Annotated in this window: 116 protein-coding genes, 2 tRNA genes and 1 pseudogene (1 of these 119 only partly in view); 70 read left to right on the top strand and 49 right to left on the bottom strand. The window is 64.1% G+C overall.

Annotation, left to right across the window (positions count from 1 at the left end; genetic code table 11):
- Positions 1-91: 91 nt before the first annotated feature.
- Complete coding sequence (locus V0R59_RS11490; RefSeq protein ID WP_330074412.1) at positions 92-988, bottom strand: LysR family transcriptional regulator; 897 nt, start codon at positions 986-988, stop codon at positions 92-94.
- 75 nt (positions 989-1,063) lie between these two features.
- Positions 1,064-2,128, bottom strand: a complete 1,065-nt coding sequence (locus tag V0R59_RS11495; protein WP_330074413.1) for an AbrB family transcriptional regulator — start codon at positions 2,126-2,128, stop codon at positions 1,064-1,066.
- 2 nt (positions 2,129-2,130) lie between these two features.
- On the opposite strand from V0R59_RS11495, the gene V0R59_RS11500 reads away from it, so the two are divergent.
- Both V0R59_RS11500 and V0R59_RS11505 read left to right on the top strand, forming a co-directional pair.
- Entirely contained in the window at positions 2,131-2,274 is a 144-nt protein-coding gene (locus tag V0R59_RS11500; RefSeq protein WP_330074414.1) for a hypothetical protein, read from the top strand.
- Positions 2,256-3,155, top strand: a complete 900-nt coding sequence (locus tag V0R59_RS11505; protein WP_330074415.1) for a LysR family transcriptional regulator — start codon at positions 2,256-2,258, stop codon at positions 3,153-3,155. Before V0R59_RS11500 ends, V0R59_RS11505 begins: the two co-directional genes overlap by 19 nt.
- A gap of 86 nt (positions 3,156-3,241) precedes the next feature.
- On the opposite strand, the gene V0R59_RS11510 is transcribed toward V0R59_RS11505, so the two are convergent.
- From V0R59_RS11510 to V0R59_RS11545, 8 genes are all read right to left on the bottom strand, one after another.
- A complete protein-coding gene (locus V0R59_RS11510) occupies positions 3,242-5,473 on the bottom strand; it encodes a TonB-dependent receptor (protein ID WP_330074416.1) in 2,232 nt (743 codons plus the stop codon).
- A gap of 155 nt (positions 5,474-5,628) precedes the next feature.
- Complete coding sequence (locus tag V0R59_RS11515; RefSeq protein ID WP_330074417.1) at positions 5,629-6,615, bottom strand: siderophore ABC transporter substrate-binding protein; 987 nt, start codon at positions 6,613-6,615, stop codon at positions 5,629-5,631.
- Positions 6,612-7,394, bottom strand: a complete 783-nt coding sequence (locus V0R59_RS11520) for an iron ABC transporter ATP-binding protein (RefSeq protein WP_330074418.1) — start codon at positions 7,392-7,394, stop codon at positions 6,612-6,614. The genes V0R59_RS11515 and V0R59_RS11520 overlap by 4 nt, the downstream gene beginning before the upstream one ends.
- The gene (locus V0R59_RS11525; protein ID WP_330074419.1) at positions 7,391-8,341 is read right to left on the bottom strand and encodes an iron chelate uptake ABC transporter family permease subunit; all 951 of its coding nucleotides are present in this window, start codon (positions 8,339-8,341) and stop codon (positions 7,391-7,393) included. The genes V0R59_RS11520 and V0R59_RS11525 overlap by 4 nt, the downstream gene beginning before the upstream one ends.
- Positions 8,338-9,282, bottom strand: coding sequence for an ABC transporter permease (locus V0R59_RS11530; protein ID WP_330074420.1), 945 nt, complete (start codon positions 9,280-9,282; stop codon positions 8,338-8,340). The genes V0R59_RS11525 and V0R59_RS11530 overlap by 4 nt, the downstream gene beginning before the upstream one ends.
- Positions 9,279-11,048: an ABC transporter ATP-binding protein gene (locus V0R59_RS11535; RefSeq protein ID WP_330074421.1), complete on the bottom strand. Its 1,770-nt coding sequence runs from the start codon at positions 11,046-11,048 to the stop codon at positions 9,279-9,281. Before V0R59_RS11535 ends, V0R59_RS11530 begins: the two co-directional genes overlap by 4 nt.
- Positions 11,042-12,823, bottom strand: a complete 1,782-nt coding sequence (locus tag V0R59_RS11540) for an ABC transporter ATP-binding protein (protein ID WP_330074422.1) — start codon at positions 12,821-12,823, stop codon at positions 11,042-11,044. Before V0R59_RS11540 ends, V0R59_RS11535 begins: the two co-directional genes overlap by 7 nt.
- A 118-nt stretch (positions 12,824-12,941) precedes the next feature.
- The gene (locus V0R59_RS11545) at positions 12,942-13,460 is read right to left on the bottom strand and encodes a sigma-70 family RNA polymerase sigma factor (protein ID WP_330074423.1); all 519 of its coding nucleotides are present in this window, start codon (positions 13,458-13,460) and stop codon (positions 12,942-12,944) included.
- Positions 13,461-13,697: 237 nt separating this feature from the next.
- On the opposite strand from V0R59_RS11545, the gene V0R59_RS11550 reads away from it, so the two are divergent.
- Complete coding sequence (locus tag V0R59_RS11550) at positions 13,698-15,851, top strand: condensation domain-containing protein (protein WP_330074424.1); 2,154 nt, start codon at positions 13,698-13,700, stop codon at positions 15,849-15,851.
- A gap of 164 nt (positions 15,852-16,015) precedes the next feature.
- On the opposite strand, the gene basC is transcribed toward V0R59_RS11550, so the two are convergent.
- Entirely contained in the window at positions 16,016-17,335 is a 1,320-nt protein-coding gene (basC, locus tag V0R59_RS11555) for a putative histamine N-monooxygenase (protein WP_330074425.1), read from the bottom strand.
- Positions 17,336-17,401: 66 nt separating this feature from the next.
- Positions 17,402-21,721 carry an amino acid adenylation domain-containing protein gene (locus tag V0R59_RS11560; RefSeq protein ID WP_330074426.1) on the bottom strand — a complete coding sequence of 1,440 codons (4,320 nt, stop codon included), beginning with the start codon at positions 21,719-21,721 and terminating at the stop codon, positions 17,402-17,404.
- Positions 21,722-21,896: 175 nt separating this feature from the next.
- Here V0R59_RS11560 and V0R59_RS11565 point away from each other — a divergent pair, with 175 nt between their 5' ends.
- The 4 genes from V0R59_RS11565 to V0R59_RS11580 all read left to right on the top strand — a co-directional run bounded on the left by V0R59_RS11565 (position 21,897) and on the right by V0R59_RS11580 (position 26,483).
- Positions 21,897-23,012: an isochorismate synthase gene (locus V0R59_RS11565; protein ID WP_330074427.1), complete on the top strand. Its 1,116-nt coding sequence runs from the start codon at positions 21,897-21,899 to the stop codon at positions 23,010-23,012.
- An 18-nt stretch (positions 23,013-23,030) separates the two neighbouring features.
- Positions 23,031-24,866: a (2,3-dihydroxybenzoyl)adenylate synthase gene (locus tag V0R59_RS11570; protein WP_330074428.1), complete on the top strand. Its 1,836-nt coding sequence runs from the start codon at positions 23,031-23,033 to the stop codon at positions 24,864-24,866.
- Positions 24,867-24,928: 62 nt separating this feature from the next.
- Positions 24,929-26,140, top strand: a complete 1,212-nt coding sequence (locus tag V0R59_RS11575; protein WP_330074429.1) for a histidine decarboxylase — start codon at positions 24,929-24,931, stop codon at positions 26,138-26,140.
- Between the two features lie 28 nt (positions 26,141-26,168).
- The gene (locus V0R59_RS11580) at positions 26,169-26,483 is read left to right on the top strand and encodes an isochorismate lyase (protein ID WP_330074430.1); all 315 of its coding nucleotides are present in this window, start codon (positions 26,169-26,171) and stop codon (positions 26,481-26,483) included.
- Positions 26,484-26,710: 227 nt separating this feature from the next.
- On the opposite strand, the gene V0R59_RS11585 is transcribed toward V0R59_RS11580, so the two are convergent.
- Together V0R59_RS11585 and V0R59_RS11590 are read right to left on the bottom strand one after the other, a co-directional pair.
- Entirely contained in the window at positions 26,711-27,727 is a 1,017-nt protein-coding gene (locus tag V0R59_RS11585; RefSeq protein WP_330074431.1) for an alpha/beta fold hydrolase, read from the bottom strand.
- A 29-nt stretch (positions 27,728-27,756) separates the two neighbouring features.
- The gene (locus V0R59_RS11590; protein ID WP_330074432.1) at positions 27,757-28,965 is read right to left on the bottom strand and encodes a cytochrome c biogenesis protein DipZ; all 1,209 of its coding nucleotides are present in this window, start codon (positions 28,963-28,965) and stop codon (positions 27,757-27,759) included.
- 193 nt (positions 28,966-29,158) lie between these two features.
- Here V0R59_RS11590 and V0R59_RS11595 point away from each other — a divergent pair, with 193 nt between their 5' ends.
- The 11 genes from V0R59_RS11595 (at position 29,159) to V0R59_RS11645 (ending at position 51,377) form a co-directional block, all read left to right on the top strand.
- Positions 29,159-29,902, top strand: coding sequence for a response regulator (locus V0R59_RS11595; RefSeq protein ID WP_330074433.1), 744 nt, complete (start codon positions 29,159-29,161; stop codon positions 29,900-29,902).
- Positions 29,899-31,185, top strand: coding sequence for a sensor histidine kinase (locus tag V0R59_RS11600; RefSeq protein ID WP_330074434.1), 1,287 nt, complete (start codon positions 29,899-29,901; stop codon positions 31,183-31,185). The genes V0R59_RS11595 and V0R59_RS11600 overlap by 4 nt, the downstream gene beginning before the upstream one ends.
- A gap of 921 nt (positions 31,186-32,106) precedes the next feature.
- The gene (locus tag V0R59_RS11605; protein WP_330074435.1) at positions 32,107-32,355 is read left to right on the top strand and encodes a hypothetical protein; all 249 of its coding nucleotides are present in this window, start codon (positions 32,107-32,109) and stop codon (positions 32,353-32,355) included.
- 452 nt (positions 32,356-32,807) lie between these two features.
- Positions 32,808-34,403, top strand: a complete 1,596-nt coding sequence (locus tag V0R59_RS11610; protein ID WP_330074436.1) for a ShlB/FhaC/HecB family hemolysin secretion/activation protein — start codon at positions 32,808-32,810, stop codon at positions 34,401-34,403.
- A 38-nt stretch (positions 34,404-34,441) separates the two neighbouring features.
- Complete coding sequence (locus V0R59_RS11615) at positions 34,442-43,201, top strand: beta strand repeat-containing protein (RefSeq protein ID WP_330074437.1); 8,760 nt, start codon at positions 34,442-34,444, stop codon at positions 43,199-43,201.
- A 228-nt stretch (positions 43,202-43,429) separates the two neighbouring features.
- Positions 43,430-44,044 (top strand): biliverdin-producing heme oxygenase, encoded by a 615-nt coding sequence (locus V0R59_RS11620; protein ID WP_330074438.1) that lies wholly within the window; start codon positions 43,430-43,432, stop codon positions 44,042-44,044.
- Positions 44,041-46,278 (top strand): ATP-binding protein, encoded by a 2,238-nt coding sequence (locus V0R59_RS11625; protein ID WP_330074439.1) that lies wholly within the window; start codon positions 44,041-44,043, stop codon positions 46,276-46,278. The genes V0R59_RS11620 and V0R59_RS11625 overlap by 4 nt, the downstream gene beginning before the upstream one ends.
- Before the next feature lie 376 nt (positions 46,279-46,654).
- Positions 46,655-48,055 carry an amino acid permease gene (locus V0R59_RS11630; protein WP_330074440.1) on the top strand — a complete coding sequence of 467 codons (1,401 nt, stop codon included), beginning with the start codon at positions 46,655-46,657 and terminating at the stop codon, positions 48,053-48,055.
- A 45-nt stretch (positions 48,056-48,100) separates the two neighbouring features.
- The gene (locus V0R59_RS11635) at positions 48,101-49,483 is read left to right on the top strand and encodes an NAD(P)/FAD-dependent oxidoreductase (RefSeq protein WP_330074441.1); all 1,383 of its coding nucleotides are present in this window, start codon (positions 48,101-48,103) and stop codon (positions 49,481-49,483) included.
- Positions 49,484-49,496: 13 nt separating this feature from the next.
- Complete coding sequence (locus tag V0R59_RS11640; protein WP_330074442.1) at positions 49,497-49,847, top strand: cupin domain-containing protein; 351 nt, start codon at positions 49,497-49,499, stop codon at positions 49,845-49,847.
- Positions 49,848-49,865: 18 nt separating this feature from the next.
- Positions 49,866-51,377, top strand: a complete 1,512-nt coding sequence (locus V0R59_RS11645; protein WP_330074443.1) for a CoA-acylating methylmalonate-semialdehyde dehydrogenase — start codon at positions 49,866-49,868, stop codon at positions 51,375-51,377.
- Between the two features lie 54 nt (positions 51,378-51,431).
- On the opposite strand, the gene V0R59_RS11650 is transcribed toward V0R59_RS11645, so the two are convergent.
- The gene (locus V0R59_RS11650) at positions 51,432-52,868 is read right to left on the bottom strand and encodes a PucR family transcriptional regulator (RefSeq protein ID WP_330074444.1); all 1,437 of its coding nucleotides are present in this window, start codon (positions 52,866-52,868) and stop codon (positions 51,432-51,434) included.
- 332 nt (positions 52,869-53,200) lie between these two features.
- On the opposite strand from V0R59_RS11650, the gene V0R59_RS11655 reads away from it, so the two are divergent.
- The 3 genes from V0R59_RS11655 to V0R59_RS11665 all read left to right on the top strand — a co-directional run bounded on the left by V0R59_RS11655 (position 53,201) and on the right by V0R59_RS11665 (position 56,608).
- The gene (locus tag V0R59_RS11655; RefSeq protein ID WP_330074445.1) at positions 53,201-53,965 is read left to right on the top strand and encodes an autoinducer binding domain-containing protein; all 765 of its coding nucleotides are present in this window, start codon (positions 53,201-53,203) and stop codon (positions 53,963-53,965) included.
- Positions 53,966-54,182: 217 nt separating this feature from the next.
- Entirely contained in the window at positions 54,183-56,342 is a 2,160-nt protein-coding gene (locus tag V0R59_RS32165) for a methyl-accepting chemotaxis protein (protein WP_330074446.1), read from the top strand.
- A gap of 192 nt (positions 56,343-56,534) precedes the next feature.
- A tRNA-Cys gene (locus V0R59_RS11665) sits at positions 56,535-56,608 on the top strand.
- Between the two features lie 99 nt (positions 56,609-56,707).
- Here the strand turns inward: V0R59_RS11665 and V0R59_RS11670 are convergent.
- The 18 genes from V0R59_RS11670 to V0R59_RS11755 form a co-directional block, all read right to left on the bottom strand.
- Complete coding sequence (locus V0R59_RS11670) at positions 56,708-57,757, bottom strand: phage integrase (protein WP_330074447.1); 1,050 nt, start codon at positions 57,755-57,757, stop codon at positions 56,708-56,710.
- Between the two features lies 1 nt (position 57,758).
- The gene (locus tag V0R59_RS11675) at positions 57,759-58,004 is read right to left on the bottom strand and encodes a DUF4224 domain-containing protein (protein WP_330074448.1); all 246 of its coding nucleotides are present in this window, start codon (positions 58,002-58,004) and stop codon (positions 57,759-57,761) included.
- Positions 58,005-58,078: 74 nt separating this feature from the next.
- Positions 58,079-58,270 (bottom strand): hypothetical protein, encoded by a 192-nt coding sequence (locus tag V0R59_RS11680; protein WP_330074449.1) that lies wholly within the window; start codon positions 58,268-58,270, stop codon positions 58,079-58,081.
- Positions 58,271-58,324: 54 nt separating this feature from the next.
- On the bottom strand, positions 58,325-58,807 hold the full coding sequence (locus V0R59_RS11685) for an SAM-dependent methyltransferase (protein WP_330074450.1): 483 nt from the start codon (positions 58,805-58,807) through the stop codon (positions 58,325-58,327).
- A gap of 43 nt (positions 58,808-58,850) precedes the next feature.
- Positions 58,851-59,207 (bottom strand): hypothetical protein, encoded by a 357-nt coding sequence (locus V0R59_RS11690; RefSeq protein ID WP_330074451.1) that lies wholly within the window; start codon positions 59,205-59,207, stop codon positions 58,851-58,853.
- A complete protein-coding gene (locus V0R59_RS11695; RefSeq protein ID WP_330074452.1) occupies positions 59,204-59,473 on the bottom strand; it encodes a hypothetical protein in 270 nt (89 codons plus the stop codon). The genes V0R59_RS11690 and V0R59_RS11695 overlap by 4 nt, the downstream gene beginning before the upstream one ends.
- Positions 59,470-60,144: a hypothetical protein gene (locus tag V0R59_RS11700; RefSeq protein ID WP_330074453.1), complete on the bottom strand. Its 675-nt coding sequence runs from the start codon at positions 60,142-60,144 to the stop codon at positions 59,470-59,472. Before V0R59_RS11700 ends, V0R59_RS11695 begins: the two co-directional genes overlap by 4 nt.
- Positions 60,141-60,470: a hypothetical protein gene (locus V0R59_RS11705; protein WP_330074454.1), complete on the bottom strand. Its 330-nt coding sequence runs from the start codon at positions 60,468-60,470 to the stop codon at positions 60,141-60,143. The genes V0R59_RS11700 and V0R59_RS11705 overlap by 4 nt, the downstream gene beginning before the upstream one ends.
- Positions 60,471-60,551: 81 nt before the next feature.
- Entirely contained in the window at positions 60,552-61,253 is a 702-nt protein-coding gene (locus tag V0R59_RS11710) for a hypothetical protein (protein ID WP_330074455.1), read from the bottom strand.
- A 15-nt stretch (positions 61,254-61,268) separates the two neighbouring features.
- Positions 61,269-61,445, bottom strand: a complete 177-nt coding sequence (locus V0R59_RS11715) for a hypothetical protein (RefSeq protein WP_330074456.1) — start codon at positions 61,443-61,445, stop codon at positions 61,269-61,271.
- A 214-nt stretch (positions 61,446-61,659) separates the two neighbouring features.
- On the bottom strand, positions 61,660-62,412 hold the full coding sequence (locus tag V0R59_RS11720; RefSeq protein ID WP_330074457.1) for a phosphoadenosine phosphosulfate reductase domain-containing protein: 753 nt from the start codon (positions 62,410-62,412) through the stop codon (positions 61,660-61,662).
- Between the two features lie 273 nt (positions 62,413-62,685).
- Positions 62,686-63,066: a hypothetical protein gene (locus V0R59_RS11725; protein ID WP_330074458.1), complete on the bottom strand. Its 381-nt coding sequence runs from the start codon at positions 63,064-63,066 to the stop codon at positions 62,686-62,688.
- Positions 63,067-63,144: 78 nt separating this feature from the next.
- A complete protein-coding gene (locus V0R59_RS11730) occupies positions 63,145-63,603 on the bottom strand; it encodes a hypothetical protein (protein WP_330074459.1) in 459 nt (152 codons plus the stop codon).
- Positions 63,600-63,869, bottom strand: coding sequence for a hypothetical protein (locus tag V0R59_RS11735; RefSeq protein WP_330074460.1), 270 nt, complete (start codon positions 63,867-63,869; stop codon positions 63,600-63,602). Before V0R59_RS11735 ends, V0R59_RS11730 begins: the two co-directional genes overlap by 4 nt.
- Before the next feature lie 17 nt (positions 63,870-63,886).
- Positions 63,887-64,270: a LuxR C-terminal-related transcriptional regulator gene (locus V0R59_RS11740; RefSeq protein ID WP_330074461.1), complete on the bottom strand. Its 384-nt coding sequence runs from the start codon at positions 64,268-64,270 to the stop codon at positions 63,887-63,889.
- A 477-nt stretch (positions 64,271-64,747) separates the two neighbouring features.
- Positions 64,748-64,879 carry a hypothetical protein gene (locus V0R59_RS11745; protein ID WP_330074462.1) on the bottom strand — a complete coding sequence of 44 codons (132 nt, stop codon included), beginning with the start codon at positions 64,877-64,879 and terminating at the stop codon, positions 64,748-64,750.
- Positions 64,880-64,942: 63 nt separating this feature from the next.
- Positions 64,943-65,164, bottom strand: coding sequence for a hypothetical protein (locus V0R59_RS11750; protein ID WP_330074463.1), 222 nt, complete (start codon positions 65,162-65,164; stop codon positions 64,943-64,945).
- Between the two features lie 401 nt (positions 65,165-65,565).
- Complete coding sequence (locus tag V0R59_RS11755) at positions 65,566-66,288, bottom strand: XRE family transcriptional regulator (protein ID WP_330074464.1); 723 nt, start codon at positions 66,286-66,288, stop codon at positions 65,566-65,568.
- A 91-nt stretch (positions 66,289-66,379) separates the two neighbouring features.
- Between V0R59_RS11755 and V0R59_RS11760 the strand changes: the two genes are divergently transcribed.
- On the top strand, positions 66,380-66,589 hold the full coding sequence (locus V0R59_RS11760; protein WP_330074465.1) for a hypothetical protein: 210 nt from the start codon (positions 66,380-66,382) through the stop codon (positions 66,587-66,589).
- A gap of 77 nt (positions 66,590-66,666) precedes the next feature.
- Positions 66,667-66,915, top strand: coding sequence for a hypothetical protein (locus tag V0R59_RS11765; protein WP_330074466.1), 249 nt, complete (start codon positions 66,667-66,669; stop codon positions 66,913-66,915).
- On the opposite strand, the gene V0R59_RS11770 is transcribed toward V0R59_RS11765, so the two are convergent.
- Entirely contained in the window at positions 66,871-67,089 is a 219-nt protein-coding gene (locus tag V0R59_RS11770) for a hypothetical protein (RefSeq protein WP_330074467.1), read from the bottom strand. The genes V0R59_RS11765 and V0R59_RS11770 overlap by 45 nt on opposite strands.
- Positions 67,090-67,285: 196 nt before the next feature.
- Between V0R59_RS11770 and V0R59_RS11775 the strand changes: the two genes are divergently transcribed.
- The 37 genes and pseudogenes from V0R59_RS11775 to V0R59_RS11955 all read left to right on the top strand — a co-directional run bounded on the left by V0R59_RS11775 (position 67,286) and on the right by V0R59_RS11955 (position 96,070).
- Positions 67,286-68,032 (top strand): DnaT-like ssDNA-binding domain-containing protein, encoded by a 747-nt coding sequence (locus tag V0R59_RS11775; RefSeq protein WP_330074468.1) that lies wholly within the window; start codon positions 67,286-67,288, stop codon positions 68,030-68,032.
- Positions 68,033-68,085: 53 nt separating this feature from the next.
- Complete coding sequence (locus V0R59_RS11780) at positions 68,086-68,802, top strand: replication protein P (protein ID WP_330074469.1); 717 nt, start codon at positions 68,086-68,088, stop codon at positions 68,800-68,802.
- A 168-nt stretch (positions 68,803-68,970) separates the two neighbouring features.
- A complete protein-coding gene (locus tag V0R59_RS11785; RefSeq protein WP_330074470.1) occupies positions 68,971-69,267 on the top strand; it encodes a DUF1364 domain-containing protein in 297 nt (98 codons plus the stop codon).
- Positions 69,264-69,689, top strand: coding sequence for a VRR-NUC domain-containing protein (locus tag V0R59_RS11790; protein WP_330074471.1), 426 nt, complete (start codon positions 69,264-69,266; stop codon positions 69,687-69,689). Before V0R59_RS11785 ends, V0R59_RS11790 begins: the two co-directional genes overlap by 4 nt.
- A pseudogene (locus tag V0R59_RS11795) lies at positions 69,686-70,988 on the top strand (tyrosine-type recombinase/integrase). Before V0R59_RS11790 ends, V0R59_RS11795 begins: the two are co-directional and overlap by 4 nt.
- 241 nt (positions 70,989-71,229) lie before the next feature.
- On the top strand, positions 71,230-71,547 hold the full coding sequence (locus V0R59_RS11800) for a hypothetical protein (protein WP_330074472.1): 318 nt from the start codon (positions 71,230-71,232) through the stop codon (positions 71,545-71,547).
- Between the two features lie 2 nt (positions 71,548-71,549).
- The gene (locus V0R59_RS11805; RefSeq protein ID WP_330074473.1) at positions 71,550-72,233 is read left to right on the top strand and encodes a hypothetical protein; all 684 of its coding nucleotides are present in this window, start codon (positions 71,550-71,552) and stop codon (positions 72,231-72,233) included.
- Between the two features lie 160 nt (positions 72,234-72,393).
- Entirely contained in the window at positions 72,394-72,765 is a 372-nt protein-coding gene (locus V0R59_RS11810; RefSeq protein WP_330074474.1) for a chemotaxis protein, read from the top strand.
- On the top strand, positions 72,765-73,073 hold the full coding sequence (locus tag V0R59_RS11815; protein ID WP_330074475.1) for a YfgM family protein: 309 nt from the start codon (positions 72,765-72,767) through the stop codon (positions 73,071-73,073). Before V0R59_RS11810 ends, V0R59_RS11815 begins: the two co-directional genes overlap by 1 nt.
- Positions 73,070-73,264: a hypothetical protein gene (locus V0R59_RS11820; protein WP_330074476.1), complete on the top strand. Its 195-nt coding sequence runs from the start codon at positions 73,070-73,072 to the stop codon at positions 73,262-73,264. Before V0R59_RS11815 ends, V0R59_RS11820 begins: the two co-directional genes overlap by 4 nt.
- The gene (locus V0R59_RS11825; protein ID WP_330074477.1) at positions 73,261-73,389 is read left to right on the top strand and encodes a hypothetical protein; all 129 of its coding nucleotides are present in this window, start codon (positions 73,261-73,263) and stop codon (positions 73,387-73,389) included. The genes V0R59_RS11820 and V0R59_RS11825 overlap by 4 nt, the downstream gene beginning before the upstream one ends.
- An 83-nt stretch (positions 73,390-73,472) precedes the next feature.
- Entirely contained in the window at positions 73,473-73,751 is a 279-nt protein-coding gene (locus tag V0R59_RS11830; protein ID WP_330074576.1) for an HNH endonuclease, read from the top strand.
- Positions 73,752-73,856: 105 nt separating this feature from the next.
- Positions 73,857-74,339, top strand: a complete 483-nt coding sequence (locus V0R59_RS11835) for a terminase small subunit (protein ID WP_330074478.1) — start codon at positions 73,857-73,859, stop codon at positions 74,337-74,339.
- A gap of 3 nt (positions 74,340-74,342) precedes the next feature.
- On the top strand, positions 74,343-76,037 hold the full coding sequence (locus tag V0R59_RS11840) for a terminase large subunit (protein ID WP_330074479.1): 1,695 nt from the start codon (positions 74,343-74,345) through the stop codon (positions 76,035-76,037).
- On the top strand, positions 76,037-77,434 hold the full coding sequence (locus V0R59_RS11845; RefSeq protein WP_375547357.1) for a phage portal protein: 1,398 nt from the start codon (positions 76,037-76,039) through the stop codon (positions 77,432-77,434). Before V0R59_RS11840 ends, V0R59_RS11845 begins: the two co-directional genes overlap by 1 nt.
- 13 nt (positions 77,435-77,447) lie before the next feature.
- Positions 77,448-78,323 (top strand): head maturation protease, ClpP-related, encoded by an 876-nt coding sequence (locus tag V0R59_RS11850; protein WP_330074480.1) that lies wholly within the window; start codon positions 77,448-77,450, stop codon positions 78,321-78,323.
- A 14-nt stretch (positions 78,324-78,337) separates the two neighbouring features.
- Positions 78,338-79,552 (top strand): phage major capsid protein, encoded by a 1,215-nt coding sequence (locus V0R59_RS11855; protein ID WP_330074481.1) that lies wholly within the window; start codon positions 78,338-78,340, stop codon positions 79,550-79,552.
- 43 nt (positions 79,553-79,595) lie between these two features.
- Entirely contained in the window at positions 79,596-79,985 is a 390-nt protein-coding gene (locus V0R59_RS11860; protein ID WP_330074482.1) for a hypothetical protein, read from the top strand.
- 3 nt (positions 79,986-79,988) lie between these two features.
- Positions 79,989-80,465, top strand: coding sequence for a head-tail connector protein (locus tag V0R59_RS11865; RefSeq protein WP_330074483.1), 477 nt, complete (start codon positions 79,989-79,991; stop codon positions 80,463-80,465).
- Positions 80,465-80,782, top strand: a complete 318-nt coding sequence (locus tag V0R59_RS11870; protein ID WP_416646990.1) for a phage head closure protein — start codon at positions 80,465-80,467, stop codon at positions 80,780-80,782. Before V0R59_RS11865 ends, V0R59_RS11870 begins: the two co-directional genes overlap by 1 nt.
- On the top strand, positions 80,779-81,246 hold the full coding sequence (locus V0R59_RS11875; RefSeq protein ID WP_330074485.1) for an HK97-gp10 family putative phage morphogenesis protein: 468 nt from the start codon (positions 80,779-80,781) through the stop codon (positions 81,244-81,246). Before V0R59_RS11870 ends, V0R59_RS11875 begins: the two co-directional genes overlap by 4 nt.
- Before the next feature lie 5 nt (positions 81,247-81,251).
- Positions 81,252-81,599: a tail completion protein gp17 gene (gene gp17 / locus V0R59_RS11880; protein WP_330074486.1), complete on the top strand. Its 348-nt coding sequence runs from the start codon at positions 81,252-81,254 to the stop codon at positions 81,597-81,599.
- 8 nt (positions 81,600-81,607) lie between these two features.
- Positions 81,608-82,078 carry a phage tail tube protein gene (locus tag V0R59_RS11885; RefSeq protein WP_330074487.1) on the top strand — a complete coding sequence of 157 codons (471 nt, stop codon included), beginning with the start codon at positions 81,608-81,610 and terminating at the stop codon, positions 82,076-82,078.
- Positions 82,078-82,518: a phage tail assembly chaperone gene (locus V0R59_RS11890; RefSeq protein WP_330074488.1), complete on the top strand. Its 441-nt coding sequence runs from the start codon at positions 82,078-82,080 to the stop codon at positions 82,516-82,518. The genes V0R59_RS11885 and V0R59_RS11890 overlap by 1 nt, the downstream gene beginning before the upstream one ends.
- A gap of 23 nt (positions 82,519-82,541) precedes the next feature.
- A complete protein-coding gene (locus V0R59_RS11895) occupies positions 82,542-82,850 on the top strand; it encodes a phage tail assembly protein T (protein ID WP_330074489.1) in 309 nt (102 codons plus the stop codon).
- Positions 82,851-82,863: 13 nt separating this feature from the next.
- Positions 82,864-86,265, top strand: a complete 3,402-nt coding sequence (locus V0R59_RS11900; RefSeq protein WP_330074490.1) for a tape measure protein — start codon at positions 82,864-82,866, stop codon at positions 86,263-86,265.
- Positions 86,265-86,603, top strand: coding sequence for a phage tail protein (locus V0R59_RS11905; RefSeq protein WP_330074491.1), 339 nt, complete (start codon positions 86,265-86,267; stop codon positions 86,601-86,603). The genes V0R59_RS11900 and V0R59_RS11905 overlap by 1 nt, the downstream gene beginning before the upstream one ends.
- Positions 86,600-87,283, top strand: coding sequence for a phage minor tail protein L (locus V0R59_RS11910; protein ID WP_330074492.1), 684 nt, complete (start codon positions 86,600-86,602; stop codon positions 87,281-87,283). The genes V0R59_RS11905 and V0R59_RS11910 overlap by 4 nt, the downstream gene beginning before the upstream one ends.
- 2 nt (positions 87,284-87,285) lie before the next feature.
- Entirely contained in the window at positions 87,286-88,056 is a 771-nt protein-coding gene (locus V0R59_RS11915) for a C40 family peptidase (protein WP_375547358.1), read from the top strand.
- Positions 88,056-88,652, top strand: a complete 597-nt coding sequence (locus tag V0R59_RS11920) for a tail assembly protein (RefSeq protein WP_330074494.1) — start codon at positions 88,056-88,058, stop codon at positions 88,650-88,652. Before V0R59_RS11915 ends, V0R59_RS11920 begins: the two co-directional genes overlap by 1 nt.
- 54 nt (positions 88,653-88,706) lie before the next feature.
- Complete coding sequence (gene gpJ / locus V0R59_RS11925; protein WP_330074495.1) at positions 88,707-92,561, top strand: TipJ family phage tail tip protein; 3,855 nt, start codon at positions 88,707-88,709, stop codon at positions 92,559-92,561.
- The gene (locus V0R59_RS11930) at positions 92,558-92,863 is read left to right on the top strand and encodes a hypothetical protein (RefSeq protein WP_330074496.1); all 306 of its coding nucleotides are present in this window, start codon (positions 92,558-92,560) and stop codon (positions 92,861-92,863) included. Before gpJ ends, V0R59_RS11930 begins: the two co-directional genes overlap by 4 nt.
- On the top strand, positions 92,863-93,720 hold the full coding sequence (locus tag V0R59_RS11935; protein WP_330074497.1) for a hypothetical protein: 858 nt from the start codon (positions 92,863-92,865) through the stop codon (positions 93,718-93,720). The genes V0R59_RS11930 and V0R59_RS11935 overlap by 1 nt, the downstream gene beginning before the upstream one ends.
- 12 nt (positions 93,721-93,732) lie before the next feature.
- Positions 93,733-94,488, top strand: a complete 756-nt coding sequence (locus V0R59_RS11940; protein ID WP_330074498.1) for a phage tail protein — start codon at positions 93,733-93,735, stop codon at positions 94,486-94,488.
- On the top strand, positions 94,485-95,078 hold the full coding sequence (locus V0R59_RS11945) for a tail fiber assembly protein (RefSeq protein WP_330074499.1): 594 nt from the start codon (positions 94,485-94,487) through the stop codon (positions 95,076-95,078). The genes V0R59_RS11940 and V0R59_RS11945 overlap by 4 nt, the downstream gene beginning before the upstream one ends.
- Before the next feature lie 57 nt (positions 95,079-95,135).
- Positions 95,136-95,570 (top strand): structural protein P5, encoded by a 435-nt coding sequence (locus V0R59_RS11950; protein ID WP_330074500.1) that lies wholly within the window; start codon positions 95,136-95,138, stop codon positions 95,568-95,570.
- Positions 95,567-96,070 (top strand): DUF2514 domain-containing protein, encoded by a 504-nt coding sequence (locus V0R59_RS11955; RefSeq protein WP_330074501.1) that lies wholly within the window; start codon positions 95,567-95,569, stop codon positions 96,068-96,070. The genes V0R59_RS11950 and V0R59_RS11955 overlap by 4 nt, the downstream gene beginning before the upstream one ends.
- 6 nt (positions 96,071-96,076) lie before the next feature.
- On the opposite strand, the gene V0R59_RS11960 is transcribed toward V0R59_RS11955, so the two are convergent.
- Positions 96,077-96,565 (bottom strand): hypothetical protein, encoded by a 489-nt coding sequence (locus V0R59_RS11960; protein WP_330074502.1) that lies wholly within the window; start codon positions 96,563-96,565, stop codon positions 96,077-96,079.
- Positions 96,566-96,641: 76 nt separating this feature from the next.
- A complete protein-coding gene (locus V0R59_RS11965; RefSeq protein ID WP_330074503.1) occupies positions 96,642-97,304 on the bottom strand; it encodes an SOS response-associated peptidase in 663 nt (220 codons plus the stop codon).
- A gap of 107 nt (positions 97,305-97,411) precedes the next feature.
- Here V0R59_RS11965 and V0R59_RS11970 point away from each other — a divergent pair, with 107 nt between their 5' ends.
- Both V0R59_RS11970 and V0R59_RS11975 read left to right on the top strand, forming a co-directional pair.
- Positions 97,412-97,705, top strand: coding sequence for a hypothetical protein (locus tag V0R59_RS11970; RefSeq protein WP_330074504.1), 294 nt, complete (start codon positions 97,412-97,414; stop codon positions 97,703-97,705).
- Positions 97,702-97,953 (top strand): hypothetical protein, encoded by a 252-nt coding sequence (locus V0R59_RS11975; RefSeq protein WP_330074505.1) that lies wholly within the window; start codon positions 97,702-97,704, stop codon positions 97,951-97,953. Before V0R59_RS11970 ends, V0R59_RS11975 begins: the two co-directional genes overlap by 4 nt.
- 189 nt (positions 97,954-98,142) lie before the next feature.
- Here V0R59_RS11975 and V0R59_RS11980 read toward each other — a convergent pair whose 3' ends face one another.
- Positions 98,143-98,385, bottom strand: coding sequence for a hypothetical protein (locus tag V0R59_RS11980; protein ID WP_330074506.1), 243 nt, complete (start codon positions 98,383-98,385; stop codon positions 98,143-98,145).
- 329 nt (positions 98,386-98,714) lie between these two features.
- Here V0R59_RS11980 and V0R59_RS11985 point away from each other — a divergent pair, with 329 nt between their 5' ends.
- Both V0R59_RS11985 and V0R59_RS11990 read left to right on the top strand, forming a co-directional pair.
- A complete protein-coding gene (locus tag V0R59_RS11985; protein ID WP_330074507.1) occupies positions 98,715-98,891 on the top strand; it encodes a hypothetical protein in 177 nt (58 codons plus the stop codon).
- Between the two features lie 221 nt (positions 98,892-99,112).
- Positions 99,113-99,727: a hypothetical protein gene (locus V0R59_RS11990; protein ID WP_330074508.1), complete on the top strand. Its 615-nt coding sequence runs from the start codon at positions 99,113-99,115 to the stop codon at positions 99,725-99,727.
- A gap of 31 nt (positions 99,728-99,758) precedes the next feature.
- On the opposite strand, the gene V0R59_RS11995 is transcribed toward V0R59_RS11990, so the two are convergent.
- The 5 genes from V0R59_RS11995 to V0R59_RS12015 all read right to left on the bottom strand — a co-directional run bounded on the left by V0R59_RS11995 (position 99,759) and on the right by V0R59_RS12015 (position 101,641).
- Entirely contained in the window at positions 99,759-100,163 is a 405-nt protein-coding gene (locus V0R59_RS11995; RefSeq protein ID WP_330074509.1) for a glycine zipper domain-containing protein, read from the bottom strand.
- 53 nt (positions 100,164-100,216) lie between these two features.
- Positions 100,217-100,426, bottom strand: a complete 210-nt coding sequence (locus V0R59_RS12000; protein WP_330074510.1) for a hypothetical protein — start codon at positions 100,424-100,426, stop codon at positions 100,217-100,219.
- A 131-nt stretch (positions 100,427-100,557) separates the two neighbouring features.
- Positions 100,558-100,642 (bottom strand) — tRNA-Leu (locus V0R59_RS12005).
- 87 nt (positions 100,643-100,729) lie between these two features.
- Entirely contained in the window at positions 100,730-101,434 is a 705-nt protein-coding gene (locus tag V0R59_RS12010) for a YoaK family protein (protein ID WP_330074511.1), read from the bottom strand.
- Positions 101,435-101,443: 9 nt separating this feature from the next.
- Complete coding sequence (locus tag V0R59_RS12015; RefSeq protein WP_330074512.1) at positions 101,444-101,641, bottom strand: hypothetical protein; 198 nt, start codon at positions 101,639-101,641, stop codon at positions 101,444-101,446.
- Positions 101,642-101,914: 273 nt separating this feature from the next.
- Between V0R59_RS12015 and V0R59_RS12020 the strand changes: the two genes are divergently transcribed.
- Genes V0R59_RS12020 through V0R59_RS12030 form a run of 3 tightly spaced genes read left to right on the top strand, consistent with a single transcriptional unit; the run spans position 101,915 to position 104,899 of the window.
- On the top strand, positions 101,915-103,090 hold the full coding sequence (locus V0R59_RS12020; protein WP_330074513.1) for a two-component system sensor histidine kinase NtrB: 1,176 nt from the start codon (positions 101,915-101,917) through the stop codon (positions 103,088-103,090).
- The gene (locus tag V0R59_RS12025) at positions 103,069-104,511 is read left to right on the top strand and encodes an ATPase domain-containing protein (RefSeq protein WP_375547359.1); all 1,443 of its coding nucleotides are present in this window, start codon (positions 103,069-103,071) and stop codon (positions 104,509-104,511) included. Before V0R59_RS12020 ends, V0R59_RS12025 begins: the two co-directional genes overlap by 22 nt.
- 19 nt (positions 104,512-104,530) lie before the next feature.
- Positions 104,531-104,899, top strand: coding sequence for a response regulator (locus V0R59_RS12030; RefSeq protein ID WP_330074514.1), 369 nt, complete (start codon positions 104,531-104,533; stop codon positions 104,897-104,899).
- 88 nt (positions 104,900-104,987) lie between these two features.
- Here the strand turns inward: V0R59_RS12030 and csrA are convergent, their stop codons facing one another.
- The 7 genes from csrA to V0R59_RS12065 all read right to left on the bottom strand — a co-directional run bounded on the left by csrA (position 104,988) and on the right by V0R59_RS12065 (position 109,756).
- On the bottom strand, positions 104,988-105,185 hold the full coding sequence (gene csrA, locus V0R59_RS12035; protein ID WP_330074515.1) for a carbon storage regulator CsrA: 198 nt from the start codon (positions 105,183-105,185) through the stop codon (positions 104,988-104,990).
- A gap of 368 nt (positions 105,186-105,553) precedes the next feature.
- Positions 105,554-106,651, bottom strand: coding sequence for a molybdenum ABC transporter ATP-binding protein (gene modC, locus V0R59_RS12040; protein WP_330074516.1), 1,098 nt, complete (start codon positions 106,649-106,651; stop codon positions 105,554-105,556).
- 2 nt (positions 106,652-106,653) lie between these two features.
- Entirely contained in the window at positions 106,654-107,331 is a 678-nt protein-coding gene (modB, locus tag V0R59_RS12045) for a molybdate ABC transporter permease subunit (protein WP_330074517.1), read from the bottom strand.
- Positions 107,331-108,083, bottom strand: a complete 753-nt coding sequence (gene modA / locus V0R59_RS12050; RefSeq protein ID WP_375547362.1) for a molybdate ABC transporter substrate-binding protein — start codon at positions 108,081-108,083, stop codon at positions 107,331-107,333. Before modA ends, modB begins: the two co-directional genes overlap by 1 nt.
- Before the next feature lie 88 nt (positions 108,084-108,171).
- Positions 108,172-109,245, bottom strand: coding sequence for an NAD(P)H-dependent flavin oxidoreductase (locus V0R59_RS12055; protein ID WP_330074519.1), 1,074 nt, complete (start codon positions 109,243-109,245; stop codon positions 108,172-108,174).
- Positions 109,246-109,276: 31 nt separating this feature from the next.
- The gene (locus V0R59_RS12060; RefSeq protein ID WP_330074520.1) at positions 109,277-109,447 is read right to left on the bottom strand and encodes a hypothetical protein; all 171 of its coding nucleotides are present in this window, start codon (positions 109,445-109,447) and stop codon (positions 109,277-109,279) included.
- A 6-nt stretch (positions 109,448-109,453) separates the two neighbouring features.
- Entirely contained in the window at positions 109,454-109,756 is a 303-nt protein-coding gene (locus tag V0R59_RS12065) for a DUF1883 domain-containing protein (RefSeq protein ID WP_330074521.1), read from the bottom strand.
- 161 nt (positions 109,757-109,917) lie between these two features.
- Between V0R59_RS12065 and V0R59_RS12070 the strand changes: the two genes are divergently transcribed.
- The 3 genes from V0R59_RS12070 to V0R59_RS12080 all read left to right on the top strand — a co-directional run.
- A complete protein-coding gene (locus tag V0R59_RS12070; RefSeq protein ID WP_330074522.1) occupies positions 109,918-110,268 on the top strand; it encodes a hypothetical protein in 351 nt (116 codons plus the stop codon).
- Positions 110,269-110,483: 215 nt separating this feature from the next.
- On the top strand, positions 110,484-111,128 hold the full coding sequence (locus tag V0R59_RS12075) for a c-type cytochrome (RefSeq protein WP_330074523.1): 645 nt from the start codon (positions 110,484-110,486) through the stop codon (positions 111,126-111,128).
- Positions 111,125-111,750: the 5' portion of a c-type cytochrome gene (locus tag V0R59_RS12080; protein WP_330074524.1), read on the top strand. Its footprint extends 289 nt past the window's final position; the window shows 626 of its 915 coding nt (coding positions 1-626); the start codon lies at positions 111,125-111,127; the stop codon falls past the right edge of the window. The genes V0R59_RS12075 and V0R59_RS12080 overlap by 4 nt, the downstream gene beginning before the upstream one ends.

The raw sequence follows: 111,750 nt of genomic DNA on the forward strand, positions 1-111,750 counted from the left end.
GGGGGCGTGGTCGCCCGGGTGTGTGTTTGTTTTTTTAGGCGCGCCGTGGGGGGTCCGACCCCGCTCCCACAAGGTCGGCGGTGGCCTGGACCTATACCGGCATCTCCGCCAACAGATGATTGAGCAACCGCCGCGCCGAAGGCGACAGCCCATCCTGGTCACGCACGCAGATCACGAACTCCCCCCGTGCCCACGCATCGGTGAGCGGAATCACCTTCAGCCCGAACATGTCGGCATAGCGCATCACTGCCTCCCGCGGCAGGATGGTTTGCGCCAGCCCGGCCTGGACCAGCCGGTAGGCGGCGTCGAACGACGACACATGGGCGCGGATGCGCAGTTCGCGGCCCAGCTCCTGGGCCGTATTGAGCATGAAGCTGTTGAGCGTGGCGAACGCCGAGTGGCCGATATGCTCGTAGTCCAGGGTTTCCCCCAGGGTGATGCTGGTGCGCCCGGCCAGGGGATGCCGGGCATTGACCACCAGGGCCAGGTGGTCGCGGCGGTAGGGGATGAACTCCAGCTCGCCGTTGGCCACGGTCCTGCGGCAGATGCCCAGGTCGGCCTGGCCTTCGAGCACGCCGCGGACCACGTCGAAGCTGAAGCGCTCTTCCACATCCACGCGGATATGTTCGTTGGCCATCATGAACGACGACAGCGACTCAGGCAGGAACTCCATGATCGAGGAAATGTTCGCATGGACCTTCACATGTCCCCGCGCGCCCTCGGCGTACTCGCTGATCTCGCCTTGCAGCCGCTCCATGCTGCGCATCAGCTGGCGGGCATGGCGCAACAAGGCCTGGCCCGCCGGTGTCGGCGTCACTCCGCGCTTGCTGCGGCGCAGCATCGGCACGCCGAGGGCGGCCTCGATATCGGCGATGCGCTTGCTCACCGCCGACGGCGCGATGAACTCGCGCTCGCTGGCCCGGGCGATGGTGCCTTCCTCGCAGACGGCGATGAACAGGCGCAGGGAAACGGGATCGATATGCCACATCGCGGCGGGCCTTGTGGAAGTGAATGCCGGCGCAGCATACGCATGGCGGTCGCGCCCCGGCAAACCGGGCGTGGCTCAGCGCTGGGTCAGGCGGATGATCTGCCGCGCGCAGAAGGCGCCGGTGAGGATCACCCCGAACAGGCGCAGGGTCTGCATGGCCAGGACCAGGCCGACATCCGAGTCGGTTTCCACCGCGATGATCGCCATGGCATCCAGGCCGCCGGGGCTGGTGGCCAGGTACATGGAGAGGAAGTCGCTGCCGCTCAGGCGCGCCAGCGGCCAGGCGCAGGCGGCGCAGAGGATGATCAGCACCACGGCGCCAGCGATCATGGTCGGCAGGCGCTTCCACACGTAGGCCAGGGTGGCGCGGTCGAAACGCAGGCCGATGTAGCAGCCGATGGCACCGTAGGCCGCACTGAGCAGCCAGCCGGGCATGCTGACCTGCAGGACCCCGGCCAGTTGCAGGCAGCCCCCCAGCAACAGCGGCAGGAGCAACGCACCTGCCGGTATCCGCGAGCCTGCGACGACGCCGACCAGCACCACACCCAGCCCCAGGATCAGGTTGCCCAGCTGCGGCGTTCCCGATCCGGCCGCTGCGCCGACGGCAATCTCGCCGCCCGCGCTGGCGCCCAGCCAGTGACTGACCAGCGAGCCGATCATCACCACGCACACCACCCGCACGTATTGCATGGTGGCGACGATCCGGGCGTCAGCGCCGTTTTCCTCGGACATGGCCACCATAGCCGAGGCAGCGCCGGGCGCGGTGCCCCAGGCGGCGGTGCTGCCGGGAATGCCGCCGTAGCGCACGGTGCCGAGGCCGACCAGGGCGCTGAGCACCACCGTCAGCAGGGTGGCGAACAGCATCAGTTCCCAGGATTCGGCCAGGGCGCTGAGCACCGACCAGGTGATCGAATGGGCCACCAGCAGGCCGACGCAACCCTGGCCGAAGCGGAAGGCATGGCGGTGCAGGCGGATGCTGGCGCCACTGGCGCCGAAGGCGATGGCCACCAGCATCGGTCCGAGGAACAGGCCGGCAGGGACGGCGAAGGCATGCAGGAGCTGGCCGAAGCCGCCCGCGCAGACGATCAGGGCGAGCCATTGGAAGAGCGAGGAACGGAACCACGGAGTGGAGGAGGGCAACGATGAAATCTCCCGATCAAGCGGTGCTGCGACGCCGCGAAAGCCAGCAGCGAGGAAATTATCGACGGGGCGATTCATCAGGTCTATTTTCTACTTTCGATGAATCCATAACTGAAATTCATGAATCATGGACCTGCGCGACCTGACCTACTTCGAAACCATCGCTGAAATCGGCCACCTGGGCCGTGCGGCAGAAAAGCTCAATCGCAGCCAGCCGGCCTTGAGCAAGAGCATCCAGCGCCTGGAGGAATCACTTGGGACGCGCCTGTTCCAGCGTGATGGCCGGCGCATCAAGCTCACCGATGTCGGCGAACTGCTGCTGGCCCGGGGCAAGCAACTGCGCCTGAGCATCAGCGAGACCGAGCGCGAGGTCCGCGACTTTGCCAGCGGCCTGGTGGGCAACATCCGCCTGGGTTGCGCGGCGAGCATGGCCGATCACCTGTTGCCGCAATTGGTGGGGGCGCTGCTGGAGCGTGCGCCGGAGCTGACCCTGAGCCTGTCCATCGCCCAGGACGATGTGCTCAAGGACTCCCTGTTGGCCGGTCGGCTCGACGCGACCATCTGCCCGCTGATCGTCGATGACCCGCGCTTCGTCAGCTACCCGGTGGTGCAGGACGAGGCGGTGGTGGTGGCCAGCGAGGATCACCCGGTGTTCGATCACCCGGTGCAACTCAAGGACCTGTGTGCCTATCGCTGGGTACTGGCGCCGCCGACGGTGACCGCGCGGCGCTGGATCGACAACGCCTTCCTGTCCCGCCAGTTGCCGGCGCCGGTGGCGCAGATCGAGACCAACGCCATCTCGCTGTTGCCGCGGCTGATCGAGCGTACCCGCCTGCTGAGTTTCGTCGCCCGGGAAACCCTCGAACACGGCCAGGGCATGGCCCGCCTGCGCGAGGTGCCCCTGGCCGAAACCACCATGAGCCGCACGGTGGCGGTGCTGGTCAGGACGGAAGGGTATCTGCCACCAGCGGCGGCGGCGATGATCGAACTGCTGAGGCAGGAAGGGGAGGCGTTGCTAAAGGGGTGAGGCGAGTGAGGTCCCGCCTGGGCTGCCTGGCAGCCCGTCGAGCAGGGCCGCAAGGCGGCCCCGGTTGCGTTGATGCTGAGTGGCGCTTAGAAATCGACCGAAGCCGACAGCAGGTAGGTGCGAGGCGCGCCCAGGCCGAGGCTGGCCAGCAGCGGCACGCCCCAGTAGTCCTTGTCGGTGAGGTTTTCGATACCTGCACGGAACACCACCGGCTTGCTGGCGATCTTGGTGCTGTAGCGGGCACCGACGTCGAAGATGGTGTAGCCGGGGATCGACAGGCTGTTGTCGGCGTTGATGTACTGCTTGGACACCGAGGTGGCGTTGCCGGTCAAGGTCAGGCCGTCCACCAGCGGGGTGTCCCACTCCACGCCCAGCTTGCCTTGCAGCTTGGGATAGGCGGTGGCCTTCTTGCCCTCGTTGGCGGCAACCGCCGCCTTGGTGATTTCCGGATCGGCATAGGCGATACCGCCCATCAGGCGCCAGTCCGGCAGCGGCGAACCGAAGAAGCTCCATTCCACGCCACGGTTACGCTGTTCGCCACCGAACGAGAAGATGTTGGTGGCCGAGTCGGTGTAGCTGCTTGGGCGCTTGATCTCGTACAGCGACAGGGTGTGGCTGAAGGTGCCAAGGTCGAGCTTCAGGCCGACTTCCTTCTGCTTGGACTTGTACGGCGGGAACACGTCGTCAGGGTTGTTCGAGGTCACCGGAGCGCGGGCACCCTTGCTCAGGCCTTCGATGTAGTTGGCGTACAGCGACAGATCGTCGGTCAGCTTGAACAGGATCGCCCCCGCCGGGGTGGTGGCGTGGGTGTCGTAGTTGGGCTTGTTGCGCGCACCGGTGGTAAGGCTGAAGGTGTCGGTGACCACTTCCTGGCGACGCACGCCAAGGGTCAGTTGCAGGCGATCGTCGAGGATCGACATGGTGTCGGCGATGCCGTAGCTCTTCAGGTTGTTTTCCGTGTGCAGGACCAGCGGCCATTGCTGGGGCGCTTCCGGACCCCAGACCGGGTTGTAGATGTTGGTGGTCCAGTTGGCACCCGGTACCGAGCGACGCCCCCAGTCCTTTTCCTTGTCGCGGTACTGGGTGGCGTTCACCGACCACTGGTGGTTGATGCCGAAGGTGTCGAAGTGACCGCGCAGGCCGACCTCGGCGGAGGTCTTGTAGATCTGCATCTGCAACTGCCCCATGGTGGTGGTGTAGTCGCCGGCGCTGTTGATCACTACGGCAGTCATGGTGCCGTTGTACTTGTAGTCGGTCTTGGTCGTGCCGATGGCGCCGTAGGCCAGCAACTGGTCGTTGATCTCGTACTCGCCACGCAGGATCACGCCCTTGTCCTTGCTTTCGACATAGGCCCAGTCGGGGTTGAGCAGGGTGGTGTTCTTCGGTGGCGAGGGTACCGCCACGCCGGCGTTCAGGCCGATGCCGCGGTTCTGCCCGCGGATGGTGTCGTCGGCGTCGAACAGGTCGAGGGACAGCTTGGCCCGCTCTCCGCGCCAGTCGAGGGCCAGGGAGCTGAGGGTGTTGCGTTTCGACTGGTCGTCGGTGGCGGTGTCGCCGTCGCGGTACACGCCGTTGAAGCGCACGCCGAACTGGTTGCCTTCACCGAAGCGTCGGGCGACGTCGATGTGCCCGCCGAACTGAGCGTCGGATTCGTAGGTGGCGGTCAGGCGGGTCAGCGGGGTGTCGCCGGCGCGCTTGGGAATCAGGTTGACCGTGCCGCCCACCGAGCCGCCGGGGGGCATGCCGTTGAGCAGGGCAGACGGGCCCTTGAGCACTTCGATGCGCTCGTACATTTCCGGCGAGGCGCGGTAGTAGGGCGCCATGCCGAACAGGCCGTCGACGGTCATGTCGGTGACCGCGGTCTGGAAGCCACGGATCGAGTAGTTCTCGCTGTAGGTACCCGTCAGGCCGTTGCTGAACACCGCAGGGTCGGTGGCGGAGATCACGTCGGTGATGTCCTTGGCCTGGATGTTCTGGATGAACTCGTCGGTGTAGCTGACGGTGCTGAACGGGGTTTCCATGAAGTCCTTGTTGCCCAGCAGGCCGACTCGCCCGCCCGTGGCCACTTGGCCGCCGGCATAGACGGGTGGCATGCTCTCGACGCTGTCCAGGGTTCCCTCTACGCGGGTTTCGCCCAGTTCCAGGTTGCCTTTCTTCGCTTCTTCCTTGGCGGGTGCCTCGGCCTCGGCGGCGAGGGTGGCCATGGACGCGCCGCCGAGGCCAAGCAGAAGGGCCATCTGTACGGCAGCGAAGGTGCGGTTGAGGGAGAACTGCGGCAGGGCAGGGTGGCCGCGGCGGGAAGTACAACGTACCGACATGCTGTGATTCCTTTCGATTCTAGGAGTAGTGAAGGCATTCACTAGGGATTCCGAAGCGCAAAGGAAAAACCTCAATGACAATCATTAACATTTAACAAAAGGCCAGTACGATAATGGCACTGGCCTTTGTCTCAGCGGTAAACAGGCGGTTCAGGTCAGCCCTGGTAGCCCTTCACCACTTCGTCGGCCATGCGGTCCAGGCAGGTCGGGCTGGCGGTGCACAGGTACCAGGTCTGCGCATCGACGAACACCACGCGGCCGTTGTTCCAGGCCTTGGTCTTGCGCAGCAGCGGGTTCTCCAGGGTCTGCAGGTCGAGGGCCGGGCGCCGTTCCATCACCGCGGTGCGGTCGATGATGTAGAGGATGTCCGGGTCGGCCTGCTGGATGAATTCATTGGAGATCGGCTGGCCGTGCAGCCCGGCCTGCATGTCGCTGCTGGCGGGCTTGACCCCGAGGGTGTCGAAGATGAAGCCGTAGCGCGATTTCACCCCGTAGGAGGTGAAGGCGCCATTGTTGTGCAGGACGATCAGGGCCTTTTCCGGCCGGCCTTCGGTGACCTTGCGGGTCTGCTCGACCTTGGCGTCCATCGCGGCGACCTTCTGCTGCGCCAGTTCCTCCTTGCCGAGGATGCGCCCGAGGGTGGTCAGGTGCTGCTTGGCCGCGTCGATGAAGTTGCCCTGCTTGTTGCTCAGGTCGACGTCGTCGTACAGGGTCGGCGCGATCTCGCTCAGTTCGGCGTAGCTCTGCGCCTGCAGCGGCGAGATCAGGATCAGGTCCGGCTTGAGCGCATGCAGGCGTTCGAGGTTGGGCTGGATGGTGGTGCCGACATCGGCCACCGCCGGGTCGTCGCGGTACTTGACCAGGAAATCGGCGACATAGTCCTTGGCGATGCCGACCACCGGGGCGCCAAGCTGGTCGAGGCTGTCCAGCTCGCTCATGTCGAAGGCCACCACCCGCTGCGGCAGCTTGTCCACGGCGGTGGTGCCCAGCGGGTGCTCGATCTTCTGTGGCGCGTAGGCGGGCGCCGCAGCTTGAGCCTGGGCCTTGGCCGGTTCTGGTGCCTGCCTGGCTTGCTGGTCGCAGCCGGCCAGGGCCGTGGCGACGGCCAGGGCCAGCAGCGCGGCGGGGATCGCGTTGTTCATGTCAGTTCCCTTGAGATGGATGGATTGAAGTAGTTGCAGACGAAACCCCGCTCGCTGCGCAGGATCTCGAAATCGAGGCCGAACAGCTCCCCCAGCCGCACCGGGTTGACCACCTCGGCCACCGGCCCCTGGCAGTGCACGGCGCCGTGCTTCATGGCGACGATATGGTCGGAGTAGTTGGCGGCGAAATTGATGTCGTGGACCACCAGGATCACCGTGCGCCCCTGCTCGTCGCAGAGCCGGCGCAGGGCGCGCATGATCAGCACGGCGTGCTTCATGTCGAGGTTGTTCAGCGGCTCGTCGAGCAGCAGGTAGTCGGTCTGCTGGGCGATGGTCATGGCCAGGAAGGCCATCTGCCGCTGGCCTCCGCTGAGCTCGTCGATCCAGGACTGGCGCAGCGCTTGCAGCGACAGGAAGGCGATGGCGTCGTCTATCGCGCGCTGGTCCTCGGCGGTGAGGTTGCCGCGGCTGTAGGGGAAGCGACCGAAGGCCACCAGTTCTTCCACGGTCAGGCGCAGATTGAAGTCCGGGGTCTGGCGCAGGGTCGCCACGCGCCTGGCGTAGTCGCGCACCGGGATCGCGGCAATATCGCGACCGCCCAGGCTCACCGTGCCGGCACTGGCGGCCTGCAGGCGCGCGACCAGCATCAGCAGGGTGGTCTTGCCGGCACCGTTGGGGCCGATCAACGAGGTGACCTTGCCTTGCGGAAACTGCACGCTGACATCGCTCAGCACCGGCTTGTCGCCGTAGGACTTGTGGACATGGCTGAGGGAAATCATGCAGTGCCTCGTGTGCGGATCATCAGCAGAAGGAAATACACGCCACACACCAGGTTGATCAGGATGCTGACGGAGGTGTTGTAGTTGAACAGTTGCTCGACCAGGTACTGGGCGACGATGAACAGGCCGATGGCGATGGCGCTGGCCAGCGGCAGGGTGACCCGGTGGCGCTGGCTGCGGGCCAGGGCGTAGCTGATGTTGGCGACGAACACCCCCATGAACGCGGTGGGGCCCACCAGGCTGGTGGACAGCGCCACCAGCAGGGCGATCAGCGCCAGTTGCAGGCGCACCGCACGCAGGTAGTCGACGCCCAGGGACTGGGCCTGGTCGCGGCCCAGCGCGAGCACGTCGAGCACGGCCAGCTGCCGCCGGGCGATCAGGCAGGTCACGGCCACCAGTGCGGCGCAGACCAGCACCTGGGGCAGTTGCGCCTTGTTGAACGAGGCGTAGTTGAAGCCTTGGAGGATGGAGAACTCGCCGGGGCTGATCTTCAGCTGGATGAACTGGGTAAAGGTGGCGATCACCATGCTCAGCACCAGGCCCAGCAACAACAGGAAGTACACGTTGTTGCGTCCGTCGCGGAACAGCCAGCGATGGATCAGCCAGGAGTAGCCGAGCATCAGCAGGACCGACACGGCCATGTTGCCGTTGCGCCCCAGCAGCACCAGGCTCTGGCTGCCGAGGACCAGGATCAGCAGCGCCTGGAACAGCAGGTAGATGGCCTCGTAGCCCATGATCGCCGGGGTCAGGATGCGGTTGCCGGCGATGGTCTGGAACACCACCGAGGCGTAGGCCACGCAGACCCCGGCGATGACCATGGCGCCGAGGCGGACCAGGCGCCGCGGGATGACCCAGTCGAAGTCCAGGCCTGAGCCCAACAGCACGAAGCCCAGGGCCAGGAGCAGCACCAGCAGCCAGATGCCGTACTGCGTCAGGCGCGCGCTCATGCGTACTTACTCACCAGCAGGATCAGGAACAGCACGCCGCCGACACTGCCGGCGGTAAGGCCGATGGGCACCTCGAACGGGTAGATCAGCAGGCGCCCGACGATATCGCAGGCCAGCAGCAGCGCTGCCCCGCAGAGGGCGACGACGGGCAGGGTGCGCTTGAGGTTTTCCCCGTAGTACAGCGCCACCAGGTTGGGAATCACCAGGCCGACGAAGGGAATGGCACCCACGGTGATCACCGTGGCGGACACGGTCAGCGCCACCAGGATCAGGCCCAGGGTGACGTTGGCCGCGTAGTTCAGGCCGAGGCTGCTGGCCATGCCTTCACCCATGCCGAGCACGGTGAAGCGCTGGGCGAACAGGTAGGTCAGGGCGACGATGGGCAGGATCAGGTAGATGATCTCGTAGTTGCCCTGGACGATCCGGGAAAAGTCCCCCAGCAGCCAGCCCTGCATGCTCTGCAGGAAGTTGTGGCGGAAGGCGTAGAACTCGGCGATGGCGCTGAGCACGCTGCCGTACATCAGGCCGATCACCGGGACCAGCACGGTGTTCTTGAAGCGGATGCGGCGGATGATGGCCACGTACAGCAGGCTGGCGGCGAAGCAGAACGCCAGGGCGAAGCCCATGCGGGTGAAGGTGCCGGCGGCCGGGAAGCTGGTCAGTGCCACCAGGATGCCGAGCTTGGCCGCATCCAGGCCGCCGGAGGTACCCGGCTCGACGAAGCGGTTGCGCACGATCTGCTGCAGGATCACTCCGCACACCGCCAGGCCGACGCCGGTCAATACCAGCGCGGCCAGGCGTGGCAGGCGGCTGGCGGTGAGGGTCAGCCAGGCATCCTCGGACAACGCCAGCAGGTCGCTCCACGCCACCTGCTTGGCCCCGACCATCAGGGACAGGGCGCACAGCAGCAGAAACAGCAGGGGCAAGGCCAGGCGAGTCAAATGCTGTCCTCGCTGACCGCTTCGGCGGCGATGCGCCAGCCCTTGGCCGCGCGGCGCTGGGCGAGGAAGTGGGCGTACAGGCCGGGACGTGCGGCGAGTTCGGCGGGGCTGCCCTGTTCGGCGATGCGCCCGTTGTCGAGTACCACGACCTGGTCGGCCATGGCCACCGTCGACAGCTGGTGGGCGATGACGATCAGCGTGCGTTTGCCGCGCAGGCGGGCCAGCGCCTCGGTGATCGCCGCCTGGTTTTCCGCGTCCAGCGCGGCGGTGGCTTCGTCCACCAGGAGGATCGGTGCGTCCTTGATCAGGGCGCGGGCAATGGCGATGCGTTGCCGCTCGCCGCCGGACAGCCGTGCGCCGCCTTCGCCCACCGGGGTGTCCAGGCCTTGCGGCAGGCGTTCGATGATCTCCGTCACCCCGGCCTGGCGCGCTGCTTCCAGCACCTCGGCGTGGCTGGCGTCGGCCTTGCCGATGCGGATGTTGTCGGCAATGCTGCCCTGGAACAGGTAGGCGTCCTGGAAGATCTGGCTGATCTGCCCGGCCAGTTGCCCGGCGGACATCTGCCGCACATCGACGCCGCCGACGCGCACGCAACCCTGGCTGACATCGAAGAAGCGCGCGACCAGGCGCACCAAGGTGGTCTTGCCCGAACCGGAGGCGCCGACCAGGGCGGTCATGCTGCCCGGGGCGATGCGCAGGCTGACTTGCTGCAGCACCTCGGGCTGGCCAGCGGCATAGCGGAAGCTCACCCGCTCCAGTTCCACGCCGGCATCGGCGGGAGCCTGCGGCTGTTGTGCCTGGGGCAGGGGTTCGAGGGCGAACAGCTCGGCCAGCACCGCCAGCTGGCTGCGCGCACCGCGGAGGATCTCGCTGTAGCTGGCGACTTCCAGCAGCGGATCGATGAAGCGGCTGACCAGTAGCAGCGCCAGCAGCACCGGGACCAGCGTGCTGGCCGGCAGGCCGAGGCCCCACAGCTCGCCGAGCCAGAGCAAGGCGGCGACCAGCAGGGCGGCGAAGACCACCTGCACCGCCCAGGTATTGGCCACCACCGACATCGCCGAGACCCGGATCAGGCGCCTGGCCGACTGTTGCTGGCGGGCGATGGCCTGTTCGAGGAAGCGCGTGCCGCCGTCCTCGCCATTGAAGGCGCGCAGCACCGACTGCGCCTGGGCGAACTCGACCATGCGCTGGCTGGTCTGCGCGGTATCGCGGTGCAAGCGCTCGTCGGCGCGTTGGCCAAGCCGTGCCGTAAGGACGAACACGCCGAGCAGCAGGGGCAAGGCCAGCAGGGCCACCAGGCCCAGGCGCGGGTCGAGGAAGAACAGCGCCACCAGCAACACCAGCGGGCTGACCACGCCGGTGAGCAGTGGGGTGAAGACGTGGGCCGGCAACTGCGCCACGGTCATCATGCCCTGGGTGGTGAGGTGGTTCAGGCGCGCGGTGTTCTGCGCGTTGAACCAGCCCACCGGAAGCCGGGCGACATGGTCGCCGAGGCGCTGACGGCCGCCCTGGAGCACGCCGATACCGACGCGGATCCCGGCCTTTTCCACCACCCGGCGCAGGGCCCAGCACAGCAGTACGCCCACCAGCAGCAGGCCCAGCCAGCGTGCGGCGGCCTGTGCATCGTTGGCCAGCAGGCTGCCGAGCACCGGCACCACGCCGACGATGGTCAGGCCGCAGAGCACGCCGTAGACCAGGGCCCTGGCGAGGTAGCGATAGAGAAACGCGGCGTCGTCACCGAGCAGTTCGAGGAAGGTCTTCAGCATGGCGATGGCGCCTGTTCCGTGGCCTGAGGGTAGCCGCCCAGCGCCCAGAGGCGGGCGTAGTGGCCGTTGCGCGCGAGCAGTTGCTCGTGGCTGCCGCGTTCGCTTAGGCGGCCGTGGTCGAGCACGAGGATCTGGTCGGCGTGCATCACCGTGTCCAGGCGATGGGCGATCACCAGCAGGGTGCGGCCACGGGCGAAGCGCGACAGTGCCTGCTGGATCTGCACCTCGTTCTCGGCGTCGGCCGCCGCGGTGGCTTCGTCCAGTACCAGCAGCGCCGGGTCGAGCAGCACGGCGCGGGCGATGCTCACCCGCTGCAGTTCGCCGCCGGACAGTTGCACGTCCTCGCCGACCACCGAGTCGTAGCCGCGGGGCAGGGCGAGGATGCGCTGGTGGATGTTCGCGGTGCGTGCGGCCTGCTCGATTTCTTCCTGGCTGGCCGAAGGACGGCCCAGGGCGATGTTGTCGCGCAGGCTGGTGTGGACCAGGCGTACCTCCTGCAGGACAAAGCCAATGTGGCGGTAGAGCTGGGTGCTGTCCAGTTCGCGCAGGTCGACGCCGCCGAGGGTGATACGGCCCTGGGTCGGGTCGAAGAAGCGCAGGAGCAGGCGGGCCAGGGTCGACTTGCCCGAGCCGGAAGCGCCGACGATGGCGGTGACCGTGCCCGGTTCGAGGTCGAAACTGACATCGTCGAGCACGGCCGTCTCGCCGTCGTAGCTGTAGCCCAGGTGTTCGACGCGGATGGCCGGCGCTTGCGCCAGGGCCGGGCGTGCCTGCGCCGGGGTGTCCAGCACCGGGGTGTGCAGCAGGGCGTGGACGCGGCCGGCGGCGGCGGTGGCGGCCTGCAGGTCGTGGCTGAGGTAGCTCATCAGCAGCAGCGGCGCGCACATGCCCGGCGCCACCAGGGCGAACGGCAGGATATCCAGCGGACGGATCCAGCCGAGGCTGCTGAACAGGGTGCCGAAGGCCAGCACCACGCCGAGCACGGCCACCGGGGTGACCAGTGCGTGGGCATTGGCCATGGCGCTGACCAGCGGCCGGGTGAAGTCGTCGAAGGCCGCGGCGAAGCCGTCGACCGCCTCGCGGTAGCTGCCGTGGGCCTTGCCTTCGAGGCCGAAGGCCTTGACCACCGGGATGCCGTTGACGAACTCCACCACGGCATTGTTGATCCGCGCCATCTGCGCACCGAAGGCCGGCATGTTGGCGGCGCTGGCCTTGACCGCGCGCTTGTAGAAGAGGAAGAACAACGGGAACGGCAGCAGCGAGACCAGGGCCATGCGCCAGTCCATGGCGAACAGGTAGACCACCGCGCCGGACACCGCGCCGAGGGTGCGGCCGAGGCTGGTGTAGTAGTGCGCGGTCAGGCTGTGCAGGGTATCGATATCGTCCTGCATCGCCTGCTTGACCTCGCCCGAGGCGCGCTCGGTGAACCAGCCCAGCGGTACCCGGGCCAGGCGCCGGGTGATGGCCAGGCGCAGTTGCCGGGTGATGTGGTTGTCGGCCAGGTGGGCGAGCATCTCGCCAGCGGAGATCAGCAGCATGCCGAGGAACAGGCAGCCCAGGCTGACGCCCAGCACCAGCCAGACCCGCTCACCGATTTCTGCCCAGGGGGCGAGGCCGTCGGCCAGGGCGAGCCGGGCGACATGGGCGATGCCGGCCAGCGGCACCAGGGTCAGCAGGCTGCCGAGGGCGGCCAGGCCAGCGGCGACGCGCAGGCGCCCGCGGATCGGTCGCAGTACGTCGGAAACCCCTGCGCGGGTCGCATCGTTGGCGCTCATCGTTTCTCCTGGATATGCAAGACAGTCGGCTCGGCGCGGCTGTCGTCCATGGCGGCGGGGTGGTTTCCCCCGATGCCCACTGTGTATTTCGAATGACGGCGGAAAATCCTCAAGCCGCTCATGCGCCGCGGCCCGAATAGAACGGCAGGCAGGTACGTACCGCCGAGGCGATGTACTTCTCCACCGAGGACACCGAGACCTTGAGCTCGACGGCGATATCGCGATGCGCCATGCCGCTCAGCTTGTGCAGCAGCAGGGCTTCGCGGGCGTTGGCAGAGTGGCGTTGCAGCGCGGCGTCGACCTGGATCAGGGCCTCCACCGCCAGGGCGCGGACTTCTTCGGAAGGCACCAGGGCTTCCTCGCGTTGCTTGAGGTCGTCGAGGTAAGCGGTTTCGAGCTTGCGGCGGCGGTACAGGTCGATGACCACGCCCTTGGCGATCTGCGTGAGGTAGCGGCGGCAGTCCTCGGCGGGCGGCACGTAGCCTTTGCGCAGCAGGTTGACGCAGATGTCGTGCGCCAGGTCGGCGGCATCGCAGGCATTGCCCAGCTTGCGCCGCAACAGGCCGCACAACCATCCATGGTGCTCGGCATACAACTGCTCCAGTTGTTGCCTGAGCGCGAACGATCCTTGGTCCACGTGACTCTCCATTGCTAAAGCATCCAGCGGTACAGCCAAACAGTTTTTGACTAATGATAATCGCTACGATTAGCATTTGGAGCATACGGCGTTGTCTGGTGCCATGCAACGCGGCCTGTTTTTCCTTCAACCCGCTCCGGCGCTGCCGGGGTGCACTTCAGGACCGAGGATCGGTCTGGCGGCCCATGCGGCCGTGTCCACTGCTTTTTGTTCTGTTCGACAAGGCGGAGTATTTCCATGATGGAACTCAATCCAGGTAGCGCCTCGCGCCGACCTGTCAGCGACTACGAAGAAAGTGCCTGGCTGCTCCAGCAGCAGTATCCCGAGCGTGTGCTCAAGCATTTCAGTGCCTGGCGCATGGCGCGCGACACCGACCTGGCGGGGCTGGAAAAGGCGCTGCTGGCGGTGGTCGCCAGCCTGCCGGCGCTCAATGCGCGCTATCGCTTCGATGACGACGGCGAGCTGCACTCGTTGCAGGGCGCCGACCCGCAGGCCTGCCTGCAGGTGCTGCAGGTTGCCTCGGCGGAAGAGGCCAGCGCGCGCCTGCTGGCCCTGCAGGCGCAGCCCTGGGATGCCGAAGGCGAGGCGCCGGCGCAGGCGCTGATCATCGGCACGGACGAGGCGCCGATCCTGGCGTTCATGCTGCACCAGATCCTCGACTGCACCTGCCGCGAGGATGACCTCTATCGCCTGACCCTCGACGCCTGCGCCGGACGCCCGCTCGGTGTGCCGCACCTGCCCTGGCTGCAAGGCCAGGCGCTGGCCGCCGCGCCAGCCGCAGCCGTGGCGCCGGCCAGCGCCAGCGACGAGGTCGCCGCCCTGATCCTCGGCGAATTCCGCACCGCCCTGGCGGTGCCGGGAATGACTGCGCAGGACGATTTCTTCGACCTCGGCGGCCACTCCCTGCTGGCCACGCGGATCATCGGCAAACTGTCGAGCAACCACGGCATCGAGGTGCGCTTCAACGACTTCTTCAGCGCCCCTTCGGCGGCGGCGCTGGCGGCGCGGGCCCAGGTGTCCGGGCGCGAGGGGCAGGCAGTGGCGGGCGTGCAGGACGAGGTGCAGCGGGCGCCGTTCGCCCTGGCCCAGGCGTCCCTGGGGCGTGCCTATGCCGCCTTCGATTTCGGCACCATCTTCAACCTGCCGTTCGCCATGAGCTTCCTCGACCCGGTGGATGAAGCCGTGTTCGAGCAGGCCTTCTCCGACCTGGTCAAGCGCCACGCCAGCCTGCGCACCACCTTCCACTTCGAGGGCGACGAGGCCTGGCAGCAACTGGTGCCGCTTGAGCGCCTGGGCCAATACAAGTGGTTCTGGTCGAGCCGCGAGAGCGAGGGCGCGTCCCTGGCCAGCGAAGCCAGGCATCGTTTCGACCTGTCGCGGGAACTGCCGATGCGCGTGCGCTTCCTGCGTGATCCGCAGCGCAAGGGGCAGACCCTGTCGTTGCTGGTCAACCACATGGCCATCGATGAATGGTCGCTGAACGTGATGATGGAAGACCTCGCCCGCGCCTACCTGGCCCGTGCCAGCGACCGCGCTCCAAGCTGGGAAGCGCCGGTGCCATCGTTTCATCGCTATGCCCTGGAGGAACTGGCGCGGGGCATCAACCGCCAGCACCTGGCGTACTGGACCGACATGCTCCGCGACGCGACCCGCGGCCTGCGCTTGCCGGCCATTGGCGGCGACAGCCCGGTGCCGGCTGGCGAGGCGTCCACCCGCGCGCAGTGGTTCGAGATTCTCCCGGACCAGGCCATGATCGATCACCTGTATCGCTTTGCCCGGCAGAACGATGCGTCGCTGTTCGGGGTGATCTACACCGCGATCGCCCTGGCCCTGCACAAGGTGGGTGACCTGCGCGACCTGGTGATCGGCACGTCGGCGTCGGGGCGTACGGACCCTGCGTACTACGAGACGGTGGGTTACTTCACCACCATGGTCGCGCACCGGGTGCAGTTCGATCCGCAGCAGCGCGTGGGTGCGTTGATCGAGGGCGTCAGTCGCCTGGTCAACGATTCCATGGCCTATGCCGACGTGCCGCTGGAGCAGATCCAGCAGGCCCTGGGCATGACGGCGGCGGACGGCCTGCTGTTCGATGTGTATGTGCAGATCCATGCCAACAACGCGCTCAACGGTGCCTTGAGCCGGCCGGAAGGGGAGAAGATCCGCTATCGGCAGATCGACCCGGAAAAGAACGAATCGATGTTCGGCATCCAGTTCGAGATCATGGAGAACCTGATCGAAGGCCAGCGCTCGCTGCGCCTGGTGGTGACCTACCGCACGGAGCGCTACAGCGCGGCGCAGATGGCGCGGGTGACGGAAGCGATCGAAGGGGTGTTCGGGCTGTTTGCCCGTGAGGGTGGGGCAGGGTTGCTGGTGCAGGAGGTGCGGGTCTGAGGACCCGCTTTGCCGCTGCACAGTGAAATGCGGACCCTGTGGGAGCGGGTTTACCCGCGATGGCGTCGGTGAATTCACTATCGCAATCGCGGGTGAACCCGCTCCCACAGGGGAAGTGTTGCCTTGTCGGCTCCGGTTTCTAGCTCGATTCGAGCCCCGTCAGATCACCCCTCATGCATTCCGTAGCGCTGGAACGACGAGCGCTTCGGCAGGCGGTAGTGCGGCCGTCCCAGCAACTGGTTGACGATGGTCGCGTTGCGTGAGGCCGCCACCCCCAGGTCCGGCGAGCCCACGCCGTGCTGGAAGATCTCCGCGTTCTGCACGAAGACCCGCCCCACGCCCTGGTCGCAGCGGCGTGCGGTGAAGTCTTCCTGGACGATGCAGTCACCCTGTTCATCAGTCTCCAGAACGCTGCCCTTGAGCCGTTCGAACCACTGTGGCCAGGCATGCCCGTAGCCCGTGGCGGCGACGATGGCGTCGCTGTCGAAGGCACTGCTGCGCGCAAGTTCGCGATGCCGGTAGTGAATGCGCAAGCGGCCACCCACGTCCTCGACGCGCTCAACCTCGCAATTGGACAGCAGGGTCAACCCTGGGTCGGTGCCGCCGATGGAGCGCTCGTAGATCAGGTCGTAGACCTGGGCAATGGTCGAGAAACTGATGCCCTTGTACAGCAACCCTTGCCCGGCCACGATCTCGCGCCGCCGCTCCCGCGGCAGGCTGTGGAAGTACTCCATGTAGGACGGGGTGAAGCATTCCTGGCCGAGTTTCGAGTACTCCATCGGGTGGAAACCCTGGGAGCGGGTGATCCAGCGGATCGACGCACCGGCGGCGACCCGCTCCGGCGTCAGTTCGTTGAACAGCGCCAGCACGCATTCCGCCGCACTCTGTCCGGATCCGATCACCGTCACCTGTTGGCACTGCGCCAATTGCGCCTGGCGCCTGGCGAACTCCGCCGAGTGCAGGATCGGTGCGGAGCTCTTGACCTGAGCCCAGCGCGGCAGGATCGGCGAAGTGCCGACGCCGACCGACAGGTGCCGGCTGTAGTAGTGGCGCTTGAACCCCGACAGCGACTGGCTTTCGATAAGGAAACGCTCGGCCGCCGGGTCGTAGCTGACATCGCTGACTTCCTCGCCGAAATGGCAGGTCGACAGTTGCTGCGAGGCCCAGCTGCAATAGTGGTCGTACTCGCGACGCGGCACCTGGAAATTGTCGTACCAGTAGAACTGGTACAGGCGCTCGTGCTGGTGCAGGTAGTTGAGGTAGCTCAACGGGTTGGTGGGGTCGGCCATGGTCACCAGGTCGGCGAGAAACGGTACCTGCAGGGTGGTGCCAGGCAGGATCAGCCCTTCATGCCAGCGAAACTCGGTCTTGCGATCGAGGAACAGGCCGCTCACCCCCGGATGCGAGGCAAGCAGCGCGGCCAGGCCGAGGTTGAACGGGCCTATGCCGATGCCGGCGATATCCACGGTGGGTAAATCCTTCATCCAATCGATCTCCTTGGGCCTTGCGGTTGAAGAGGGCGCATGCGCCCTTGACGCGACGCGGGGCATTCAGGCACCCGCGGCAGTGAGCAGTCGTTCAACGTCGCCGGCATTGCGGCAACGCAACAACTGCCCGGGTGACAGCGGTACGGCGAACTGTTCGTGCATCCGTGCCGAAATGGCTTTCAGGTGCTGCGGCCGCAGGCCGAGGCTGACGAAGTCCACCAGCGGATCGTTGCTGGCGTCGGGCGCCAGGCCGAGCACTTGCCGGTAGATGTCCAGCACCTGGTCCTGCGCCGTGGCGGGTGGCGGGGCGGCGAGCAGTTCGCGGGCGCGGCGGCGGTCCGGCTTGCCGTTCTGCGACAGCGGCAGCGCGTCGACCGCCAGCAGGCGCGTCGGCACATGGGACTGCGGCAGATGCTCGCTGGCGTAGTCACGCAGTTCGCCGGTGCCGGGCTCGGCCGCCTGCGGATCGCGGACATACAGGGCGCCCAGGCACAGCTCGCTCAGGCGCGCATCGCCGTAATCCACCACCAGCACGTGACGTAGCGCCGGGTGTTGGCTCAGCACCATCTCGACATCCGGCAGCGACACCCGCACCCCGCGCACTTTCACATAGCCATTGACCCGGCTGTCGAAGAGCAGGGTGCCGTCGTCGCGATAGCGCCCGCAGTCGCCGCTGCGGAAGGCGCGCACGCTCTCGCCGTGTTCGTCCTGGACGGTGATGAAGTCGGTCTGCAGCAGCTCGCCGTCCTGCAGGTAGCCCAGCGCCAGGTTGACCCCGGCGGTGTGGATGCGGCCGACCACGCCCGTGGGGCAATGGCGGCCCTGGGCGTCGAGGACGAAGTAGCGGTTGCCGGGCAGCGGCTGGCCGTAGGGAATCGACTGGCGGTCCTGTTCGCTGATCTCGTGCCAGATGCTCCAGATCGTGGTTTCCGTCGGCCCGCCCAGGGACACCAGGCGGGTGTCTGGCAGCAGGCGGCGCAGTTCGGCGATCACCGCCGGCTTGATGTAGTCGCCGCCCTGGGCGATCAGGCGCAGGCTGCCCAGGTCGTGCGCGCCACGGCAGGCCAGGAGCATTTCCAGGATGGCCGGCACCGAGCACCACAGGGTCACGCCATGCCGGGTCACCAGCTGGTTCCAGCGCAGCGCGTCCTTGTCCTCGCCGGGCCCCGGCAGGACCAGGGTGGCGCCGGCGGTGAGGCTGCCGAAGATGTCGAACAGCGACATGTCGTGGTGCAACGGGGTGACCGAGAGGACCACGTCGCGCTCGCTCACCTGCCAGTTGGCCAGGGTCGCGCCGAGCACGTTGGCCGTGGCGCGGTTGTTGAGCACCACGCATTTCGGCCGGCCGGTGGTGCCCGAGGTGTACAGGTAGTAGCCCGGGGTGTCGTTCAGCGACAGGTCGGGCAACTCCGCCGGCGGCGTTGCCGGCTCGGCGAGCAGCGCCGCGCAGGTGGTCGAGGGCTGCACCAGGGTTTCGGCGTGCGCCAGTACCACCAGGTCCGGGTCGCAGTTTTCCAGCAGGTACTGGCGTCTGTCCGCCGGTGCGGCGGCATCGATCGGCACCCAGATCACCCCGGTCAGCGCGCAGGCCAGGGTCAGCATGGTGTGCTCCGGGCTGCGTGGCAGGCACAGGGCGAGCACATGGCCCTGCTCCAGCCCGCGGGCGCGCAGTGCGGCGATGATCCGCGCCACGCCATCGCCCAGTTCGGCATAGCTCAACTGGCGCTCGCCGCTGACCAGGGCGAGCTTGTGGTTGCCGGGATCGAAGAGATTGGCCGCCAGCCTTGCCAGCCAGGTCTCGCGACAGGCAGCGCTGACCGGCGTGTTCAGGCGGTAGTGAGCGGTGTCGATCAGTGCTGCAGCGTCCACGGCGAACTCGCCGCTCCGGGCGATCTGCTCGATGGCCCGCTGCAAGCCTCGCAGGTAATCAGCGACCAGGGTGGGCGCCAGCACCTCGTGGGCGTAATCGATGTCCACCTGCAGCGCGCCTTCGGCGTCGGCCCAGAAGCGGATATCCATGGCCACCTGCGGGGTCTGGGTCAGGCCGCCTTGTAGTTGCATGGCGCTGTCGCGGGCCGCCACCGGCCAGGACAGGCCGTTGGTGATCACCACCGGCAGCACCGGGCCCGGACCGTGTTGCTCGAACAGCTGGCGAGCCAGGTCGACACCGGAGAAGGCCAGGTGCTGCAGGCCTTCCAGCACATCCACCTGCAACTGCGTGGCACGTTCGACGAAGCTGGCGTCGCTGTCCGGCCAGTTGATCGTGAGGAAGCTTGAGCGGTTGGCAAAGGCCGCGTCGCTTGCCGGCGCCACCGGCACCGCCACGCAAAGGCCACCTTCGCTGACCCAGCGGCCGAGGACTTCCAGCAGCAGCGCCATTACCGCCGAGTTCTTGAACAGGCGCTGGCGGGCGCCGAGGCGGCACAGGGTGGTGAAGGTTTCCTTGGGCACCCGCAGGCTCTGTCGCTCATAGCGACCGGCCCCGGCCTGCTCCAGCGGCAGGCTCCAGGGCAGACGCGGCGGGCCATCCACGCTGGCCAGCTTGGCGCTCCAGTAGTCGGCATCAGCCTTGCGTTGCGCGGCCAGCCCGCTGTTTGCGCTGGCGCTTGCGGCAACGGCCTGTTCGTCGACGCGGCCTTCGAGCAGTTCCAGTTGCAGCGCGGCAATGGCGCGGCCATCCAGGATCAGCGCGTCGAAACGGGTGAACACCAGCAGTTCGCCGCCGGCCAACTGGAAGACCGTGACATTCCACGGCGAGCACTGCAGTGGCGCCATGGCATGGGCATAGGCTTCGCGCTGCGTCTCGATTTGCGCCAGCGCCTCGGCGAGGGGCAGGTGGCTGAGGTCGACTTCATCCAGGTTCAGTTGCGCGTCGTCGCTGATCCACTGCAGCCGTTGGCGTTCATCGATGCGGGTGCGCAACCCCGGATGGCGCTGCACCATCGCCGCCAGCCGCTGGCGCAGCACGGCGATATCCAGTCGGCCGCGGTATTCGCGAAACTCCTGCATGGCCACGCCGCCCAGGGGCATCTGGGTGCTGCGGCCGAGCAGGTAGGCCTGTTGCAGCGGCGTCAGCGCGGTGGGTTGCGGCAGCGTGCGGTCGAGCACTGCGGGCTGCGCGGCGACGTCGCCCAGCAGGCCGACGAAACGCTCGAACAGCGCCGTGACCCAGGCTTCGGGGAGGGCATCGAGGCGCACGTCCCAGTTGACCAGGATGCCGCCGTCGGCGCAGGCGATCTGCGCATCCAGGGCCACCTGCGGGCCCTGCGACATCACCCAGTTCAGCGTGCCGAAGGCGCGCTGCACCCGTGGCGAGAACAGCTCGCCGCCGGGCAGGTCGAGGGCTGCGGTGAACACCACCGGCGCCAGTTGCGGCGTACCGTGATGGCGCGACAGGTCGCGCATCAGGTTCACCCCGGAATAGGCGCTGTGGTCGAGACGCTCGATCATGTTGCGCGCCACCTGGGCGCAGAGCGCCGCCAGGGTGTCGGCCTGGTCGAGGTCGATATCGAGGATCAGCACGTTGGCGAATTCACCGACGATGCGTTCGACGTCGTCCACCAGCGGTTCCCGCCAGAAGGCCGGGACATTGAGGCGGAACTGCCGGTCGCCGGTCTGTGCGCCGAGCGCTGCGGCGAACAGGCCCAGCAGCAGGTTCGACAGAGTGATGCGTCGGGTCCGCGCCAGCTGGCGCAGGGCCTGGCGTTGTGCGGGGTTGAGCCAGGCGCTCAGGCGCTGGCTGCGTGCGCGGGTGGCGGGCGGGTCGAGCAACGGCAGGGCCGGCGCCGGGGCGATGCTGTCCAGACGCTCGCGCCACCACTGGCGGTCGCGCTCCCGGGCGCTGTGCAGGGCCGGGGCGTTGCGTGCCGCGTCCCACCAGTCGAAGAAGGTCGGCGGCGTGGCGGGCAGGTTGTCCGCATCCTCATAGCAGTGCGCGAGGTCTTCCAGCAGGACGCGGAAGCTCGACGGGTCGATGGCGATCATGTCGGTGTCGACATGCAGGCGGCAGTGCCCGCCGTGCAGCAGGCTGATCCCGAAGCGGGCGGCATGGCCGTGACGCAGGTCCAGTTGCTGATGGCTCCAGGCGTCGCGCTTGCGCGCCAGGTGAAGGCGGGCATCCGCCTCGGCCAGGCCGCGCAGGTCGTCGACCTCCAGGCCCGGGGCCTGGTCCGGCGGGGCGATGGTCTGCTGTCCTTCGTGGTCGATTCGCAGGCGCAGCATCGGGTGCAGCATACATACCTGTGCAAGGGCGGCGCGTAGCCGCTCCAGGTCGATGGCAGGGCCATCGAACTCGGCGTACAGATGAGCTGAAACTGTCCCTAATGCCGCATGAGTCGTGCGCCCGATCCAACAGGCGGCTTGCATTTCGGTTAACGCTCTCATGGGTCCACTCGTGTCGCTGATTGACAAGTCCGTATTTATGGCGTCCCCTATAATAGAAACGATAATGATTCCGATTCAATAGTAATTTTACTCGTAAGCAGGAGGCTGAACCGAGATGAGAGCGAGCACGCTCATGGCGACTGACATGGATGAAGCAGTGGCAGTCGATCGATCCATGAACTTTTCATTCACCTCGGGTGACCGCGAACTGGTCGTCAACGGTGCCTTGCAGCGCATCGACACTCCCGCCGCCGGCGGCGACAACCTCGACGGCCTGTTCCAGAAAACCATCGCCCAGGCCCTCGACATGGCTCGCCGGGCAGGGCAGGCCAACCCCATCGTGGTGGGTGCCATTCCTTTCGATCCCGCCGAAGCCTCGTGCCTCTACCTTGCCCAGGCGCACGAGTGGCGTGCGCGTGCCGGGTCTGGTCAGGAGGCCGTTGGCCAGATGCCACGTCTGCTCGACCAGAAACCGATCCCCGACGAGGACGCGTTCAAGCGTTCGGTGGAGCACGCCATCGTCAACTTCCGCCACAGCGATGTGCGCAAGGCGGTGCTGTCGATCCAGCGCGAACTGGTCTTCGACGGCGACGTGGACGTGGACCTGGTGCAGCGCAACCTGCGGGCGCAGAACCCCGCCGGCTATCACTTCCGCGTGCCCATGGCCGATGGCGCCACCTTGCTCGGGGTCAGCCCGGAGCTGCTGGTGCGCAAGGAGGGCTGGAGCTTCGTTTCCAATCCGCTGGCCGGTTCGGCCCGGCGCATGCCTGACGCCGAAGCCGACCAGCGCAATGCCGAGTGGCTGGCAGCCTCGGAAAAGGATCACTACGAACATGGCTTCGTCACCCGCGATATCGCGGCCCGGGTCGGCGAGCTGTGTACCCGCCTGGACGTGCCGCAGCGGCCGTCGCTGATCAGCACCCCGGCGCTGTGGCACCTGTCGACGCGTATCGAGGGCGATCTCGTCGATCCGAACGTGTCGGCCCTGCAACTGGCTTGCCGCCTGCACCCCACGCCGGCGGTGTGCGGCTTCCCCACCGAGCGCGCGCGGCGCCTGATCCGCTTCGTCGAACCCTTCGAGCGCGGCCTGTTCACCGGCATGGTCGGCTGGTGCGATGCCGAGGGTAACGGCGAGTGGGTGGTGACCATCCGCTGCGGCACCTTCAAGCGCAACCGCGTGCGTCTGTTCGCCGGCGCCGGCATCGTCGAGGCCTCGCAACCGGCGGCGGAATGGGCGGAAGTCCAGACCAAGCTCGGCACCATGCTGCGTGCCTGCGGACTGCATCATTAACCAAGGACGTTGGACCCAATGACTATCGAATTCACCGACTGGCCCCAGGATCGGGCGCAACGCTATCGCGACGCCGGCTACTGGATCGACCAGACCCTCGACCGCATCCTGGTCGAGCGTGCCCAGGCCCAGCCGCAGGCGCTGGCACTCATCTGCGGCGAGCGCCGCTTCACCTACCGCGAGCTGGACACGCTGTCCTCCAACCTGGCCTCGCGCCTGGCCGAGCGCGGCCTGGGCCAGGGCGACACGGCCCTGGTGCAACTGCCCAACGTGGCCGAGTTCCATATCGTCCTGTTTGCCCTGCTCAAGGCCGGCATCGTGCCGCTCAGCGCGCTGTACAGCCATCGCAAGCTGGAGCTGGGCGCCTATGCCAAGCAGATCGTGCCCAGGCTGCTGATCGCCTCGCGCGAGCACGAAGTGTTCCGCGACGACAGCTACCTGGAGGCGTTCGCCCAGGTCGGCGCGGTGCCGGAGATCACCTTGCTGCTCGGCGAGGGCAATCCGGCACACGACCTGGCGCAGTGGATCGAGACCCCGGCCAGCCAGGCGGTGGCCTTCGCGCCGACGCCGGCCGACCAGGTCGCGCTGTTCCAGCTCTCCGGCGGCAGCACCGGGATTCCCAAGCTGATCCCGCGGACCCACAACGACTACCACTACAACGCCCGTGCCTGCGCCGAGATCTGTGGGCTGGACAGTCGCACCCGCTTCCTCTGCGCGGTGCCCGCGCCGCACAACTTCCTGCTCAGCTCGCCCGGGGCCCTTGGCGTGTTCCATGCGGGTGGTTGCGTGGTCATGGCGGCGACGCCCGAGCCGTTGAGCTGCTTCGAGCTGGTCCGTCGCCACGAGATCAATACCGTCGCCCTGGTGCCCAGCGCCGTGGCCCTGTGGCTGCAGGCGGCGCCGGAGCATCGCGAGCAGTTGCAGTCCCTGGAATACCTGCAGGTCGGCGGCGCGGTGTTCGCCGATTCCCTGGCGCGCCAGGTGCCTACCGTGCTCGGCTGCAAGCTGCAGCAGGTATTCGGCATGGCCGAGGGCCTGATCAACTACACCCGCCTCGATGACAGCGACGAGCAGGTCTTCACCACCCAGGGCCGTCCTATCAGCCCGGCGGACGAAATCAAGATCCTCGACGAGGACGGCGTGCCGGTGGCCCCGGGCGAGACCGGCATGCTCGCCACCCGTGGCCCCTACACCTTCTGCGGCTACTACAAGAGCCCCGAGCAGAACGCCAGTGCCTTCGACGCCGAGGGCTTCTATTACTCCGGCGACCTGGTCCAGCTCACCCCGACCGGCGACCTGCGGGTGGTCGGGCGGATCAAGGACCAGATCAACCGTGGCGGCGAGAAGGTCGCCTCGGAAGAAATCGAGAACCTGCTGGTGCTGCACCCGGACGTCACCCACGCCGGGCTGGTGGCCATGCCCGACGAGGCGCTGGGCGAGAAGAGCTGCGCCTTCGTCGTCTCGCGCAATCCCGCCCTCAAGGCCCCGGCTCTGCGCCGTCACCTGCTGGAGCTGGGGATCGCCGAGTACAAGCTGCCCGACCGTATCCGCCTGATCGAGGTCATGCCGCTGACCGCCGTGGGCAAGATCGACAAGAAGCGCCTGCGTCACCTGCTCAACGTGGACAACACCCGGAGCTGGTTGCACGAGCGGCTGCGCCAGGTGCTGGAGGACGGGGAAAGCCTCGACCCGCAGGAAAACCTGATCTTCTACGGCCTCGACTCGTTGCAGGTGATGAAGCTGGCGGGCGAGCTCAAGGAGCGTGGCATCGCCGTGAGCTTCGAGGAACTGGCCAGTGCGCCGACCCTGGCCAGCTGGTGGTCGCTGGTAGAGGCGCGCCAGAAGGCCGCCTGATTCACCGCGGGCCGCGCCTCCCGGAAGCGCGGCCTGCCCAGTCTATTTAAAAGGAGTTGGATATGACGTTGTCTTCTGCCGATCAGACCCGGCTGGATCAGTTCTGGGAGCATTGCCTGAGGAACCAGTATTTCAACATCGGCTACCCGGAAAACGCCGACTTCAACTATGCACCGCTGCACCGCTTCCTGCGCTTTTCCCTGAACAACTGCGGCGACTGGGCCGAGCCCGGCAACTACGTGCTCAACTCCTTCGATTTCGAGAAGGACGTGATGGCCTTCTTCGCCGAGCTGTTCCACATCCCGCTGCAGGACAGCTGGGGCTATGTCACCAATGGCGGCACCGAGGGCAACATGTTCGGTTGCTACCTGGCCCGCGAGCTGTTCCCTGACGGCACCCTGTACTACTCGAAGGACACCCACTATTCCGTGGCCAAGATCGTCAAGCTGCTGCGCATCAAGTGCCGTGCGGTGGAGTCCCTGGCCAACGGCGAGATCGACTGCGACGACCTGATGGCGAAGATCGCCGCCGATGGCGAGCGCCACCCGATCATCTTCGCCAACATCGGCACCACCATGCGCGGCGCGATCGACGACATCGCCGTCATCCAGCAGCGCCTGGCCGAGGCCGGCATCGCCCGCGAGGACTACTACCTGCATGCCGATGCGGCGTTGAGCGGGATGATCCTGCCCTTCGTCGAGCAGCCGCAGCCGTTCACCTTCGCCGATGGCATCGATTCCATCTGCGTCTCGGGGCACAAGATGATCGGCTCGCCGATTCCCTGCGGCATCGTTGTCGCGCGGCGCGCCAACGTCGAGCGCATCTCGGTGGAGGTGGACTACATCCGCGCCAACGACAAGACCATCAGTGGTTCGCGCAACGGCCACACGCCGATGCTGATGTGGGCGGCACTGCGCAGCCACACGCCGGCGCAATGGCGGCGGCGGGTCAAGCACAGCCTGGACAATGCGCAATACGCGGTGGAGCGCCTGCGGGAGGCGGGGATCGACGCCTGGCGCCATGCCAATTCCATCACCGTGGTGTTTCCCTGCCCGTCGGCGCGGATCACGCGCAAATACTGCCTGGCCACCTCTGCCGACACCGCGCACCTGATCACCACGCCCCATCATCAGGACAAGAGCATGATCGATGCCCTGATCGATGAAATGATCGCCGAGGCCCGGCCCCGGGAATGGCGCGCCAGCCCGCGGGTCGCGGGGCTGCATGCGCTGGCACCGGCACAGGTCGCCGACTCGCGTTTCCACGTTATCTGATACCTGGCTTTAGATAGGGACATACCTCATGTTGCAACCGAAAACCCCGGAAGCCTGCGCCAGCCTGGCGGACATCCGCGACGGCATCGACTTTCATGACCGGCAGATCTTCGAGGCCCTGCAGAAGCGCCTTGGCTACGTCAAGCAAGCGGTGCGCTTCAAGGCCAACGAACAGGCGATCCCGGCCCCGGAGCGGGTCGCGGCGATGCTCGGCGAACGCCTGGAATGGGCGGCGGCGGCAGGCTTCGACCCGGCGTTCATCGAGACGCTGTACGAGCAGATCATCCAGTGGAACATCCAGCAGCAGATCGTGCACTGGCGGTCGATTCACGGGCAGCGTTGACGGCTGCTGGCCTCATCTTTGGTTCGGTTCAGCGCGGTCGGTGCAGGAGCGGATTGATCCGCGATCGGCGGCGAAGCCGTCGTAAATCCTGAGTCCCGGTTTTTTCTGATTCACCGAGGATGCAGGTTTTATGGCCGCTTCGCGCCCAATCGCGGATGAATCCGCTCCCACAGGGTCCGTTGTGCTCCTGATTGAGATGTGGAGATACCCACGCCTGAAGCTCACCCTCAGAACCGATCCACATCCACGATCGCCTGGACGAACGCCTGTGGCGCCTCCTGCGGCAGGTTGTGCCCCACGCCACCCTCGATCAGCCGGTACTCGTACTTGCCGACATAACGCTTGGCATAGGCTTGCGCCGGCGGATGCGGTGCGCCGTTGGCGTCGCCCTCCAGGGCGATGCTCGGCACCGTGATCGAGGGGAAGGCCGCCAGCTTCTTCTCGATCGCGTCATAACGCCGCTCACCCTTTTCCAGCCCCAGTCGCCAGCGATAGTTGTACACCGACACCGCCACGTGATCCGGGTTGTCCAGCGCCACCGCGCTGCGTTCATAGGTGGCGTCGTCGAACTGCCACTGCGGCGAGGCGGTCTTCCAGATCAGCCGGGCAAAATCATGGGTATTGCGCGCATAGCCCTCGCGGCCACGCTCGGTGGCGAAGTAGAACTGATACCACCATTGTTGCTCTGCCGCCGGAGGCAGCGGCTGCTTGCCGACCTCCTGGCTGCCGATCAGGTAGCCGCTGACCGCCACCAGCGCCTTGACCCGCTCGGGCCACAGCGCGGCGACGATATCCGCAGTCCGTGCGCCCCAGTCATAGCCGCCGAGCACCGCCTGCTTGACCTGCAGCGCATCCATGAAGTCCACCAGGTCTTGCGCCAGCGCCGCCGGCTGGCCGTTGCGCAGTGTCCTGGGCGAAAGGAAACGGGTCTCGCCGTAGCCACGGGCATAGGGCATCAGCACCCGGTAGCCTTGCTCGGCCAGGGCCGGGGCAACGTCGGCGTAGCTGTGGATGTCGTAGGGCCAGCCGTGCAGCAGGATCACCACCGGTCCATCGGCCGGGCCGGCCTCGGCGTAGGCCACGTCGAGCAGGCCGGCCTTGATGTGCTTCAGCGGGCCGAGGCTGGTGTGGCTGCCGGCGACTATGGGGGCGACTTGCACGGTGGCAGCTTCGCTGGCTTGTGCTGCGGCCAGCAGGCCCAGTTGCAGGACAGCGGCGGCGATCACGGAGGTGACGGGTCTCATGGTCTTGCTCCTCGTTGGGGATGGATGACTCACTGGGCGGCCTTGGCTTCGGCCAGCAATCTCTGGATGACCTGTTCCTGGGTGGTGTAGGCGCCTTCGCCGAAGTGGCTGTAGCGCACCTGGCCGTTGGCGTCGATCAGGTAGTGGGCAGGCCAGTACTGGTTGTTGAAGCTGCGCCAGATCGCATAGTCGTTGTCGATGGCGACCGGGTAGCCGATGCCCAGGCGCTCGACCTGCTTGCGCACATTGGCCGGTACCCGTTCGAAGGGGTATTCAGGGGTGTGCACGCCGATCACCACCAGGCCGTCCTTGGCGTAGCGCTCGGCCCATTGCTTGACGTAGGGCAGGGTGTGCTGGCAGTTGATGCAGTCGAAGGTCCAGAAGTCCACCAGCACCACCTTGCCGCGCAGGGCTTCGGGGCTCAGTTCGGGTGAGTTCAGCCACTGCACCGCACCGGCCAGGGACGGTATCCGGCCCTTGGGCGCGAGGTCCGGGGCAGTGGCGGCCTCGGCCTTGGCGACCAGGCGATCGATGACTGCGGAGACTGACTTCAGTACCTGCTGTTCAACCCGGTTGGACAACTGCGACGAGGTGCCTGCAAGCAGCTCGCGGGTGCCGCCGGAGGCGATACCCACCGCCGCCAGCAGAACCACCACGCCCGTCCCGCGGCGCAGCCACTCCACCGCTGGCAGGGACAGGCGCAGGCGCTTGCCCAGGCCTTTGCCGGCGAAGACCAGCAGGCCCAGGGAGACCGCGCTGCCCAGGCCGTAGGCGAGCAACAGCAGGCTGGTCTGCGCGTTCGGTCCGGCGAGCAGGGCGCCGCTGAGGATCAGGCCGAGGATCGGGCCGGCGCAGGGTGCCCAGAGCAGGCCGGTGGCGACCCCGATCAGCAGCGATGCCAGCGGTCCGGACGCCGTGGCCCCGGGTGCGACGCGGTTGCCCAGGGCGACGAAGGGCCGCGCCAGCCAGCTGCCAAGGCGCGGGGCCAGCAGGGACAGGGCGAACAGCGTCATCACCGAGAGGGCCAGGTAGCGCCCGCCGATGTTGGCCTTGACTACCCAGTCGCTGCCGACCACCGCCAGGCTCGACACGGCGGCGAAGGTCAGCACCAGCCCGCCGAGGGTCAGCAGCAAGGAGGCGCGGCTTTGCCCGGTACGGGCGAAGACGAAGGGCACGATGGGCAGGATGCAGGGACTGAGGACGGTCAACAGGCCGCCCAGGAAGGCGATGATCAGCATGGCGTTCTCCATGGCGAGGAAGAGGTGGCGCCATTTCGCGCTGGAGAGGTATCCCCTGTGTGTCGCGCAGGGTCTTTACTGTCGCTTCAGGTATCCCTGCAGGGTCTTGATACATAACCCTACAAACCTGGCTGTCAGCGGATCAGCGTGCCGATAGACTTCACCCATCTCCTCCAAGCCAAGGGCCACCGTGATGGAAGGCAATGCTGATCATGTGCTGATCGTCGACGACGACCGGGAAATCCGCGAACTGGTGGGCAACTACCTGAAGAAGAACGGCCTGCGCACGACCCTGGCCGCCGACGGCCGGCAGATGCGCGCCTTTCTCGAAGCCGGCCAGGTCGACCTGATCGTCCTCGACATCATGCTGCCCGGCGACGATGGCCTGGTCCTGTGTCGCGAGCTGCGCGCCGGCAAGCACCGCAACACCCCGGTGCTGATGCTCACCGCGCGGGACGACGAGACCGACCGTATCGTCGGCCTGGAAATGGGCGCCGACGACTACCTGGTCAAGCCGTTCTCGGCCCGCGAGTTGCTGGCGCGGATCAACGCGGTGCTGCGCCGTACGCGGATGCTGCCGCCGAACCTGGTGGTCAGCGAACAGGCGCGACTGCTGGGCTTCGGCACCTGGCGGCTGGACACCACGGCGCGTCACCTGCTCGACGAACAGGACACCGTGGTCGCCCTGAGCGGCGCCGAATACCGCCTGCTGCGGGTGTTTCTCGATCATCCGCAACGGGTGCTCAGCCGCGACCAGTTGCTCAACCTGACCCAGGGCCGCGAGGCCGATCTGTTCGACCGCTCCATCGACCTGATGGTCAGCCGCCTGCGCCAGCGCCTGCTGGATGACGCGCGCCAGCCCGCCTATATCAAGACGGTGCGCAACGAAGGCTATGTGTTCAGCTTCCCGGTGCGCCTGATCGAGGGCGCAGCATGAGCCGCTGGCCGCGCAGCCTGGCCTCGCGGCTGTCGCTGATCTTCTTCGCCAGCCTGGTGCTCGCCCACGGGCTGACCTTCGCCATGCAGACCCTGGAACGCTACAGCAGTGCGAAAACCCTGATGCTGAGCAATTTCGAGCAGGACATCGACACCTCGGTGGCCATTCTCGAACGCCTGCCGGCGGCGGAACGGCCGGCCTGGCTGCAGCGCCTGCAGCGGCCCAACTACAGCTACCGCCTGGACCAGGGCGAGGCGGGCAGGGCGATGGACGACGAACCGGTTTCGGTGAAGTCGATCAAGGCGACCCTGGGGGCTCGCTATGACCTGAGCTTTCGCGACATCCCGGACATCCGCCCGCATTACCAGGCGCACCTGCGCTTTGCCGACGGCCAGCCGCTGACCCTCGATGTGCGGCCCTCGATCATGCCGTTGTCACCCTGGCTGCCGCTGGTCCTGCTGGGGCAACTGGCGCTGTTGCTGGTGTGCACCTGGCTGGCGGTGCGCATTGCCCTGCGCCCGCTGACACACCTGGCCACGGCCGTGGACAACCTCGACCTGAACCGTCCGGCACAGCCGCTGGCGGAGCACGGACCGACCGAGGTCGCCCGTGCGGCGGTGGCCTTCAATGCCATGCAGGAACGCATCGCTGCCTATGTGAAGGAGCGCGTGCAGCTGCTCGCCGCCATCTCCCACGACCTGCAGACGCCGATCACGCGCATGAAGCTGCGGGTCGAGTTCATGGATGACGGTGCCGATAAAGACAAACTGTGGGGTGATCTCGACGAGATCCAGCACCTGGTCAAGGAAGGCGTGGCCTATGCCCGCAGTACCGAGCCCTCGACCGAAGCGGCGAGCCGCCTCCAGCTCACGGCCTTTCTTGAAAGCCTGGTGTTCGATTACCGCGATATCGGCAAGCCGGTGACGCTGGAGGAGGCGCCGGGCAACCTGCTGCTGGTCTGCCGGCCGCAGGCGTTGCGGCGCTTGCTCACGAACCTGGTCGACAACGCGCTGAAGTTCGCTGGCGAGGCGTCGCTGCGGGTGGAGACGGTGGGCGGGCGCCTGTCGATCCAGGTCCTGGATCGCGGTCCGGGGATTCCCGAGGAGGCGTTGGGCGAGGTGCTCAAGCCGTTCTTCCGCCTGGAGAATTCGCGTAACCGGGACACCGGGGGGACCGGGCTGGGGCTGGCGATCGCTGCGCAACTGGCGGCGAGCCTGGGTGGGGAATTGAAGCTGAGCAACCGGGAAGGGGGCGGGTTGTGTGCCGAGGTTTCGCTTGTGTAGGGCACTGCGCCAGGACGCGCGGATCGTCTGCCTGCAGCCCGCGATCCGCGCGGCTTTTGCCAAGTAGACGAATTGTTTTCCTGACTGCTTAGATGAAGCACGCCAACTTCCCCGAGACAGCGTTTTTGATAAAGAGTTCCATCCACTCGGCAGGGAGTTCACTCTTTCAGATACGCTGCATGCCACCTGTGATGAGATTATTTGGCCATCACTGGCGAATGTCCGCCTCGGTTCACTCTGCACTCTGGTATGCCATCTTCCGCTTCCGGCTGATATCGAAGCATGCGCTGCCGATCATCCTCGAATCCGCTATCGGAGCGAAAATGTGAACTACGTCACTTATGTAGCCATTCGAAATATCAAGGATGGGAAAAGGGCGAAACAGGCATGAACAGATTCAATTGGGTTGATCGCCAAGTTCATGGCAGACATTTGAATGGGGCTGGCTGACCGATTTTCGCAGGCAGGGGTGACATTATAAGGCCATCTATTTTGCTTGATCACCCGACGCTCCGGCGGCAGGCGAGGCGACCTGGGCAGCCCGGATTCATTGGGGCGGACGGGTACGCGCGGTTACCGGCGAACGCGCACCAGCCTGTTTTTCTCATTGTTTTTCGGATAAACGAATAATCATCGTGGGTGCTTCTCGCGCAATACCAGTCTCATATGGTTAGTCCGAAGAGGACTCTATAAGCGGGAAGTGAGTGGCTTGCCAGGGTTAATCAAATGGTTTCTCTCCGTGCGACACAGATGAGTCGGGGTTTATATGCTTTCGTTTTTTGCTTCTTCTTGTGCTCGATTTGCAGGTTGATATATTTACAAGGTTGTTTGTTGTTAGTCTCTTGCAGGTTTTGCCTAAACTATCCTGTTGATGTTCTCCATGTTCTGGCTTGCTGCTCTACAGGTTGTCGGTAGTTTTTCGTGTGGGTCGAAATCGTCTCGGTAATATTTGAACTACTGGCTGCTGATGAACTTGTTGGGCGTTTTAAAGTTGTCTTAACAGTATTTACTGTTGCGCTAAACAATCACGCGCAAACAGGTTATTCAGCGCCCCTGGTTCTGGCTGGCGCCCGCTTTCTCTGTCATAAAATCGCAGTAAATCAAGGCGTTACGGGATTTTTTAGGCCGCGCCTGGCCATTTTTGCAGCGCCTGGCGAGACCTGCGGTTAATTGCACCAATCTCGTGATCTAAATTATTTGTGCACTTAGAAAGAGCGCACCGTTTACCGTCAAATAATCCGCGTCAAAAAAATACTTCAACTCGCCATTGACCGTTATTCACAACAGCGCTATTAATGCGCTCGCTTACCCCGGACCATGCTATTGGTCACTTGCTGCGACGGACTTGCGGGGGGAGTGCAAGAAAACTTTGCGTGCAAGCTTCATTGAGGCCGCTTGTGTGTGCCCAACAAAAAAATTAATTGGCTGACGTTTTTTCGGCCTGGGCGCCCTTTTGCCCAAAACATTGCCAACGGTTTACCAAGGATTGTTCGGTCTCCTTCCAGGAGGCCGTGCTCGAGTGTGCTTAGTCGCTAGAGAACCAGAAAATGCCGGATGTAATTCGACGATCGACTTACCGTCCTCACACAACTTCCTCGCCCATCACTGACAGCAAGGTTCCCATGTTCAATTCCCCCAAACCTGCGAAGGCGCTGCTGTGCGCCCTCGGTTTTGCCGTGATGACAGCCAACGCGGCCATGGCCGCCGAAACCGCCGCTCCGGCTGCCCCGGCCCAGGCCGCGCAGACCCGCGTGCTGGTCAAGGCCGTCGAGTTCAGCGGCAACCGCACCTTCAGCAGCGAGCAGCTCAGCGCGCAGATCGCCGAAGACATCGGCCGCCCGATGACCCTGGTCGAGATGAAGGCCCTGGCCGCGAAGATCGAGGCCTACTACCAGGCCGCCAACTACCGCCTGGTCAAGGTCGTGGTCCCGGCCCAGGACTTCGCCAACGAACCAGCCCTGAAGCTGGTGGTGCTGGAAGGCTGGCTGGGCAACGTGCAGGTCACCGGCGCCAAGCGCTTCTCCCCGGAGCAGGTGCATGACGCCCTGGTGGCCGGCGGCGTGGTCGAAGGCAAGCCGTTCACCCTGGAGCAGGTCGAGCGCGCGCTGACCCACCTCAACCGCCTGTCCGGCATCGAGGTCACCTCGACCCTGCAGCCGGGCGCGAAGACCGGGTCTACCGACCTGGTGGTCGACGTCACCGAGGCGCCACGCATCCAGGGCGCGATGGAAGTGAACAACTACGGCAGCAAGGACACCGGCGAAACCCGCCTGATGCCGAGCCTGAAGTTCGCCAACCTGACCGGTCATGGCGACGAGGCAAACGTTCTCGCCCTGACGTCCGTCGGCGACGGCGACCTGTGGTATGGCTACGTCGACTACAGCCTGCCGCTCAACGCCCAGGGCACCAAGGCCCGCGCCTACTTCTCGAAAGGTAACGTCGACGTCGGCAACACCTACCGCGTGCTGGAAATCGAGGGTGACAACCAGAGCTGGGGCCTGGGCGTGTCCCAGGACTTCGTGCGCTCCGCGCGCAGCATCGTCACCGCCGAAGCCTGGCTGGAATCCCAGGACCTGGAGCAGAGCATCCTCGGCGTGCGTACCGCCGAAGACAAGATCCGCAAGCTGCGCTTCAGCCTGAACCTGGATAACGCCGACCTGTACGGCCGCACCCTGGCCACCGCCGGCCTGCAATACGGCCTCGGCGAAGCCCTGGGCGGCATGGACGATGACTCGCTGATGTCCAGCCGCGCCGCCGCCAAGGCGGACAACAAGTTCACCAAATTCACCTTCGATGTGGCTCGCCTGCAACAGATCACCCCGCGTTTCCTGGTGATCCCGCGCATCGCCGGCCAGTACTCGCTGGATTCGCTGGTCTCCAGCGAGCAGTGGGGCGTCGGTGGTTTCAACTCGGTGGTCGGGCATGCGCCGTCGACCTGGTCGGGCGATCACGGCTTCACCGCCAGCCTCGAAGGTCGCTACTCGATCTTCAAGGACAGCGACCGCTACCAGGCCACCGCGCGCCTGGACCACGGCCAGGTCTGGCTGAAGGACCCGCTGGTCGGCCAGGACGACCACCAGGACCTCTCCGGTGCCGCCATCGGCCTGCTCGCACGGCCGATCGACAGCGTCGACCTGCGCGTCGATTTCGGTGTGCCCATCGGTGACAAGACCGAGGACAGCTCCTACGTCTACGCCCAGGCCCGCTACCGCTTCTGAGCCACGGAAACCACCCCATTTTGCACAGGTAAGTACTCATGTCCCGCAAGAAGAAAGGCACGCAGACATTCATCAAGGCGGTCTCGGTTTCCGTCATCGGCGCCACCAGTTCGGTCGCCCTGGCAGCCCCGACCGGCGGCACCGCCGTCAGTGGCGGTATCTCCATCGGTTCGATGAACAACAACGAACTGGTGATCACCCAGGCCCTGCAGAAAGGCATCATCAACTGGACCGACTTCAGCATCGACGCCGGTGAGCTGGTGCGCTTCGCCCAGCAGGCCGGCAACGACTCCATCACCCTGAACCGGGTGCTGGGCAGCCAGGTCTCGAACATCCAGGGCGCCCTGCAGGCCAACGGCAACATCTTCCTGATCAACCCCAACGGCATCGTCTTCGGCGCCGGTTCGCAAGTCGACGTTGCCGGCCTGCTGGCCACCACCTTCGACGTGACCGATGCCAGCTTCCTCAGCGGCGGCCAACTGGAATTCACCCAGGTCGCCGGCAAGGACCTGGCCAGCATCGCCAACCAGGGCACCATCACCAGCGGCACCGGTGGCTTCGTCTACCTGGTCGCACCGAAAGTTGACAACTCCGGTTTCGTCATCGCCAACGTCGGTCGCGTGACCATGGCTGCCGGTGACCGCTTCACGGTCAACCTGCAAGGCAGCAACCTGATCAACTTCAGCGTCACCGGCGACACCCTCGCCGCGGCCACCGGCAGCGACCTGGAAGGCGTCAAGAACAGCGGTACCGTGACCGCCCAGACCGTGATCCTGCAGGGCAACTCGGCCAGCGGCCTGATGAGCTCCGTGGTCAACAACAGCGGTGTCATCGAAGCCACCGACCTGACCATCGACGCCGGCGACATCGTGCAGAACGGCACCGTCAAGGGCGTCGCCACTGCAGCGGCCACCACCGCCACCCTGACCGCCGGCAAGACCATCACCACCGGCGCCAACAGTTCGACCCGCGCCACCACCGTCAACCTGGCTGTGAAGGACGAAGGCGCCTCGATCGGCTCGGAAGAGGGCGCGATCACCCTCGACGCCGACGTGCTCAACGCCAGCTCGCAGAGCGGCAACGTGCTGGTCACCGACGTCAATGGCGGCGTCGCCCTGGGCGAAGTCAAGGCCGGTACCCCGGCAGCCGGCGGCAGCGTGGTGATCACCGCGCAGAACGGCAGCATCACTTCCGCCGACACCTCGAAGGCCAACGTCACCGGTTACTCGGCCAAGCTGGTCGCCGACAGCGCCGTCGGCAGCGACAGCACCGCGGTCAACACCAAGGTCGGCGTGCTTTCCGCTTCGACCCAGAACGGCGGCATCAATGTCAAGAACGACGGTGCAGTGATCCTCGGCGACGTCGTCGCCCGCGAGCAGATCACCGTCAACGGCCAGACCTCCAGCTCGGCAGCCATCGACAACAGCGGCTCGATCACCCTGAGCAACACCAGCGTCGGCACCAAGAACGTCAAGGTCCAGGCCACCGAGGGCGTGATCCTCACCGGCACCGTGTCGGCCACCAACGGCCTGACCGTGACCTCCGACACCGGCAGCATCCTCGCCGCCCAGGCCGGCACCTCGCTGGTCGGTCGCACCGTCAACCTCAGCGCCGGTGGAGAGATCGGCGACGCCTCGCAGTCCCTGAGCACCCAGAGCAACACGGTCAACGCCGCGGCCGGCAACGGTGGCGTGTACCTGAGCGAAAGCAACGGCCTGACCATCGGCACCCTGACCGCCGCCGGCACCGACAACAACGTCGTGCTCAACGCTACCCAGGGCAACATCACCGTCGGCAGCATCACCGCCACCGGCGCCGCGGTGACCCTGAACGCCGGTAACGGCAGCATCATCTCCGCCAGCGGCTCGACCACCAACGTCACCGCCAAGGACCTGACCGCCACCGCCAAGTCCGGCATCGCCACCTCGGCGAAGAAGCTCGGCACCAGCGTCGACACCCTGACCGCCACCACCACCGCAGCCCAGGCCGGCGTCTACGCGACCAACGACAAGGCCCTGGAAAAGCTTTCGGTGACGACGCCGAACGGCGACACCAACGTTGCCTTCAGCGGCGGCGCGCTGACCTACAGCCGCAACACCAACGGCCTGGCGCTGACCCGCCTGCAGGCCATGGACGTGTCCTTCAGCAACACTGCCGCCGGCCTCAAGCTGAACGGCATCGACGCAGGCAGCGACAAGAGCGTCTCCCTGACCGCCGCCGGTGACATCACCCAGGGCAGCGGCAGCGTGGTCGCCAAGGACCTGACCCTCGACGCCTCGGGCAGCATCGGCGCCGTCGGTACCGCGTTGCAGACCCAGGCCAGCGACCTGACCCTGACCAGCCGCAACGGCATCGCCAACGTCCAGAACACCTCGGCCGACCTGGCCCTGACCGCCACCGCCACCTCCACCAACGGTGCCGTCAGCGTCAACCAGAGCGGCAACCTGGAAGTGAACTCGGTCAACGCCAAGACCGCAGTCAACCTGACCGCCGGTGGCGCAGTGACTGCCGCAGCCAGCGCGCCAGGCACGGTGATTTCCGCAGGCTCCCTGACCGTCAGCGGTGCCTCCCTCGGCACGGCCACCAAGGCCCTGTCGAGCAAGGTCGCAGGCGCTGTGAACCTGACCGCCACCAACGGTGACGTGAACTTCTCCAACATCGGCGCCATCACCCTGCTGGACGTCCTCGCCAGCAACGGCAAGATCGCCTTCCAGAACTCCGGCGACACCGTGGTCGGCCAGCTGCAGGCCAGCGGCACCATCGACTTCAAGGTGTCCGGCAACGTCACCGACGGCAACGGCTCGGCGGCCAACTTCATCACCAGCGGCCTGAGCGCAGCGGTGAAGTCGTTCGGCACCAGCGGCGACGCCATGGAGATCCAGGTCGACGAACTGGTGATCGACGCAGCCAACGGCGGCATCTACGCCCGCCAGGCCAGCGGCAACCTGATTTCCCTGAAGCAGGTCACCAGTGGCGGCACCGGCAGCGACATCCAGATCGAGGCCGACGGCAGCATCAAGCTGGGCAACGTCAATGCCGGTGGCAACAACGTCAAGATCGCCGCCGGTGGCAGCATCGAAGACGGCCGCACCAGCACCGCCAACGCCAACGTCGTCGCCCGCTCGCTGGACATCAGCGCGCCAAACGGCATCGGCCAGCAGGGTGACCTGGCACTGGACGTCAGCTTCCTCTCCGCCGCAGGCGGCAGCGGTGGAGTTACCGCGACCAACGCCGGCGCCGTGGCCGTCGACGCCAGCTCGCTGACCGGCAAGGGCACCAGCGCGATCAACATCGTCGCCACCGCCATCACCATCCTCGACAACAGCGGCGGCACCATCACCATGGATGGCGGCTCGCTGGTGCTGAAGGCGACCTCGGGCAACATCGTCTTCCTCAACCAGAACGACACCATCTACCTGCCAGGTGGCGGCAGCATCACCCTGATCGCGACCTCCAAGGCCAGCGCCGAAGTACCGGGCTACGACGGCGTGATCATCGCCGGCAACCTGAAGACCGACGGCGGCGACATCACCCTGCAAGCGCAGTCGAACATCACCATCGGCATGCTCGATGCCGGCAGCACCGGCAACGTCACCGTAGCCTCGGCCGGCGGCGTGATCCTCGACGGCAACGGCACCGCGCAGAACATCCGCGGCAACAACGTCAGCCTGACCGCCAGCACCCCGAGCAAGTACACCGCCGAGCTGACCCGCGACACCGCCATCGCCGAATACTCGGCGCGTGACGCGGAAGCTGCGGCCAAGCTGCTGCAACTGAACATCCTCATCCAGCAGCTGAAGGACTACGAGGCCCTGGTGACCTCGGCGACCCTGCAGAACAGCCTGGCCGAGCTGACCCAGCGCCTGTCCGAAGCCGCTGCCAACGCGCAGTCGGCCAAGGTCGACGTGATGTCGGCCACCGCCGACTCGCTGAACACCATCCTCAACGCCGCCACCGTGGTGCGTAACGCCGCTGCGGTGATCGCCGGTGCTGCCCAGGCCGTGCCGTTCTCCGGTGACGCCGGTGCCGACGCCGCCTTCGCCGTGGTCGACCTGGTGATGTCCGCCGCTTCCCTGGCCCTGGACAGCTACGAGCGCTACACCCTGGCGCCGCAGCAGGACCTGCTGGTGGAACTCAACAACACCCTGGACGTGGCCAACGCAGCGGTCTACACCGCGGCCACCAACCTGGCGACCACCACCCAGATCCGCGACACCACCGCCACCTCGAAAGCCACTGCCGACCTGGCCGTGTTCAAGGCCAACACCGCCCGTGATGCCGCCCTGCAGGTGCGCAAGCAGGCCGTGGCCGCCTACAACCTGAACCAGCAGATCGACAGCTCGGCCGACAAGCCGCTGGGCATCACCGCCAACCGCCTGGACATCAACAACGGCGGGGTCATCGACTCCAGCCTGTACCTGAACTCCACCGGCAGCCTGGGCCTGGGTGACATCACCGTCGCCAGCGGGCAGAAGATCGTCGCCGAAGCCACCGGCAACGTCGGCGTGGTCGGCAGCGTCAACAGCGACACCTCCATCAGCCTGAAAGCCGGCCAGGCCATCCTCGGCCAGGGCGGCGTGCTGGTGACCCCGGACCTGAAGATGGTCGCCGGCAACGGCATCGGTGCCCTGACCGCGGTCAACACCCAGACCGATCGCGTTGCAGCCGACGCGGGCAACGGTGGCGTGGCCATCGTCAACGCCAATGGCGGCGCGCTGCTGACCATCGGTACCCAGGGGGCCGTGAAAGGCATCACCGGTGCCGGTGACATCAGCGTCATCACCGACGGTTCGTTGAAGATCGACCAACTGGTGAAGGACAGCACCCACACCCATACCGTGAGCCTGACCTCCACCAACGGCGCGATCATCGACGGCAACACCGTCGACCGCAACGTCCAGGGCGGCACTCTGGTGGCCAAGGCCACCGGCGCCATCGACCTCGACACCGAAGTCGACACCCTGAACGCCGAAGTCACCAACGCCGGCAACATCACCCTGCGTGAAGCCAACGCGGTGACCGCGCGCAACCTGAAGACCGCCAGCGGCAACATCGACCTCAAGGCCGGTGGTGCAGTCGTGGTCGGCGCCCTCGACGCCGGTACCGGCAATGTCGACCTGCAGGCCGACGGCGCCATCGACGATGACCAGGACAACAGCACCCTGATCGTCGCCGATACCCTGAACATCCATGCAGCGGGCAGCGTCGGTGCCACCGGCAGCAACGCCAACCGTCACCTGGACACCCTGGTCAACACCGTCAACGTCACCGCCGCCGGCGAGGTCAACCTGGCCGAAGTCGACGACCTGAACGTGGGCACCCTGGAAACCGACCACGGCAACGTCACCGTCACCACCGGCGGTTCGCTGAACGTCGGCAGCATCAGCACCGACACCAGCGGCAGCGACACCGTGTCCCTGGTGGCCGGCAACCAGATCACCAACGCCAAGACCGACGGCACCAGCAACATCGACGCCGCCGCGCTGTCCCTGTATGCCGCCAACGGCATCGGCAATGCCAAGGCGCTGGATGTCAAGGTCGCCAACCTGGAAGCCTACACCGACCAGGGCAGCATCAAGGTCAACGACCTGGACGGCGACCTGGTCATCGGTGGCGTCACGCCGAACCTGGGCAACACCGCGATCAATGGCCTGGACAACTCCGACGGCGACATCGAAGTCAGCACCGCTGGCAACCTCGTCATCAACGAAGGCGTCAACAACTACGGCGACGGCGCGGCGCGCCTGACTGCGGGCGGCAACGTCCAGCAGAACGTCGACATCGATACCGACAATGGCGATATCTTGGTCAAGGCCGGTGGCGACATCGACATGGCCCAGGGCACCCAGGCCAACTCCCGTGCCAATGGCAATATCGCCTACAGCGCCGGCGGCAACGCCAGCCTGCGGCAGATCGGCACCGACACCGGCAGCATCGAGCTGAAGGCAGAGGCGGGCGACCTGACCCTGCACAACAGCGTGGCAACCGGTGCCGGCAACATCACCGCCCATGCGGGTGGCAACCTGGTTGCCGAGGACAGCGTCGTGGTCGCCGGCAATGGCGACGTGCAACTGACCGCCATCGGCAACCTGACCCAGCAGGCGCTGGTGCAGACCAACGCCGGTGACATCCGTATCGGCGCCATGGGCGACATCACCGCGCTGGACAACGCCGTCGTAGTTACCCAAGGCGATATCACCTACCTCGGCTTCGCTAACGTCAGCCTGCAGCAGGTGAGCACCGAAGGCGGCGACATCAACCTGACCGCTGGCGGCAACCTGGTGCAGAACGCCGTGGTGCGCACTGCCCAGGGCGACATCGTCGCCAAGGCCGACGGCGACCTGACCACCCTGGCGGCGACCACCGTCGATGGCACCGGCAACATCGACTACAGCGCCGGCGGCAACGCCGACCTGCAGCAGGTGTCCACCAACGGCGGCAATATCGACCTCAAGGCCACCGGCAACCTGGTGCAGAACGCCGTGGTGCAGACTGCAGCGGGCAACCTGACCGCACACGCGGATGGCAACCTGACCACCCTGGCCGCCAGCTCGGTGCTGGGCGCCGGCAACATCGACTACAGTGCCGGCGGCAACGCTGACCTGCAGCAGGTGACCACCGGTACTGGCAATATCGTCCTCAAGGCCACCAGCAACCTGAACCAGCACGCCCTGGTACAGACCGGCGCTGGCAACATCACTGCCAACGCCGGCGGCGACCTGACCATGGACGTCGGCACCCAGGCCGACATCGCCGGCCAGGGCGACGTGAGCTACAGCGCGGGCAACAACCTGCTCATCACCCAACTCAGCACCGGCAACGGCAATGCGACCCTGAACGCCACCACCGGCGACATCCAGGTCCAGGGCAACGCCGCGCGCAACGTCGTGGCCAAGCAACTGAGCGCGACCGCTGGTGGCAACATCGGCACCAACGACGCGCTGCGTACCGCCGTCGATAACTTGTCGGCCTCGGCCGGCACCGGTTCGATCGTGGTCGACGAAGCCGACGCGGTGACTCTCGACAGCGTTGTCGCGGCCAATGGCCTGGTGGCGGTGAACGCGGGCGATATCACCATCAATCAGCTGCAGGGCGAGAGCGTCTCCCTGGACTCCACCGGCAAGGTGGTGACCGCTGCAGGTGGCCTGGTCAAGGGCGGCAGCCTCGACGTTGCCGCGCAGACCGGCGTCAACCTGCACACCGCAGTGGACAGTGCGACCGTCAGCAACGCCAGCGGCAACATCGTCCTGGCTGAAGACGACGGCATCACCCTGACCCGCGTGACCACCCGCGACGGCAATGTCAGCGTCACCGCTGGCGGCGACATCGGCGTGAACAGCGTCACTGCCAACAACGGCAACGTGGCCCTGACCTCCACCGATGGTGCCATCGTCACCCAGCAGCCGACCTTCTTCGCTCGCCTGCTGGCCCGTGTGGCCCAGGCCACCGGTATCACCGGTGACCGCGTCGAGCTCAACGCCGCCAACGGCCTGGGCAATGGTTCGCAAGGCGCCCTGCAACTCCACGGCAACACCGTCAGCGCCAGCACCACCGGCGGCGACGTCAACCTGGCACAGAGCCAGGCCGTGACCCTGGAGAACGTCAGCACCGGCAACGGCAACATCGCCGTGACCGTCGCCGACGGCAATGCCACCCTGGGTTCGGTGAGCGGTACCGGCAGCGTGGCCCTGACCACCGAGAACGGTGCCCTGGTCGATGACGGCAACGGCAACACCCGCGTCAAGGGCGATGCCGTGAACCTGACCGCCAGCAATGGCATGACCGTGCAGACCCAGGCCAACAGCGTCAACGCCCAGGCCACTGCTGGCAACGTCATCATCAACGAAGCCGACGGCCTCAACCGCCTGACCGTGAACAGCGGCAATGGCGACGTCGCGGTCACCAGCCAGACCGGCAACATCGGCCTGGACGTGGTCAGCGCGGCGGGTCACGACGTCAGCCTCAACGCTGCCGCCGGTGCCATCCGCGATGCCAACAACAACGGTGCCAACAACGTCACCGCGCAGAGCGCCAACCTGGTCGCCAGCAATGGCGTCGGCCAGGCTGGCAACGCAGTGGAAGTCAATGTGCAGACCCTGGCGGCCTCGGCCGGCAACGGCGGCGCCAACCTGGCCAGCACCTCGACTTCGGCGCTGAACCTGACCTCGCTGACCACTGCACAGGGTGACATCGCCCTGTCCAGCGCCGGCGACCTCAACGTCAACGGCGCGGTGACCAACGCCGGTGCGGGCAACATTGCCCTCAACGGTGTCAACGTCAACCAGAACGCCAACATCACCACCAGTGGTCGCGGCAACGTCAGCGTCAACGGCAGCGGCAACGTCACCATGGCGGCCAACACCACCACCAGCACCGACACCGGTACCGTCAGCTACTCGGGCGGCAACACCATCAAGGTCGCGTCGATCCAGACGTCCAACGCCCCGGGTGGCGGCAAGGTGGTCTTCGTCGCGCCGCAGGTGCTGGACAACATGCCGGGCGTGGCCAACGTCCGTGCCTGGCAGGTGTCGCTGAACGCCGGCAACGGTAGCGAGGCGCTGGTCAAGGAGCTGATGGGCGACGTCAACGACTCGTCCACCGTCGACCTGGGCAACCGCGTGATCGGTGGCAGCCTGGCCGAAAGCCGGCGCTTCATGGAAGCCCTGCTGCAACCGGCGGTGATCCAGCAAACCGGCCCCGAGAAGCTGTTCGACGGCGGCCTGCTCACCACCAAGCAGGTCACTCCGTACAACGGCTTCATCGAAGGTGAAGATGGCGTGATGACTTACAACAAGTAAGTTTCAGCGCTGGCAAGCAGAAAGGCCGCCGGGTTCGCCCGGCGGCCTTTTTTTTGTGGGCTGTTCCCACTTCCAGTAGTCGCAACTATGTGGCGGACATTCCTTTTGCGCACACGTTAAATCCCGCGTTGCGCGCTTGTAGGAATTAGTCCATTTTGTTCGTTGATCTTTCGATCAGTTTTCAGCAATTGGCCATCAAGCCGTCAGTCCACAGAGTCCAGTCCCCCTATGCAACCCACGTCCTTTGACGTCGCTTCTGCGTCGGTCCTGCAAGCCCTGCGTGCCAGCACCGGCGAATTGCACATCGCACTGGAAAAACGCCTGCCATTTTTCTCCGACACCCTGGATATCCCGGCTTTCCGCCTGCTGATGCAGGCTTACCACGGCTTCTATGCGCCACTGGAAGCCGCGTTGCAGCAGGCCGCCGGGCTGTCCGCCGATTTCGATCTGCAACCCCGCTATAAGACCGCCATCCTGCGCGGCGACCTGCAGGCGCTGGGCCTGTCGGCAGCCAGGCTCGCGGACCTGCCGGCATGTACCGAGCTGCCGCGGCTGGATTCGGCTGCGGCCTGTCTCGGCGTGCTCTATGTTGTTGAAGGGGCGACCCTTGGCGGCCAGGTGCTGCGCCGGGAAATCCAGGCGCGCCTGGGCCTGGATGCCAGCAATGGCGCGGCTTTCCTCGACGTCTATGGCGCCGACACCGGGCGCCGCTGGCGCGCTTTTCTCGTCCACCTGTGCAGCCGCCCGCTGGACGCCGCCGAGTGCGCCGTCGTGGTCGCGGCAGCGCAGCAGACATTCCGCTGTTTCGAACGCTGGCTGGAAAGCCGGGAGGTACTGCTATGACCCCAGAACAGCAGGAGGCCTTCGAAGAACTGCTGGCCAACTGTGCCAACGAACCGATCCGCTTTCCTGGCGCGATCCAGCCCCACGGCGTGCTGCTCACCCTGAGCGAGCCGGACCTGGCGATCATCCAGGTCAGCGCCAACGTCGAAATCCTGCTGGGGCACGTGCCGCAGGCGCTGGTCGGCCAGGCGCTGGACAGCCTGCTCGGCGCGGAGCCGGTCGCCACGTTGCGCCAGACCTTGCAGCAACCGCAGCTGTCGAACGAATCACCGCTGCAGGTGCGCCTCAACGGCATGACCTTCGACGGCCTGGTGCACCGCCACGATGGCGTGCTGATCCTCGAACTGGAAGTGCACGCCCGGCATTTCGGCCCCGAGAGCATCGCTGGCAACCTGGTCAACCTCGGGCGCATGCTCCAGCGCCTGCAGGCGGCGAAGTCGCTGCAGGCGCTGTACGACATCAGTGTGCGCGAGATCCAGGCCATGACCGGCTACGACCGGGTGTTGATCTACCGCTTCGAGGACGAGGGGCACGGCCAGGTGATCGCCGAAGCGTCCGATCCATCGATGGAAATATTCAACGGCCTGTTCTTCCCGGCGTCCGATATCCCCCAGCAGGCCCGCGAGCTGTACCGCAGCAACTGGCTGCGCATCATCCCCGACGCCGACTACCAGGCGGTGCCGCTGGTGCCGCGCCTGCGCCCGGACACCCAGGCGCCGCTGGACATGAGCTTCGCGACCTTGCGCAGCGTGTCGCCGATCCACTGCCAGTACATGAAGAACATGGGTGTGCTGTCGTCCATGAGCATCTCGCTGCTCAAGGATGGCGAACTGTGGGGCCTGATCAGCTGCGGCAATCGCCAGCCGCTGCATGTGCCCCATGAACTGCGCATGGCCTGCCAGGCCATCGGCCAGGTGCTGTCGTTGCAGATCAGCGCCATGGAAGCGCTGGAGGTCAGTCGCCAGCGCGAGGAAAAGATCGAGGCGCTGGCCTTGCTGACGCAGGCGATGAGCGACTCGCCGCAGAACGTCTTCGACGGTCTTGCCCGCCAGCCGGAAGTCTTGATGGCACTGGCGGGCGCCAGCGGCATCGCGATCATCGAGGACAAGCAGCTGCACCGCTACGGCAGTTGCCCGCCGCCCGAGGAGATACGGGCCCTGCACAAATGGCTGCAGCAGGGAGGCGAGCCAGTGTTTGCCAGCCACAATCTGTCCGCCGTCTACCCGCCGGCCCTCGCGTACCAGAACGTCGCCAGCGGCGTGCTTGCCATGAGCCTGCCCAAGCCGGTGGACAATGGCGTGCTGTGGTTCCGTCCGGAGGTGAAGGAAAGCATCAACTGGAGCGGCGACCCGAAGAAGCCGCTGAACCTGGAGAATTCCGAAACCGGCCTGCGCCTGCGGCCGCGGACTTCGTTCGAGATCTGGAAAGTGGAGATGGCCGGGATCTCGCGCAAGTGGAGCCCGGGCGACCTGTTCGCGGCCAACGACCTGCGCCGTTCGGCCCTGGAGAACGACCTGGCCCGCCAGGTGCGCCGCGAGCAGCAGGCGGTGCGCGCCCGCGACGAGCTGGTGGCGGTGGTCTCCCATGACCTGCGCAACCCGATGACGGTGATTTCCATGCTCTGCGGCATGATGCAGAAGTCCTTCAGTTCCGACGGCCCGCATACGTCGCGGCGCATTGCCACGGCCATCGACACCATGCAGCAGGCGGCCGGACGGATGAGCACGCTGCTGGACGACCTGCTGGACACCTCGAAGATCGATGCCGGGCGCTACACCATCTCGCCGAAGCTGCTCGACGTCAGCCAGATCTTCGAAGAGACCCAGGCCCTGCTGGCACCGCTGGCGTTGAACAAGGACATCAGCATCGCCTTCGAGACCGAGCCCGACCTGAAGATCAACGCCGACCCGGAGCGACTGTTCCAGGTGTTGTCGAACCTGGTGGGCAATGCCATCAAGTTCACCCCGCGGCTGGGTACGGTGGGGGTGCATGCGGCGCTGGGCGGCAACGAGATCGTGTTCACGGTGCGTGACAACGGCGAAGGGATTCCGGCGGACCAGTTGCCCCATGTGTTCGAGCGCTATTGGACGATCAAGGATGGCAACCCCACCGGGACCGGGCTCGGGCTTTACATCACCCAGGGCATCGTCGAGGCCCACGGCGGGCGGATCGAGGCCAGGAGCGAGGTGGGGAAGGGGACGGAGTTCAGGTTTACCATGCCGCTCGGAACCTGATCCGGGTTTTCTTTGCTATTCCGGGTCGTGCTGAATACCGGCGCCGGCAAGGCAACGCGGGCCCTGTGGGAGCGGGTTCACCCGCGATGGCGTCGGTGATGCCACCATCGTAATCGCGGGTGAGCCCGCTCCCACAGGGCCTTGCGTCGCTCTTGGAGCTGTTCTCTGCGTGACAGCTCGGCCTGAAAAGCTGGGCGGACCACCATAAGGTCCGCGCTGAGGGCCGGACCGTCACCCTCACACTCAGTCTCTCTCTTCATACATTTGTATAAACCCACGTCTCCGCGTGGTGATTCCAACACTGTCTCCCACCCTCAAGCCCCCCTACGCTTGGCCCCGGGCAGTGTTAATCACTAATAACAATCGGAGACACGAAATGCCTATCCAAACGGAGCATGATCCGCGCCTCAAGCGTGCGCTCAAGACAAGACACATCAGCATGCTGGCCCTCGGCGGCGTCATCGGCGCGGGGCTGTTCGTCGGCTCCAGTGCCGTCATCGCCTCCACCGGGCCGGGTGCTTTCATCACCTATGCCATCACCGGCGTGATCGTCGCCCTGGTGATGCGCATGCTCGGCGAAATGGCCGCCGCCCATCCCGCCAAGGGCTCGTTCGTCGACTACGCACGCATGGCCTTCGGCCGGCCTGCGGGCTACATGACCGGCTGGCTGTACTGGTACTTCTGGGTCATCGTGGTCGGCTTCGAGGCCGTGGTCGGCGGGCAGATCATCAATGCCTGGCTACCGGACATCCCGGTCTGGGTCATCGCCCTCGGCCTAATGGTCGGCATGACCCTGCTCAACCTGCTCTCGGTGCATTCCTTCGGCGAGGCCGAGTACTGGTTCGCCGGGGTCAAGGTCGCTGCCATCGTGGTCTTCCTGGTGGTCACCGGGCTCTATGTGTTCGGTCTCTGGCCGGAGTCGAAGGCAAGCTTCGCCAACCTAACCGCGCACGGCGGCTTCCTGCCCCATGGCATCGGCTCGCTGTTCACCGGGGTGGTGGTGGTGATCTTCTCCATGACCGGCGTCGAGGTCGCGACCCTGGCCGCAGCGGAGTCGCAAGACCCGTCGCGCAATATCCGCAAGGCGGTGAACACGGTGATGCTGCGCATCCTGGTGTTCTTCGTCCTCGCTACCTTCTTCATCGTCGTCGCCCAGCCCTGGACCGACCTGGTGCCCGGCAAGTCGCCGTTCGTGACGACCCTGGACCACATCGGCATCCCCGGCGCCGGCGACATGCTGACCATCGTCATCCTCGTGGCCGTGCTCTCGGTGCTCAATGCCGGTCTCTACACCTCGTCGCGCCTGCTCTACGTCCTGGCCTCCAACGGCGAGGCGCCGCGCTGGATCGCCGGGGTCAGCAAGAAGGGCGTGCCGGTACGCGGCGTGATCGCTTCGACCCTCGTCGGCTACGGCTGCGTGGTGATCGCGGCACTCTGGCCGGACACGGTGTTCCAGTTCCTGATCAATTCCTCGGGCACGGTGTTCCTCTTCGTCTACCTGATGATCTGCCTGTCGCAGCTGAAACTGCGCCGCCGCTGGGTCGCCGAAGGCAACCTGAAGTTCGCCATGTGGGGCCACCCCTGGCTGCCGCTGCTGGTGACCGCCTCGATCATCGCGGTGCTGGTGAGCATGGCCTTCGACCCGAGCATGCAGGTCAGCCTCCTGCAGTGCCTGATCGCCATCGTCGCGATCGGCGCCTCCTACCTGGTCCTGCGCCTGTCCCCGGCTCGCCGGCAGGAAGGCGAGACCGCCACGCGACTGACGGAAAGCGCCTGATAGTCGTATTTCGATGCAACTCCATGCCTGCGGGAAGCCAACAGCATGTCAGCACTCCTTGATTTGACCCAACTCCCCAATCGCCCGCTGTGGTTCGAACCGGCACCGTCACGCCCGGCGCTGCAAGGCAGCGTCGAGGCCGACGTGGTGATCGTCGGCGCCGGCTACACCGGCTTGTGGACCGCGTACTACCTGCTGAAAAGCGACCCCTCGCTGCGCGTGGTGCTTCTGGAAAAACGCGAGGTCGGCTTCGGCGCCTCCGGGCGCAACGGCGGCTGGGCCTCGGCGATCTTCCCGATCTCCCTGCCGCGGGTGGCGCAGATGTACTCCCACGGCGCTGCGCTGCACCTGCAGGAAGCGATGAACCACACCGTCGACGAGATCGGTCGGGTCCTGGCTCTGGAAGGCATCGACGCGGACTACGCCAAGCAGGGCTTCCTGTCCCTGGCCCGCAGCGCGCCGCAACTGGCGCGGGCACGGGAGGCGGTCGAGGCGTCGGCCCGGTTCGGCCTGCCGCAGCAATGGCGCACCCTGGACGCTGCCGAGGCCCGGGCGCGAGTCTGTGCCCAGGGTGTGCTGGGCGGCTTGTACACCGAGCATTGCGCACTGATCCATCCCGGCAAGCTGGTGCGCGGGCTGGCACAGCAGGTGGAAGCCATGGGCGCGAAGATCCACGAGCGTTCGGCGGTGACCCATATCGAACCGGGCCTGGTGCGTACCGAACAGGGTGCGGTCAAGGCCGGGATCACCGTGCGTGCCACCGAGGCCTTCACCTCGCAGCAGCCGGGTCATTCGCGCTTCGTCATCCCGCTGTACTCGCTGGTGCTGGCCACCGAACCACTGCCCCGTGACCTGCTTGGCCAGCTCAACCTTGACCAGCGCCTGGCCTTCAATGACATGCGCCACCTGCGGGTGTACGGCCAGGTCACCCGCGAGGGCCGCCTGGTCTTCGGCGGGCGCGGCGCGCCGTACAACTGGGGCTCGCGGATGTCGGAGCAGGCGGACCTGGTGGACAGCATCCACGCGCGGATCCACGAGACCCTGCTGGAGTTCTTCCCGGCCCTCGCCGATGCCCGCATCACCCACCGCTGGGGCGGCGCCCTGGGCGTGTCCCGCGACTGGTGCCCCACCGTGAGCATCGATCGCCAGCAGCGCCTCGCCTGGGCCGGCAACTACGTCGGCGATGGCGTCGCCACCAGCAACCTGGCGGGACGGATCCTGCGCAACCTGATCCTCGAACGCGACGAGGACATCAACACGCTGCCCTTCGTCAACCATCGCTCGCCGTCCTGGGAGCGCGAGCCGCTGCGCTGGCTGGGTATCAACAGTGGGCTGGCCGCGGCCTCCCTGAGCGATATCGAAGAGCGCTTCACCCACCGTCCATCCCGCACCGCGATGTTGCTGGAAAAGCTCACCGGCGCGCATTAAAGGGAGTACCTCCGTGACCACCTTCACCATCCTCAAGTCCGCCAGCCTCGCCTCGCTGGCGCTGAACCCCGCCGGCCAGCGCGCCGGCGCCGACCAGGGTGATCCGCAGATCGCCATCCAGGCCCTGGCGCCCACCGCCACCGGCAACCTCGGCGTATGGGAATGCCAGCCGGGCGGCTGGCCGGTAATCAACCGGCCAGACACCGAGTTCACCTTCATCCTCTCCGGCCGCGCACTGCTCACTGACGACGCGTCGGGCGAAGTGGTCGAGGTCGGCGCTGGCGACCTGATCATCCTGCCGCCAGGCTGGAGCGGGCGCTGGGATGTCCTGGAAACCGTCCGCAAGGTCTACGCCATCTACTGATCCACGGGAAAAACCGACATGACCCACAGCATCACCAACTGGATTTCCGGCGCCCGCGCCGAGGCCACCAGCGGCCAGCAATTGCCCGTCTACAACCCGGCCACCGGCCAGCTCAGCGCCCAGGTGCAACTGGCCAGCCACGCCGACGTGGACGCCGCCGTCGCCAGCGCCAAGGCCGCTTTCCCGGCCTGGAGCAACCTGCCGCCGCTGCGTCGCTCGCGCATCCTCAATCGCTTCCTGGCCCTGCTCAACGAACACCGCGACGACCTGGCCCGGCTGATCACCGCCGAGCATGGCAAGGTCTTCACCGATGCCCAGGGTGAAGTGACCCGCGGCATCGAGATCGTCGAGTTCGCCTGTGGCGCGCCGCAACTGCTGAAGACCGATTTCACCGACCAGGTCAGCACCAATATCGACAACTGGACCCTGCGCCAGCCGCTGGGCGTGGTCGCTGGCATCACCCCGTTCAACTTCCCGGTGATGGTGCCGATGTGGATGTTCCCGGTGGCCCTGGCCACGGGCAACACCTTCGTGCTCAAGCCGAGCCCGATCGACCCGAGCCCGAGTCTGTTCATCGCCGAACTGCTGAAGCAGGCCGGGTTGCCGGACGGCGTGTTCAACGTGGTCCAGGGCGACAAGGAGGCGGTCAATGCCTTGCTGGTGCACCCGGACGTCGAGGCAATCTCCTTCGTCGGTTCGACCCCCATCGCCAACCATATCTACGAGACCGGCGCTCGCCACGGCAAGCGCGTGCAGGCCCTGGGCGGGGCGAAGAACCACCTGGTGGTGATGCCCGACGCCGATATCGACCAGGTGGTGGACGCCCTGATCGGCGCGGCCTATGGCTCTGCCGGCGAGCGTTGCATGGCCATCAGCGTGGCGGTGTTCGTCGGTGATGACACGGCCGAGAAGGTCATGCCCAAGCTGATCCAGCGCACCCGCGAGCTGAAGGTGCTCAACGGCACCAACCTGCAGGCCGAGATGGGCCCGATCGTGACCCGCGCTGCCCTGGAGCGCATTACCGGCTACATCGAGCAGGGCGTGAAGGAGGGCGCCCGGCTGTTGGTGGATGGTCGCGGCTTCAATGGCCAGACCGCTGGCGAAGGCTGTGGCGATGGCTTCTGGCTGGGCGGTACGCTGTTCGATCAGGTGACTCCGGACATGCGTATCTACAAGGAAGAGATCTTCGGCCCGGTGCTGGCCTGCCTGCGGGTCAAGGACTTTGCCGAGGCGGTGGAATTGATCAATGCCCATGAGTTCGGCAACGGCGTCAGCCTGTATACCCGTGACGGTCATGTCGCCCGCGAGTTCGGCCGGCGTATCCAGGTGGGCATGGTCGGCATCAACGTGCCGATCCCGGTGCCGATGGCCTGGCATGGCTTCGGTGGCTGGAAGAAGAGCCTGTTCGGTGACATGCATGCCTATGGCGAGGAGGGGGTGCGCTTCTATACCAAGCAGAAGAGCATCATGCAGCGCTGGCCGCAGGCGATTGCCAAGGGCGCAGAGTTCGCGATGCCGACGAGCAGTTGATCCAGCCTGAGTGAGCACCGACGGCCCCGCCCACGCAGCGGGGCCGTTCTTTTTTCAGAACAACTCGGTGTTCTTGCCCGCCTGCAAGGCGATCCAGAAACGCGCAATACCCTGTGTGGTCGTGGGCTTGATGCCGGTCAGTTGTTCCACCAGCTTCAGGCGGTAGACCAGGGTCTGCCGGTGAATCTCCAGGTCGAAGGCGGTGGCCTTCCAGTTGCCGTCGTTTTCCAGGAAGGTCATCAGGGTGCGCAGCAGCGCAGCGCCCTGGGTGCGGTCGTGCTCGATCAACGGGCCGAGGTAGCGTCCGACCAGGGCGCGTGCCTCGGCCAGTGACTTGGGCGCCATGATCAGGCCGGTTTCCGCCTCGCCATAACGCAGTTGCGCGGACTCCAGGTCGATGGCCTGGGTCAGGGCCAGGCGGGCCTGGCGCACGCTTTCGCGAAAGCCCGTGGCGGCGGCGATCGGGCCGCTGACGCCGATCACCGTGCCGCTGCCGAGGCCCTGGCGCAGCGCCTCGAATACCGCGCTGTCGTTGCGGCTGATGGCCACGAGCAAGCCGTTGTCATCCAGCAGCAGTGGCGCCGCAGGATGCAAGGGCGGGGCGTGGTGGATCTCGTCGGCGGACCAGGGGCCCTGGGTAGCGGGGCGGATCGCCAGGCAGACCAGCGACCCTGCGAGTCCGCGACGTTCGAGGATCGGCCGCGCCAGGCTGAACTCGGTCTCGCTGTCCAGCAGGCTGCGCAGCAAGGCCGCGCCTTCTTCGCGCTGCTGGTCGCGCTGGATCATCAGGCGCTCCAGCTCCACGCCGAGCAGGCCCACCAGCGAGCGGATCAGGATCGAGTCGTCGGCACTGCGCCGGTTGTTGCGGGCCAGCAGCAGGTTGACGCGGCTGCGGCCGCCCAGCGGGATGCGCTCGGCCTGTTGCAGCGCGGCGCTGTCCTGGGGCCGGGTCTCGACGATGAGGGCGCCGCCGACGGCATCTTCCAGGGCCAGGTTGAGGTCCAGGGTATTGGCCAGGATGGTCAGGCGCCCGGCCATGTCCGGCGCCTTGCGCAGGGCCTCGGCGTAGGTCTGGAACAGGCGCTCGCTGGCATTGAAGCGTTCGCGCTGGGCTTGCAGGACGCTTTCGATGACGTAGTGCGACAGCTTGACGAATTCCAGCTCGAAGCTGGCCAGCAGGACCGGGAACAGCAGGCGGTCGGCGGCTTCCAGCAGCGCCGGGGTGAGGGGCGGGGCATCGCTGCGCGGGGCCACCACCAACGCGCTGGCATTGCCCTGCACCAGGCGTTCGAGCCAGGCGGCCTGTTGGTCCGGCGTGGGCGGCAGGCCGAGCCCGGTGGTCATCACCAGGTCCCCCGGCGAGATCCAGCGCCATGGGTCCGGCAGGTCGACGGCATGGGCCCAGGTGATCTGGCGGTGGGTGCCGGCGGCTCCGGCGACGGCCCGCAGTTTCAGCAGTTCGATGGCGATCAGGTCGGCGACCGTGAGCATGGATTCATCCGCGTTTGCGTGAGGACGCCATGCTACTGGGTTGCACCGGGTGACGGGCCTTTTTTGTCGCGCAGGGCGCAATTGTCGGCGGCCAATGATTCGCGCGCAGCCAGATAAGTTCCATCGGGCCGATAGCTGGTCTGTTTTCGGTGATGCTGTGGAAATACCCGTAGTAGAGCCGTTACTAGTGGATTGGAATGCTTTCGATATAACCCTAAAAGCCTGTTGTCGAGCAGTTTTCCTGCCACTAGCCTCATCCTGCTACCACGGACGATCTGCCACCCAATAGCGCAACCGGGAGGGACTCCAGCGCTTATTACAAGAGGTGCATCATGCCGTTCAGTGCCGATGTATTGAATGTTCTGGCACGAGAAGTCTCTCCCACTCTTCGCTTCGCTGCCTTGCATGACCTGGTCGTGCAACTGGGGTTTGATTTCTTCGGATTCTCCTGCTGGACCAGTTTCGACCCGCGGCCGCTGCTTCGCAGCACATGGCCGGAGGGCTGGACCCAGCGCTACAAGGCATGTCGCTACAGCGAAAGCGACCCCCGCATCACGCATTGCCGCCGCTCGATCCTGCCGATCTTCTGGGACGAAAGCTGTTTCCAGGACGCCCCCGACATCTGGCAAGACGCCCGGTCGTTCGGCCTGTGCCACGGCTGGTCGCAGGGCTCGCATTCGGAAAGGGTATTCAGCATGCTCGACGTGGCCCGTCGCGATGGGCCGATCTCCAACGAGGAGTGGTACGAAAAGGCGGGGCAGGTGCTGTTGTTGTGCAACCTGATGCATATGAACCAGGTGGACCAGCTCCAGCGCAAGATCGACGACCTGCACCTGACCTGCCGCGAGATCGAAGTGCTGCGCTGGTCTGCCATCGGCAAGACCGCCGAGGAAGTGGCCGACATCCTCCACCTGTCGGAGTCGACGGTGAACTTCCATGCGCGCAACACCATCGTCAAGCTCGGTGTGCAGAACAAGGTGGCGGCGATCGCGCGGGCGGCGCAGTTGGGGCTGTTCTCTACCCGGGAGTCCCGAACCAGCGAAGAACCCAGCGAGTACAGCCGACGCTTGAGTGACTGGGCGCTGGCGGCGGGCTAAAGCACTAACTCTTTGTTTTTGCACTGTTTTGATGATTCTACTGTCGCTTTGCACCTGATTGGGGCGATTCCTTCGTCGGGCAAATACGACAGACTCGCATTTGTCGTCGTGACAGTGGCAGAAAGCCAGTTTTGCCGGTCAATTCGTTAGCTAGCTTTGCTCTTGGCCTGTTAGTTGCCTCTCCAAAATCATTGCAATGTCGCCATTGGAGAGGTCTATGTCGCTATCAAGCAACTCCATGCATTTGTCGGGTGAAGAGCGGCGCTGGCTGCCCTGGTTCGGCAAGACCGGAAAATTCGCTATGGGCTGGGCCTGCCGGATCAACCGCGCGGCGTATCCGGTCATCGAGCAAACCTTCGAGGCCATCGCCGAGACCCGGGTCAAGTTGCTTGGCAACTGGGCCCAGGAGCAGTGGGAGCATCTTGCGGAACTGGCCCAGGGTCTGGGCGACCTGAGTGCCATCGATGGCCAGGCATTGCAGGAAAAACTGCAACAGGCCGAGGACTTTTCCGAACTGTTCGTCATCGACGCGTCCGGCACCCTGCTGGCGTCGACCTGGGCTGGACAGACGTCACGCAGCCTCGATCCGGCGGCGCTCGCCGAAGGGCTGAAGGCGCCGTTTCTCCACGGTCCCTACCGCGACCCGCTGACCCTGGCCATCGGTCCGTCGTCGTCACGTTTCCATGACGAAGTGACGCTGATGTTCTATCAACCGCTGAAGGTGGCGGGCAAAGTGCTCGGTTGCCTGTGCGGGCGGGTACCCAACGACGTGCTCGGCGACCTGATCCAGCGCGAGGCCGGGCATATCTTCGCCGAGTCCGGGGACAACTACCTGTTCATGGTCCAGTCGCGCTTCGACCGCAACCTGCAGCCCGGGGTGGCGCTGTCGCGCTCGCGCTTCGAGGACGGCACCTTCAGCCATGGCGAGAACCTCAAGAGCGGGGTGCACACGCCGTGGAAAACCGTGCAGGTGCAGCGTCATACCGAGCTGGAGCTGCGCTTCACCGACCCGGCCACCCAGCAACTGCATCCCGGTGTGCGGGAAACCATCCGCAATGGCTCGAACCTGTTCGTGACCTACCCGGGCTATTCCGACTACCGTCATATCCCGGTGGTGGGCAAGGGCGTGACCTTCCAGTTGCCGGGATCGCCGGATCGCTGGGGCATGATGTGCGAGGCCGACCTGGAGGAGGTCTATCGCCGGCGTTCCCTGAGCTACGGCCTGATGAAGCCGTACCTGGCCACCATGCTTGCCCTGTTCGCCAGCAACTATGGGGTGCAGCACTATAGCGGGCTGTCCCAGCACCTGATCGACCTGTGCGAGGCCGCCAGCCTGCTGATCGCCGCCGTGGTCTTCAGCACCCTCGGCCCGAAACGCCTTGCCGCGCGCCTCAACGAACTGACCGGGGTCATCCGCACCATCGCCGAGGGCGAGGGCAACCTGCGCCAGCGCCTGGATACTTCGCGCATGGCCAATGACGAAACCGGCGACATGGGGCGCTGGATCAACAGCTTCATCGACCACCTGGACTCGGTGGTGGGGCAGGTGGTCAAGGCCAGCCACAGCGTTGGCACCACCAACCAGATGATGATCGGTCGCAGCCGCAAGGCCAGCAGCACTTCCATGGAAGTGGCCGATGCGGTGCATCGCATGATGGTCATCGTCGAAGAGCAACTGGGCGAGATCCAGCAAGCCTCCGCCGGCGCGGAACAGATGAAGCAGGCCATGGACGAGGTGGTCGAGCGTGCTCGCGAGCAGTTCCTCACCGTGCAGCAGGGGACCCAGTCCATTCGCGACGTGGTCGAGCGTTCTGCCTCCAGCGTGCAGCGCCTGGATAGCCGCATGGCCGAGATCGGCAAGATCAGCCACCTGATCAGCGATATCACCAACCAGACCAACCTGCTGGCGCTCAACGCCGCCATCGAGGCGGCGCGGGCCGGCGAGCATGGTCGTGGCTTCGCCGTGGTCGCCGACGAAGTCCGCAGCCTCGCCGCACGCACCTCCAGCGCCGCCGAGGAAATCCGCCTCACCGTGGAGAGCCTGCAGGGCGAAACCCGCGAGGCGGTGGGCTTCATGGAAGACGGGGTGAAAAATGTCGACCAGAGCCTCGGTCTTGCCGAACAAGCCTCGTCAGAAAACGTGCAGTTGCACCAGGCCGTGGAAAACATGTTCCAGATCATCCAGCAGCTCAACCAGCGCAGCCTGGACTACGGGCGGACCATCAAGGAAGTGGACCAGTCCTCGCTGGAAATGCACCAGACCGTCAACGTCCTCCACGCCAGCGCGGAAACCGTGCGGCTCAATGCCAATAAACTGCAGAAACTGGTGGGCCTGTTCGAAGTCACCCGTACCGGCGGACAGCGCGAGGCAGCCTGAGCGGAACCCCCGGGGCAGGGCGGTCGCGTCGTGCGAACTGGCCCTGTCACCGGGCAGAAAGTTTTTTTAAATCAGGGGGTTGCCAGCATGGGTGAATGCACGCATAATGGCGTCCATCGAAAGCGACGAGAAATAAAAATCTCAACGTTTTCAAAGAGTTAGGTTAATCGCAGATTGCCGAAGCTCATCAGAGGCCGAGTAGCAAAGTGGTTATGCTCCGGATTGCAAATCCGTCTACGCCGGTTCGATTCCGACCTCGGCCTCCATATTCGAAAGCCCCGCAGATTAACGTCTGCGGGGCTTTTTCATTTGGGCGAAATGATGCCGGAGTTCCGAAACTTTAGGGGTGGAGTTCCGAAACTCTGTCACTTCGAGGGCTTCGCGATGGCGCCGACGCGGCGATAAACGCGCTCGGTCATTTCGGCTTTCGAGTGCCCAAGCAGGGTACTGGCATCGCCCAGATCGTTGATCTCAGACGCGGCCTTCGGTCGGATATCCCGGAACTGGAACTGCGCAATCTGCTTGGCCAGGTCCGCCTTCTTCTCGGCCATGGCTTTCACCCTGGCGGCCTCCCTTGCATCCGCCCAGCGGTTGCGCAACATTCCCCAGCTCATCCGCTTGCCGTCTTCATTCACGATGTAGAAGGGGGAGAGGTGATGGCTGTTCCTTTGCTCAATCCGGTCAAGCAGGTTGCCCAAGGCGTTCTGCACGCCATCCGCCTCCAGCAGGATCCGCAGCTTTTTGCCTGTCTTGCCCTGGGCAATGCGCAGGTACATTCCCTCCCTGAAATCCTTCCGCATGGCAAGCACGTCCGCAGGTCGCTGGCCCGACAGATAGGCCAGGTCCATCGCCTCCCTCAACTCCTGCGGCGCCTCCTCATACACTGCCTTCCAGACAATCTCGTTTGCGTAGTAGTCCCGCGGCTTCTCCTTGTTCTTCCTCACTCCCAGGCAGGGGTTCTCCCGGGTAGTGATCCCCCATTCCCGCGCAGTATTGAATACGTGGGATAACAGGGCGATTTCGCGATTTGCCCTGGTCTTGGCTGACCTGGTGTCGCGGTACTGCGCGATCATTGACGGGGTGATCTCGTCGATCGGCGCCTCGTCGAAGACCTCCCTGAGCTGCTTCAGCTCGTAGATGTTGTCCTTCTGGGTGCGCGGTGCCTTCGTCGGAATGATCTTCTTCTCGTACTCGTCGAAGATCCCCTTCATCGTGGTGAGTTCGGCAGGAAGGCGCTTGGCTTCGAGTTCGGCCCACTTCATCTTGGCCCTGACCAGGTCCGTGCCCAGAGGAATTTCTTTCCCGGCCTGGTCGCGGTAGTAGTAACCGACCCACTCCTTGCCGCTCTTCCTGGCCCGCTTGCGCCGGTACACGCCCGGCGGCAAATCGCGGTTTTCTGTGTTTCTTGGGCGCATCTCACTTCACTCGGGAAAAGTCTGGCACCCATGCGGGCTTGGGCGCGGGAGGTGCCGCGGTAGGCACGACGTCGATTACGGCGCCGCTCAGCTTCATGCGAGCGTACTGGCGCCCGACCAGCGGGCGGCCGCCACGGCTCTCGACGTAGTGCCAGCCGCGTTCTGTGAGCCAGCGTCGCTGATACGCGCGGGGCTTGTAGCCGGTGATCTCCACCAGCTCCTCGTCCGAGAGGATTTCGGTTTCCATGGGATGGTCTCCACGCCGCCGGTGGCGGCAGGTTGGTGGTCAGTCCGCGCCTTCGGTGATCTGATGCTCAACGCTCATTGAGCGCGATCAGCTGCACCCATGAAGACCATGTTCAAGGCAGTGCTCTGGAGAACACCGACTGCATCAGTGCCTTCGTCGTCTTCGGCAAGCACTGGCAGCGCCTGGTGGCGGATCAGATCGATGCCGACCCCTTCGGGCACGTCGAAGCGGGTTATTACCGTTGTGGTCACGGTGATGATTGGCATGGCAATAGCTCTCCATGCCCGCGCAGGGGCGGGCTTGAGTAGTAGGGGGAGGGGTTAGGCTGCTGGGCGCTTCATGAAGGTGATCCAGTGCGTCTTCTCGCGCTTGCCGGACTTGTGGCCAAACAGTGGTTTCTCGCCGGTCAGGGCCAGCAGCTCGCTGACTAGTACCTGGGTTTCGTTCCACTTGAAGATCAGGATGCCTTCGGGCTCCAGCACGCGGAAGCACTCGGCAAAGCCTTGGCGAATGTCCTCCCGCCAGTCGTCGGTCAGCACGCCGTACTTGGCGCGCATCCAGCTGTCCTGGCCTGCCCGGGTCAGGTGCGGCGGGTCGAACACGACCAGGCGGAAAGCACCGTCGCCGAACGGCAGGCTGCGGAAGTCGATCAGGACATCGGGCTCAACCTTTAATACCCGGCCATCGCAGAGCAGGTGCTCTTCGTCGCGGATATCACCGAACAGGGCACGCTGGTCCTGCTTGTCGAACCACATCATGCGGCTGGCGCTGCAGGGGTCGAGCACCTTTGCGGTTGCGTTCATCGTGGCCACTTCCATACGTGGTAGGCCATGTAGGCGAGGGCGATCATGGCGTCACCTGCTTGGCTGACAATAGCTCGGCCGCCAGTTCCGCAGCGAAACCAACAGGCCACCAATAGCGGGCCCGCTGATGATCCGGGTAAGTAGCTTCGCGCAGCACTAGCCCCTTGCGCTCCAGCGCCTTGAGCACGGCCAGCACGGACGAGGCAGTGACCCCAAGCCGGAAGCCAACCTGGTAGCTCAAGCCACCCATTCCGAAAACGCACGCTTGGTCCCCTCTGGCGAGCTTCTGGCAGTCGTCATGATGCAGGTGCGGTGTCACGCCGCGGTATCGGTATGCGTTTTCGCGCCCGATGTTTCGCAACTCGGCGAGAACGGCTTGCTGTTTTTCTGTGAGTTTCACAGCGAATACCTCTCTTCATCCCAGCGCCCAGGCGCCGTTGCAGGTGTAGGGTCGGGTTCTTGTTCGTGCGGGGAGCGCTGGCGCTGATTGCCTGCCTGCGAAACAGGCGTGCAATTCAGTTGCGTGACGCCCATGCTTGCGCGGATACGGCGAGCGTCGTCTCGGTCGCTGAGCGCCGCCATGCTCAGCGCTAGCATCGCGAGAAATCCGGCGAGCCAGATGAACGACATTACTCGCCAGGCGCGCACCTGGTTTTGATAGGTCACGGGGCAACCCTCCGGAACTCGACGACCCATACCCAAGGGTTCGTATCCCAGGATTCGGCGCTGTTGATGGATGACCAGAGCGTTCTGAATGACTCGAAGGCACTTGGGCAGCACTGGGTGGATGGCATCAAATAGTCGAACCAGCCATCGCTGTCGCACTCCACACCCTCTGCTTTCGCCTGCTCCTCGCTGATGTCATGCAGCCGCTCGACGCGAACGGCGGTGATCTCCAGTAGGATACGGCTCGCCCAGCGTGGCATGTGAATGCTCGGCCGCCAGGTAACCGCAGAGCCACTCCAGCTTGCACGGAAGAGGCAGTGCTCTGGCTTCTGGAATCGCTTAGGGATGTCAGAAAGGGGTGACCCCTTGCAGCCCATATACTGGGTATATGCCCAGGTACCATCGTCTTCTGGGTCTTCCAGCCAGGTCTCGCGCACCCACAGGCGGTCGCCTGGTTGGCCGTATGGGCAGAAGTCGATTGCAGGCCAATAGCCGTCTTCGCATTCCACGAAGGGGTAGCCTGCCGCAACGTCGGCTGGCCCGCGTGGCTCGTCGAAGCGATTGACCAGCTTCGGGCTGATCGCTCGTCGCGTGACCGTCTTCCTGCCTTCGAGGATGGCGCGGACCATGGGGGCGCCGAAGAGGATCGGGCGTTCCTTGACCTGTCTCATGGTGTCACCACCCGGCGCGCCCACCAGCACACGGGGCCGTCGTCCGTGTCATGAATCGACAGGCAGAACCAGCCATCACCTTCTGGGCGATCCGGCTCCCAGTAGCTGCAGTCCGCTTCGCCAGCTTCGAAGTAGCGCTCCGAGATCGACTCGTCGCTGTGGTATTCGAGCTCGACCATCTTCACTTCCAGGCTCTGCTCAGAGATCCAGGCTTTGCACTTCTCGCCATCGCCCTCATCGAAGTCGGGCATGTCGGGGTGAGAGAACATGCCGTCCTCGTCGCGGGCGACCGGCACCGGTTGGATCAGCTTGATTTCTTCAGGCATGACGATTCCTTGGCCGCCATATCGCGGCAGTTGAATAGAGGGGAGAGGGGTTACAGCAGAAAGAGTACGGATGTACTCCTGTCAGGATTTGCGGTCCAAGGCGCCGCGGGCGCACCAGGCCCCATAGGCGTGACGCATCCAGTCTTGGATGAACACCCCGGCATCAGTCTTGCGATAGTCGGCCGAGGCGAAGTGTCGGTCTGCCAATTCACGGAATTCGGCTTCTTCGCACTCCATGCACTGGCTACCGACGTCGAGGCAGGTGGCGCACTCAACTGCGCTCGGCTCTGCGCTGGAGGTTAGCTCTTGCTCAATCCTTCGTCTGGCGTTTGGGCTTATGTCGTAATCCAGCAAATCACGCAGCAGCGCATCCCGCTCTTCCAGTTGGGCGGCCAGTTCCATGGTGCGAGCGATCATTCGGTCACGCTCGCCCTTCACCTGCGACAATAGCGCTTCGCGCAGGTCATACACTCTCTCAATGGACCTCAGCCGCTCAACCTCCCCAGCATCTGCGTGGGCGTAGAGCGGATGGACGTAATGCTTCGCGATTTTTGCGGGTGCGCCACCAAGCGTGATGTTGTGCGCCTTGACCTTGCTGCTGATCGTGTCGCCAATAGCGTTCGCCCACATGACTGGCTCACCCTGGCGCTGCTCGACATCCAGCGCTTCCTGCAGTCCTCGCGTAAGCACAACATGGCCGTGGTTGAGTAGCGCTTCATTTACTTCTTCAGCAAGTTCTCTCGGCACGCTGATCATTTCTGTGGATCGGTTTTCTGTGGGCATGGGGATACCTCGCTATCAGATTTCTGCGTTGCCGGTGTCGATCAGTCGGAGGTCAGTGACCGCGATTTTCTGGGTGCCGTCGGTGATCACCCAGCATGGAAGGTCGAGATGCTGGAAGGTGCCACGGTAAGTTCGGTAGGCGCCCAGAGCCGCCTTTCGGAAGGAGTCGGAGTAGACCTTGCCGATCTGCATTGGCTTACCCCCCCCCCCACGAGTTGAAGCTCGAATACCGTGGCGCTTTCGACCCGCTTGGCGGCCTTGCGGATGCCGCTGGGCGACATCCTGAAATCAGCCGCAACCTCGGCAACATGCTTGGACTGCAGCGCTTCGAGGATCGCTTGGTCGCGCTGGCCATTGCGCAGGCCTGCGTAGATGACTTGCATAGGGTGGTCCTCCAGGGGGCTGGTCACGCGACCAGTTCGACGAGCGGGATGCGGCTCATGTGCATGGTGTAGCCGGTGTGCTTTTCCGTGGCGTCGTACTGCTGCAGCAACTCCGGGCGATGACGTCGGCCATTGCGAAGGTCGCCCTTGCTGCCAAACAGGCAGAAGACACAGCTCAGGCGATCGTTGCCCAGGGCATATGCGTAGTGAGGCTCTTGCCCGGCGGCACGGATGGACTCGAATACTTCGGACGTGCTCATGTCGTGCACTGGCAGCCATTCGTACCAGGTGAGAACGCTGTTGCTGATACCCATCTTGCTGAACACCGCGCGCTTGCGGCGACTGGGAGACTCCTCGGCCCGCAGGCCCAGGCAATTGACGATCACCTTGAATCCGTTGGCCTTGGCGAACGCGCGCACTTCTCGCTGGATCGGGCCGCGCTTGAGATCGCTGGTGCACTGCCTGGTGCTCGCCGACGGCCAGCTCGGCACCTCCGGGCGAGTTTCGTAGCGCCGCAGCACCATTTCGAGGAGGGTCTTGCTGGCCTTGGCCGCGATGAACGGGACTTCAGCTTCTTCGGCCCGCTCCTGGGCCAGCTCCAGTGCACCCTCCCACTCCATCGGGCCGAGCGAGGCATGCACAACCACCAGTTGATTGCGAGGGACGAGCTTTCGCAGTTTGATCATCTGCGCGTCACTGTCCTTGCCGCCCGAGTGGTTGGCGACGAACAGCACGCCGGAAGCCACCAGGGCCTCGACTTGGTCTGGGATATTCATGGGTGCTCCAGGCAGGCGCCGCCCTCGCCGGGGTGGCGTGATTCGTTGAAGTGGGCTATTGGTTTTTGGCTGGCATTTCGCCGGGCCAAGGAGGGGGCATGAACTTCGAGGAGTACTGGAACAAATCGGTGGAGCTATCCAGAGCAAGCGGCGAGTGCCATCGGGCGCTTCTGGGGTTCCTGGAGAAAAACCGCCATCCTTCTTCGATTCACGATCCGGAGTACCATCGACTTCGCGATGAGTACGCAAGATCGTTCAAAGAGTGGATTGAATTCAGCGAGCGACATTCCGCGAGCGACATTGAATCGGCGGGATGATTTCACAGCCAGGATCGCGCTTGAGTTCCGCCTCGCTTGCCAGCTCAAACTGCCGCGCCAGTTTCGGTGATATCTCAAAAGCTGGCGCGTCAGGTCGTTGCAGTCGGCGCGCTCGCTCTTCTGGATCAGCAGCGGCCCACGACAACGCTAGGTCTTGCCATAGCGCTTGCACCTGGTCGTAGCCGTGGCGCTTCACCTCGGCAGCGAGCAGCCACTTGATCCCGGCCGGCATTTCGATCACAACCTGCTCGACACCCAGGCGCGCATCCTCGGCCTTCTTCTTCTCCCTGGCTCGGCGCGAATACTCCGCCCCCTTCGCCTTGTCCTTGTTCGCCATAGGCGCCTCCCAAGCCGCTGGGCGGCAAATGAATGAACTGCTGGCGCCGGCCGTGCCGGACGCGGTTGGAAATCTTGCTCATGCTGCTTTCTGTTGGGTCCAGGCTCCAGCCGCGACAAACACCTTGGCTGCCTGCGGCTCGTCGAGCGTGGTGTTTGTAGGGATGGCAATCCATCCGGAAGCAATCCGGTGGTTCGGGTTGGCCTTGCGGAACAGGTCGGTGTAGCTCGCCTCGATGACGTCCGTCAGGTGCGAGGCCAGGTAGTTGCCATCGGTGGCAAGCTCCTCCGACTTGTAGTACTGCTCGCCGTCAGGCTTCTGGCACATCACGCTGATGTAGATCGTCCACCGGTGCGCGATATCGCAGACGGCGTCGACGATCTGGCGGCTGCGGATCTGCTTGCAGCTCTTCCAGTTCATCAGCATCTGCCGGCCGCTCGGGTCGATATTGACCACGGCGACGTGGTTGGTGGCGACCAGGGCTCGGCATGCGCGATCCATCCTGGCCTTCATGCTGTGCGGCTTCCGGGCGCTCATTGGCAGCCCATCAGCTTGCGCCTGGCCGCCGCCTCCATCGCACTCGCAACGTGTTGGGCCAGCCTGTAGCTACCACAGAAGCCGCAGGTCTTGCCGGTCTTGAGGTCGATGATGTGCCACATGTTGCCCTTGGTCACCGCCTGGAAGCGCGGCTCGTTCACCGGCGCCGGGCGCCCGATCTTCGCGTAGAAGTCGGCAGTAGCGAGCATGGCACGTTCGCGCATGGCGCCCAGGGCGGCCGCGCTGTTCTGCGTAGCTTGGAGCATGGGAATACCTCGAAGGGTCAGGCGTGATGCTCGAAGGCCTCGGCCTTGCGAACGATTCGGACTTGGGCGGTGCGGCGTTCCGGCACCCGACGATCACGTCGCATGGGGTCGCCGTCATCGAGCATTGCGTGCATGGCAATGAAGCCCGCGAGCAGGATGCAGAGCGGGCTGATCACCCCGCGGCGCATGGCCTCGGCAACGGCAGCAGTGCGCTTTGCAACGCCCAGCTTGAACATCGCGCTTTCGATGCGATTGACGACTGTGCCCTGGGCGATATGCATCTGCCGGGCGATCTCTTTAGCGGTCATGCCCTGGGCGACGCCGAGCAGGGCTTCCAGCTCGCGCGGTGCGAGCCCGCGGCCGAGGTGGCCCATCCATGTGCCGGTGGTGATCGTTTCCATGATTGTCCTCGGTGGTGGCTGCATTGGTGTGTGATCTGGCCGGTGCTGCGTTCTCTCCGGCTTGCCGCATCAAAGGGCGGTGGTTAGATGAGTAGCCCTACGGAGTGTCGGTGCACGAAAGTCGGGTAAGGAATGTCGTACAAAGCCCGTTGGGTCTTTCCCTGCGCATCAGCCTGCGCATTCAGATCACACACCGATGCAGCCTGGTGATGGGGGACCAGGTGAATCGGGCCGGTTACTGATCCGGCGTCGATGCCATCGACAGTCCGCTTGGTCTCTGACCGCTATCGGGGCCGGTGGCATGCCGACGCACTCCGTGACCGATATTCTCTCGTCGGTCAAAGCGCCTGGGTCTGTAGCGCCCAGTTCGCTGCCAATCCCCACGGCTGGGTGAGGCACCTCATCTGCTACTTCATGGCTGCGACCCTCCGTTGATTTCCCGTCTGGCCCTGTCGCCAAGGCCAGCCAGTGAAATCGTCAGGAGCGAGAGCGGTGCATCAGCTCAAGAATCAGCGCCTTTTCATAGCCAGGCACATCGCAGGTCGCAGTGTTGTTGATGCGGTCGAGCTTCACAGCCACACGCGTCTTGCGGAATTGCTTGCGGTTCATTTCGCGTTCCTCCAGTGGATTCCCAAAGCACCCGGTCGCCCAGGTGCTTCAGTGAATCGCCGGTCAAGCAGCGCGGGCCAGTTCCGCCTGAGCCAGCAGCTCAGTTACAGCCTCGGCCGGCGTGCAGCCATCGGCGTAGAAGTCATGCAAGTCGCTTTCTTCCTGCGAGCCCAGCGCTACTTGGTGGCCGAGCAGTTGGGAGGCTTTGTCGATCCAGCGGTAGTAGGTGCGCTCTTCAGCGTCTGCGCGGCATTCGTCAGCCGCCATGGTTGCCATGTTGAACATCGTGAATCCCTCCGGTTGATTTCCCGTCTGGCCCTGTCGCCAAGGCCAGCCAGTGAAAACTTCCAGCCGGGACCCGCTACTGGCGTCGGCCTCCGGCTATCTTCTGGTTGTTCCTCCGACCACGACCCTCGTCCGCCGGATAACTGCTTGTGGCGCTTTACGCTGCACGCCCGGGTCAGTTGCCAACCCTCTGAACAGTTGAGGCCTGTCCATCGCTGCCTTCGCATCTGGCCGGTATCGATCCGGCAATGAGCAAAATTTAGAAAACTAAACGAAAGGCGTCAAGCAATTTTGTACAGAAAACTTAACTTTCGGGCGAGAGGTTGCCCTGATTGGGTGGTGCGAGGGGGGAGGGGTAGCTGGAGCTGGATAAGAAAAAGCCCGGCGCAGGCCGGGCTCTTTTACTGTTTGCGGCGAGGAGAGCGCCGCACTGTCGACCACCAGAAGACTCGACCCAGCATTCTGACTTCGTCGTGGAATTGCTCGGCGCTCATGATCTCGTCGGGGTAGTCATCGCTGTTTTCGCTGCGAATCCGAATCGATCCTGCAGGAAGTCGATGCAGGTACTTCACGCGGAGCATACCGCCGTGGTTGAAGGCGTAGATCTCACCATCAATGATTGAAGTATCCGTTAGGTCAAAGCCAATGGCAGCGCCATCAAGGATCAGTCGCTCCATGCTCCTTCCGCGAACCCTGGCGCAGGCAGCGCTTTTGCAGTCAACGCCGGCGGCGCGGAGGGTCGAATTACTGAAGCGAAGCTTCCTGTCTGCAACTTCCACGACCTCGGTCATTCCATTTCCGCCAGCAAATTCGACCTCTGCGTAGTATGGGACTTCGCACTCATCGTCCTCCAGGGGGTCGCCCTCATCCCAAACGGCCAGGTCGCCCAGCAGCTCCGCATTCGCTTGAGGCTTGCGATCCGGTGCTCCCTTTCCACTGGATAGCCATTCAGGCGCGCAGTTGAGAGCAGAGGCGAGGGCTAGCAGGTTCTTGCCCTTCGCCCCATTGGTCCCGTTGAGCCAAAACGTCACCGTGGCCTTGGATACACCAGCTCGCTCGCTGATGTCTGTCGGGCGAAGGCCCATGGCCTCCATCCGAGCTTTGAGTCTGTCTTTAAATTCCATGTTTAGGATTCTAAACAAATCAGGGTTTAGATAACTTGCCATTGGTTGTTTATCTTTCTAAACTGCCCGCAAACAGTTGGAGGCATCACCCATGAAATTCGATGAGGCCCTTGAGCACTACGGGTCTGGAAAAGCCCTCGGCGATGCCTTGGGCGTCAGTACGAGTCGTGTCTCGCAGTGCCGTGCTGCGGGTGGGTTTTCCTACCCGATGCAGTGCGTTCTGGAGAAGGAGTCTGCTGGGAAGCTGGTGGCCAAGCGCGATGACGCGCCTGAAACCGGCCCGGGCAAGACCGCTGCTTGATTTGAATTATCCATCCACTGGCCTTGCGCAAGTAGATGCACAAATTACCTGTGAATTTGAACAGTAGGAGAGGGGCGATGGTAGTTGATTTCGTGCTGGCCGCCGGCGCCGGGCTCGGCGCTGCAACGGTGTGCTTCTTGGCAGGCATGGCCGCCGGCGATTCCTCCGGGCGCGGCAGCGTTTCGTTCCCGGAGACCCACGTCAGTTTTGACCCGCTGTTGCCGGACGAGGCGCGTCTTCGGTTTCTGGAGCGAGCGGCGGATGCCGTGCGATCCGGGCGCTTAAGCCAGGCCCAGCAACTTAAGGATGAGCGCGCCGGCGATTAGGGCAAGCAACCAGGCGCCGACTTGCTTGATGACGGCCTTGTGTTGGTCCCAGGCGCGGCGGAGGGGAGGCCGGTCGAACCCGATCATCGAGAAATGCTCGCTGTCGTGGATCCGCAGCTCTTCATCCCAGTGCTTGGCCTTCCAGCGAGCGAAAGCATCCTTCAACCGTTTCATGTTGGCCTCCAAGGCCTTCGGTGTAACGCCTGAATCCCAGGCATAAAAAAACCGCCTGGCAGGGCGGTCTCTTCAACAACATATCGAGGTCGATTATGCACATCCACTACGACGCAAGCAATACCGCTGTCGCGTCAGGTTTTGGTTATGCGCTGAACCTGTCGCGTCAGGTGGTAACCGGCGGAGGGTCGCGGTAATGGCCCGCATCCGCACCATCAAACCCGAGTTCTGGACCAGCGAGCAAGTCATGGAGTGCTCGCCGATGGCTCGCCTACTTTTCATCGGCCTCTGGAACTTCTGCGACGACGCGGGCAATCACCCTCTGTCCGCGAAAACCATCAAGGCCCTGATCTTCCCTGGCGATGACATCACCACCGCCCAGGTCGACGCCATGCTCTGCGAGCTCCAGTCGAACGATCTGATCACGGCCTACGAGGCCTCGGCGAAGCAGTACCTGCACGTCAACGGATGGGGCCACCAGAAGATCGACAAGCCCACCTACAAGCACCCCTCATTCGTCGAGCGCTCGCCGAGCACTCCGCGAGCAGGCGACGACAGATCTCCGAGCGGTAGCGGAGTCCTCACCCCCGGAAAGGAAGGGGAAGGGAAAGGAAGTAATACACCCCCACCGCGCGAGGCAGGCGCCCCGTTCGAGATGACCCTCGACTGGGAGCCGTCCGAGAACACGCTGAAGGCATACGCAGCCAGGGCCGGCGTCCCCGTCGATGCGTTCACCCAAGACGCTACCGCCAAGTTTGTGATGCTGAAGTCCGCAAGCGGGATCTGCCAGACCGAAACCCAGTGGGTCGCCGAGATGGTGTCCTGGGTTCAGCGTGATCGAGCCTCCGGGGCGGCACGCGTACTTCCGTTCCGGGGCTCGCAGTCATCCACAGCCCCCGACCTTGACGGCACTGGCTGGGCGCAAGACCTGGGGAGCCTCTGATGAGCATGCCTGCGAAGAAGCGACCGCCAGGCCCGCGGAGCGCCACTGACCTCTTGAAGTCCGCCAACAACCTGCCGCCAGTACAGCCTCTCATGACCCCTCGAACCATTGACGATGGGACGATCCAGGTTGTGAACGAATTGTTCCGGGAGCTGCAAGGCACGTTCTCAGCGTGGAAGCAGGCATGGCCGGACCAGGACGCAGTTGATGCTGCCAAGCGCGCTTACATCAAGGCGTTTATGGAGTCCGGCATCAACACGCTAGAGCAGGTTGGATGGGGCATGCGGCGCGCCCGAGCATCGGCATCCCCATGGGTTCCCGCTCCTGGCGAGTTCGTGGCCTGGTGCCAGCCAACTCCGGAAATGCTCGGTATTCCAAGCCGGGAAGCCGCCTTCCGTGAGGCGCTTGGCAACTCGCACCCGAGTAGGTTCGGCGCGCAGCGGGAGTGGTCTCACCCGGCGGTGCGTCACGCGGCGCTCCAGTGCGAGATCGACAACCTGAGCGACCTGAAGTCCGTGTTCGCCCGCCGGGTGTTTGACCGTGCCTACGACATCACTGTGCGAGCCCTGATGAACGGTGAGCCGCTGGGTGATATCGCCATAGGCATTGGTCACGACTCGCAAAAGGGTGAGGCCCTTCGGGCCGAAGAGCATGGCGAGTGGCGGCTGCAAGAGGCTATGGCCCGCCAGTCAATCCCGCCGCGCGGTGAAGACGCTCGCCGGGCGCTACTGGCTCGGTTTGGCCTCGGAGATCGCCATGCTCACGCCTGACCTCACTGAGTACCGCTACGCCCTGTACTGCCGATCCGACCTGTTCGGTTTGTCCGAGGGTCCACAACCACCGATAGCGGTCTACCGCGACGAGGACCTGGCCAAAGCCCACGGTCAGCGCATGTGGCCGACCGCATACCAAGTCATCGACCTCCATGGAGAAGACCCATGCGGCAATCGAAGCTGACCAAGGCCGCGCGCGGCCGGGAGTGCCAGGTACGCATCCCGGGCATCTGCAACGGCAACCCTGAAACTGTCGTGCTCGCGCACTACCGGCTCGCCGGCACCTGTGGCGTTGGCTCGAAGCCAAATGACCTGCAGGGCGCCTGGGCATGCAGCTCCTGCCACGACGTGATCGATGGCCGTCACCAGGCGATCAGTCATAACGAGGCTCGTCACCTGCACGCCGAGGGTGTCATGCGAACCCAGGACATGCTCGTCCGGGAAGGGTTGGTGAAGGCATGACCAAGCCAATCATGCGGGCCTTTTGCGCCAAGCCGAAGCGGGCCAGGCGGGACGACCGTGAAGGCCAGGAGCAAGCGGCGCTGATGAAAGAGATCGAGCTGCGCTACCCGGAGGTGTTCACGCATCTGCATCACACCCCAAACGGTGGATACCGCGGCAAGGCCGAGGCCTCTCGCCTCAAGAAACAGGGCGTCAAGGCGGGCATCCCTGATCTGCAGCTCACCATGGCTCGCGGTGGGTACTTCGGACTGTTCATCGAGTTCAAGGCCACCATCGATCCGGCACCTGTCTCGCTTAGCCAGCACGCATGCATCGGGCGCCTGAATGAGCAGGGCTACCTGGCTGTTGTGTGCAGAGGCCACTTCGATGCGATGGAATGCCTTCGGGCCTACCTGACTCTGCCCGTGACGGTGGCGGCATGAGCGGCTGTTGCGCGGTCGCGCTCTCGGATGCCGAGATTCGCCGGCAGGCTGCGGGGTCGACAGTGCGCGACCTGCGCGACCCTCGATATCCCGGTCTGTATCTGCGGTTCGCCAAGGATCGCGAGCGAGCCACGTGGTACCTGGTGAGCCGCAGGAAGTGGAGCAAGATCGGAGGCTATCCGGCGCTGCCGTTCAAGAGCCTTGTCGGAGTCCTGCCGCAGATCCGGGCACGCCTGGCTGTCGATCCTGATGCCTCGGCGTCGGCCGGTGAGCTGGCCACCGTAGGGCAACTGCTGGCCTGGTACTCGGACCGCCAATCGCGCGACCGCAGCCTGTCACGCAAGCGGCGTGCTACGACCAGCTCTGCGATCAAGTGCCACCTGAAGCCGCGACTCAACGACCTTCCAGTGCCCGAGGCTACCCGGTCCGCTCTTGATGAGCGTGTGATGTGGCCGCTGCAGGAGGAGCTTTCCCTGTCCTATGTTCGCCTGCTGTGGGGTGTTCTGGTGGTCGCGTTCCGGCAGGCCGAGCGATTGAAGATGATCGCCGGCAATCCGATTGCAGGCTTCAAATTCACCGACTTCACCAAGGCTCGCGTTCAGCCCAAGGCGGCCCGTCTTCGCGGCGTGCAGCTTGAGCCGCTAGTGGGCCTGCTGGCTGACCGGTTCGACGCCGACCCCGCAGGAGTGATGCTGGCCACCCTGATGCTGTGCCATGGCACCCGGGTTGGGGAGAGCCGCCAGAGCACCTGGCCGCACTTCACGCTGGCCGATATGGGAGAGTGGTTCATCCCCGCCGAGAACACGAAGACCAGGTGCGAGCACCGCCTGCCGATGACCCCCGCAAGTCGTTGCGCTGCTGAAGCGGTACCGGGAGTGGCAGGCCGGCACCGGCTACAAGGGCGTGTACCTGTTCCCGGCCAAGAACGGCAAGCCGATGAGCGAAGGTCAGGCATGCGGCGTGTTCACCCGCTTGGGCCAGGGCGAGTGGACCAGCCACGACCTGCGCAAGCTCGCCCGCACCGCCTGGACCGACCTCGGCGTGGACTACCTCATTGGCGAAATGCTGGTGAACCACACGCTCACCCGGAACGTGCAGACCTACATCCACACCCATGCCGAACAGCTGAAGCGCGAAGCCCTGGAGAAGTGGCATGAGCGGTTAGATGCGGCTGGGTTCACCGCGATTCATGGGTTGATAGATGGAAGAAACGGAAATTCGCAAAACGCTGCCGAGGCGGCAGATGGCGCGGGTTTCAAGGCTATTCAGGAAACCGTAAAAGGCGAGGATTCCAAATGACCGATTTGAACAGCTTGTCGCCAGCAGCCCGCTCGGCAGCGATGCGTGGAGGGGTCGATGGATGGGGTCAGGTCGGCAGCAGCCGTCACGTCCGGTACATGGAGCCGAAGCCCGCCAAGGCTCGGCGCCGGTGTCACTGCGGCTGCAAGCGCCGGGCGACTCACTACGGATGCGCGAACGGCGTAGCGCTCATCGGTGGTTGCGAGCTTCGGATCCGCCGCTGGGTGAAGACGGGGCAGTGATGAAGAAGAGCCACGGACCATCGCTCAGGAAAGAGCGGATCGACCTGGCCAAGTGCCCGGCATGCCGCGGTAAAGCGGTCATCAAGGGCGTGTTTTACGAAATGGCATGCGTCCAGTGTGCTGCGTCCGGTTGGGTCGAGGCCCTAACCGGTGAAGCGCTGCCCCTGGAAGAGCTGGTGACCCAGCTCAGCATGAAGCTGGAGGCCGCAGAGCGGCAGATCAACGAATTGCGGAACCCTCGGGCCACTGGGCCAGAGGCGACATATCAAGGAAGCAATCGGCTGGGTGCCGGCGGCTCGAACTACACAGGGGATTGACCATGATCTACAGCAGCGTATCGGGGGCAGTGGTCGCGGCATTGGCAGCGGGCGAGAAGGGCGCTGCGAAGGGGCAGGCCTGGCAGAAGCTGTACAGGGCGGCAGAGGAGGAGGGTGGTTGCCTGTCGACCCTCGGCGGCATCGGCATGGCAGATCGGTTGCAGGTGGACTACTGGGTCTTCGCCCGCCTGCATCGCCTGCTCAAGTCGTGGCACTGGGATGCCCTGGTGGCGAAGTACACCACCAGCAAGGCGAAGAAGGTTCAAGCGGTAACGGCGCTACGTCCAAGGGTCGCCAGCCCGGCAAGCCCCCTGTTCATCTATAAGGCTGTGACCGCCTGGGCTATCCCGAAACTCAAGGGCGCACGCCGGAAGGTGCCGCAGTCGGTTTCGGTCGAGGTACCTCTGGATGCCCCGGCCTGGCGCCGCGACTCCATGGTCAATGCGGCTGTAGCCGCTGGGCAGGCAGCCAAGCGCAGGATCGAAGATCAGCAGGGTGACCTGATCGTGCTGCCTGACAGCTTCTACGACATGAACACCTGGGATCTGGAGGCCGTGCCGGAGTCAACCAGGCGCCGCTGGAGGGCCGATATCAACGACAAGCTGGACGGCTTGGTGACTGATGCGCTGGTTGAGGCCGAAGCGATCTTGGCTGCTGAAGGTCTGCTGCTGATGGATGCCGCGTGATTGCCTGTTGACATCAGTGAGCGACTGAGCGAAATTAACCCCATCCTGTCATTCCTGCGCGTTGCAGAGGATCGACAATCAAAAGCCCGGCCATTGCGTCGGGCTTCTTCGTTTATGGGCCCCGGCAGATGCTGGGGCTTTTTCATTTTTGGAGAACTGGATGGACCCGACCGACCTCGGCCCAGGCACAGCCACCTGGCTGGGTGGAACGGGAACCGTCCTGCTGGGCGGCTTCCTCTGGCTCCGCAAGTTCCTGTCAAAGGACGCAGCGGATCGCGCCATGGACAATGCCGATATCGGCACAGTCCGTCGGCTCAATGAACTGCTCGACTCCGAGCGTGAGGCCCGCAAGCTTGCTGAGGCTCGCGCCGATCAGTTCGCGAAAGAGCGCAATGACCTCGCCGCAACTGTCGGCCGGCTCGAAGGCAAGATCGAGGCGCTGACCAGCCAGGTCGGCCAGCTCACCACACAAGTCACCGCCCAGAGCGAGGAGATCGCCCGCCTGCGCGGAAAGCTGGGAGGTGCGTCCTGATGGACAGATGCGCATTGGAGTTCATTGCTCGCCGCTGGTGGCGTCGGGTTGAGGTCTGGCTGATTGCCGCCGTGCTGATTGCAGGCGGCGCCGTCCTCGGCTGGCAGTCCGCCTACTGGGCCATGGTCAGCACCCAGGCCCATCAGGTGGATGAGATCCGCCAGGCCTATGACGCCGCCATGGCTGAGCGCGACAAGCGCCTCGACGAACTGACCACCAAGGCATCGAAAGCAGCTGCCACCGCCACACAGGCGGCCGACAAGGCTGATGAGGCACTCAACCGCGTGCAACTGGAGAATCCGCAATGATTACCCTCACCGATAGCAACGGCCTCAAGCGGCACCTGGCTCCTGACGCCATCGCCCGTGTGGATGAAGCCTGCGCCAGCAGCCAGTGGCACGGCATCTGCGCCATCGTCCGCACGTTCGACGGCCAGGTGCTGGAGGTGAAGCAGCGCGCTGATGACGTGGTCAGGCAGATCCGGGAGGCGAAGCAATGAACCAGCTGCCAGAGACGAATGCACTGCTGTTCGTCGGCGCCCTGGCGCTTGTTGGGGTCGTGGGCTGGGCGTTCGTCGAGGGCCTGCTCTGGGTTGCCGGTCACGTGACCGTGGGCTGGTCCTGATGGCCAAGCTCCCGACATTGAAGTCGAGGCTCACGCCTGTCGCGGGTCGGAAGCTCTCGACCACGAACACATCCGAACGACGGATGACCGGCAGCAGGTTGCAGGCTCGCCGATTCAGGCTCTGGCAGGCATCGCCCCATTGCGCTGAGTGCGGACGAGTAGTCGCGTACCCGCATGGCTTCGAGCTCGACCACCGCGTCCCGCTCCACCAAGGCGGCGCCGACGTCGACGACAACTGCCAGATCCTGTGCTGCGGGCCTGATGGCTGCCACCTGAAGAAGACGGTTGCGGAGGGCGGCCAGATCGATGCGCACCGGGATGGTGCGGATCGGGGAGTTGGCGTGCCTCATTCGGGGCAGTGACGTGCTTCGGGAGGGGGGAGGGGGAAAACTTCACGAACCTTCGATGCCGGAAACCTCCCCCTCTCCCATTCGCAGATTATTTCCCCTTTCACGGAAAAGTTAACCATGGCTTTAACCGACAAAAAGCGACGGTTTGCTGACGCTTTGCTGTCGGGCGCGTCAAACCGAGACGCGGCCATTGCTGCTGGATATTCAGAGAAAACCGCGTCGCAGGCGGGTTCCAAGCTTGCGAAGGACCCGGATGTCATCGCCGCCATCGGCCGGCATCTGCGTGAACGGCAGGCTCAGTCGGCAGAAGTTAAACCTGCGCGAAAAGTTAAAGCTCCTGCACCGGAAGAGGCGGCGGTGGGAGACCTGGAGCTGGGCGATTTCGATGACCCGATGGACTTCCTCAAGGCGGTCATGAACGAGCAGTCGGCTGAGCCGAAGCTACGGGTCGATGCCGCCAAGGCGCTTTTGCCCTACAAGCACGGGAAGGTGGCCGACCAGGGCAAGAAGGAACAGAAGGCGGCAGCAGCTGATCAGGTCAGCAAGGGGCGCTTCGGCGCTCGTCCTCCACCGAAACTGGTAGTCAACAACGGAGGGTGACGCATGGAGTGGACGACTGCCTGCCCGGACTGGGAGGCACGGATCGTCGCCGGCCAGTCGCTGATACCCTTCAAGCCGCTGTTTCTGGATGAGGCCGAGGCCGCGCTTGAGGTGTTCAAGGCGCTGAAGGTCGTCGACCTGCCAGGCCAGCCGACTTTCGGGGAGTGCTGCGATCAATGGGTGTTCGACTTCGTCGCCGCCATCTTTGGCGCCTACGATGCCGAGCGCGGGAAGCAGCTGATCCGGGAGTTCTTCCTGCTGATCAGCAAGAAGAACACGAAATCGACTATCGCTGCCGGCATCATGCTGACGGCGCTCATCTTGAACTGGCGGCATGACGAAGAGCTGCTGATTATCGCGCCGACGATCGAGGTCGCGGCGAACAGCTTCAAGCCCGCCGCCGGCATGGTTCGGGCTGATCCAGAGCTCAGCGAGTTGCTCCATGTCCAGGACCACATCCGGACCATCACTCACCGCGTGAACAGCGCGGCGCTAAAAGTGGTGGCGGCCGACACAGACACGGTATCGGGCAAGAAGTCCGGGAAGATCCTGATCGACGAGCTATGGGTATTCGGCAAGCGTGCGAATGCCGATGCGATGCTTATGGAGGCCACGGGCGGCCAGATCTCCCGGGACGAAGGATTCGTGATCCTGCTGTCGACGCAGAGCGACGAGCCGCCGGCCGGCGTGTTTGAAGAGAAACTGACCTACTACCGGGATGTTCGTGACGGAGTGGTCAATGATCGCAAGTCGCTGGGGATCCTGTACGAGTTCCCCGAGGCCATGGTCAAGAGCAAGGCCTACCTTCAGCCGGACAACTTCTACGTCACGAACCCCAACATGGGGCGGTCGGTGAGCCGGGAGTGGCTGGAAGACGAACTGGCGAAGAACCTCCGCAAGGATGAGGGAAGTCAGCGGAAGTTCCTGGCCAAGCACCTGAACATCCAGATCGGCATGAACCTGCGGGCGAACCGCTGGGCAGGCGCCGATCACTGGGAAGGACGGGGTGACAGGAAGCTCACCCTCGACGAACTGCTTCGCAGAAGCGAAGTAGTGGTGGCTGGGATCGACGGCGGGGGACTGGATGACCTGCTTGGTCTGAGCCTGATCGGGCGAGAGCGTGTCACCCGGAAGTGGCTGCACTGGGCCCATGCCTGGGCGCACAAGATTGTGCTCGAGCGCCGGAAGGACATTGTCAGCGTGCTGAATGACTTCGCCGCGGATGGGGATCTGACCATCGTGCAGCTTCCAGGTGAGGATGTGCGGGATGTCGCCGACATCATCTGCCGGGTGCGTGATGCCGGCTTGCTGCCTGAAAAGCAGGCCATCGGCGTGGACGCTGCCGGTATCGGCGACATCGTCGATGAGCTCACAACAGACGAGCGCGGCATAGCCATGGAGCGGATTGCTTCTGTGTCACAGGGGTGGCGCCTGAACGGTGCGATCAAGACTACAGAGCGGAAGGTTGCCGGCGGCGAGTTCATTCACGGGGACTCTCGACTGATGGCTTGGTGTGTGGGCAACGCCAAGACCGTGCAGGTGGGTAATGCCATTGCGATCAACAAGCAGATCAGCGGCACGGCCAAGATTGACCCGCTGATGGCGACCTTCGACGCGGCAGCGCTGATGGCGCTAAACCCTGAAGGCTCTGGTGATATCCAGGGCTTCTTTGATAACCCGATCATGGTAGGAATCTGATGGCCGACAAGAAACCGGGCCGGGTGAAGGCTGCGTTGCAAAACTGGCTCGGGGTTCCCATCGGCCTGAAGGACGGCGCGTTTTGGCAAGAGTGGTTCGGCAGTTCTGCATCTGGGAAGCACGTATCGGTCGACAAAGCCATGCAGCTGTCCACGGTGTGGGCGTGTGTGAGGCTGCTGTCCGAATCCGTCTCCACGCTGCCGCTCAAGCTTTACCGGCGCCTGCCCGACGGATCGCGCGAGGTTGCCAAAGACCACCCACTGTTTCGCGTGCTGTGCCGCATCCCGAACGCCGAGATGACCCCGCAGCGCTTCATGCTGCTGGTGGTGGCGAGCATTTGCCTGCGAGGCAATGCATTCGTCGAGAAGAAGATGATCGGCAGCAGGGTCATTGCCCTGGTACCGCTTCTGCCCCAGTGCATGAGGGTGAAGCGGCAGGACAACGGACGCCTGAAATACACCTACACCGAGAATGGCGTAGAGCGCGACATTCCCGAGAAGAACCTGATGCACATCCGCGGCTTTGGCCTGGACGGGGTGTGCGGGATGCTTCCGGTCACCACGGGGCGCGAGATCTTCGGCTCGGCTATGGCGATAGAGGAGGCTGCGGCGAAGGTGTTCGCGCAGGGAATGCAGGCGTCTGGGATCCTGAGCAGTGATGCCAAGATCACGCCGCAGCAGCGCGAGCAGTTGCGGGCCAGTATGCAGGCGTTCATGGGCTCAAAGAACGCCGGCAAGATCATGGTGGCGGAGGCCGGCTTCAAGTACCAGGGCATCACGATGAACCCTGAGGCTGCACAGATGTTGGAGTCCAGGTCTTTCGGTATCGAGGAAATGTGCCGCTGGTTCCGCGTCCCGCCGTTCATGGTCGGCCACATGGACAAGCAGTCCAGCTGGGCTGCCTCGGTTGAGGCGCAGAACCTTCACTTCCTCACCAACAGCCTGCGGCCGCTGCTGGTCAACATCGAGCAGGAGATTGCCCGCTGCCTGATAGGCGAGGCTGATGCAGACGACTACTACGCTGAGTTCGCGGTCGAGGGCTTGCTGCGTGCAGACAACTCGGGCCGCGCAGCCTGGTACAACACGGCCCTGCAAAATGGCTGGATGTCTCGCAACGAGGTGCGCAGGCTGGAGAACTATCCGCCGATCCCGGGTGGCGATACATACACAGTTCAATCTGCACTTGTTCCCCTGGAGGAGCTCGGCAAGCCAACTGCAGGTGTATCGCCGGCGGCCTCGGCATTCATGCTTCGCCTGGTATCGGCGCGCAACAACGACGACCGAGAGGCCATCAACAAAGCCGTCGAACTGGCGTCCCAGGCTCTGGAAGCCGGAAACCCTGACGGCCCAATGATGGCCCACGCGCTGATATCGATGCCGCTGCTCAAAGCGGCCTGACCTGGAGCACCCCATGACTCTCAAGACACTACCGGCAGCGCCGGCGGTGCGGCCGCACGCGCGCGTCGAATCCGATCTACTGCCCAAAGCTATGGAGCGCTGGAATCCAGCGATTAAGGCCGCAGCTGGTGACGACTCCACCACTATCACCATGTACGACCCGATCGGTATGGACTGGTGGACGGGGGAGGGCGTCACCGCCAAGCGCGTCAGTGCTGCACTTCGCAGCATTGGCGACAAAGACATCACTGTGAAGATCAATAGCCCGGGGGGCGATGTTTTCGAAGGCTTGGCGATCTACAACCTACTGCGCGAGCACAAGGGCAAGGTAACCGTGCAGGTGCTTGGCCTAGCCGCCTCGGCAGCATCGTTCATTGCCATGGCCGGCGATGAAATCCAGATCGCCAGAGCCGGCTTCATGATGATCCACAACGCCTGGACCATCGCCGCTGGCGACCGAAACGACTTCACCGAAGTCGCCGACTTCCTCGACCAGATCGACGCAACCCTGGCTGACATCTACTCCGTCAGGACGGGCGATGATGCCGCAGCGATGCGCACCCTGATGGACGTTGAGACCTGGATGGGTGGCAGTGCGGCCGTCGATGCCGGCTTTGCTGACGGATTGCTCGCATCGGATGCGGCTCAGGAGGATCCCCAGGCAGTTGCACCTCAGCAGGTCGCAGCGCGGCGTCTGGACACGATCCTGGCAAAGCAGGGCATGCCTCGCTCCGAGCGCCGATCCCTGATTCAAGAACTCAAAGGGGGTACGCCTGGCGCTGCTCCCTCCGGTACGCGCAGCGCTGCCGACACCTCGGCCGATCTGGCCAATCACTTTGCCGAGCTACAGGCCGCCATGACGCGGTTCTCGGCAGCAGCTATCAAGTAACCGGAGAAGATCCCATGGCAGACAATACCGCTGACCTGTTGAAGCAGGTATCCGCCGAACTGAAGCAGGCTACCAGCGATTTCAGCAAGCAGGCCGAGAACGCCTTGGCAGAGGCCAAGAAGGCCGGCAGCCTGTCCGAAGAAACCAAGAACGCCGTCGACGAATTGGCTACCAAGTTCAACAGCCTGACCGAAGCTGAGAAGCAACTTAAGGCCCAACTGGGCGAGCTCGAGCAAGAGTTCGCGCGCCTGCCAGCTCCAGGGGTCCCGCAGGCGCAGGACAGCCTCGGCGGCGTGGTTATCAAAAGCGAAGCGCTGAAGCAGTTCGCGGCCAGCCTCGAGGGAGGCAAGCGCGTCAACATTCCTGTCAGCGCCGCCCTGCTGTCCACCGACGTTCAGCCCGGCATCGTCGAGCCTCAGCGACTGCCCGGTATCGACACCGCTCCGAAGCAGCGTCTGTTTATCCGCGACCTGATCGCCCCTGGCCGTACCACTGCGCCGGCCATCTTCTGGGTGCAGCAGACCGGTTTCACCAACGCCGCCAAGGTCGTGGCCGAGGGCACCGCCAAGCCATACTCGAGCATCGAGTTCGCTTCGAAGCTCACCGCGGTTTCGACCATCGCCCACATGTTCAAGGCCTCTAAGCAGATTTTGGACGACTTCGCCCAACTGGGTTCGACCATCGACGTCGAAATGCGCTACGGCCTCAAGTACGTCGAGGAACAGGAGATCCTGTTCGGTGACGGCACCGGTGTACATCTGCACGGCATCGTTCCACAAGCCTCGAAATATGTGCCGGCGTTCGAGGTTGAGAACCGTTCGGGTATCGACGACCTCCGTCTGGCGATGTTGCAGGCTCAACTGGCGCGTCTGCCAGCCTCTGGTCACGTTCTGCACTTCATGGACTGGGCGAAGATCGAGCTGACCAAGGACGAGCTTGGCCGCTACATCCTCGCCAACCCGCTGGGCCTGGCTGGCCCGGTACTTTGGGGCCTGCCTGTCGTGGCTACCGAAGTCGCTGCTTTCATTGGCAAGTTCCTGACTGGCGCGTTCCAGACCGGCGCTCAGTTGTTCGACCGTGAAGACGCCAACGTGGTCATCTCGACCGAGAACGCCGACGACTTCGAGAAGAACCTGATCTCGATCCGCTGTGAAGAGCGTGCGGCCCTGGCGGTGAAGCGTCCTGAGGCATTCATCTTCGGTGACTTCGCAGCGCCGGTCGTCCCGTAACCCTGAGCGAGGGCCGCCCGAGCGGCGGCCCCTGGAGGCATTCATGAAACTGAAAACCCTGAAACCTCTGTACTTGGGCGGCCAGACGCTGGTTGCGGGCATGCCCTTCGAAACTATCGAGCAGCACGGACGCCAGTTGATCCAGAAGGGCTATGCCGAACTGGACGACTCGGAGGGCGAGGTGGTGGTGACCATTTCGCAAGAAGACGCAGTAGGCTCGGGCGTCCTGACTACCGGCAGCTTGGGTGCCGTCACCTTGCCCATCGCCCCACCAGTCGAGGCCTTCAAGGCGAAGCACAAGGGCGCCGGCAAGTGGGCCGTGGTGGATGCTGAAGGCACCCAGGTCGGCGAGCTCTTCGAAAGCCAGGAGGAGGCTGACACCGAGGCTGAGCGACTGATCGCAGCTATCAAGCCAGAGACGACCAAGGAGTGACCCATGTCAGTCATCGCCATCGATCTGGCCATGAATCATCTACGGGCCGATCCGGAGGACCAGGTGCTGGTCCAGGCGCAGCTCGAGGCGGCGGAAGGGGTGGTAATGAAATTCCTCAACCGCTGCGTCTATATCGACCAGTTGGCTCTTGATGATGCCCGCATGGGAGTTGCGACGGGAATGCAGCAAGCCAAGTCGGCACATGTCGAAGCGGTCGCGGTGGCCGAGCAGGAGCAGGATCTTGCTATTCGCCGCCGCCTGCTCGAGCACGCCCGCCAAACCCTGGCCGATGCTTATGATCATGCCGACGCTATCGCCTACGGGATGGTTCTCAACTCGACGATCCAGGCTGCCTGCCTGCTAAAGCTAGGACATCTGTTTGCCAACCGCGAGGAGGTGGTCACGGGGACCATCGCCACCGAACTGCCGCTGGCGTCGCAGCACCTGCTGATGCCCTATCGCATCCGGATGGGTGTCTGATGCGCGCCGGGCCATTGCGGCACCATTGCATGCGCCGCGGCTTCGTTGAAGGAAAGGACGCCCTGGGTCAGCCGTCCAAGGTATGGGGTGACCTCGGGCCGATCTGGGCGGAGATCAACATCCCTTCTGGCCGGATGTATGAGGCCGCATCCCAGATGCAGGTCCAGGTGAGCGCCGAGATCAACATCCGGTACCGCAAGGACGTGGTCGCCGGCCAGCACCTGGTTCACCAGGGGATCACCTACGAGATCATCGCGCCGCTGCCGACCAACCAGCGGGACATGCTCAAACTCATGTGCAAGACGGTGAAATCATGAGCGCAACCATCAGTGTCGTCGGCCTGGGCGAGCTGCAGGCCGACTTCGACAAGCTGGCCAAGGCGGTGGGCAACAAGATCGTCAGGGATGCTGTGATGGATGGCGCCCGCGTTGCGGCCAAGGCAACTCAGCAAGCTGCCCCGGTCCGGACTGGCAAGCTGAAGAAGAACATCAAGGCGACCCGGGTCAAGCAGAGCGAGACGCCTGGCGCTGCCACCGCCGGAGTGCGGGTGATGGCCCCGAAGGGGAAAACCGTCAGCCAGCGCAAGCGTAAAGGCAAGCGCGGCCAGGAGACGAAAACGGAGTATGAAGCCCCGTTCTACTGGCGCTTCCTTGAATACGGCACGTCCAAGATGCCCGCCGCGCCGTTCATTCGCCCGACCTGGGACGCGAACCTGCAGAAGATCGAAAAAGCCACCGCCGACAAGCTCGCCGAAGGCATCGACAAGGCCATCACCGGGTAGACCCCATGATCGAGAAAGCCCTTATCGACCGGCTCACGCCTCTGGTCGACGGGCGAGTGTTCTTCGGCGTTGCGCCGGCGGACGCCGCCCAGCCGCGCCTGGTGATCCAGATCATCGGCGGGCAAGCCGGAATCACCCTTGCAGGGCCGGATGGATTCCGCGACGCAACTATCCAGCTCGACGCCTGGGGCACCACCTACCTCGAAGCGCTCACCCTCGCGGAACTGGCTCTTGATGCCATGACCAGCGATGGCGACGACTTCACCACCGGCAGCGCCGAGCGATTGCCGGATGAATTCGAAAATGACACCAAGCTCTTCAGCGTCCGCTGGGAGTACACCCTGCAACCATAGGAGGCCCCATGGCCGCGCAGAACCCTACCAAAGCCAAGTTCGTGAAGACGCAGGGTACCCAGCTCAGCGTGTCGACGACTACCACCACCGACCCTGCCGACGCGGACCTGCAATGGGCGGATCTGTCGGTGACCATCAAGCAGCCGCAGTTCCAGGGCGGCCAGTCGGACGAAATCGAGGTCACCACTCTGGCCAGCGAGGCCAAGGAGTTTACTGTCGGCCTGGCCGATAACGGGACCTTCAGCATGTCCGGCAACTGGAAAGCCGACGACGCCGCACAGACCGTGCTCCGCAACGCCCGTGATGACGGTGAGCCGCGGGCCTTCAAGTCCGTGTTCAAGGATGGCACCTCGTCGACCTTCCTCGGCCTGGTCACCCAGTACACCTGGGACGCCGCGCCCAACGGCACCGTCAATGGCACGTTCAACGTACGCATCACCGGTACCGTGGCCTTCAACAACGCGCCGGTGGTGCCGTAATGGCGCGCGCCAAGTCCGCCGAGGGCGGCATCCGCGCGAAGGCCCTGGACCCTCTTTGCAACTTCAAGCACGAGACGGTCGACGTTCCGGAGTGGCAGGCATCGGTCATCGTCCGCGCAATGAGCGCCGGCGACTGGCTGGACTACCGGCAGCGGACCACCAAGCTGGTCGCCGCGGCCCGGAAGGCTGCGGGGCTTGAGGTAGCCGTCGAAGAAGGAGCCGAGCTGCAGGGCATCGACCTGCCGGCAGCCCAGCTCTACGCGCTCATTCTCGTGCGAACCCTGTTCGAGGCCTCCGGTGAGCGCGTCTTCTCCGACGAGGATATCCCTACCGTCGCCGCAGCCTTCAGCCCAGTGCATGACCGCCTGGTGGCCAAGGCCTTCGATCTCAGCGCCGCGTCCGACGAGGGCGGGCCGGAGGCAGTTGCGGGAAACGACTGACGGAGGAGCCGGATCTGGCCTTCATGCTGGCGCTGGCCCTCCGTCTCGGGAAAACCCTGCATGAGCTGCGCGACACGATGTCGGCTGAAGAGCTGCACCTCTGGAAGGCCTTCAACCGGGAATCCCCGATCAGCGATGTCCGCGGCGATGTCCAGGCCGCGATCGTTGCTGCCTCGGCCTTCCAGGCGCAGGGCGCGAAAGTGTCCGCGCTCGATCTGCTTCCGAAGTGGACTGACCCTGAGCCCGATCCAGTCGCAGAAGTGGAGTCGGGAGAGGAACTCCTGAAGTCCTTCCTGATGGGCAAGTCCGTCGAACCAAAGTCACCCGATTAACTGGAGCACCTCCATGGCATCAGGCCAAACGCTGCGCTCGCTGATCGTCAGCGTTTCGGCTGAAACCGGCGCGTATCAACGAGAAATGGCTCGCGCCTCGCGCATGGGCAGCAACTATCTGCGCACCATCACCGAGGGCAACCAGCGGTCCGTTACCAGCTGGCGGTCCCAGCAGTCCGCGATCGAGGCGCAAACTTCTGCGCTCCAGTCGCTCACCGCTGGCGCCGGCGAATATGCGCGAGCCATGGCCGCAGCACTAGCAGCTGGAAGCCTGGTCACCATGGCTGACGCTTGGGGCTCCGTGAATGCTCGTCTCAGGATGGCGTCGACCAGCCAGGCTGACTTCCTGGGCAACCAGAAAGCGATCTTCGACATTTCGCAGAAGACGGGCACGGCATTCGCCGCCAATGCCAACATGTTCTCGCGGTCATCCGCATCCATGCGTGAATTTGGATACTCGTCGGCGGACGCCCTTAGCATCACCGAGGTTCTCGCTACCGGACTTCAGTTGTCGGGCGCTAATGCCGAGGAAACCACCTCCACGATTACCCAGTTTTCTCAGGCGCTTGCAGCTGGCGTGCTGAGGGGTGAAGAGTTCAACACGGTGAACACCAGCGCAGACAGGGTGATACGTGCTCTTGCTGCTGGAATGGGCGTGCAGCGCAAAGCTCTGAAGGGGATGGCTGACGATGGCAAGCTGACAATCGACAAGGTCGTGCCGGCACTGATCAGCCAGCTCGGCGTTCTGCGCGATGAATACAAGCAAATGCCGAACTCTGTCGCCTCTGGCTTCACCACCCTGAAGAACGCCATGGAGGCGTGGCTGGGCGGGATGAACGGCGCCACGGGCACGACTACCTCTCTCTCCGCCGCCCTGACGCTTGCGGCTGAAAACTTTGATTTGCTTGCGGCCGCCGCCGGAGCTGCAGCAGTTGCATATGGAGCCAAGCGGTCACTGGAGGTCGTCGGCGCCCTCCGGGAGCAGGTGATCGCCTCTCGGGCGGCAGCTGCAGCAGAAGTAGGTCGCACGGCTGCTCAGGTCGACGCCGCTGCAACTGCTCTGCGAGTTGCCCAGGCCGACGCCATCGCAGCTCAGCGTCGTGTTGCATTCTCCACCACTACGGCTGAAGCGGCTCTGGCGACAAGAGCATTAACTGCGGCGAAGCTTGCCGAGCTGGAGGCCACTCGGGCACTGACTGCGGCACAGGCCGCGAATACGGCAGCAGCTTCGCTCGGCGCCCGAGTTGGCGCCGGCCTTCTTTCGCTGCTGGGCGGCCCGATCGGCCTTGCTGCGCTCGTTGCCGGGACAGCGGCGAGTTTTCTGCTGTTCAGTTCAAACGCTAGCGCAGCCAACACCTCGGCAGCCGACCTCAGAACTCCGATTTCCGAACTGCGCAAGGAATGGGAGGCCCTCGGCAATGCACAGCGCCGCCCGATCTTGGACAAGCTCATCGCCGAGCAGGCAGCGGCCCAGCGAGAGGCAGCCGAGTTAGCCAAGCAGATGGAGGAGATCGTCAGGCCATCTGTTGGCGGCTACCTTTCCGGTGATCGGTTCCAGGCCAACCAGTACCAGCGATCAGCTGCAGCCACCAACTTCCGAAGAAGCGTGGCCGGCGGTATCGACATCGATCGCGCCACTCAGTCCGTCATCAGCTCAACCAAGCCTTACAAGGAGGTGCAGGCCGAGCTGGAGGGCATGGCAGGAAAGTACCAGCAGGTAATTGGGAAGGCCGGCCTCCTGGGCGACCAAATCAATGCGTTGAACGGCGTGATGGCATCCGCCGCCGATGGTGCCCAAGCAGTTAGCAAAAGCCTGAACAGCATCCAGCCTCCCAGCCCAGCGGTAACCACTGCCTGGGAGAAGCGCATTGAGGCGCTCGTAGAGCAGACGGCGAAACTCAAAGACCCCACCGAGCTCGGTGAGATCAACCGCCTGGCCGCCAAGGACAACCTTTCCCAGACAGCTGAGGGAAAGGCACTGCTCGCCAAGGCTCAGGCGGCGGCGGCAGCGAAGGATGCAGAGGAAAAGGCCAAGAAGTCCCGAGAGGATGCCGCGACCAAAGCCAAGCAGGCTGCTACCGCTGCGGCCCAGCAGGCCAAGCAGCTGAACGACAGCTACGAGCGGACACTTCGCTCGCTGCATGAGCAGGCTGACGTCCACGGCCAGAAAACCGAGCTGGCCAAGGTGGAGTTCGACACCACCAAGGGCACACTGAGCAAGCTGGATCAGGCGAAAAAGACAGAGCTCGAACGAGCGGCCATCGCCGTCGACCACCTCAACACCCAGAAGTCTTTCAAGGATCTGATGGGGGAGGTGCAGACCCAGGAGAACAGCCTGCTTGCTACGACCCGCAAGCGTTACGCGGAACTGGAGCGACTGAAGAAGCAGGGCGGGCTCTCTACGGAGCAATACGCTGAGGCCACCACATCAATCTCCAAGGCCTCGATTGAAAAGGCGCCCAAGTTCGATGGTCTTGATGCGTCAGTGACAGGAGCCTCCGGCGAACTGATCAAGACGGCCGAGGCCGAGGCGCAGTTGCGCAAATGGCATGGCCGCCAACTGCAGATGCAGTCCGAGCTGCTCGCCGAAGTGCTCGCAAACCAGGAGTCGACGAACGAGCAGCGGCTGGCGGCGGAGCAGCGCTATCTGGACCGTGTAACAGAGATCAACCAGACCAGCAGCAAGCGCCTTGCGTCCATTCAGGATTCTTACCGAGTGGCCGTTGTGAGCACCTTCAGCGAGCTGTCGGGGCAGGCTGCGGACATGGTCGGGAAGATCGCCGGCGAGCAGTCCGGTGCCTACAAAGCACTGTTCATTGCCCAGAAGGCGTTCGCGGTGGCCTCGATCATCATGAATGCCCAGATCGCCGCAGCCAAGGCGCCGGCTGAGCTGACTGTCCTGGGCGGCATCCCGGTGGGCGCTGCCCTGCTGGCCGCGGGGTATGCCAACGCCGGCATGGTCGCCGGCATGGCACTCGCGGGCTTCTCCGAAGGCGGCTACACCGGCCCTGGCGGCAAGCTCGAACCCAAGGGGGTCGTGCACGGCGGTGAAGTGGTGATCCGCAAGGAGGTCGTCGATCAACCCGGCATGAAGGATTACCTGGTCGGACTGAACAGAACCGGTCTGCGAGGCTACGCCACTGGCGGGTTCGTTGGGGGTGTCAGTGGCACGCCCCCTGTAACCGTGCCCAGCGTCTCCTCGGATGGCGCGGTCGGCGGTGCTCCGCAGATCAACATCAACATCAATAGCGACGGAACCGGCGGCTCAGTCGAGACGACCGCCGGATATGAGGCCATGGGCCAGGCCCTGCTCGCCACCGTGCGGGAAGAAATGCCCAAGGTCGCCCGCGGCGTGATCATCCGCGAGAAGGGCCAGAACGGCCTACTTGATCCCAGTAACAGGAGGAATGGCTGATGCTAGAGGAGTTCATTTGGTCGCCCCGGGTGGGCGCCTCCAGCGACACGCAGGCTGACGTGCTGGCGTCGCAGTACGGCAATGGCTACAGCCAGCGCCTTTCGGTCGGGATCAACAACCTGTCCAGCTCCTATCCGGTGTCCTTCACCGGTACCGAGCAGTACCTGAAGCCGATCCTGGAGTTCTTCCAGCGGCACAAGGGCGCAACCAGTTTCCTGTGGACGCCACCCATGCAGGATCAAGGTCGGTTCGTCACTACGGGAGGCTGGCAGACCACCAGCCACGGCCGCAAGCGCTTCACCCTCAGCACCAATTTCCAGCAGGTTTTCAGCCCATGATTACAGCAGATGACCAGAAGCTCGAACCCGGAGCCCTGATCCAGCTCATTGAGCTGGACGGGGAATCCCGAGGCATGGGCACGCTGCGTTACCACGCCCACCAGCAGGCCGACCCCATCTACTGGAAGGGGCAGGTCTACCAGCCCCGGCCTTTCGAGGTTGGCGGTTTCGGGCGTGGTGCCGAGGGCAATACCAGTTCGCCGATGCTGAAGCTCGGCAACCTGGATGGCGTCGTCACTGCGCTGTGCGTGAGGTTCCACCACCTGGTGGGCGTGAAGGTGACTGTTCGCGAGACGTACGCGAAGTACCTTGACGCCGCCAACTTCCCCGGCGGCAACCCGGATGCGAGCGACCAAGAGCGCACCAGCATCTCGTTCATCAACGTGCCGACCAGCATCGGCCGGCAAGAGATTGTCTTCGGGCTGGCGCCGCCGACCTCGGTGAAGGGGCAGATGCTGCCCGGCGGCCTGATCATGAATCGATGCGAATGGTGTCTCTGGGGCGAGTACCGCGGACCTGACTGCAACTACACCGGCGCCGCAATGTTCGATGCCGACGGCAACCAAGTCGACGACCCGGCCCTCGACCGGTGCGGCGGGCGGTTGAGCGACTGCAAGAAGCGCTTCGGCGAGAACAACCCCTTACCCTTCGGCGGCGTCCCCGGCGCCGGCCTGGTGTGACGATGAACAAGACCCTTCTGAAACAGGTACAGGCTCACGCTGCTGCAGAGCTGCCCCGCGAGGCCTGCGGCGTTGTGATCCGTGAGGGCGGTCGGCGGGTGTACGTGCCGTGCCGCAACGACGCCCAGACGCCCAGCGAGCACTTCATCATCAACCCGCAGGACCTGTGCGCGGCGGAGGATCGCGGCGAGGTGGTGGAGATCGTGCATAGCCACCCCAATGCCCTGGCGACCCCCAGCATGGCTGACCGCGTCAGCTGCGAGCTGCACGGCCTGCCATGGTTCATTCTCGGTTGGCCCGGCGGCGACACCACCACCCTGAAGCCGGAGGGCTACCAGGCGCCGCTGCTTGATCGGGAATTCCATCACGGGATCCTGGACTGCTACGCATTGGTTCGCGACTGGTACGCCCGGGAGTGGGCCATTGAACTGCCGAACTTCCCGCGCCGTGACGGCTGGTGGAATGAAGGCGAAAGCCTGTACGAGCGCTACTGCGAGGAGGCTGGCTTCTACCGGGTTACCGATCTGCGCAAGGGTGACCTGGTGGTAATGCAGATCGCCGCCGCTGGCGGGTCGATGCCGGCGGCGCCCAACCATGCCGGCGTGTACCTGGGTGACGGCCTGCTGGCCAGTGTCGCGGAACTTCACGCAGCGCCCGGGACGTTCCTGCACCACCGCTACGGCAAGCGCTCATCACGCGACGTTTACGGCGGCATGTGGGCGGAGCGTACCGTGATGATCCTTCGCCACCAGAAAGCCCCGGAGGTTGAGTGATGGCTATTTCGATGATGCTTCCGCCGTTGCCACCAGTGGTCACCGTGCGCCTCTATGGCGTGCTTGGGGCGCGCTTCGGGCGCCGGCACCGCCTTGCTGTTGGCTCCTGTGGCGAGGCCATTCACGCACTGTCGGTGATGATCCCGGGCTTCCGCCGGTTTCTGCGCCTGGGCCACGAGCGCGGCCTGGAGTTCGCGGTGTTCCGCGGCACGCAGAACCTGAAGGAGGGCGATCTGGAGATGCGCACCGGCGAGGCTGACGATATCCGCATTGCTCCGATCATTGTCGGCAGCAAGTCCGGCGGCCTCTTCGCAACCATTGCCGGTGCGGTCCTGATCGTTGTCGGCGCAATCACCCAGCAGTATTGGCTGGCAGCAATCGGCGCCGGGATGATGCTCGGTGGGATCGCCATGAATATGGCGCCGTCCACGACCGGCCTGCTGGGCGAAGAAAGTGACGGCAACAAATCGTCATATGCCTTCGGCGGGGCGGTCACAACCACCGCGCAAGGCCGTTGCAAACCGCTTCTTTACGGGGAGCGCGATGTGGGCGGTGCCTTGGCTTCGGCCGGCATCTACGCCGAGGACCAGGCGTAGCAACAACAATTTCTCAAGCCGCCTCCGGGCGGCTTTTTCGTTTCTGGGGGAAGCATGGGCGCAGCAGTTCAGATGGACATCGGGGGAGGAAAGGGTGGCGAGAGCAAGCCGCATACGCCATACAAAGCCCCGGATACCGCGCTGTCGATTGCGACCGCGAAAATGCTCTACATCATAAGCGAGGGCGAGATTGCAGGTCCGGTGAACGATGGTCGTTCGTACAAGCTGGACGGTACGCCGCTGATCGGTCCTGACGGCAGCGAGGCTTTCCCAGGCACAACATGGGAGTTCCGCAGCGGGTCGGTCGACCAGGAGCACATTGCTGGCTTCCCGGCTGCCGAATACGAGCAGTCCAGCGGGCTGCCGGTCGAGCTGCGCTCCGATTCCCCCTGGACGCGCGCGATCACCAACCGCGACCTCTCGGCCGTACGTGTCCGCTTGTCCTGGCCGCAGATCTTCCAAATCCAGAGCAATGGGGATCAGGTCGGCTACCGCATCGATTACGCAATTGAGCTTTCGGTGAATGGCGGCGCGTTCAGCACCGTTCTCAGCGCAACGCTCGCAGACAAAGGAACCACCGAATACGAGCGAAGCCACCGTATTGATCTTCCGCCCGACTTCACCAGTGCCGTCCTTCGCGTGCGCCGCATAACCCCAAACCGCAACGACCCCGCAAGTTTCGCGGACACAATGCGGGTGAAGGCGCTGACAGAGGTCGTCGATGCCAAGCTGCGCTACCCGAACCTCGCGCTTGCCGCTCTGCAGTACGACGCCGCTCAGTTCTCCAATATCCCCAAGTTCAGCCTGCTGTGCCGCGGACGCATCATCAAGGTGCCGAGCAACTACGATCCCTCGACCCGGCTCTACACCGGGAGTTGGGATGGCACCTTCAAGCTGGCCTATTCCAACAATCCGGCCTGGGTCTGGTATGACCTTCTGCTGCATCGGCGTTACGGGCTCGGCCGCCGGATCACCGCCGACATGGTGGATCGCTGGACGCTCTACGAGATCGGCCGTTATTGCGACGTGATGGTCCCGGATGGGAAGGGCGGCGTGCAGCCGCGCATGACAACGAACGTCTACATCCAGGATCAGGCCGAGGGTTACGCGCTGTTGTCCGACCTCGCCAGCGTGTTCCGTGGCAGTAGTTGCTGGAACGGCTCGCAGGTGACCGTCATTGCCGACATCCCCGGCAATGACGACGGCTATGTGTTCACCCGCTCCAACATCATCGGCGAGTTTGATTACGGCGCCATCGCTTTGCCGGATCGGCATACCCGCGCGAAGGTGAGTTGGGACAACCCCGAGAACGAGTTCAAGACCGAGCCAGTGCCGGTCACCAATGAGGACATGATTGGTGTCCTCGGGCACCGGATGCTCGATGTTGCGAGGTTCGCTTGCACGGTAGAGGGTGAAGCGATTCGTCACGGCATCTGGGCATTGAAGTCCGAAGAGCTGGAGACCTGGACGGTACGTTTCACCACCGGGATGGAAGGCCGGAACATTGAGCCTGGCCAGATCATCAGTGTTGCCGACGAACTGCTCTCCGGTCGACCGAACGGAGGGCGGATCAGTGCTGCGACCGAGCGCGTGATCACGCTCGACATCGATGCCCAGGTGCAGCCGGAAGACCGGCTGGTCATCAACCTGCCCAGCGGTAAGGCCGAGGGGCGGATCGTCAAGTCTGTTTCCGGTCGGGCGGTCACGGTAATGGCCGATTATTCGGAGCTTCCGGAGGCCGAGTGTGCCTGGTCCGTCGAAAGCGCCGACTTGGCCGTGATGCGCTTTCGCGTTCAAACCATCGAGCCGAAGGGTATGCACCAGTGGGAGATCTCGGCCGTGCAGCATGAGCCGGGCAAGTTCGATGCGATTGATCACGGCGCGCGGGTAGACCCGCAGCCGATCACAATTCTCCCGCCTGGCGTCATCGAGCCGCCGGAGAGCGTTTCGATTGCATCGCGCAGTGTCGTATCTCAGGGGATCGCTGTCACGACCATGCGGGCGACCTGGCCGGCCGTGAAGGGCGCGATCTCGTACAACGTGGAATGGAGGAAGGACAGCGGCAGCTGGATCCCACTGCCACCCACCGGCACCCTCGGCGCCGAGGTCGAAGGGATCTACTCCGGCATATACCAAGTGCGCGTCGCCGCGGTCAGCGTGCTTGACGTTTCGTCCGTGTTCGCTACCAGCGCGCCGACCGAGCTGAAAGGCAAGGAGGGTCTGCCGCCGGCAGTTGCGTTCCTGCAAACCACGCCCCTGGTCTACGGCACCCGGCTGAACTGGGGCTTCCCCGCTGGCGCCGAAGACACGCAGCGTACCGAGATCTGGCAGAGCCAGACGACGAGTCGCGAAGATGCGCTCAAGCTTGGCGACTACGCCTATCCGCAAGCGGAGCACGAGCTGCACGGACTTCTGCCGGGCGCCTCGTTCTTCTACTGGGCGCGGCTGATCGATCGCTCTGGAAATATCGGACCCTGGTACCCGGAGGGTGTCGGTGTGAACGGCCAGGCAAGCTCGGACCAGTCGCTGTACGACGAGTACTTCCGCGACAAGATCGGCGCAAGCGCGCTGTACCAAGAGCTCCGCGATGAAATCGAGAAGATCTCCGGTGATGGTCCTGACTCCGTCAACGGCCGCATTGAGGAAGCCAAGCAGGAGCTGTACGAGCGAATCGACGAACTGACCGATGCGCTGGCGTACGACGAGTCCAAGGTCTACGCCATGGGCGACGTTGTGCGCGTGGGCCAGCGGCTGTTCCAAGCTCGCGCCGCGGTGCCGGCCGGCGCTGCGCCGCCGGACCCAGTCTACTGGTCGGATGTCGGCACGATCGCTCAGGCCGTGGATGCGTTGGCGATGCAGGTTCAGCAGCACACCGCTGCAATCGAGGAGCTGGACGGCAAGGTTACTGCGTCGGCCAGCCAACTGACCGCCCTCCAGGCAGCCTGGCGGGAAGACAGTGGCGAGGGCGACCTGCTCGATGCTCTGGACGCGGCACAATCGAAAGCGCGTTTCGCCCAGGAGGTGCGTGTGCGCGCGAGCGAGCATGAATCCACTGTCGCGCGGCTGACGACGCTTGATGCTGATGTTGCTGGAAACAAAGCCGGGCTGAGCACGCTCGAACAAGTCGTTGCTACGAACGAGCAGTCGACAGCCAGCAGCCTGAACCAGCTGACAACAGAGGTCGACGACAACACATCGCGCATTCAGCAAGTCAGCGAGTCGTTGTCCGATACCGATCAGGCGGTTGCATCGCTGCGCACATCAGTGGAGTCCGTCTACACCGCCGGGCGCGATGACACCGGGGAGGGTGACCTGACCGGCGCACTTGACGCGTGGCAGACGAAAGCGAAGTTTGCGACCGAGGTTCGGACCCTTGCTGATGCTGACCAGGCGCTGGCGCGCAAGTCGGAGTCGCTGGAAGTGTCCCTCGGCGATACCCGTGCTTCAGTGCAGCGGGTTGACCAGACCGTGTCCACAGTCGACGGCAAGGTCTCCTCGATGTCCACATGGAAGACCGAGACCAACGTCAACGGCAAGCGCGTGGCCACCGGGATTGTGCAGGGGAGTGACGGCGAGGTCGGAGAGATCATTCTTTCTGGCCAGCGCGTTGTGATCGTTGATGGCATCAATGGGGCCGAGGGGAATCTGTTCGTGTTCGAGAACGGCCGGCTTTTCCTCAATACCGCCCTCATCAACACATTGTTCGTCCAGCAAATCGTCGCCGGCATGTCGATCGTTTCCGAGGCGCTCAACTCGCAAGGGCAGCCGCTGCTTGAGCTGAACTTCAAGACCGGGCGCGTCGTGATCCGCGGGCAGGATGCCAACGGCTCGACCCTGATCAGCAATGGCCAGGTGAACACCTACTACCTCAGCGGCAACCCAGCTACGAAGATGGGGATCGGCATATGAGTACCGGATTTCTGGCGTTCGCCGAAGGCGGCGCCGTGATCACGGACATGACCATCCTCATCAGTCAGACCCAGGGTAGCGTTGTCACGGGCGGGCAGGACGGAAGTGCAACGCTTCCGCCGCTTCCCGCAGGGAGATCCCGCTTCTACATGGTCGTATCGCTTGTTGATATGAACCGGGAAAAGGGGAAAAGGCCCGGGGTAGCTATTTCCGGAAACAGCATGAGTTGGGCCTATTCATACAGTACCAACGGCTGGGGGTATTTCTCTGCGAACTGCCGGATCTATTACGGGTATTACTGATGGCCGGGAAATTTGTTGCGTACAGAGAGCAGGACCAACAGTCTTTGTTTGACACTGATTTGATCTGCTATGGATTGCGCAAGAGTGGCTATCTGAGGTTCATCGAGAATTGGCCGCAGAAGTATTTGCGTAGCTCACAGCTCGATCCAAACAACGGCGCGAACTGGTCAGACTATGCGGATCCGCGCGAGCCAATATATGGGATCACCCTGAGCAAGTGGTCGTCTCCGATTGCATTTCTTGTCGGGGATGGAAGTCCGTGCGGTGAGATGCTTGTTGCCGGTGAAAAGACGCTTCTATTTGTCGGCGCATCCGCATCAACAAAGGCATACGTGTTTGACCTGATGACTGACGAGGGGCCGATCACAGGCCTCAAGTGCTTCCGAGAAAACCCGTGGCAACTGACGTTCAACTCTGGAATGCCGCCGCTGAACATCATTGCATCCGTGGAAGCCCCGGCGCCGGGCGCCATTGTCTCGCCGGGCTGGGACTACCGATACACGGCCTACACCGGCGGCTACAACAGCATGATTGGCACCAACGGCGGTACGACTTATTTTCAAATGAAGTCGTATGTCGATGTGCCGGTCGCTGGCGGTGAACTTGCTGCTGCGATCACGTTCTCGCGCTCTGCAGTGTGCAGTGGTTCTGCTTCCGGAGCTGGGAGTCGAGAGTTCGGCAGTCAGGAGGGCGTCTGCGGATATGTCGGTGGTGTCCGCTTCATGTTCACTGTCGCGGCAGCAACAACTTCCGCAGTTGTTGCGGGGTCGCCATACAACTACTGGCGCGCAGTTCCAGCGCTTCTTCCTCGGGCTCTTGTAATTAGAACCGCCGGCCTACCATTTCCATTTAATTGAACGGAGCAAACTATGCCTTGGTATCGGGCAGGAACAGTCACGGCTACCGCCGGGCAAACAACGATCACCGGCGCCGGGACCAGCTTCGCGGCTAATGCGCGGGTCGGCGACGCACTCCAGGGGCCTGACGGGCGCTGGTACGAAGTGACGAACATCGCGAGCGCGACAGTGATGTCGATCCTGCCTGCGTACCAGGGCGCGACTGTTGCGGGTGGGTCATATGGCCTGGCCCCCATGCAGGGCTACGTAAAAGAGTCGGCAGACAGGCTTCGCGCGTTCGTCGAGCAGTTCGGCGGGACGCTCGCCCTGTTCGGTGGGGCGACAGATATCGTGACGCTGCGCGGCAACATCGGAGCAGCGAAGTCCGGAGCCAACAGTGACATCACGTCCCTGAGCGGCCTGACCACCCCCATCAGTCTGGCTCAGGGCGGCACAGACGGTGGCGTGAACGCAAACGGCAAGTACACGCGGTACCCGGACGGGTCGATGATCTGTGAAGGCTTCGTCGACCTGGGCTCCGTGTTGATCAACCGGTCCGCCGGGGCGATGTTCGTTTCGAACTATGTCTCAGGCGTGCCCTACCCGGCGGGTTTTACCGGCGTACCCGATTGCATCATTCAAATCATCCCCTCCGGCGGTACTGCGTGGGCAATCCCGTACAGCGCAGGGTCCGGCACAATGACCCCGGCGTTCTTCGTTCTGGCCCCTTCATCTGAAGCCCAGACGTTAACACTGAAATTCATCGCAAAAGGCAGGTGGCGCGCATGATCCTCAAGCTCTCTCCGATTCGTTCTGACATCTCTCTCGCAGTGGCAAAGTCTGGCGACGTGCTCACGATCAACGGTGTCGCGCTCGACTTCTCGCGGCTTGAGCCCGGGTCGACGCTTCCTGCGGCCGCCGTCGGCAGCGACTTCATCATCGCTCCGGTTGAGCGCACCGGTACCGGCCTGGTGATCACGCTGATGCTGCCCCATGGCGAGGCCGCCCCTGAAGCCGTTCGCTTCCCGGCCGACCTGGCTGCGGTTCCAGACGGCCAGGTGCGCCTGCCTACTGGCATCGTCGATATGCCGCCGCCGGTGCCCGGGGTGATCGATTGGTCGCAAGTCATCACCGCAGAAGCAAAGGCCAAGGCCGCGGCTGAGCAGCTGCTGGCGGTAGTGGTGGGCGACACCGCACAGCGTCGTGCCGCAGCGGACGCCGCTATCGCGCCGCTTCAGGATGCGGTCGACATCGACGAAGCCACCGAGGACGAGGCTTCGCTGCTGAAAGAGTGGAAGCGCTACCGCGTCGCGCTCAACCGCCTGCCTGAACAGCCCGGCTACCCCGCGGAGATCGACTGGCCAGCGCCGCCGGCCTGATCCGCACTCAACATACCGACCGCCACCTGGCGGTATTTTTTTGCCCGGAGAATCCCTATGACCGCGCGCGGCATTCGCAACAACAACCCCGGCAACATCGATTTCAATCCACGCAACAACTGGCAGGGCCAGCTCGGCGTCGAGCCCGGCGGCCGCTTCGCCGTCTTCGACAGTCCGGAGAACGGCATCCGCGCCCTGGGCAAGCTGCTGCTGAACTACCGGGGCAAGGACGGTATGGCCGGCGTAGGCAGGCCAGGCATCGACACCCCGCTGGAGTTCATCAGCCGTTGGGCGCCGGCCAGCGAGAACAACACCCTGGCCTATGCCCAGGCGATCGCAAAGCGCTTGGGGGTCGGGGTGCGGGAATCGATCGACATTTCCAGGCTGCAGGTGCTGCGAGAGGCCGTAGTCGGCATCATCGTTCACGAGAACGGCGGCAACCCCTACAGCGCCGCGGTGATCGACGAAGGCGTGCGGAGGGCGCTGGCATGATCTCCGGTCGAACTGCAGGGGCTGCGGTAACCCTGCTGCTGGTGCTGGGTTCGTACTGGGGCATCTATCAGCACGGGCGCGGAGTCGAGCGCGCAGCGTGGGAGAAGGCCTGGGCGGAGCGCGACGCCGCCGACAGCGACGCTCGGGCCCAGGCCGAGGCGCACGCCCGAGATGAAGAACAACGCCGCGCCGCGGCACAACAGAAGGTGAAGGAAGATGCACAGAAGGAACAGACGGCTGCTGATGCCGATGCTGCTGGCGCTGACGATGCTGGCCGGCGGCTGCGCGACGAAGCCAACAAGCTCGCCGCCGGCGTCGGTTGCCCCGGCACGGATACCGCAGCTGTCGCCCGAGGCAAGACAGCCACTGCCGCCGCAATGGTGCTCTCCGACTTGCTCCGCCGGGCTGACGAAAGAGCGGGAGAGCTGGCGGCAGCGTATGACCGAGCGCGAATAGCCGGCCTGGTTTGCGAGCGCAGTTACGATGCCTTGAGTCCGTGAGTTCGATTATCTTCCGCGCGCGCAGCTGTCGATGCTGTCGGCAATGCTTTCGAGCTCCTGCACTACATACTCCGGAGACCAGTAACTAGAGGCCATCAGTGGACCGCCCTGGCTTCCTTCGTTGATGTAGCGCATCCGGTCGAATGTGTAAGTGGAGTTGCTGTCGCCTTGCACGGCGAGCGAGTAGCGAAACGCTTTCGACATGCCGACAGCGGCAAAGTAAAAGGAGGTCTTCGCAGACGCTTGGACGGCACTGCCGGTGATCACCGGTGCACCTTCGATGTCGTTGACTTGGCTACGGATGCATGCCGACCTGGCGTCAGGAGTCGCGGCACCGGACCTGTTGAAAGTGACCGAGGCGAGGACGGGGTAACCGTTTGGACCGGTAGCCGTTTTGACGCCTGGATTGCCGGCTATCGCCGGAGAGACAGTAGTTGTTCCGCAGCCAGATAGAGCTGCAGAAAGGAAAATCGTAGCTGTGGCAGCGGCTCGCATCGGACCAATTCCTGTCAAGGTAAACCGCTGCATTCTGCCACCCGAACACCACAGAAAAAAGGAGCGGCCATCGAGGTCAGGTCGGGGCTATTAGCTCCGGACCTTGGTTGCGCACGTTTCCGGCGGCTACGCTGACTCTATACCACTCGAAGGCATCTGGGCCTTCGCCGAGGCTAAGAGCCAGCTGCTCAGCTTGTTCTTTCGGCATCGCAAGGTCGAGCCACTGGCGGGCATGCTCTGGCGATAACACGACTGGTCGGCGGTCGTGCACGTCGATCATCCCGCCTTCGGCGTCGGCTGTGATGATCACGAACCCGTCGTGCTCGTTGCCGGCGAACTGACCGATGCTCGCGCACATCGCCGGCCGGCCGTCGCGGCGCCGGATGTAGTAGGGCTGTTTCTTCGGCCCGCCTTCGTCAACCCACTCATACCAGCCATCGACGGGCGTCACTGCTCGATGCGGCCAAATTGCGCGGAAGAACGCACCGTGCGCCACCTTCTCGACCCTCGCATTGATCGGCGCTGCTCGATCAGTTGCCCAGTGCGGTCGCCATCCCCACCTCACCATGTCAGCCCGCAGCCCATCGCCGTCTGCGCGGAGCAGGGCAACTGACGTACTCGGCGCAACGTTGTAGCGCTCCAGCGGTTGCTCGTGGACATTGTTCCGCAGGGCCCCGGGCATGCTCAGGGCGTCGACGAAGTCGTGTATGCCTCGGTACTGCGTGAGTCTTCCGCACATTCGCAACCCCTCCTGACTGACCAGAAAGCATAGCCCGCCGGGCGGTACTGGCGCGTGCCACTCACCGGATGTTGAAATGCTGTATCTATATACAGTGTTGGTGCGCCATGCATTTCCTTCTTGTTCGTCGCCGCGAGCGCGGCGTTGTGATCCCTGCGGACCGACTCAAAAAGACCCAGCCACTGCGGGCTGATGTCCACATCGAGTACCACCACAGCCATGTGCTCGGTCGCCCCTGCATTGAAGCATCGGTCTTCAACCCGGCACCGAACGGCGACATCATCCCGCGCCTCCACGACGCCTGCGTCAATGGCATGGCGCAGAACGGCCTCAACATCACTGGCTTTGAGGAAGTCGACGGCGTGCTTTATGCGCAGTCCTGGTGGTGCCGGCTGCCATGACCGAGCTCCCGGGCGCCTGGGTGGCGGAATTGCAGGACCAGGTTGAGCTGCTCGCCGATCCTGACGGGCGTGCTGCTGTGCTTGCGGCGATGGCCATGAGTGCCTGTCGCCGGGGCGACATCAAGGACGGGCAGTTGGTGGAGATGCTTGAGCTCGCCGAGGCCGGACGGCTGTGGGCGCTGACCGAGAATGAGGAAACAGAGTGGCTTGGGAATGATGCTGACCAGGCAGGGCAGCAGGCTGGCTGAACGCCATGGAGGGGGCTTGAAGCTGTCTAAAACTATCCCGCAAAACGGCGTATTTGCTTGGCGAAAACCGGCAAAACTCGTAAATGCATATTAGACAGGTGTCGTGCATAGGCCGCGAACGGCGCGGCCTTTGGGTGCTTTCTAACGATGATGCTGCATTACTGGAAGGCTGCAGGGTAATCCTTGAGGCTAGTCGCCAGACCAACCAACATCCACGACGACCTTGCCGTCAGCATCAGTCTGAAGAACAGACTGCGTCCTACGGAATCCATTCACCGCGGTGTGATCCCGGTGCACGACTTTGCCGACAATGTTGCCTTGAGCGTCAATCACCGAGTACTCGTTGATGTCCTCTTCAGCCATGAAACCTTTGGATTGGCAGCTCACGAATTTCAACGATTCGCCGGCGTTCAACTTGACTCTGTTCTCCATCTCAATCGCTCCTTGAACTTTGGGAGAACGAACCGTACCACAGTGGCATTCGGCCTGCACCGCCCCTCAAAATCGGTTCCAAAACTAAATCTGCGGCCCTTGTAGAATGCGGGTTGCAGCCCGACAAATCTCGATTAATTTTGGAACTGATTTTGGCGCCAAGGCTGCATGGGGCGGTGATTCTTGGATCGGATTGCAAATCCGTCTACGCCGGTTCGATTCCGACCTCGGCCTCCATATTCGAAAGCCCCGCAGATTAACGTCTGCGGGGCTTTTTCATTTGGGCGCAATATACCTTTCTAATTTCAGAACCCTGCAGGAGAACCAATTTGAGAGGCCTGGAAAAGTTCGTATCGCTGCGCTTCGTGATCCTCGTGCTCTTCATCGCTTTGGGCGCTGCCCTGCATGAGGCGGGCAAGGTCGGGTTCTGGGGCATGCTCATCATCATGATGTTGCCCAATATCGGATTCGCGCTGCTCAGGGCGCGCAAGCCGCCGACACGCTGATTCGCCTGCCATTTGAAGAGTAATCGATCCGGTTGATGAGAACTTGGTGTCAAACTGCTATTGCTGATTGATAGTGAAACTTGCCCTGGCATTGATGAAAACAAAGTTAAGTTCGCCGTGCTTTTGATGAAATCTGCGATGTATCACATTTGACAGATTGTGCCCGCTGATCACCGCGTCTATGGTTTGCGCACTAATCAACTTTGCAGGAAGCAAAGCCCATGGGCCAAGCACGGCAACGCAAGCTGTTGGCGCAGAAGTTCGAAAGTCTGGATCGAGAATGGCTACTCTCTCTGTCCGTTGAAGATCGTTTCATTGTCGATACGGCCACCCGCATTCATCGAGCAGTCGTCATGGAGGGCGGCATGTGGGGTGGTTGCTATCACTTGTCGTTTTTCCTCAAGCGCTACCTGAAGAAAGAACGCAACATCGACGTCGATGTGGTCATCGGCTGGGTCGGCGAGGACTCGTGGAACGGTGTCGCGTCCCATGGTTGGGTGGAGTCCAGGGGGCGCAGGATCGACATGGCGTTGAGCCGCACCGAGAATCCGGATGTTCTGCCGACAGGCAGTTTCATCGTACTCGACCGGGTATTGCTCAAGGGCATGGTGGACTATCGCTACTACCCGGAGATTCCCGAGCATGCCAAGGAAACCCTGGTCCGGATGGCTTTGCAGCCGGAGACCTCGGTGGAGTCGAAACAAGCCCATGCCAGGCATCGACAGATGCTGTCGATGGTCGAGGATGACCAGGCGATCGATGCCTACCTGGACACGGTTTCCAGCGGAGTGAACTATCGCGCCCTGGCGCTACTGGCGGGCCTGCCGTCAACCTGACCAGGCAAGCCCCCGAGCGCCAGCGCCCTGGTCAACGATGCCGATGACGACGCTTGTGCTTGTGTTTCCCGGAGTCGCGATTGTCATCCGCCAGATGGTTGCCCACTGCACCGCCCGCCGCACCGCCGAGGCCAGCGCCGATCATCGAGCCGGTCGAGCCGCCCATCTTGCCGCCCAGGAAAGAGCCACCCGCTGAACCAATGCCGCCACCGATGGCCGCTTCGGTGCGGTTGCCTTTCTTCGCCGCCACTGCACTGCCGGCCGCACCGCCGAGACCGGCGCCGATGGTCGCGCCGGTGCTGCCGCCAATCTGCTGGCCGACGACATTGCCCAGCACGCCGCCGAGGCCGCCACCGATGGCGGTGGTGCCGTCACCGGCGAGGGCGGCCTGGGAGATCAGAAAACCTAGAGCGAGGGTAGGCAATGAAAGACGCATGGGAGAAACCTCAGGGCAGGGGAGCAGTCAGTTATGCAGGGCGAAGGATGCAATCAGTCGTCGTCGCGGTAGCGGCGATCATCACGACGGTAGTCGTAGCGATCGTCATAGCGACGGCGGTCGTCATCGTGCCAGCGGCGCTGGTCGCGATCGCGCCAGCCGTCGTCGTCGCGGCCGTGGTGGCGATGGTGATGGGCACAGCCGGCCGAGAGCAGGATTGCAGCGAGCAGGGAAAACTGGGTCAGGCGGGTCAGCACGGTCATTTCCTTTAACCGCCACGGGGCGGTAGATCGATGGCGCAGCTATGACCGTGTTTTTTGCGTTTTGTTGCAAAGGTGTCGCCAAGTCATTGGCGGATATGAAAAAAGCGCCTCGATGGGCGCTTTTCCGGGATTGGTGCGAGTGGCGGGACTCGAACCCGCAAGGCTTGCGCCGACAGATTTTAAGTCTGCTGTGTATACCAATTCCACCACACTCGCAGCTTGCTTGAAGATTCAGGAAGCCTCTCTAAGCAAGCGGGCTTTATAACTCATCGTTATATTCCCGTCAACGGTCAGGGCGCTGGTTCAGCGCGCCATGTAGCGTTGCACCCAGCGTCGCGGGATCAGCAGCGACGCCACGCCCAGCAGCGCGGCGAGCATGCCGCTGAAGATCAGCGCGGCAAAACCCAGGCGGTGCTCCAGCCAGCCACCGAGCACTGCGCCGAACAGCATGCCGCTCCACGGCACCAGTTGCATGCGCCAGCCGCTGCGGCGCTCGCCCATCAGCCAGCGCCCGAGGCCGCGGCCGAAGCGCGAGAGGGCGCCGGTGACATAGGTCAGGCCGATGGGCAGCCCGTTCACCTCTTCTACGGCGGCGTTGAGCATGCCCATGGCCAGGATGGCGGCGAGCAGGGCCAGCAGTTCGAGGTAGTCACCGCAGAACGCGGCAGCCATCAGCAGCAGTGCGGTCAGGGCCAGCAGCGGCCAGGCGCGCTTGCGGCTGGAGCGGGCGATCATCACGCCGAGGGCGTTGCCGACCACGAATGTGACCACCAGCAAGGCCAGGCGCAGCACCAGCGAGAACTCGCCCTCGCTGACGGCCACGGCCAGGCGCGTGGTGTTGCCGCTCATGAAGGAGACGAAATCGCCGCTGGCGAGAAAGCCGATGGCATCGGTCATGCCTGCCAGTACCGACAGGCCACCGACGAAGAACAGGCCGACCCGCCCGCGCTGGCGGTACAGGCGCAGGGCGTGCGGCCTGCGGATCGCGCCGGGGTGTTCGGGCAGCATGGCGGCGGCTCAGTCGCGCTCGATGCTGCTGGCGACCGCGCGCAGGTCGCTGATCGAAGCCTTGAGTCCGGTGATCCGTTCACTCACTTCGACGGCATCCTCGGCATGTACCGAGTTGCGCAGGTACAGGGCATGCCCGGCCAGACCGTGGGCCAGCTGCTCCATGCCGTCGGCGGTGTGTTCGAGATCGTCGTGGATGCGTTTCATGCGTGTGTCGATGACCAAGTTCCCTTTTCCTCAACCGCGTGTCTGTCGTAACCGCCGGGCGCGCAGACTATAGCAACTCGCCGCTGTTGCCGCAGGCGCAGCCGCTACAATCGCGCTATACCTTGATCCAGCGCAATGGTTGTGGGGCAAATATATGGTCCGCGCAGGAATGTTCTGTAGGCAATCGAACTTCGGTGCAGGAATACGCCTCACTCGGTGTCGTCCTCGGCGTATGCTGTAGCTACACTCCAACAACAGTCAGCGGACCCCGAAATGGATCCTTCCGAACCCCAGGACCTGCATGGCATGAACTCCAGCCTGTACGAGCAGCTCGTGCAGACCGTGGTGGACTACGCCATCTACATGATGGACCTCAGCGGCCATATTGTTTCCTGGAACGCCGGTGCAGAACGCATCAAGGGCTACCGTGCCGAGGAAGTCATCGGTCGGCATTTTTCGTTGTTCTTCACCGAGCAGGATTGTCATGACGGGCGCCCCATGTATTTGCTGGGCAAGGCCCTCAGCGAAGACCGGGCCCAGGACGAAGGCTGGCGCGTGCGCAAGGACGGTACCCGCTTCTGGGCCTTGGTGGCGCTGGATGTGGTGCGTTCGCCGGAAGGCAAGGTCATCGGCCTGGCCAAGATCACCCGTGACATAACAGACCGCCGCGACGCGGCGTTGCAGCTCGATGCCATGCGCGCCCAGCTGTTCCAGTCGCAGAAGCTCGAAGCCCTCGGGCAATTGACCGGTGGCATGGCCCATGACTTCAACAACCTGCTGACCATCATCCTCAACTCGGCCAAGCTGGCGATCAACAGCCCGGACCCGCAACGCACCCGGCGCTTGCTCGAACACGTGATCGACGCCGGCCAGCGCGGCAGCCAGATGACCCAGCAACTGCTCAGCTTCGCCCGGCGCAAGGAATTGAACGTGGTGCGGGTCGACCTGGCGGATGTCATCGAATCGATTCGCGCGCTGTTGCACCAGGCACTGCCCAAGGAGATCGAGTTGCACGTGCTGTGTGATGACGACCTGGCGCCGGTCGAGGTCGACGCCGGGCAGTTGCAGATGGTCCTGCTCAACCTGGTGCTGAACGCTCGTGATGCCATGGAAAACGGCGGTGAGATCCGTATCCGGGCGCGCAACCAGATGCTCCTGGGCGAGCGCGAGGACCTGGTCGGCACCTTCGCCCTGGTCAGCGTCACCGACAACGGCAAAGGGATAGACGAGGACGTGCTGTCGCGGATCTTCGAGCCGTTCTTCACCACCAAGGGATTCGGCAAGGGCACGGGGTTGGGCCTGAGCCAGGTCTACGGATTCGCCAAGCAGAGCAATGGCGGGATATGGGTCGATAGCGTGCCGGGGAAGGGCACCTGCATGACCCTGTGCCTGCCGGCAGTCGTCAGCAACGGGGAGGGGAGCGCATCGTGGAACAGCTCCAGCGTCTAGAGACAGGTATCCAGGGCCTCGACGATCTGCTCAAGGGTGGATTGATCGCCGGCTCGGCCTATATCGTCCAGGGCCGTCCCGGCTCGGGCAAGACCGTGCTGGCCAATCAACTGGCGTTCAATCATGTCGCGCGTGGCGGCCGGGTGCTGGTGGCGACCCTGCTCAGCGAGTCCCACGAGCGCCTGTTCCAGTACCTGTCGACCCTGTCGTTCTTCGACGCGGCGAAGATCGGCGACCAGATCCAGTTCCTCAGCGCCTTCGACACCATGGAGCAGGAAGGCCTGGAGGCGGTGGTCCGCCTGCTGCGTAGCGAGATCGCCCGGCACGGTGCGTCACTGCTGATCATCGATGGCCTGCTCAATGCCCGCTCGCGGGCGGAATCGGTGCTCGACACCAAGAAGTTCATCTCCGAACTGCAGGCCCATGCCGCCTTCGCCAGTTGTACCTTGCTCCTGCTGACCAGCATCCACCTGGAGGAAGACTGCCCCGAACACACCATGGTCGACGGGGTGATCGAGCTGGGCGAGGACCTGCACGGCGCCCGCGCGGTGCGTCGCATCCAGTTGCTCAAGACCCGTGGCAGCGCGGCATTGTCCGGCTTGCACGAATGCGAGATCACTGCCGACGGCCTGCAGGTGCACCCGCGTCTGGAAGCGCTCTACAGTCATCCTTCCGGCCCCGGCAGCGAGACCTGGGCGCGGGTCGGCAGCGGTGTGGCCTGCCTCGACGACTTGCTCGATGGCGGATTGGCGCAAGGCTCGGTGACCCTGGTCATGGGGCCGTCCGGCAGTGGCAAGACCTCCCTGGGCCTGAGTTTCCTCAGCGCTGCCACGCCTGCGGCGCCGGCGCTGTATTTCGGTTTCTACGAATCTGCCGTCCGTCTGCGCATGAAAGCCGCCAACCTCGGCCTGGACTTCCCGGCGCTTGAGCGGGACGGGGCGCTGCACATTCTCTGGCAACCGACCACCGAAGGCCTGCTCGACGATGTCGGCGCGCGCCTGGTGCGCCAGGTCGTTGCGCTGGGCATCAAGCGCGTGGTGATCGATAACCTGGGCGCCTTCGCTCGCCTGGCGACCCGTCCTGAGCGCCTGAACGAATTCTTCCGCGCCCTGATGGGCGAGCTGCGCGCCCACGACGTAACCGTGCTGGCGACCTGGGAGATGCGTGACCTGTTCGGCTCGGAAATCATCGCGCCGGCACCGGAGCTGTCGAGCATCGTCGACAACCTGCTCTTGATGCGTTTCGTCGAACTCAACTCGCAGCTCAGGCGCGTGCTGTCGATACTCAAGGTACGCGACAGTCGCTATGACCCGGCCTTGCTGGAGGTTGTCTTCGGTGAGGGGGGGATGGAGTTGCACAAGGCATTCAACGAGGCCGCCGCGGTGCTTTCCGGTACTGCGCAGCCGCTGGAGCGGTCCTGAGGGGCCGCGGTCTGACGATATGAGCACGGTCCTGGTAGTCGACGACGAGTACGTGATCTCCGATATCCTGGCGTTCGCCCTGGAGGATGCCGGGTATCAGGTAGAAAAGGCCGGCAACGGCGAGAAAGCCCTGGAAGTGCTGAACAAGACCCGGGTCGAGTTGCTGATCACTGACTACATGATGCCGACGATGAACGGCGAGGAGCTGGCCCGGACGTTGCGCGAGGACCCGCAATTCAAGACGTTGCCGATCATCCTGATGAGTGGCGCGCAGGGCAGTATCGGCCGGCAGAATCCCGGTCTGTTCGATGAGGTGCTGGATAAGCCTTTCGATCCCGAAACCCTGATCGCGATGGTCAGGCGATTGATGCCGTCGCCCGGGGGGTGAGCCCCCGGTAGCGCGATCAACAAGGGTAAGGCGGCCCAATACGGTGCTGGACCAGGCGCATCCGTGCGACTCGAGTCATGCGGACAGCTTACAGATTGCCCTCTCCTTTCTCCGGTGCCGGGCTGCCGGCCTGAATGCGTTTGTAGATCTCTTCACGGTGCACCTGGACGTTCTTCGGTGCGTCGATACCGATCCTCACTTGCATCCCTTTGACGCCTAGAATGGTGACCTTGATGTCATCGTCGATGACGATGCTTTCGCCAACCTTGCGGGTGAGTATCAGCATGTACTTCTCCTTGGTAACTTGAAATGCCTCGTGGGCGAAACCCACGGAGGATGGGGAGCGCCGGGGGAAGCGCTGCCCTCTTTCCCTTCATTAAAGACGCATTCGTTGAAAATTAATTCCCCGAGCAAAATATTTGCTGATGTCTTTTTCGGTTGGGAGTCGGATTGGAAAGTCGGAACAATCGCCTGGCGAAATGTTCCACCCCGCAAGCATAGGGGGCTTGAACGCATATGGGAAATTTCTCTTATAAAAAGAGAAACTTTCATGAATTAACTTTCATTTTGTGAGGTTTTAACTCATTGATTTAAATGAGTTTCATTTGCACTGTTCGAATGCTTTTGCGCCCGTGCCCGGGCGCGAAAGTATGTTCAGCCGCCGTGGCCGAGCAATGCCACACCCTTGATCTGCGCCCACAGCCGTTGCCCTTCATGCAGGCCGAGCTGGTCGCTGGAATAGCGGGTGATCCGGGCCAGCAGCGGGTGTCCGCCAGCCTCCAGGCTCACCAGCACCTGTGCCGGGTTGCCCTGTTCGCTCAAGGCACGCAGGGTGACAGGCAGGCGGTTGATGATGCTCGAACGGCTGTCCTCGGCGAGGCTGAGGCTGATGTCACGGGCATTGATCTTGACCCGCAGGCTGGACCCCGCTGGTAGCGGCGCATGGGGAATGCGCAGGCGCAGGTCGCTGTCCGGCAGGTGCAGGTCGAGCAACTGGTAGGTGGCGTCGTAGGCGCCGCAGCGGCCTTCGATGATGACGCCGGCATCCTCGTCCTGGGCCAGGGGCAGGTCGAGGCGGGCGAGGGTCTGGTTGAGCGGGCCGCTGGCAAGGACCTTGCCCTGTTCCAGTAGCACCAGGTGATCGGCGAGACGGGCGACTTCCTCCTGGGCGTGGCTGACGTAGATCAGCGGGATGCTCAGCTCGTCGTGCAGGCGTTCGAGGTACGGCAGGATTTCCCGCTTGCGCGGCGCGTCGAGGGCCGCCAGGGGTTCGTCCATCAGCAGCAGGCGCGGGCTGGTGAGCAGGGCGCGGGCGATACCGACACGCTGGCGCTCGCCGCCGGACAGGGTGTCGGCCTTGCGCGTCAGCAGGTGATCGATGCCCAGCAGCTCGCAAGCCTGCTGCAGGCTGATGCGGCGTGTGGCGGGATCGATGCGGCGCCAGCCGAACTCCAGGTTGCCGCGCACCGAGAGGTGGCTGAACAGGCTGGCTTCCTGGAACACGTAGCCGATCGGGCGCTGGTGTGGCGGGATGAAGATGCCGTTTGCCGAGTCTTGCCAGACGCTGCTCTCGACCTCGATATAGGCGTCGCTGGCCCGCTCCAGCCCGGCCAGGCAGCGCAGGCAGGTGGTCTTGCCGGAGCCGGAGGCGCCGAACAGGGCGCTGACACCGCGGCCGGGCAGGCTGAGGTCGACGTCCAGGGTGAAATCGTCGCGGGCGATCTTCACCCGGGCGCGGATGGACGAGGTCATGTTCAACTCCAGGCCGATTTGCCGCGGCTGCCATACAGCGCCAGCAGCACCACGAACGAGAACACCAGCATCGCCCCGGCCAGCCAGTGTGCCTGGGCGTACTCCATGGCCTCGACGTGGTCGAAGATCTGCACCGAGACCACGCGGGTCTTGTCGGGGATGTTGCCACCGATCATCAGGACCACGCCGAATTCACCCACGGTATGGGCGAAGCCGAGGATGCTGGCGGTGATGAAGCCGGGCCTGGCCAGGGGCAGGACCACGCTGAAGAAGGTGTCCCACGGGCTGGCGCGCAGGGTCGCGGCCACCTCCAGCGGGCGTTCGCCGATCGCGCTGAAGGCGTTCTGCAACGGCTGCACCACGAACGGCATGGAATACACCACCGAGCCGATCACCAGCCCGGTGAAACTGAATACCACGGTACCCAGGCCCAGGGCCTGGGTGGTCTGGCCGATGAAGCCATGGGGGCCGAGGGCCAGGAGCAGGTAGAAACCGATCACCGTCGGTGGCAGCACCAGAGGCAGGGCCACCACCGCGCCGACCGGCCCACGCAACCAGGAGCGGGTGCGCGCCAGCCACCAGGCGATCGGCGTACCGACCAGCAACAGGATCAGGGTGGTCAGCGACGCCAGCTTGAGGGTCAGCCAGATTGCGCCGAAATCGCTGGCGTCGAGCGGCATCAGAGTTCGTAGCCGTAGGACTTGATGACAGCAGCGGCCTTCGGCCCTTTCAGGTAGTCGACCAGGGCCTTGGCGGCCGGGTTGTCCTTGCCTTTTTCCAGGATCACTGCGTCCTGGCGGATCGGGTCATGCAGTTCGGCCGGGACGATCCACGCCGAACCGTTGGTGACCTTGCCGTCCTGGTAGATCTGCGACAGCGCGACGAAGCCCAGCTCGGCGTTGCCGGTGGAGACGAACTGGAAGGCCTGGGTGATGTTCTGGCCTTCGACGATCTTGGCCTTGGTGGCTTCGGTGAGTTTCAGCTTGTCCAGCACCTGGGTGGCGGCCAGGCCGTATGGCGCGGCTTTCGGGTTGGCGATGGACAGGTGCTGGAACTCGTTTTTCTTCAGCACTTCACCCTTGGCGTCGACATAGCCAGGCTTGGCCGACCACAGGGCCAGGGTGCCGATGGCGTAGGTGAAGCGCGAGCCCTTGACGGTGGCGCCTTCGCTTTCCAGCTTGGCCGGGGTGGTGTCGTCGGCGGCGAGGAAGACCTCGAACGGCGCGCCGTTCTTGATCTGCGCGTAGAACTGGCCGGTGGCGCCGAAGGCGGCGACCAGCTTGTGGCCGGTGTCCTTTTCGAAATCCTTGGCGATCGCCTGGATCGGTGCGGTGAAGTTGGCCGCGACGGCGACCTGGACGTCATCGGCCCACGCGCTGTTGAGCGCCATCAAGGTGAACAGGCCAGTCAGGGCGATACGAGGTGCAGACATACGCATGAAACAGCTCCGTGGGTGAGTGAAGGCTAATCGCTATATATTTGAATATATAGCGATTGTCTTGCAAACAGGAAGCTTTGTTTCAGCGACGAATCAGGGCGAGGCCTTCTGCGCCAAGTTTGCGTGTCAATTCGGCCGCCGGCAGCTCGATACCGAGGCGCAAGGCCTGGCCGGACCAGAGATTGCTGAAGTCGCTGTTGCCTTGCGGTTCGCTGATCGCGCGGATCGGCATCAGTGCGCCGCCCGCGAGGGGAAAGGCCGGGGCCAGGTCGCTGACCGGGCCCAGCTCGCGCATGATCCGGGTGACGATGCCGCGGGCCGGGCGTCCGGTGAACAGGTTGGTCAGCGCCGTGTCGCTTTCCTGCGCGGTGCGCAGGGCATGACGGTGCGCCGCGGACACCTTGGCTTCCGGGCAGAACAGGTAGGCGGTGCCCAGTTGCACCGCCGCCGCACCGAGGGTGAGGGCCGCAGCGATACCGCGGGCGTCACCGATGCCGCCGGCAGCGATCACCGGCACGCGCACGGCGTCGGCGATCTGCGGAACGAGGGCGAAGGTGCCGACCTGGCTGTTCAGGTCATCGCTGAGGAACATGCCGCGGTGGCCGCCGGCCTCGTAGCCCATGGCGATGATCGCGTCGCAGCCGTGCTGTTCCAGCCACAAGGCCTCGGCCACCGTGGTGGCGCTGGAGATCACCTTGGCGCTGGTGGCCTTGACCCGCGCCAGCAGGCGCGGCTCGGGCAGGCCGAAGTGGAAGCTGACCACTTCCGGCCGGTATTCCTCGACCAGCGCGCAGGCCGCGTCGTCGAACGGCGCGCGGCTGGACACCGGCGTCGGCGCGGCGAAGTCGGCGCCGACTTCCTCGTAGTAGGGCTTGAGTGCCTGTTTCCAGCGCTCGATGCGCGCCGGATCGCTGGCAGGCGGGACATGGCAGAAGAAATTCACGTTGAGCGGGCCGCGGCTGGCCTGGCGGAAGGCTTCCAGCTCCTGGCGGATCTGCTCGGCACCGAGCATGGCGCAGGGCAGGGAGCCGAGGCCGCCGGCATTGCTCACGGCGATGGCCATGGCCGAGCCGGTGGCGCCGGCCATGGGCGCCTGGAGGATCGGCAGTTCGATACCGAACAGGTCGAGCACGCGCGGGTCCGGCCATTGACTCATTGCTGCGGTCTCCTTGCTGCGGTCGCGGGCCTCAGAGCGCCTTGCTGACCTGGATGTCGGTGATCTTGTCGGCGTCGTCGCCATGGATCTTGCGCAGTGCGTCCAGGGCCTGTTCCTGGGAATTGTCCGGCATGTGCGCGAAGTCCCAGCGGCGCTCGCCGTCGAGCTTGTACTTGATCACGTATTTGATGGTGGTGGTCATGGAGGCTTATCTCAGTTTCGACGACGAACGACGGATGATCTTGATCTTGTGGGTGAAGGTCGGCTTGCGGGTCACCGAGATCGGCCGCGGGGTCACGGTATCCAGGGTGATGTTCCAGAAACCGGTGCTCGGCACCGTGATCTTCGCCGGGAACTTGTCGAATGCCCCGCCGTGATAAGTGTGCCGGCCGCCATTCTTGAAGCTGCGGAAGTTGGCGTCGTTCATCAGGCGGATATTGCAGCGCTGGGAACATTCGATAACGACGATGTCGTCTTCGTTCAGGTGTTCGCGCTGGTGTACGAATTTCATGCTACGGCTCCGCGAGGGATGTTTCGGCAAACAGGCACGATAACAGAACGAGGGCGGATGAATGTAGGACTCGTCACATTCCTAACGATAAATCTGACATTCCGGGGAGCAAATAGGCCTAATGGCGGTCTTAAGGTTTTTAAAGTTGGGAGCGGGACTCGATGAAATGGTTTGTATCTGCCTTGGCGTTGACGCTGACCGGTTGTGCCAGTGTGGCCGAGCTGGAGCAGAGCCCTGAGACCCTGGCCGTGATTTCCGGCAAGACGCCTGAACAATACCTGACGTGTTTCCAGGAGCGCTTGAAGGACAGTCGGGATCAGTTGCAGGTGACCCGCGAGAAGAATTCGATCCGGGTTATCGTTCCGCAGAAGCTGGCCGATGCGCCGGCGGCGGTGATGGATATCAACGAGCGGGCCAGCGGCAGCAGCATCAAGCTGCATGAACGGCTGAACAACTTCCCGTTGCGGCTTTCCGATGTGAACAACGCGGCGACCCACTGCATCTCTGGTTGACCGCGCTCCGCATAGACACAAAAAGCCCTGTGGGAGCTCCCTGCTCCCACAGGGCTTTTTGTTGTGTGAAGAAATCCTGGGCGGTTAATCGATTCATTCCTCCAGGCGCTCTCTTTTGGTGCATTTCGCCGTTGTAGTGGCGAAAAGATAGTCCTACTATCCATAGGCTTATATTTTTTAAGTCTAAGCATATAACCATAAGAAGGAGCGCCGTGATGCGTCCACTGGATCGAATCCTGATCAGCAGCCTGTTGTTGTTTTCCCTTCCCTCCGCCCAGGCCGCCCCGGGCCAGAAAGTCTTTACCCAGGGCGGTGCCAATCCGGCCGCCATGGCCTGCCTGGGATGCCACGGGCCGGATGGCCTGGGCATGGCCGCTGCCGGTTTTCCCCGTCTTGCCGGCCTGCCCGCCGGCTATCTGAGCAAGCAGCTGCGCGACTTTCGCGACGGAACGCGTAAGAACCCGATCATGGAACCACTGGCCAAGGCCTTGAGTGACGCGGAAATCGCCGCTGTCACCCAGAGCCTGGCCGCCATGCCAGCCCCTGCCGCGCCGGACAACCGCCGCCAGCAGATGGCCGGCAGCCCGGTGCAACAACTGGCCCTGTATGGCGACTGGAGCCGGCAGATTCCTGGTTGCGTGCAGTGCCACGGCCCGGGCGGTGGTGGGGTCGGCGAGCACTTCCCGCCGTTGGCGCATCAGCCCGCCACCTACCTGGTCGCGCAACTCAACGCCTGGCGCGACGGCAGCCGGCACAACGACCCCAACCAGCTGATGGTGGGCGTGGCCAAGGCCATGACCGACGCCGAGGTGAAAGCCATCGCCGACTACTTCGCCGCCGGACAGGAGGTCAAGCCATGAAAGCATTCGTTTTTTCCGCACTGGCTCTCGCGCTGGGTTCGGCTCATGCCGCGCAGGTCGCCATGGAAGACCAGTCGCAACTGAAGGTGCCACCGGCCAGCCAGACGCCGTTCTTCGTTCCGCCGACGCAGGACGAACTGCCGGACAACGCCTTCGGCAAGATGGTCCGCGACGGCTACGCGCTGTTCGTCGACACCAAGCGCATGGCCCCGGGCTACGTCGGCAATGGCATGAAGTGCAGCAACTGCCACCTCGACCAGGGCCGCCTGGCCCACTCCGCGCCGCTGTGGGGCGCGTACCCGATGTATCCGGCCTATCGCAAGAAAAATGACAAGGTGAACACCTACGCCGAGCGCATCCAGGGCTGCTTCCAGTTCAGCATGAACGGCAAGGCGCCTGCGGCTGACAGCCCGGAGATCACCGCGTTGTCGGTGTATTCCTACTGGCTGGCGAGCAAGGCCCAGGTAGGCGTCGAACCTGCGGGGCGAGGGTATCCGGACGTGGCGCAACCCGCGGGTGGCTACGACATCGCCCGCGGCGAGAAGCTGTACAGCGCGCAGTGCGCTATCTGCCACGGTGATAACGGTCAGGGTCAGAAGGTCGGCGACGACTACGTGATGCC

The organism is Pseudomonas ulcerans, assembly GCF_036324125.1.
Classification (GTDB): Bacteria; Pseudomonadota; Gammaproteobacteria; order Pseudomonadales; family Pseudomonadaceae; genus Aquipseudomonas; species Aquipseudomonas ulcerans.

Coding starts and splice junctions, on each gene's coding strand:
- V0R59_RS11490 (WP_330074412.1), bottom strand. CDS start 988: ATGTGGCATATCGATCCCGTTTCCCTGCGCCTGTTCATCGCCGTCTGC.
- V0R59_RS11500 (WP_330074414.1), top strand. CDS start 2,131: ATGAAATCTCCCGATCAAGCGGTGCTGCGACGCCGCGAAAGCCAGCAG.
- V0R59_RS11505 (WP_330074415.1), top strand. CDS start 2,256: ATGGACCTGCGCGACCTGACCTACTTCGAAACCATCGCTGAAATCGGC.
- V0R59_RS11510 (WP_330074416.1), bottom strand. CDS start 5,473: ATGTCGGTACGTTGTACTTCCCGCCGCGGCCACCCTGCCCTGCCGCAG.
- V0R59_RS11515 (WP_330074417.1), bottom strand. CDS start 6,615: ATGAACAACGCGATCCCCGCCGCGCTGCTGGCCCTGGCCGTCGCCACG.
- V0R59_RS11520 (WP_330074418.1), bottom strand. CDS start 7,394: ATGATTTCCCTCAGCCATGTCCACAAGTCCTACGGCGACAAGCCGGTG.
- V0R59_RS11525 (WP_330074419.1), bottom strand. CDS start 8,341: ATGAGCGCGCGCCTGACGCAGTACGGCATCTGGCTGCTGGTGCTGCTC.
- V0R59_RS11535 (WP_330074421.1), bottom strand. CDS start 11,048: ATGCTGAAGACCTTCCTCGAACTGCTCGGTGACGACGCCGCGTTTCTC.
- V0R59_RS11540 (WP_330074422.1), bottom strand. CDS start 12,823: ATGAGCGCCAACGATGCGACCCGCGCAGGGGTTTCCGACGTACTGCGA.
- V0R59_RS11550 (WP_330074424.1), top strand. CDS start 13,698: ATGATGGAACTCAATCCAGGTAGCGCCTCGCGCCGACCTGTCAGCGAC.
- basC (WP_330074425.1), bottom strand. CDS start 17,335: ATGAAGGATTTACCCACCGTGGATATCGCCGGCATCGGCATAGGCCCG.
- V0R59_RS11560 (WP_330074426.1), bottom strand. CDS start 21,721: ATGAGAGCGTTAACCGAAATGCAAGCCGCCTGTTGGATCGGGCGCACG.
- V0R59_RS11565 (WP_330074427.1), top strand. CDS start 21,897: ATGAACTTTTCATTCACCTCGGGTGACCGCGAACTGGTCGTCAACGGT.
- V0R59_RS11570 (WP_330074428.1), top strand. CDS start 23,031: ATGACTATCGAATTCACCGACTGGCCCCAGGATCGGGCGCAACGCTAT.
- V0R59_RS11575 (WP_330074429.1), top strand. CDS start 24,929: ATGACGTTGTCTTCTGCCGATCAGACCCGGCTGGATCAGTTCTGGGAG.
- V0R59_RS11580 (WP_330074430.1), top strand. CDS start 26,169: ATGTTGCAACCGAAAACCCCGGAAGCCTGCGCCAGCCTGGCGGACATC.
- V0R59_RS11585 (WP_330074431.1), bottom strand. CDS start 27,727: ATGAGACCCGTCACCTCCGTGATCGCCGCCGCTGTCCTGCAACTGGGC.
- V0R59_RS11590 (WP_330074432.1), bottom strand. CDS start 28,965: ATGCTGATCATCGCCTTCCTGGGCGGCCTGTTGACCGTCCTCAGTCCC.
- V0R59_RS11595 (WP_330074433.1), top strand. CDS start 29,159: ATGGAAGGCAATGCTGATCATGTGCTGATCGTCGACGACGACCGGGAA.
- V0R59_RS11600 (WP_330074434.1), top strand. CDS start 29,899: ATGAGCCGCTGGCCGCGCAGCCTGGCCTCGCGGCTGTCGCTGATCTTC.
- V0R59_RS11610 (WP_330074436.1), top strand. CDS start 32,808: ATGTTCAATTCCCCCAAACCTGCGAAGGCGCTGCTGTGCGCCCTCGGT.
- V0R59_RS11615 (WP_330074437.1), top strand. CDS start 34,442: ATGTCCCGCAAGAAGAAAGGCACGCAGACATTCATCAAGGCGGTCTCG.
- V0R59_RS11620 (WP_330074438.1), top strand. CDS start 43,430: ATGCAACCCACGTCCTTTGACGTCGCTTCTGCGTCGGTCCTGCAAGCC.
- V0R59_RS11625 (WP_330074439.1), top strand. CDS start 44,041: ATGACCCCAGAACAGCAGGAGGCCTTCGAAGAACTGCTGGCCAACTGT.
- V0R59_RS11630 (WP_330074440.1), top strand. CDS start 46,655: ATGCCTATCCAAACGGAGCATGATCCGCGCCTCAAGCGTGCGCTCAAG.
- V0R59_RS11635 (WP_330074441.1), top strand. CDS start 48,101: ATGTCAGCACTCCTTGATTTGACCCAACTCCCCAATCGCCCGCTGTGG.
- V0R59_RS11645 (WP_330074443.1), top strand. CDS start 49,866: ATGACCCACAGCATCACCAACTGGATTTCCGGCGCCCGCGCCGAGGCC.
- V0R59_RS11650 (WP_330074444.1), bottom strand. CDS start 52,868: ATGCTCACGGTCGCCGACCTGATCGCCATCGAACTGCTGAAACTGCGG.
- V0R59_RS11655 (WP_330074445.1), top strand. CDS start 53,201: ATGCCGTTCAGTGCCGATGTATTGAATGTTCTGGCACGAGAAGTCTCT.
- V0R59_RS32165 (WP_330074446.1), top strand. CDS start 54,183: ATGTCGCTATCAAGCAACTCCATGCATTTGTCGGGTGAAGAGCGGCGC.
- V0R59_RS11670 (WP_330074447.1), bottom strand. CDS start 57,757: ATGCGCCCAAGAAACACAGAAAACCGCGATTTGCCGCCGGGCGTGTAC.
- V0R59_RS11675 (WP_330074448.1), bottom strand. CDS start 58,004: ATGGAAACCGAAATCCTCTCGGACGAGGAGCTGGTGGAGATCACCGGC.
- V0R59_RS11680 (WP_330074449.1), bottom strand. CDS start 58,270: ATGCCAATCATCACCGTGACCACAACGGTAATAACCCGCTTCGACGTG.
- V0R59_RS11685 (WP_330074450.1), bottom strand. CDS start 58,807: ATGAACGCAACCGCAAAGGTGCTCGACCCCTGCAGCGCCAGCCGCATG.
- V0R59_RS11700 (WP_330074453.1), bottom strand. CDS start 60,144: ATGAGACAGGTCAAGGAACGCCCGATCCTCTTCGGCGCCCCCATGGTC.
- V0R59_RS11705 (WP_330074454.1), bottom strand. CDS start 60,470: ATGCCTGAAGAAATCAAGCTGATCCAACCGGTGCCGGTCGCCCGCGAC.
- V0R59_RS11710 (WP_330074455.1), bottom strand. CDS start 61,253: ATGCCCACAGAAAACCGATCCACAGAAATGATCAGCGTGCCGAGAGAA.
- V0R59_RS11715 (WP_330074456.1), bottom strand. CDS start 61,445: ATGCAGATCGGCAAGGTCTACTCCGACTCCTTCCGAAAGGCGGCTCTG.
- V0R59_RS11720 (WP_330074457.1), bottom strand. CDS start 62,412: ATGAATATCCCAGACCAAGTCGAGGCCCTGGTGGCTTCCGGCGTGCTG.
- V0R59_RS11725 (WP_330074458.1), bottom strand. CDS start 63,066: ATGGCGAACAAGGACAAGGCGAAGGGGGCGGAGTATTCGCGCCGAGCC.
- V0R59_RS11730 (WP_330074459.1), bottom strand. CDS start 63,603: ATGAGCGCCCGGAAGCCGCACAGCATGAAGGCCAGGATGGATCGCGCA.
- V0R59_RS11735 (WP_330074460.1), bottom strand. CDS start 63,869: ATGCTCCAAGCTACGCAGAACAGCGCGGCCGCCCTGGGCGCCATGCGC.
- V0R59_RS11740 (WP_330074461.1), bottom strand. CDS start 64,270: ATGGAAACGATCACCACCGGCACATGGATGGGCCACCTCGGCCGCGGG.
- V0R59_RS11745 (WP_330074462.1), bottom strand. CDS start 64,879: ATGAACCGCAAGCAATTCCGCAAGACGCGTGTGGCTGTGAAGCTCGAC.
- V0R59_RS11750 (WP_330074463.1), bottom strand. CDS start 65,164: ATGTTCAACATGGCAACCATGGCGGCTGACGAATGCCGCGCAGACGCT.
- V0R59_RS11755 (WP_330074464.1), bottom strand. CDS start 66,288: ATGGAATTTAAAGACAGACTCAAAGCTCGGATGGAGGCCATGGGCCTT.
- V0R59_RS11760 (WP_330074465.1), top strand. CDS start 66,380: ATGAAATTCGATGAGGCCCTTGAGCACTACGGGTCTGGAAAAGCCCTC.
- V0R59_RS11765 (WP_330074466.1), top strand. CDS start 66,667: ATGGTAGTTGATTTCGTGCTGGCCGCCGGCGCCGGGCTCGGCGCTGCA.
- V0R59_RS11770 (WP_330074467.1), bottom strand. CDS start 67,089: ATGAAACGGTTGAAGGATGCTTTCGCTCGCTGGAAGGCCAAGCACTGG.
- V0R59_RS11775 (WP_330074468.1), top strand. CDS start 67,286: ATGGCCCGCATCCGCACCATCAAACCCGAGTTCTGGACCAGCGAGCAA.
- V0R59_RS11785 (WP_330074470.1), top strand. CDS start 68,971: ATGCGGCAATCGAAGCTGACCAAGGCCGCGCGCGGCCGGGAGTGCCAG.
- V0R59_RS11790 (WP_330074471.1), top strand. CDS start 69,264: ATGACCAAGCCAATCATGCGGGCCTTTTGCGCCAAGCCGAAGCGGGCC.
- V0R59_RS11800 (WP_330074472.1), top strand. CDS start 71,230: ATGAAGAAGAGCCACGGACCATCGCTCAGGAAAGAGCGGATCGACCTG.
- V0R59_RS11805 (WP_330074473.1), top strand. CDS start 71,550: ATGATCTACAGCAGCGTATCGGGGGCAGTGGTCGCGGCATTGGCAGCG.
- V0R59_RS11810 (WP_330074474.1), top strand. CDS start 72,394: ATGGACCCGACCGACCTCGGCCCAGGCACAGCCACCTGGCTGGGTGGA.
- V0R59_RS11815 (WP_330074475.1), top strand. CDS start 72,765: ATGGACAGATGCGCATTGGAGTTCATTGCTCGCCGCTGGTGGCGTCGG.
- V0R59_RS11820 (WP_330074476.1), top strand. CDS start 73,070: ATGATTACCCTCACCGATAGCAACGGCCTCAAGCGGCACCTGGCTCCT.
- V0R59_RS11825 (WP_330074477.1), top strand. CDS start 73,261: ATGAACCAGCTGCCAGAGACGAATGCACTGCTGTTCGTCGGCGCCCTG.
- V0R59_RS11830 (WP_330074576.1), top strand. CDS start 73,473: ATGACCGGCAGCAGGTTGCAGGCTCGCCGATTCAGGCTCTGGCAGGCA.
- V0R59_RS11835 (WP_330074478.1), top strand. CDS start 73,857: ATGGCTTTAACCGACAAAAAGCGACGGTTTGCTGACGCTTTGCTGTCG.
- V0R59_RS11840 (WP_330074479.1), top strand. CDS start 74,343: ATGGAGTGGACGACTGCCTGCCCGGACTGGGAGGCACGGATCGTCGCC.
- V0R59_RS11845 (WP_375547357.1), top strand. CDS start 76,037: ATGGCCGACAAGAAACCGGGCCGGGTGAAGGCTGCGTTGCAAAACTGG.
- V0R59_RS11850 (WP_330074480.1), top strand. CDS start 77,448: ATGACTCTCAAGACACTACCGGCAGCGCCGGCGGTGCGGCCGCACGCG.
- V0R59_RS11855 (WP_330074481.1), top strand. CDS start 78,338: ATGGCAGACAATACCGCTGACCTGTTGAAGCAGGTATCCGCCGAACTG.
- V0R59_RS11860 (WP_330074482.1), top strand. CDS start 79,596: ATGAAACTGAAAACCCTGAAACCTCTGTACTTGGGCGGCCAGACGCTG.
- V0R59_RS11865 (WP_330074483.1), top strand. CDS start 79,989: ATGTCAGTCATCGCCATCGATCTGGCCATGAATCATCTACGGGCCGAT.
- V0R59_RS11870 (WP_416646990.1), top strand. CDS start 80,465: ATGCGCGCCGGGCCATTGCGGCACCATTGCATGCGCCGCGGCTTCGTT.
- V0R59_RS11875 (WP_330074485.1), top strand. CDS start 80,779: ATGAGCGCAACCATCAGTGTCGTCGGCCTGGGCGAGCTGCAGGCCGAC.
- gp17 (WP_330074486.1), top strand. CDS start 81,252: ATGATCGAGAAAGCCCTTATCGACCGGCTCACGCCTCTGGTCGACGGG.
- V0R59_RS11885 (WP_330074487.1), top strand. CDS start 81,608: ATGGCCGCGCAGAACCCTACCAAAGCCAAGTTCGTGAAGACGCAGGGT.
- V0R59_RS11890 (WP_330074488.1), top strand. CDS start 82,078: ATGGCGCGCGCCAAGTCCGCCGAGGGCGGCATCCGCGCGAAGGCCCTG.
- V0R59_RS11895 (WP_330074489.1), top strand. CDS start 82,542: ATGCTGGCGCTGGCCCTCCGTCTCGGGAAAACCCTGCATGAGCTGCGC.
- V0R59_RS11900 (WP_330074490.1), top strand. CDS start 82,864: ATGGCATCAGGCCAAACGCTGCGCTCGCTGATCGTCAGCGTTTCGGCT.
- V0R59_RS11905 (WP_330074491.1), top strand. CDS start 86,265: ATGCTAGAGGAGTTCATTTGGTCGCCCCGGGTGGGCGCCTCCAGCGAC.
- V0R59_RS11910 (WP_330074492.1), top strand. CDS start 86,600: ATGATTACAGCAGATGACCAGAAGCTCGAACCCGGAGCCCTGATCCAG.
- V0R59_RS11915 (WP_375547358.1), top strand. CDS start 87,286: ATGAACAAGACCCTTCTGAAACAGGTACAGGCTCACGCTGCTGCAGAG.
- V0R59_RS11920 (WP_330074494.1), top strand. CDS start 88,056: ATGGCTATTTCGATGATGCTTCCGCCGTTGCCACCAGTGGTCACCGTG.
- gpJ (WP_330074495.1), top strand. CDS start 88,707: ATGGGCGCAGCAGTTCAGATGGACATCGGGGGAGGAAAGGGTGGCGAG.
- V0R59_RS11930 (WP_330074496.1), top strand. CDS start 92,558: ATGAGTACCGGATTTCTGGCGTTCGCCGAAGGCGGCGCCGTGATCACG.
- V0R59_RS11935 (WP_330074497.1), top strand. CDS start 92,863: ATGGCCGGGAAATTTGTTGCGTACAGAGAGCAGGACCAACAGTCTTTG.
- V0R59_RS11940 (WP_330074498.1), top strand. CDS start 93,733: ATGCCTTGGTATCGGGCAGGAACAGTCACGGCTACCGCCGGGCAAACA.
- V0R59_RS11945 (WP_330074499.1), top strand. CDS start 94,485: ATGATCCTCAAGCTCTCTCCGATTCGTTCTGACATCTCTCTCGCAGTG.
- V0R59_RS11950 (WP_330074500.1), top strand. CDS start 95,136: ATGACCGCGCGCGGCATTCGCAACAACAACCCCGGCAACATCGATTTC.
- V0R59_RS11955 (WP_330074501.1), top strand. CDS start 95,567: ATGATCTCCGGTCGAACTGCAGGGGCTGCGGTAACCCTGCTGCTGGTG.
- V0R59_RS11960 (WP_330074502.1), bottom strand. CDS start 96,565: ATGCGAGCCGCTGCCACAGCTACGATTTTCCTTTCTGCAGCTCTATCT.
- V0R59_RS11965 (WP_330074503.1), bottom strand. CDS start 97,304: ATGTGCGGAAGACTCACGCAGTACCGAGGCATACACGACTTCGTCGAC.
- V0R59_RS11970 (WP_330074504.1), top strand. CDS start 97,412: ATGCATTTCCTTCTTGTTCGTCGCCGCGAGCGCGGCGTTGTGATCCCT.
- V0R59_RS11975 (WP_330074505.1), top strand. CDS start 97,702: ATGACCGAGCTCCCGGGCGCCTGGGTGGCGGAATTGCAGGACCAGGTT.
- V0R59_RS11980 (WP_330074506.1), bottom strand. CDS start 98,385: ATGGAGAACAGAGTCAAGTTGAACGCCGGCGAATCGTTGAAATTCGTG.
- V0R59_RS11990 (WP_330074508.1), top strand. CDS start 99,113: ATGGGCCAAGCACGGCAACGCAAGCTGTTGGCGCAGAAGTTCGAAAGT.
- V0R59_RS11995 (WP_330074509.1), bottom strand. CDS start 100,163: ATGCGTCTTTCATTGCCTACCCTCGCTCTAGGTTTTCTGATCTCCCAG.
- V0R59_RS12000 (WP_330074510.1), bottom strand. CDS start 100,426: ATGACCGTGCTGACCCGCCTGACCCAGTTTTCCCTGCTCGCTGCAATC.
- V0R59_RS12010 (WP_330074511.1), bottom strand. CDS start 101,434: ATGCTGCCCGAACACCCCGGCGCGATCCGCAGGCCGCACGCCCTGCGC.
- V0R59_RS12015 (WP_330074512.1), bottom strand. CDS start 101,641: ATGAAACGCATCCACGACGATCTCGAACACACCGCCGACGGCATGGAG.
- V0R59_RS12020 (WP_330074513.1), top strand. CDS start 101,915: ATGGATCCTTCCGAACCCCAGGACCTGCATGGCATGAACTCCAGCCTG.
- V0R59_RS12030 (WP_330074514.1), top strand. CDS start 104,531: ATGAGCACGGTCCTGGTAGTCGACGACGAGTACGTGATCTCCGATATC.
- csrA (WP_330074515.1), bottom strand. CDS start 105,185: ATGCTGATACTCACCCGCAAGGTTGGCGAAAGCATCGTCATCGACGAT.
- modC (WP_330074516.1), bottom strand. CDS start 106,651: ATGACCTCGTCCATCCGCGCCCGGGTGAAGATCGCCCGCGACGATTTC.
- modB (WP_330074517.1), bottom strand. CDS start 107,331: ATGCCGCTCGACGCCAGCGATTTCGGCGCAATCTGGCTGACCCTCAAG.
- modA (WP_375547362.1), bottom strand. CDS start 108,083: ATGTCTGCACCTCGTATCGCCCTGACTGGCCTGTTCACCTTGATGGCG.
- V0R59_RS12055 (WP_330074519.1), bottom strand. CDS start 109,245: ATGAGTCAATGGCCGGACCCGCGCGTGCTCGACCTGTTCGGTATCGAA.
- V0R59_RS12060 (WP_330074520.1), bottom strand. CDS start 109,447: ATGACCACCACCATCAAATACGTGATCAAGTACAAGCTCGACGGCGAG.
- V0R59_RS12065 (WP_330074521.1), bottom strand. CDS start 109,756: ATGAAATTCGTACACCAGCGCGAACACCTGAACGAAGACGACATCGTC.
- V0R59_RS12070 (WP_330074522.1), top strand. CDS start 109,918: ATGAAATGGTTTGTATCTGCCTTGGCGTTGACGCTGACCGGTTGTGCC.
- V0R59_RS12075 (WP_330074523.1), top strand. CDS start 110,484: ATGCGTCCACTGGATCGAATCCTGATCAGCAGCCTGTTGTTGTTTTCC.